Annotated in this window: 98 protein-coding genes and 7 pseudogenes (1 of these 105 running past the window's edge); 57 read left to right on the top strand and 48 right to left on the bottom strand. The window is 58.8% G+C overall.

Translation table 11 applies throughout. The annotated features are described in order from the left end of the window. The 14 genes and pseudogenes from AACY52_RS13765 to AACY52_RS13700 all read left to right on the top strand — a co-directional run. Positions 1–42: the 3' portion of a hypothetical protein gene (locus AACY52_RS13765; protein ID WP_339436640.1), read on the top strand. The gene continues 240 nt to the left of window position 1, outside the view; the window shows 42 of its 282 coding nt (coding positions 241–282); its start codon lies beyond the left edge, outside the window; the stop codon is at positions 40–42. A gap of 66 nt (positions 43–108) precedes the next feature. Next, positions 109–4,518, top strand: coding sequence for an RHS repeat-associated core domain-containing protein (locus AACY52_RS13760; protein WP_339456495.1), 4,410 nt, complete (start codon positions 109–111; stop codon positions 4,516–4,518). Positions 4,519–4,527: 9 nt separating this feature from the next. After that, a complete protein-coding gene (locus AACY52_RS13755; protein ID WP_339436638.1) occupies positions 4,528–5,139 on the top strand; it encodes an imm11 family protein in 612 nt (203 codons plus the stop codon). A gap of 26 nt (positions 5,140–5,165) precedes the next feature. Beyond that, a pseudogene (locus AACY52_RS13750) lies at positions 5,166–6,585 on the top strand (RHS repeat-associated core domain-containing protein); the annotation flags it as partial. Between the two features lie 8 nt (positions 6,586–6,593). Next, on the top strand, positions 6,594–7,463 hold the full coding sequence (locus AACY52_RS13745) for a hypothetical protein (protein ID WP_339436637.1): 870 nt from the start codon (positions 6,594–6,596) through the stop codon (positions 7,461–7,463). Positions 7,464–7,476: 13 nt separating this feature from the next. Beyond that, positions 7,477–8,667: pseudogene (locus AACY52_RS13740) on the top strand (RHS repeat domain-containing protein); the annotation flags it as partial. Then, positions 8,661–9,200 carry a hypothetical protein gene (locus AACY52_RS13735; protein WP_339436636.1) on the top strand — a complete coding sequence of 180 codons (540 nt, stop codon included), beginning with the start codon at positions 8,661–8,663 and terminating at the stop codon, positions 9,198–9,200. The pseudogene AACY52_RS13740 and the gene AACY52_RS13735, both read left to right, overlap by 7 nt. Then, entirely contained in the window at positions 9,197–9,505 is a 309-nt protein-coding gene (locus tag AACY52_RS13730) for a hypothetical protein (RefSeq protein ID WP_339436635.1), read from the top strand. The genes AACY52_RS13735 and AACY52_RS13730 overlap by 4 nt, the downstream gene beginning before the upstream one ends. Before the next feature lie 152 nt (positions 9,506–9,657). Further along, entirely contained in the window at positions 9,658–10,095 is a 438-nt protein-coding gene (locus AACY52_RS13725; RefSeq protein ID WP_339560554.1) for a hypothetical protein, read from the top strand. 112 nt (positions 10,096–10,207) lie between these two features. Continuing rightward, entirely contained in the window at positions 10,208–10,798 is a 591-nt protein-coding gene (locus tag AACY52_RS13720; RefSeq protein ID WP_339415058.1) for a hypothetical protein, read from the top strand. Between the two features lie 121 nt (positions 10,799–10,919). Further along, positions 10,920–11,945, top strand: a pseudogene (locus tag AACY52_RS13715) (RHS repeat domain-containing protein); the annotation flags it as partial. Next, positions 11,938–13,080: an ankyrin repeat domain-containing protein gene (locus tag AACY52_RS13710; RefSeq protein WP_339436634.1), complete on the top strand. Its 1,143-nt coding sequence runs from the start codon at positions 11,938–11,940 to the stop codon at positions 13,078–13,080. The pseudogene AACY52_RS13715 and the gene AACY52_RS13710, both read left to right, overlap by 8 nt. 31 nt (positions 13,081–13,111) lie before the next feature. Further along, the gene (locus AACY52_RS13705) at positions 13,112–13,534 is read left to right on the top strand and encodes a hypothetical protein (RefSeq protein ID WP_339457156.1); all 423 of its coding nucleotides are present in this window, start codon (positions 13,112–13,114) and stop codon (positions 13,532–13,534) included. A 34-nt stretch (positions 13,535–13,568) separates the two neighbouring features. Beyond that, entirely contained in the window at positions 13,569–13,712 is a 144-nt protein-coding gene (locus tag AACY52_RS13700; RefSeq protein WP_339436633.1) for a hypothetical protein, read from the top strand. 100 nt (positions 13,713–13,812) lie between these two features. Here AACY52_RS13700 and AACY52_RS13695 read toward each other — a convergent pair whose 3' ends face one another. The 3 genes from AACY52_RS13695 to AACY52_RS13685 all read right to left on the bottom strand — a co-directional run bounded on the left by AACY52_RS13695 (position 13,813) and on the right by AACY52_RS13685 (position 15,633). After that, positions 13,813–14,088, bottom strand: a complete 276-nt coding sequence (locus AACY52_RS13695) for an HU family DNA-binding protein (RefSeq protein WP_339436632.1) — start codon at positions 14,086–14,088, stop codon at positions 13,813–13,815. 191 nt (positions 14,089–14,279) lie between these two features. Further along, positions 14,280–15,428 (bottom strand): FAD-dependent oxidoreductase, encoded by a 1,149-nt coding sequence (locus tag AACY52_RS13690; RefSeq protein WP_339436631.1) that lies wholly within the window; start codon positions 15,426–15,428, stop codon positions 14,280–14,282. 37 nt (positions 15,429–15,465) lie between these two features. Beyond that, a complete protein-coding gene (locus tag AACY52_RS13685; RefSeq protein ID WP_003213373.1) occupies positions 15,466–15,633 on the bottom strand; it encodes a rubredoxin in 168 nt (55 codons plus the stop codon). A 196-nt stretch (positions 15,634–15,829) separates the two neighbouring features. On the opposite strand from AACY52_RS13685, the gene AACY52_RS13680 reads away from it, so the two are divergent. Together AACY52_RS13680 and ubiA are read left to right on the top strand one after the other, a co-directional pair. Further along, on the top strand, positions 15,830–16,393 hold the full coding sequence (locus AACY52_RS13680) for a chorismate lyase (RefSeq protein ID WP_339418680.1): 564 nt from the start codon (positions 15,830–15,832) through the stop codon (positions 16,391–16,393). Next, on the top strand, positions 16,393–17,283 hold the full coding sequence (gene ubiA / locus AACY52_RS13675) for a 4-hydroxybenzoate octaprenyltransferase (RefSeq protein WP_339418679.1): 891 nt from the start codon (positions 16,393–16,395) through the stop codon (positions 17,281–17,283). The genes AACY52_RS13680 and ubiA overlap by 1 nt, the downstream gene beginning before the upstream one ends. 69 nt (positions 17,284–17,352) lie before the next feature. Here the strand turns inward: ubiA and AACY52_RS13670 are convergent, their stop codons facing one another. Continuing rightward, on the bottom strand, positions 17,353–17,730 hold the full coding sequence (locus AACY52_RS13670; protein WP_339418678.1) for a hypothetical protein: 378 nt from the start codon (positions 17,728–17,730) through the stop codon (positions 17,353–17,355). A gap of 155 nt (positions 17,731–17,885) precedes the next feature. On the opposite strand from AACY52_RS13670, the gene phoB reads away from it, so the two are divergent. The 3 genes from phoB to AACY52_RS13655 all read left to right on the top strand — a co-directional run bounded on the left by phoB (position 17,886) and on the right by AACY52_RS13655 (position 21,510). Then, entirely contained in the window at positions 17,886–18,575 is a 690-nt protein-coding gene (gene phoB / locus AACY52_RS13665; protein WP_339560553.1) for a phosphate regulon transcriptional regulator PhoB, read from the top strand. 132 nt (positions 18,576–18,707) lie between these two features. Next, a complete protein-coding gene (gene phoR / locus AACY52_RS13660; RefSeq protein WP_339418690.1) occupies positions 18,708–19,994 on the top strand; it encodes a phosphate regulon sensor histidine kinase PhoR in 1,287 nt (428 codons plus the stop codon). A 175-nt stretch (positions 19,995–20,169) separates the two neighbouring features. Then, positions 20,170–21,510, top strand: a complete 1,341-nt coding sequence (locus tag AACY52_RS13655) for a hemolysin family protein (protein ID WP_065875510.1) — start codon at positions 20,170–20,172, stop codon at positions 21,508–21,510. Between the two features lie 4 nt (positions 21,511–21,514). Here AACY52_RS13655 and AACY52_RS13650 read toward each other — a convergent pair whose 3' ends face one another. From AACY52_RS13650 to AACY52_RS13615, 8 genes are all read right to left on the bottom strand, one after another. After that, positions 21,515–22,186: a M23 family metallopeptidase gene (locus AACY52_RS13650; protein ID WP_339427699.1), complete on the bottom strand. Its 672-nt coding sequence runs from the start codon at positions 22,184–22,186 to the stop codon at positions 21,515–21,517. Positions 22,187–22,289: 103 nt separating this feature from the next. Then, positions 22,290–23,189 (bottom strand): response regulator, encoded by a 900-nt coding sequence (locus AACY52_RS13645; protein WP_339418675.1) that lies wholly within the window; start codon positions 23,187–23,189, stop codon positions 22,290–22,292. A gap of 168 nt (positions 23,190–23,357) precedes the next feature. Further along, positions 23,358–24,119 carry a phosphate signaling complex protein PhoU gene (gene phoU / locus AACY52_RS13640; RefSeq protein WP_049710891.1) on the bottom strand — a complete coding sequence of 254 codons (762 nt, stop codon included), beginning with the start codon at positions 24,117–24,119 and terminating at the stop codon, positions 23,358–23,360. Between the two features lie 110 nt (positions 24,120–24,229). Then, positions 24,230–25,063 (bottom strand): phosphate ABC transporter ATP-binding protein PstB, encoded by an 834-nt coding sequence (pstB, locus tag AACY52_RS13635; RefSeq protein ID WP_049710890.1) that lies wholly within the window; start codon positions 25,061–25,063, stop codon positions 24,230–24,232. A 93-nt stretch (positions 25,064–25,156) separates the two neighbouring features. Next, entirely contained in the window at positions 25,157–26,827 is a 1,671-nt protein-coding gene (gene pstA / locus AACY52_RS13630; RefSeq protein WP_339418670.1) for a phosphate ABC transporter permease PstA, read from the bottom strand. A gap of 15 nt (positions 26,828–26,842) precedes the next feature. After that, positions 26,843–28,876, bottom strand: coding sequence for an ABC transporter permease subunit (locus AACY52_RS13625; protein ID WP_339418689.1), 2,034 nt, complete (start codon positions 28,874–28,876; stop codon positions 26,843–26,845). Between the two features lie 384 nt (positions 28,877–29,260). Continuing rightward, the gene (locus AACY52_RS13620; RefSeq protein WP_339418668.1) at positions 29,261–30,247 is read right to left on the bottom strand and encodes a phosphate ABC transporter substrate-binding protein PstS; all 987 of its coding nucleotides are present in this window, start codon (positions 30,245–30,247) and stop codon (positions 29,261–29,263) included. Positions 30,248–30,425: 178 nt separating this feature from the next. Then, positions 30,426–31,715: an MFS transporter gene (locus AACY52_RS13615; protein ID WP_339418666.1), complete on the bottom strand. Its 1,290-nt coding sequence runs from the start codon at positions 31,713–31,715 to the stop codon at positions 30,426–30,428. Positions 31,716–32,117: 402 nt separating this feature from the next. Here AACY52_RS13615 and AACY52_RS13610 point away from each other — a divergent pair, with 402 nt between their 5' ends. Continuing rightward, positions 32,118–32,522, top strand: coding sequence for an acyl-CoA thioesterase (locus AACY52_RS13610; RefSeq protein ID WP_003176975.1), 405 nt, complete (start codon positions 32,118–32,120; stop codon positions 32,520–32,522). 57 nt (positions 32,523–32,579) lie between these two features. Further along, positions 32,580–33,479, top strand: a complete 900-nt coding sequence (locus AACY52_RS13605) for a D-hexose-6-phosphate mutarotase (protein WP_339427701.1) — start codon at positions 32,580–32,582, stop codon at positions 33,477–33,479. A 117-nt stretch (positions 33,480–33,596) separates the two neighbouring features. Here AACY52_RS13605 and AACY52_RS13600 read toward each other — a convergent pair whose 3' ends face one another. From AACY52_RS13600 to AACY52_RS13580, 5 genes are all read right to left on the bottom strand, one after another. Continuing rightward, complete coding sequence (locus AACY52_RS13600) at positions 33,597–34,133, bottom strand: DUF3299 domain-containing protein (RefSeq protein WP_339418662.1); 537 nt, start codon at positions 34,131–34,133, stop codon at positions 33,597–33,599. A 76-nt stretch (positions 34,134–34,209) separates the two neighbouring features. Next, positions 34,210–34,455 carry a GlsB/YeaQ/YmgE family stress response membrane protein gene (locus AACY52_RS13595; protein WP_003231726.1) on the bottom strand — a complete coding sequence of 82 codons (246 nt, stop codon included), beginning with the start codon at positions 34,453–34,455 and terminating at the stop codon, positions 34,210–34,212. A 106-nt stretch (positions 34,456–34,561) separates the two neighbouring features. Then, positions 34,562–35,647 carry a 5-(carboxyamino)imidazole ribonucleotide synthase gene (locus tag AACY52_RS13590; protein WP_339560552.1) on the bottom strand — a complete coding sequence of 362 codons (1,086 nt, stop codon included), beginning with the start codon at positions 35,645–35,647 and terminating at the stop codon, positions 34,562–34,564. 11 nt (positions 35,648–35,658) lie between these two features. After that, positions 35,659–36,150 (bottom strand): 5-(carboxyamino)imidazole ribonucleotide mutase, encoded by a 492-nt coding sequence (gene purE, locus AACY52_RS13585; protein WP_003176980.1) that lies wholly within the window; start codon positions 36,148–36,150, stop codon positions 35,659–35,661. 287 nt (positions 36,151–36,437) lie between these two features. Further along, a complete protein-coding gene (locus AACY52_RS13580; protein ID WP_076952091.1) occupies positions 36,438–37,346 on the bottom strand; it encodes a LysR substrate-binding domain-containing protein in 909 nt (302 codons plus the stop codon). A gap of 182 nt (positions 37,347–37,528) precedes the next feature. Between AACY52_RS13580 and aspA the strand changes: the two genes are divergently transcribed. Then, positions 37,529–38,953, top strand: a complete 1,425-nt coding sequence (aspA, locus tag AACY52_RS13575) for an aspartate ammonia-lyase (protein WP_339418656.1) — start codon at positions 37,529–37,531, stop codon at positions 38,951–38,953. 32 nt (positions 38,954–38,985) lie between these two features. On the opposite strand, the gene AACY52_RS13570 is transcribed toward aspA, so the two are convergent. Beyond that, positions 38,986–39,153 (bottom strand): hypothetical protein, encoded by a 168-nt coding sequence (locus AACY52_RS13570; protein ID WP_175405973.1) that lies wholly within the window; start codon positions 39,151–39,153, stop codon positions 38,986–38,988. Positions 39,154–39,344: 191 nt separating this feature from the next. Here AACY52_RS13570 and AACY52_RS13565 point away from each other — a divergent pair, with 191 nt between their 5' ends. The 6 genes from AACY52_RS13565 to AACY52_RS13540 all read left to right on the top strand — a co-directional run bounded on the left by AACY52_RS13565 (position 39,345) and on the right by AACY52_RS13540 (position 50,013). Continuing rightward, the gene (locus AACY52_RS13565; protein WP_339418651.1) at positions 39,345–40,790 is read left to right on the top strand and encodes an alanine/glycine:cation symporter family protein; all 1,446 of its coding nucleotides are present in this window, start codon (positions 39,345–39,347) and stop codon (positions 40,788–40,790) included. Between the two features lie 81 nt (positions 40,791–40,871). Then, positions 40,872–41,849 carry an asparaginase gene (locus tag AACY52_RS13560; RefSeq protein ID WP_339436625.1) on the top strand — a complete coding sequence of 326 codons (978 nt, stop codon included), beginning with the start codon at positions 40,872–40,874 and terminating at the stop codon, positions 41,847–41,849. Positions 41,850–41,949: 100 nt separating this feature from the next. Further along, positions 41,950–46,536, top strand: a complete 4,587-nt coding sequence (locus AACY52_RS13555; protein WP_339418648.1) for a hypothetical protein — start codon at positions 41,950–41,952, stop codon at positions 46,534–46,536. Between the two features lie 73 nt (positions 46,537–46,609). After that, positions 46,610–47,602: an AraC family transcriptional regulator gene (locus AACY52_RS13550; protein ID WP_339427703.1), complete on the top strand. Its 993-nt coding sequence runs from the start codon at positions 46,610–46,612 to the stop codon at positions 47,600–47,602. A 285-nt stretch (positions 47,603–47,887) separates the two neighbouring features. Beyond that, positions 47,888–48,925, top strand: coding sequence for a histone deacetylase family protein (locus tag AACY52_RS13545; protein ID WP_339418646.1), 1,038 nt, complete (start codon positions 47,888–47,890; stop codon positions 48,923–48,925). Then, positions 48,922–50,013: a polyamine ABC transporter substrate-binding protein gene (locus AACY52_RS13540; protein WP_339427705.1), complete on the top strand. Its 1,092-nt coding sequence runs from the start codon at positions 48,922–48,924 to the stop codon at positions 50,011–50,013. The genes AACY52_RS13545 and AACY52_RS13540 overlap by 4 nt, the downstream gene beginning before the upstream one ends. On the opposite strand, the gene AACY52_RS13535 is transcribed toward AACY52_RS13540, so the two are convergent. Continuing rightward, complete coding sequence (locus AACY52_RS13535) at positions 50,014–51,552, bottom strand: PLP-dependent aminotransferase family protein (RefSeq protein ID WP_339560551.1); 1,539 nt, start codon at positions 51,550–51,552, stop codon at positions 50,014–50,016. A gap of 87 nt (positions 51,553–51,639) precedes the next feature. Between AACY52_RS13535 and AACY52_RS13530 the strand changes: the two genes are divergently transcribed. Genes AACY52_RS13530 through AACY52_RS13520 form a run of 3 tightly spaced genes read left to right on the top strand, consistent with a single transcriptional unit; the run spans position 51,640 to position 53,403 of the window. Continuing rightward, positions 51,640–52,278, top strand: a complete 639-nt coding sequence (locus AACY52_RS13530) for an FMN-binding negative transcriptional regulator (RefSeq protein ID WP_339418643.1) — start codon at positions 51,640–51,642, stop codon at positions 52,276–52,278. Beyond that, positions 52,275–52,721 carry a GNAT family N-acetyltransferase gene (locus AACY52_RS13525; protein ID WP_339418642.1) on the top strand — a complete coding sequence of 149 codons (447 nt, stop codon included), beginning with the start codon at positions 52,275–52,277 and terminating at the stop codon, positions 52,719–52,721. The genes AACY52_RS13530 and AACY52_RS13525 overlap by 4 nt, the downstream gene beginning before the upstream one ends. Positions 52,722–52,731: 10 nt before the next feature. Continuing rightward, a complete protein-coding gene (locus AACY52_RS13520) occupies positions 52,732–53,403 on the top strand; it encodes a GNAT family protein (protein ID WP_339438431.1) in 672 nt (223 codons plus the stop codon). A gap of 135 nt (positions 53,404–53,538) precedes the next feature. Here the strand turns inward: AACY52_RS13520 and AACY52_RS13515 are convergent, their stop codons facing one another. Continuing rightward, positions 53,539–54,435: a homocysteine S-methyltransferase family protein gene (locus AACY52_RS13515; protein ID WP_339418639.1), complete on the bottom strand. Its 897-nt coding sequence runs from the start codon at positions 54,433–54,435 to the stop codon at positions 53,539–53,541. Between the two features lie 114 nt (positions 54,436–54,549). Between AACY52_RS13515 and AACY52_RS13510 the strand changes: the two genes are divergently transcribed. From AACY52_RS13510 to AACY52_RS13500, 3 genes are all read left to right on the top strand, one after another. Continuing rightward, the gene (locus tag AACY52_RS13510; protein WP_339418637.1) at positions 54,550–55,371 is read left to right on the top strand and encodes an ABC transporter substrate-binding protein; all 822 of its coding nucleotides are present in this window, start codon (positions 54,550–54,552) and stop codon (positions 55,369–55,371) included. Then, positions 55,368–56,198: an amino acid ABC transporter permease gene (locus tag AACY52_RS13505; protein WP_339472145.1), complete on the top strand. Its 831-nt coding sequence runs from the start codon at positions 55,368–55,370 to the stop codon at positions 56,196–56,198. Before AACY52_RS13510 ends, AACY52_RS13505 begins: the two co-directional genes overlap by 4 nt. A gap of 188 nt (positions 56,199–56,386) precedes the next feature. Beyond that, positions 56,387–57,670: an autotransporter outer membrane beta-barrel domain-containing protein gene (locus AACY52_RS13500; protein WP_339418633.1), complete on the top strand. Its 1,284-nt coding sequence runs from the start codon at positions 56,387–56,389 to the stop codon at positions 57,668–57,670. 70 nt (positions 57,671–57,740) lie between these two features. Here the strand turns inward: AACY52_RS13500 and oadA are convergent, their stop codons facing one another. Further along, positions 57,741–59,549, bottom strand: coding sequence for a sodium-extruding oxaloacetate decarboxylase subunit alpha (gene oadA, locus AACY52_RS13495; RefSeq protein ID WP_339418632.1), 1,809 nt, complete (start codon positions 59,547–59,549; stop codon positions 57,741–57,743). A gap of 102 nt (positions 59,550–59,651) precedes the next feature. Beyond that, positions 59,652–61,067 (bottom strand): acetyl-CoA carboxylase biotin carboxylase subunit, encoded by a 1,416-nt coding sequence (locus tag AACY52_RS13490; protein WP_339418631.1) that lies wholly within the window; start codon positions 61,065–61,067, stop codon positions 59,652–59,654. Positions 61,068–61,262: 195 nt separating this feature from the next. Here AACY52_RS13490 and AACY52_RS13485 point away from each other — a divergent pair, with 195 nt between their 5' ends. Continuing rightward, a complete protein-coding gene (locus AACY52_RS13485; protein ID WP_339418629.1) occupies positions 61,263–62,237 on the top strand; it encodes a LysR family transcriptional regulator in 975 nt (324 codons plus the stop codon). On the opposite strand, the gene AACY52_RS13480 is transcribed toward AACY52_RS13485, so the two are convergent. The 3 genes from AACY52_RS13480 to AACY52_RS13470 all read right to left on the bottom strand — a co-directional run bounded on the left by AACY52_RS13480 (position 62,167) and on the right by AACY52_RS13470 (position 66,421). Further along, entirely contained in the window at positions 62,167–62,364 is a 198-nt protein-coding gene (locus tag AACY52_RS13480) for a PA3496 family putative envelope integrity protein (RefSeq protein WP_339418627.1), read from the bottom strand. The genes AACY52_RS13485 and AACY52_RS13480 overlap by 71 nt on opposite strands. A gap of 155 nt (positions 62,365–62,519) precedes the next feature. Beyond that, positions 62,520–63,386, bottom strand: a complete 867-nt coding sequence (hexR, locus tag AACY52_RS13475; protein WP_010168370.1) for a transcriptional regulator HexR — start codon at positions 63,384–63,386, stop codon at positions 62,520–62,522. Positions 63,387–63,544: 158 nt separating this feature from the next. Beyond that, positions 63,545–66,421: an EAL domain-containing protein gene (locus AACY52_RS13470; protein WP_339418625.1), complete on the bottom strand. Its 2,877-nt coding sequence runs from the start codon at positions 66,419–66,421 to the stop codon at positions 63,545–63,547. Positions 66,422–66,668: 247 nt separating this feature from the next. Between AACY52_RS13470 and uvrD the strand changes: the two genes are divergently transcribed. The 3 genes from uvrD (at position 66,669) to AACY52_RS13455 (ending at position 70,446) form a co-directional block, all read left to right on the top strand. Next, positions 66,669–68,852 carry a DNA helicase II gene (gene uvrD / locus AACY52_RS13465; protein ID WP_339418624.1) on the top strand — a complete coding sequence of 728 codons (2,184 nt, stop codon included), beginning with the start codon at positions 66,669–66,671 and terminating at the stop codon, positions 68,850–68,852. 189 nt (positions 68,853–69,041) lie between these two features. Continuing rightward, complete coding sequence (locus tag AACY52_RS13460; protein WP_339560550.1) at positions 69,042–69,902, top strand: Tim44 domain-containing protein; 861 nt, start codon at positions 69,042–69,044, stop codon at positions 69,900–69,902. Positions 69,903–70,038: 136 nt separating this feature from the next. Further along, the gene (locus AACY52_RS13455) at positions 70,039–70,446 is read left to right on the top strand and encodes an SMI1/KNR4 family protein (RefSeq protein ID WP_017135771.1); all 408 of its coding nucleotides are present in this window, start codon (positions 70,039–70,041) and stop codon (positions 70,444–70,446) included. 22 nt (positions 70,447–70,468) lie between these two features. Here the strand turns inward: AACY52_RS13455 and AACY52_RS13450 are convergent. Beyond that, a pseudogene (locus AACY52_RS13450) lies at positions 70,469–70,900 on the bottom strand (cation/H(+) antiporter); the annotation flags it as partial. 169 nt (positions 70,901–71,069) lie between these two features. Here AACY52_RS13450 and AACY52_RS13445 point away from each other — a divergent pair. Next, positions 71,070–71,555, top strand: a complete 486-nt coding sequence (locus tag AACY52_RS13445) for an acyl-CoA thioesterase (RefSeq protein WP_339418621.1) — start codon at positions 71,070–71,072, stop codon at positions 71,553–71,555. A 36-nt stretch (positions 71,556–71,591) separates the two neighbouring features. Here AACY52_RS13445 and AACY52_RS13440 read toward each other — a convergent pair whose 3' ends face one another. After that, positions 71,592–72,620, bottom strand: a complete 1,029-nt coding sequence (locus AACY52_RS13440; protein ID WP_339427709.1) for a hypothetical protein — start codon at positions 72,618–72,620, stop codon at positions 71,592–71,594. An 82-nt stretch (positions 72,621–72,702) separates the two neighbouring features. Continuing rightward, on the bottom strand, positions 72,703–73,575 hold the full coding sequence (gene pdxY / locus AACY52_RS13435; RefSeq protein WP_339418618.1) for a pyridoxal kinase PdxY: 873 nt from the start codon (positions 73,573–73,575) through the stop codon (positions 72,703–72,705). A gap of 116 nt (positions 73,576–73,691) precedes the next feature. Between pdxY and AACY52_RS13430 the strand changes: the two genes are divergently transcribed. Continuing rightward, positions 73,692–74,087 carry a DUF3301 domain-containing protein gene (locus AACY52_RS13430; RefSeq protein WP_339418616.1) on the top strand — a complete coding sequence of 132 codons (396 nt, stop codon included), beginning with the start codon at positions 73,692–73,694 and terminating at the stop codon, positions 74,085–74,087. Here the strand turns inward: AACY52_RS13430 and AACY52_RS13425 are convergent. Genes AACY52_RS13425 through zigA form a run of 3 tightly spaced genes read right to left on the bottom strand, consistent with a single transcriptional unit; the run spans position 74,081 to position 76,940 of the window. Then, positions 74,081–75,043 carry a CobW-like GTP-binding protein gene (locus AACY52_RS13425; protein WP_339427760.1) on the bottom strand — a complete coding sequence of 321 codons (963 nt, stop codon included), beginning with the start codon at positions 75,041–75,043 and terminating at the stop codon, positions 74,081–74,083. The genes AACY52_RS13430 and AACY52_RS13425 overlap by 7 nt on opposite strands. A 44-nt stretch (positions 75,044–75,087) precedes the next feature. Then, positions 75,088–75,732 (bottom strand): DUF1826 domain-containing protein, encoded by a 645-nt coding sequence (locus AACY52_RS13420; protein ID WP_339418614.1) that lies wholly within the window; start codon positions 75,730–75,732, stop codon positions 75,088–75,090. Then, the gene (gene zigA / locus AACY52_RS13415; RefSeq protein ID WP_339436617.1) at positions 75,732–76,940 is read right to left on the bottom strand and encodes a zinc metallochaperone GTPase ZigA; all 1,209 of its coding nucleotides are present in this window, start codon (positions 76,938–76,940) and stop codon (positions 75,732–75,734) included. The genes AACY52_RS13420 and zigA overlap by 1 nt, the downstream gene beginning before the upstream one ends. 142 nt (positions 76,941–77,082) lie before the next feature. Here zigA and AACY52_RS13410 point away from each other — a divergent pair, with 142 nt between their 5' ends. Further along, complete coding sequence (locus AACY52_RS13410) at positions 77,083–77,451, top strand: glutamine synthetase (RefSeq protein ID WP_339427711.1); 369 nt, start codon at positions 77,083–77,085, stop codon at positions 77,449–77,451. Here AACY52_RS13410 and AACY52_RS13405 read toward each other — a convergent pair. After that, positions 77,448–78,650 carry an N-acetylmuramoyl-L-alanine amidase gene (locus AACY52_RS13405; RefSeq protein WP_339418610.1) on the bottom strand — a complete coding sequence of 401 codons (1,203 nt, stop codon included), beginning with the start codon at positions 78,648–78,650 and terminating at the stop codon, positions 77,448–77,450. The genes AACY52_RS13410 and AACY52_RS13405 overlap by 4 nt on opposite strands. Positions 78,651–78,777: 127 nt before the next feature. Between AACY52_RS13405 and folE2 the strand changes: the two genes are divergently transcribed. From folE2 to AACY52_RS13375, 6 genes are read left to right on the top strand one after another with little or no spacing between them, the layout of a single operon-like run. Further along, on the top strand, positions 78,778–79,668 hold the full coding sequence (folE2, locus tag AACY52_RS13400) for a GTP cyclohydrolase FolE2 (protein WP_339418608.1): 891 nt from the start codon (positions 78,778–78,780) through the stop codon (positions 79,666–79,668). Continuing rightward, positions 79,665–80,333, top strand: coding sequence for an ATP-binding cassette domain-containing protein (locus tag AACY52_RS13395; RefSeq protein ID WP_339418606.1), 669 nt, complete (start codon positions 79,665–79,667; stop codon positions 80,331–80,333). The genes folE2 and AACY52_RS13395 overlap by 4 nt, the downstream gene beginning before the upstream one ends. After that, positions 80,333–81,199: a metal ABC transporter permease gene (locus tag AACY52_RS13390; RefSeq protein ID WP_339418604.1), complete on the top strand. Its 867-nt coding sequence runs from the start codon at positions 80,333–80,335 to the stop codon at positions 81,197–81,199. The genes AACY52_RS13395 and AACY52_RS13390 overlap by 1 nt, the downstream gene beginning before the upstream one ends. An 11-nt stretch (positions 81,200–81,210) precedes the next feature. Then, positions 81,211–82,089, top strand: a complete 879-nt coding sequence (locus AACY52_RS13385; RefSeq protein WP_339418603.1) for a metal ABC transporter substrate-binding protein — start codon at positions 81,211–81,213, stop codon at positions 82,087–82,089. Next, complete coding sequence (locus AACY52_RS13380; protein WP_339418602.1) at positions 82,086–82,646, top strand: DapH/DapD/GlmU-related protein; 561 nt, start codon at positions 82,086–82,088, stop codon at positions 82,644–82,646. The genes AACY52_RS13385 and AACY52_RS13380 overlap by 4 nt, the downstream gene beginning before the upstream one ends. 3 nt (positions 82,647–82,649) lie before the next feature. Beyond that, positions 82,650–83,987 carry a dihydroorotase gene (locus tag AACY52_RS13375; RefSeq protein ID WP_339560549.1) on the top strand — a complete coding sequence of 446 codons (1,338 nt, stop codon included), beginning with the start codon at positions 82,650–82,652 and terminating at the stop codon, positions 83,985–83,987. Here the strand turns inward: AACY52_RS13375 and AACY52_RS13370 are convergent. Continuing rightward, entirely contained in the window at positions 83,984–84,505 is a 522-nt protein-coding gene (locus AACY52_RS13370; RefSeq protein WP_339418598.1) for a DUF3617 domain-containing protein, read from the bottom strand. The genes AACY52_RS13375 and AACY52_RS13370 overlap by 4 nt on opposite strands. 130 nt (positions 84,506–84,635) lie before the next feature. Here AACY52_RS13370 and cls point away from each other — a divergent pair, with 130 nt between their 5' ends. Next, a complete protein-coding gene (cls, locus tag AACY52_RS13365; RefSeq protein WP_339418596.1) occupies positions 84,636–86,075 on the top strand; it encodes a cardiolipin synthase in 1,440 nt (479 codons plus the stop codon). A 36-nt stretch (positions 86,076–86,111) separates the two neighbouring features. Here the strand turns inward: cls and cfaB are convergent, their stop codons facing one another. From cfaB to AACY52_RS13325, 8 genes are all read right to left on the bottom strand, one after another. Continuing rightward, positions 86,112–87,293, bottom strand: a complete 1,182-nt coding sequence (gene cfaB / locus AACY52_RS13360) for a C17 cyclopropane fatty acid synthase CfaB (RefSeq protein ID WP_339418595.1) — start codon at positions 87,291–87,293, stop codon at positions 86,112–86,114. An 87-nt stretch (positions 87,294–87,380) separates the two neighbouring features. Next, complete coding sequence (locus AACY52_RS13355; protein ID WP_339418594.1) at positions 87,381–88,169, bottom strand: DNA-binding domain-containing protein; 789 nt, start codon at positions 88,167–88,169, stop codon at positions 87,381–87,383. Then, the gene (locus AACY52_RS13350; RefSeq protein WP_339418592.1) at positions 88,160–89,005 is read right to left on the bottom strand and encodes a DUF692 domain-containing protein; all 846 of its coding nucleotides are present in this window, start codon (positions 89,003–89,005) and stop codon (positions 88,160–88,162) included. Before AACY52_RS13350 ends, AACY52_RS13355 begins: the two co-directional genes overlap by 10 nt. Positions 89,006–89,068: 63 nt before the next feature. Further along, positions 89,069–89,320 carry a hypothetical protein gene (locus tag AACY52_RS13345; protein WP_339418590.1) on the bottom strand — a complete coding sequence of 84 codons (252 nt, stop codon included), beginning with the start codon at positions 89,318–89,320 and terminating at the stop codon, positions 89,069–89,071. Between the two features lie 117 nt (positions 89,321–89,437). Beyond that, on the bottom strand, positions 89,438–91,324 hold the full coding sequence (locus AACY52_RS13340) for a cation-translocating P-type ATPase (RefSeq protein WP_339560548.1): 1,887 nt from the start codon (positions 91,322–91,324) through the stop codon (positions 89,438–89,440). Further along, entirely contained in the window at positions 91,321–92,355 is a 1,035-nt protein-coding gene (locus tag AACY52_RS13335) for a protease modulator HflK (protein ID WP_339418587.1), read from the bottom strand. The genes AACY52_RS13340 and AACY52_RS13335 overlap by 4 nt, the downstream gene beginning before the upstream one ends. Then, positions 92,352–93,332 (bottom strand): protease modulator HflC, encoded by a 981-nt coding sequence (locus AACY52_RS13330; protein WP_339418585.1) that lies wholly within the window; start codon positions 93,330–93,332, stop codon positions 92,352–92,354. Before AACY52_RS13330 ends, AACY52_RS13335 begins: the two co-directional genes overlap by 4 nt. Before the next feature lie 12 nt (positions 93,333–93,344). Then, positions 93,345–95,249 carry a protease modulator HflK gene (locus AACY52_RS13325; RefSeq protein WP_339494725.1) on the bottom strand — a complete coding sequence of 635 codons (1,905 nt, stop codon included), beginning with the start codon at positions 95,247–95,249 and terminating at the stop codon, positions 93,345–93,347. Positions 95,250–95,523: 274 nt separating this feature from the next. Here AACY52_RS13325 and AACY52_RS13320 point away from each other — a divergent pair, with 274 nt between their 5' ends. Genes AACY52_RS13320 through AACY52_RS13295 form a run of 6 tightly spaced genes read left to right on the top strand, consistent with a single transcriptional unit; the run spans position 95,524 to position 101,204 of the window. Next, a complete protein-coding gene (locus tag AACY52_RS13320) occupies positions 95,524–96,141 on the top strand; it encodes a CDP-alcohol phosphatidyltransferase family protein (RefSeq protein ID WP_339418583.1) in 618 nt (205 codons plus the stop codon). A gap of 10 nt (positions 96,142–96,151) precedes the next feature. Beyond that, on the top strand, positions 96,152–97,906 hold the full coding sequence (locus tag AACY52_RS13315) for a bifunctional alpha/beta hydrolase/class I SAM-dependent methyltransferase (RefSeq protein WP_339560547.1): 1,755 nt from the start codon (positions 96,152–96,154) through the stop codon (positions 97,904–97,906). Between the two features lie 2 nt (positions 97,907–97,908). Further along, entirely contained in the window at positions 97,909–99,207 is a 1,299-nt protein-coding gene (locus AACY52_RS13310; protein ID WP_339418581.1) for a phosphatase PAP2/dual specificity phosphatase family protein, read from the top strand. Continuing rightward, entirely contained in the window at positions 99,197–99,640 is a 444-nt protein-coding gene (locus AACY52_RS13305) for a hypothetical protein (protein ID WP_339418579.1), read from the top strand. Before AACY52_RS13310 ends, AACY52_RS13305 begins: the two co-directional genes overlap by 11 nt. A gap of 9 nt (positions 99,641–99,649) precedes the next feature. Next, a complete protein-coding gene (locus tag AACY52_RS13300) occupies positions 99,650–100,270 on the top strand; it encodes a lysophospholipid acyltransferase family protein (protein ID WP_339418578.1) in 621 nt (206 codons plus the stop codon). A 1-nt stretch (position 100,271) separates the two neighbouring features. Next, complete coding sequence (locus tag AACY52_RS13295; protein ID WP_065910146.1) at positions 100,272–101,204, top strand: phosphatidate cytidylyltransferase; 933 nt, start codon at positions 100,272–100,274, stop codon at positions 101,202–101,204. Positions 101,205–101,264: 60 nt separating this feature from the next. Here the strand turns inward: AACY52_RS13295 and AACY52_RS13290 are convergent. Then, positions 101,265–101,432, bottom strand: a pseudogene (locus AACY52_RS13290) (Lrp/AsnC ligand binding domain-containing protein); the annotation flags it as partial. Between AACY52_RS13290 and AACY52_RS32240 the strand changes: the two are divergent. After that, positions 101,424–101,624, top strand: a pseudogene (locus tag AACY52_RS32240) (penicillin-binding transpeptidase domain-containing protein); the annotation flags it as partial. The pseudogenes AACY52_RS13290 and AACY52_RS32240 overlap by 9 nt on opposite strands. Before the next feature lie 337 nt (positions 101,625–101,961). Here the strand turns inward: AACY52_RS32240 and AACY52_RS13285 are convergent. The 3 genes from AACY52_RS13285 to AACY52_RS13275 all read right to left on the bottom strand — a co-directional run bounded on the left by AACY52_RS13285 (position 101,962) and on the right by AACY52_RS13275 (position 110,732). Next, positions 101,962–102,903, bottom strand: coding sequence for a diguanylate cyclase (locus AACY52_RS13285; RefSeq protein WP_339418573.1), 942 nt, complete (start codon positions 102,901–102,903; stop codon positions 101,962–101,964). Continuing rightward, entirely contained in the window at positions 102,900–108,191 is a 5,292-nt protein-coding gene (locus AACY52_RS13280) for a PAS domain S-box protein (RefSeq protein ID WP_339418571.1), read from the bottom strand. Before AACY52_RS13280 ends, AACY52_RS13285 begins: the two co-directional genes overlap by 4 nt. Before the next feature lie 78 nt (positions 108,192–108,269). Continuing rightward, positions 108,270–110,732, bottom strand: coding sequence for an EAL domain-containing protein (locus AACY52_RS13275; RefSeq protein ID WP_339560546.1), 2,463 nt, complete (start codon positions 110,730–110,732; stop codon positions 108,270–108,272). A 622-nt stretch (positions 110,733–111,354) separates the two neighbouring features. Between AACY52_RS13275 and AACY52_RS13270 the strand changes: the two genes are divergently transcribed. Next, positions 111,355–112,407, top strand: a complete 1,053-nt coding sequence (locus AACY52_RS13270; RefSeq protein ID WP_339560545.1) for a GGDEF domain-containing protein — start codon at positions 111,355–111,357, stop codon at positions 112,405–112,407. 497 nt (positions 112,408–112,904) lie between these two features. On the opposite strand, the gene AACY52_RS13265 is transcribed toward AACY52_RS13270, so the two are convergent. After that, a complete protein-coding gene (locus AACY52_RS13265) occupies positions 112,905–113,330 on the bottom strand; it encodes a hypothetical protein (RefSeq protein WP_339418566.1) in 426 nt (141 codons plus the stop codon). Positions 113,331–113,786: 456 nt separating this feature from the next. Between AACY52_RS13265 and AACY52_RS13260 the strand changes: the two are divergent. Beyond that, positions 113,787–114,557 (top strand): annotated as a pseudogene (locus AACY52_RS13260) (IS630 family transposase). A 152-nt stretch (positions 114,558–114,709) separates the two neighbouring features. Here the strand turns inward: AACY52_RS13260 and AACY52_RS13255 are convergent. Both AACY52_RS13255 and AACY52_RS13250 read right to left on the bottom strand, forming a co-directional pair. Beyond that, positions 114,710–115,018, bottom strand: a complete 309-nt coding sequence (locus AACY52_RS13255; protein WP_339415056.1) for a hypothetical protein — start codon at positions 115,016–115,018, stop codon at positions 114,710–114,712. Next, positions 115,015–115,343, bottom strand: a 329-nt coding sequence (locus AACY52_RS13250; protein ID WP_339415055.1) for a transposase, incomplete at its 5' end; no start/stop codon positions are given. The genes AACY52_RS13255 and AACY52_RS13250, both read right to left, overlap by 4 nt.

The raw sequence follows: 115,343 nt of genomic DNA, 5'->3' as shown, positions 1-115,343 counted from the left end.
CTGATAAAACGGTTGAAGACAGCACTGATGCGTATGCCATGACACTCAAGGACACGGCGACTATGGAAAGTTGTGCGTTCAATTCAATCAGGCACGGAAGTGCAGTCCTTGTCTGATGCACTCTGGGCTGCCCGGATGGGCGATGCGCTCTCCCACACCTCGATGATGGCGGACATCCTTGGCGGGGTGCTGGAGGTGGCGGCCAATATCGCGATCACCGCCGTCGCAACCGCTGCGGTGGTTGCCGCCACCGGTATCACCGTCGCCACCGGCGGGCTAGGTTGCTTCCTCCTGGGTGCGGTGGTGGGCACGATTGTCGGCCTGGCCATGAGCAAGACCGGGGCCGACAAAGGCTTATCGAATTTATGTGAAAGTTTCAGCAACGCGCTGTTTCCGCCCACGGTGCAGGCCAATATTCTTACCGGCTCCACCAACACCCTGACCAACAACATCCCCGCCGCCCGCGCCGCCGGGGCGATCAGTTCCCATGTCGCGCCGGCCGGCACCGAGCAGGAAGAACCCGCTCCCGAGCCCGGTTACCTGGACATGGCCGAGAGCTTCTTCTCGCAGATGTGGCGCCCTACAGTTGCAACGCCCGCACCCGGCGCCGTACCCAAGCCGCTGGACCTGGTGGCGTGCATGAAGCACCCACCGATGCCGCCGCAGTTTCTAGCCGAAGGGTCGGAAAAGGTCACCGTCAACGGCCAACCGGCGGTGCGCAGTGGAGACCGCAGTACCTGCGATGCAACCGTGGTGTCGTCGGGCCTGATTTCTTCCAACGTGACCATTGGCGGTGGTTCGGTGGTGGTGCGGGAAATTCGCAGCGGCAAGACCCCGGGTGTGGGGTTGGCGGTCACGGCGTTGTTGATGCTCAAGGGTGGCAAGGGCAAGTTCTTCAGCAAGTTGCCGTGCATGCTGATCGGCGGAGCCACTTCGATGGCGGTCAGCAGTGCGATGGGGGCGATGGCCAACGCGGCGATGGGTTCGTCGAATCCGGTACATGCGGCGACAGGCGCGAAGGTACTGGGCGACGTCGAAGAGCTGGACTTCGTCTTACCCGGCATCCTGCCGATCGACTGGCAGCGCTTCTACAACAGCCGCGACGAACGCTCAGGCAGCCTGTTTGGCGCTGGCTGGAGCGTGCCCTATGAAGTGTGCGTAGAGATCCGTCCGCATCCCGAAGGCGGAGAGACGCTGGTCTACACCGACGAGCAGGGACGCCCGATTGACATGGGTTCGATCCCGTTGGGCGGCGCGGTATTCAGCGCCGGTGAAGGGCTCGTCGTGCGGCGACACCTCAATGGGCAGTTGTTGATCGAAAGTGATGATGGTCTGTACCGCTTGTTCGAACCCACGCCGGCCAATCCGACGCGCCTGCGTTTGAGCCAACTGGGCGATCGCAACGACAACCGCATCCATATTGACTATGACGAAGCCGGGCGCCTGGTACGTCTGCGCGATACCTTCGACTTAGTGCAGATTGAGCTGATCCGTGACCAAGAGCATCTGACTCACATTGAGCGCCTGCACCCCGACCAACGCCGCGAAGTGCTCGTCAGTTATGGCTACGACGCGGCCGGCAATCTGGCTGAGGTGCGTGACGCAACCGGCCAGGTGCAACGGCGTTTTGCCTACGACGTGGCGCGTCGAATGGTGGAGCATCAACTACCCACCGGGCTGCGGTGCTTCTATGAATGGGCCTTGATTGAGGACTTGGAATGGCGTGTGGTCCGGCACTGGACCGATGAGGGTGACACTTACCAGTTCGACTATGACTTGAAGGTGGGCCTCACTCACATCACCGATGGCTTGCAGCGCGTCAGCACCCGCCACTGGAACACTCAGCACCAGATCATTCAGTACAGCGATAACCTCGGTCAGACCTGGCTGTTCGAATGGAACGACGAACGCCAATTGCTCAGCGCCACCGACCCCCTGGGTGGGCGCTATGAGTACAGCTACGATGAGAGCGGCAACCTCATCGGCGAGACCGACCCGCTAGGCCGCAGCGACTCGACTTTGTGGCTGGAACACTGGGCGCTGCCGCAGGTAGAAACCGACGCCGCCGATAACAGTTGGCAGTATCGCTACGACCCGCGCGGCAATTGCATCGCCGAAACCGATCCGCTGGGCTACGTCACGCGCTACCGCTATGACGCACATGGCCAGCCCGTGGAAATTATTGACGCCACCGGCAAAAGCAAAAAACTGCGCTGGAATCCGTTCGGGCAACTGGCCGAGCACATCGACTGCTCAGGTTATCCAACGCGCTTCAGCTACGACGAGCGCGGCTATCTACAGGCCATCACCGATGCCCTTGGCGAGCGCACTCAATTTAGCTACGACGCCCAGGGGCGGTTGCTCAGTACCCAACTGCCGGACGGCCGCACCGAGCACTATAAGCGCGATGTCAGCGGTCAGCTGGTGGGTTACACCGACCCAGCCGGACACACCACGCTTTACCAACACAACCGCCGTGGACAGGTCCGCCAACGCACCGACGCCCATGGGCGGCAGGTGCAGTTCGGCTATGACAGCTATGGACGGCTGCAAGCGCTGATCAACGAGAACGGCGAACGCTATCGCTTTGCGTGGGACGCCGGGGATCGGCTGACTGAACAGCAAGACCTCGACGGCAGCGCCAAACACTACAGCTATGACCCGCTGGATAATGTCACGGCGCTGACTGCTGTGCCGGCGCCCTACGGAAACGGTCTGGCCCTGGTGCCCGAAACGCCGCCCGCGCCCATCATTCATCGGCTGGAACGTGATGCGGTTGGCCGGCTCGTAGCCAAGACCACCGACGATGGCCGTACCGATTACAGCTACGACGCAGTGGACCAGCTCACGGCTGTCACCTTCACCGATTCGCAGGGCAATGCCCAAGCCCTGGGCTTTGCCTACGACGCCCTCGGCCAACTGCTTTGCGAGCAGAGTTCGGCGGGGAACATGCAACACCACTACGACGAACTCGGCAACCTGATCCAAACCCAACTGCCGGACGGCCGGTGGCTCAACCGCCTGTACTACGGCAGCGGCCACCTGCACCAGGTCAACCTGGACGGCCAGGTCATCAGCGACTTCGAGCGTGACCGCCTGCACCGCGAAGTGCTGCGCACCCAGGGCCAACTCAGCACCCGCAGCGAATACGACCGCAGCGGCCGCCTGCGTTCACGCCAGCGTCGTCACGCCAGTCAGTCAACCCTGCTGCCCGCTGCGGCGCAAAAACAGTTTGAATACGACCCCGCCGACAACCTGATCGGCAAACTCGACCAACAACCCGCTGCGCAACACCGCCAGTTGCTGCACTACGACGCCACCGGCCGCATCATCGCCAGCCAGGACAGCCTGCACGGCCAGCGTGAAACCTTCGCCTACGACGCCGCAGCCAACCTGCTGGATGGCCCGCAGGCGGGTGCCGGGTTGGTGGTGCATAACAAGCTGCTGACCTATCAGGACAAGCGTTATCGCTACGATGCGTTTGGACGGATGATTGAAAAGCGCAGCGCCAAGCGTGGGTTGCAACGTTTTGCCTACGATGCCGAAAGCCGACTGATCGAAGTGCGTAATGAAAACGGCAGCGTGGTCAGGATGACCTATGATGCGCTGGGTCGACGCATCGAGAAAACTGAGCACGGCAGTGATGGTTATCCGCTAGGCGAAACTCGATTCACCTGGGACGGACTGCGGTTGTTGCAGGAGCATAAACACAGCCAGACCAGCCTCTATGTTTACGATGATGACGGCTACGAACCCCTTGCCCGCGTCGACGGCATTGGTCCGTTGCAGAAGATTCGCTACTACCACAACGACCTGAACGGGTTGCCCGAGCAACTAACCGAGGCCGATGGGCACAGCGTCTGGCAGGCTACTTATCGGGTGTGGGGCAATACGGTTGAGGAAGTACGTGAGCCTTATTACATCGAAGAGCAGAACCTGCGGTTTCAGGGGCAGTATCTGGATCGGGAAATTGGGCTGCACTACAACACGTTTCGGTTTTATGATCCGGATGTGGGGCGGTTTACGACGCCCGATCCGATTGGGTTGGCGGGGGGAATCAATCTATATGCGTATGCAGCCAACCCGTACGGCTGGATCGATCCGCTGGGCTGGAGTTGTACGTCATCCATCAACCGACGTATTGGACGCCTGAAAAAACAGGGTTATCAAGACCATCACATATTGAGCGATAAGCACGCCAGTACGAAGAACCACCCGCTGCTTAAATTGGCTGGGTTTGACTTACAAAGTCGGCAAAACAAAATATTCCTGCCCAACAAAACACGTGCCTTGACTGATGGGAGTCGTTCGATACATCAAGGCCGCCACGCAGCTAGGGTCAACCAAAACCTTGGAAGCAAAATGGACCAAGTGCATAAGGTTGGCAAACGTGAAAACTGGAATCAGGCCCAATACCGCAAAGCGCTGGATAAAATCGTATCCGATGAGCGTAAATTACTCCGCTCCGGCGAGAGGCAATTGAATAAAAATGCGCGTCCGGGCGCGCATTACAATTAGGAATTTGAAATGATTTTAAGCTGGAAAGCGCCTGTTTATCACAACGAAAAGTTGCTGGGTTCATACGACGCCGAGAGCGGTTCCTATGAGACGGCAGGGTCGAATTTTGATTATTTGTCGCTACTGTCGGGAAAAACTTTCCCTGTCGACATGGATAGTCCCAAAATATTTTTCCCATGCTCAAAGAAAAAACTAACGGCTTACGACTGCTTATGGTTGTTGGGTGACATACCCTTGGTGAGCCAGCGGTTAGCGCATTTCCTCGCACAGAAAGCCAGCGTTCATATTCAGTTATTAAAGCCCACAAGCATTGCTGCCAACGGAGAAGAAGTGACTGAGGACTATTACATCGTCAACGCTGCTCAAACTATAAGAGCTGTTGATAAGAGTAAGTCGGTAGCGGAGCTCTCCGACAGTGGCTCGATACTCTATTTTAATGAAATCTGGTTTCATGATACTGCCGCAGGAATGGGAGAGATTGCACGCGAGCGGGATTCTGGAGATCTTTTGATTTCTCAGGAGCTGGCTGACGCCATGATAGAAAACAGGTTCAAAGGCGACAAAGGCCTAGGCTTCTACATCGCTAACCGATCATTCACACCTTATAAAGACCAGGCATGATGGAGGGCTTCAGGCAGCTTGAACCCCACATCGACCATCAGGTATTCGACGACTTCTAGCGCGACCGCCTGCACTGCGAAGTAATGCGCACCCAGGGCCAACTGAGCACCCGCAGCGAATACGACCGCAGCGGCCGCCTGCGTTCACGCCAGCGCCGTCACGCCAGTCAGTCAACCTTGCTGCCCGCTGCGGCGCAAGAACAGTTTGAATACGACCCCGCCGACAACCTGATCGGCAAACTCGACCAACAACCCGCCGCTCAACACCGCCAGTTGCTGCACTACGACGCCACCGGCCGCATCATAGCCAGCCAGAACAGCCTGCACGGCCAGCAGGAAACCTTCGCCTACGACGCCGCTGCCAACCTGCTGGATGGCCCGCAGGCGGGTGCCGGGTTGGTGGTGCATAACAAGCTGCTGACCTATCAGGACAAGCGTTATCGCTACGACGCGTTTGGACGGATGATTGAAAAGCGCAGCGCCAAGCGTGGGTTGCAACGTTTTGCCTACGATGCCGAAAGCCGACTGATCGAAGTGCGTAATGAAAACGGCAGCGTGGTCAGGATGACCTATGACCCGCTGGGTCGACGCATCGAGAAAACTGAGCACGGCAGTGATGGTTATCCGCTAGGCGAAACTCGATTTACCTGGGACGGTGCGGTTGTTGCAGGAGCATAAACACAGCCAGACCAGCGTCTATGTTTACGATGATGACGGCTACGAACCCCTTGCCCGCGTCGACGGCATTGGTCCGTTGCAGAAGATTCGCTACTACCACAACGACCTGAACGGGTTGCCCGAGCAACTAACCGAGGCCGATGGGCACAGCGTCTGGCAGGCGACTTATCGGGTGTGGGGCAACACGCTGGAGGAAGTGCGCGAGCCTTATTATATCGAGGAGCAAAACCTGCGGTTCCAAGGGCAGTACCTGGACCGGGAGACTGGGCTGCATTTCAATACGTTCAGGTTTTATGATCCGGATGTGGGGCGGTTTACGACGCCGGATCCGATTGGGTTAGACGGCGAATTCAACCTCTATCAATACGCACCCAACCCGATTGCATGGATAGATCCATGGGGATGGAAAACCTGCGGAGCAGCGAACGGAAACTCTAGGCAAAATAACAAGGTGAATCACGTCTACGTCATCCGCAACAAAACGACGGGGCAGGTTTACAAATACGGAATTAGTGGTGGGAAAGTCTCTAAGAAAGGGAAGTCTTACCGAGCAGAATCTCAGGTCCGCAGACTCAACAGGGGCCCCGGCACCGACAAGTACGAATCGGCCATCATTAGAAAAAATGTTACGCGGTCCAAGGCACTGAAAGTTGAACAAGGTAGAGTCAATGGCTACTCGGTAGCCGCTCAGAGGGCCGGTCAGGCACCTACGTTTCCAAAGGTTGGAATTAATCCAGTGGGCAACTCACTGCCAAACGCGACGAGATAGAGATTCTGATGAGCAAATATTTATCAACACTCGATATTGCCTTCCCTTCGGAGCGCCTACAGGCTCACAACATTCGAGAGGCAGCTGTACTCTACATTTATCTTCTTGCGACCAAGTGCAAAGTGCCAGCAGGGGGGATTTCCAAGGTAATTCTGCAACCAGCCCCTGTCGAAGAAGAGCAAACACTCTTGGATGTCTGCACCTACTTTTACCCGTTCAAGCACCTCGATAACCTGCCTATAGACGCTTCAGACCGTACCATCCGCCAGTCGTTAATCGAAGATATTAATGAAGCACTTTTGTCACTGGCGGCGCTAAAGGGCTGGGATAGCGATCCAATACACAAGCTCCACGCCGAGGTCATCAAGCGTGAGTATCAGTTTTCAGGTACTACGGGGCGGCCACTTAAAAACCCGTCAAAGACACTCAGCGCAACGGCTGCATGGCGCACAGATCAATACATCAACATAGGCGTGTTGGTGCAGGGCGCAAAAAAAACCTCTGAAACATTTTTTACAGCTACGCGGATCAGCATCTCACTGGGCCTCTTTGAATCATTACTAGGTGCGGTCGAATGGGTCAACGATCAAACTGTTCGACTATTCCAAGCAAATAAACGCGATTACTGGGAGATTGACACAACTGCGGGAACAGTCGCGTTCCACTTCCCCAGAGCCGAGGCAGGTGATGCCCATGGCCAATTCGACCTAGCAAAGATGTACGTTGATGGGTGGATAGTTGAACAGGATTTTGAACAGGCTAAAACGTGGTTGGAACGCTCCGCCGCTCAAGGTTTTTCGCGTGCAATCAAACTTTTACAAAGACTCAACGACGGCGATCAAAATCTCGCCGATCCAGTGATGAATAGCAAAAAATAAACTCAATAGCTGCAACGCCACCGGTCGCATCATCGCCAGCCAGGACAACGCTCAAGGCCAGCAGGAAACCTTCGCCTACGACGCCGCCGCCAACTTGCTGGACGGGCCGCCAGCCAGTGCAGGGCTGGTCGTGCATAACAAGCTGCTGACTTATCAGGACAAGCGCTACCGTTATGACGGTTTTGGTCGAATGATCGAAAAACGCAGCGCTGCGCGTGGTTTGCAACGCTTCGCCTACGACGCCGAGCACCGGCTGATCGAAGTGCGCAGCCAGAAGGACGGGCGCGAAACGGTCGTGAGAATGACCTATGACCCGCTCGGACGACGCATCGCTAAAACCGAACATGACAGCAACGGTTATCCGTTGGGTGAAACCCGCTTTGATTGGGAGGGGTTGCGCCTGTTGCAGGAACATCGGCACAGCCAAACCAGCCTCTATATCTATGAAGAAGATAGCTATGCACCGCTGGCTCGAGTGGACGGCGCGGGCGAGCATCAAAGTGTGCGCTATTACCACAACGACCTGAATGGATTGCCTGAGCAACTGACCGAAGCTGATGGGAAACCGGTGTGGCAGGCGCGGTATCAGGTGTGGGGGAATGCGACCGAAGAAGTGCGTGAGGCGTACTTTATCGAAGAGCAGAATTTGCGGTTCCAGGGGCAGTATCTGGATCGGGAGATTGGGCTGCACTACAACACATTTCGGTTTTATGATCCGGATGTGGGGCGGTTTACTACGCCGGAGCCGATTGGGTTGATGGGTGGACTCAATCTGTACCAGTACGCGCCAAACCCCATTGGCTGGATTGACCCGTGGGGGTGGGCAGGTGACCCAGCGAAAGCGACCCACATCACCTACGTCGGCGTAAAAGACGGTAAACCTTATGTGGGTTACGCCAGCAAACCTGGACTGGGGCACTCTGCCCGAGATGTGTTGAACTATCGTTACCCTAACAAGGACATTTTCGACGTAGCACCGCGTGCCGTATTCAAAGGAAACGGACAAGAAGGTAAAGATATTGCACGTGGTTTAGAACAAAGGATTTATGAGGACAAATTGAAAGAAGGACCTGTCGCCAATAAGCAAAGGCCCGTAGCTCCGAAAAACAAAAGGCGGGGTATTTACTTAGCTGCCGCTGATAAACACAGAGGTGTTAAGCCTCAAAAGCCCACTAGCAAACCTAAAGGTCCTGGAAGATGTTGAAAAAAATCACTTGGGAAGAGGGCAAGGTGTTCAGTTTGAAACTGAAAGAAGACTTGTACACTCTTGTCCAGATGCGTGCAGACTACTATCTTCAATTCTTTGATCTAACATGTGCTCAAGATGAATGGAAAGGTATGGATCTTGGAAAAGCCAATACCTTATTCTTTATCTTCACCTCGACCAAGGCATTGAAAAGTTTAGCTGTCAGCACACCGTCACCGGATGAGATAGCCATTGATAAACGCCCTCCGGAAAAAAAAATGCTGAGAGCCATCATTGGCGGTAACTATGGAGCCGACTTGATCGAACTACCCGACTCTCTTGACGAGTTGGAGGCTAAGGTTCTGAAGAATAATCTAACGCTCAGCGATGACTTAGAAACAATATACAAATATGAGCTTTCTGGCATGGTCGGTGATCCGGAAAAATTGCGAGAACGCTTGATAAATTATTTCGATAACGGAATAAACTGGGATAAGTCAAAGGAATTTTTATTCAAAGGCATCTCAGTACCCTCTGCAAAAAACATATGAAAAATAAAGAACTACAAAACTTTAAAACATATCACCTTAACCTGGGCGGCGAAGAAAAATTTGCTGCCAAGGTAAAGATCCTTTTCGACAGGCTCATCGATAACCTAATGCTTCTTCCCGAAAAAGAAACTCAACTAGTTATTCTGGAAAACTTCAAACAGTGCATACTCAACATCAACAACTTCGAGGACGAAATAGAAACTGTTGAGCGCGAATCTGTGCTTGAGCATATTTATGCTATAGGGGAGATCGTGGGCCTAGACCCAACTTCAGAGTACGCAGAGGAGTGGCGAGGTAATTGGTGAAGAAAAAGGAGACAGATTCATTTAAGGATCGCCTAGCCAAGTAAGTAAAAAAATCAAATACATCCGTCCCCTTTATCGAAAGGTTTCCCGAAGGCTTCACGCGGTTTGTACAACAAAGCAATGAAAACCTACCTGCGTAAGGGATGCGGAAGATGAGCCTGATTAAAATCGTTGATTTGATAGAGAATTCTGACTGCACGACAACGCCTTCTACTGGGTTGCCGAGCAATCTCGTCCCCGATGACTTGGCCGATTTTTATAAGCATTACAGCAGCGCTGTTTTCTATCCAAAGGCACAGTACAGCTTCACAATTCTGACGCCAGAGCTTGAACGTTCCGACTTTGTCGTTATGAACGAAGACTTGGACGACCCAGACTCAGCTAACTGGTACGCGCTCGTTAAATGTGAGGATCAAATAATTTCAATTGACCTGAAACCCGGCCCGCAATTTGGCTATTGCTACGACTCGTTCTGGGACAGTTACCCGACGGTCGATGAGAGCACGCTGATCGCAAAATCATTTACTGAGGTGGTTGAGAAAATCATTAAATCCGGAGGTAAAAGCTTGTTCTGGATATCAGGCCACTGAATCGCCCTGGGTTTCGTAGATACCTCCATGCCTTAAACCCTCGAAACCTGCGCGAAGTTACTCTGGAACAGCACGCCGCGCTTGATGAATTTAGACATTTAGGAACCAAATAATGACAGCTATAGAAATCATCAAGCAATTCGTCGAAGGGGCAATTTCGCCTAAAGCACTTGAAGAAATAATATACGCAGACCCGGCAGTCGAAGCATTGCTCAAAAGTGAGAACAGCCTCCCTGCTTATGTTACGGAGCCTGATCTCTACACCTACACAATCAGTCAGGACTATCAAAGCTTAGAATCTATCTACAACGTTCAGACACTTCTATCTACTGTTCTAACCAAGAAAAAAATCACCCACACGGTGGAAAAAAAGTACGAAAACCTATTCAATCTGACGCTAAAAGTTCAGCCAAAATGGCTGTCGCTACCATCGGACTATCTCTCCAAGCTGGTTGAAGAGCGAAAAAATCTCAGTTCTAAAGAGCTGCAGGCTTGGCTGAAGGAAAAAATAAAATTTGATTTTCGGTACCTGAAATTCCCACCGAAATGGCTTCAAAGTCCCGTATGGCCGATGGTGGATGGGAAGCCTATGGTTTTCCTGGGCCAGCTCGACATAAGCGAGCTTAGCCATGACAACGCTCAGGCTTACCTGTTTTTTGATGAAGGGAAACAGAGTTTCCATACCATCACCCAAGCTTGCTGAGCTATGTGACTGCACTGACCCCTGCTAAAGATTCGCTTGGCTAACAGAGCTCTGTAGCTAATTGATCAGACGCAGTTGCCCGAAGGGCGTTGGCTCAACCGCCTGTACTACGGCGGCGGCCAAACGCTACCGCTACGATGGTTTCGGTCGCATGATCGAAAAGCGCAGTGCAGCGCGTGGCGTACAGTATTTCGCCTATGACGCTGAGCATCGCCTGATCGAAGTGCGTAGCCAGAAGGATGGGCGCGAAACGGTCGTGAGAATGACCTATGACCCGCTCGGACGACGCATCGCTAAAACCGAACATGACAGCAACGGTTATCCGTTGGGTGAAACCCGCTTTGATTGGGAGGGGTTGCGCCTGTTGCAGGAACATCGGCACAGCCAGACCAGCCTCTACATTTATGAAGAAGACAGCTATGCGCCGCTGGCCCGAGTGGATGGCACGGGCGAGCATCAGAGCGTGCGCTACTATCACAACGACCTGAACGGGTTGCCGGAGCAACTGACCGAAGCCGATGGGAAGACGGTGTGGCAGGCGTTGTATCGGGTGTGGGGGAATACGACTCAAGAGGTACGTGAAGCGTACTTTATTGAAGAACAGAATTTACGGTTTCAGGGGCAGTATCTGGATCGGGAGATTGGGCTGCACTACAACACATTTCGGTTTTATGATCCGGATGTGGGGCGGTTTACTACCCGAGATCCAATAGCCTTGGTGGGAGGTCTGAACCTCTACCAATACTCACCGAACCCAATTGGTTGGATCGACCCACTTGGCTGGGAAACCTGCCGACTGTCCAAAAACGATAAAGCGAACAAGGGCCCTAAACCGAAGGCGCACGAAATGACGAACCCGCATCGTCACCATATCGTGCGCGAAAAAGCACCCAAGAATTGGACGGACAGCAATCGTCGCTATGTGGCACATGCCCAAGGCATTCTCAAGAAATTCGGTATTGGCCTGAATGACGACCCGCGCAATTTTGTGTGGGCACCCAACGGTAGTGGAAACCATACAATCGCAGCATCGAGAAAGGTCTCTGAAGCCCTTGCTATAGCCCGCAAAGGCGGTAAGAGCGAGGTAATTAAGACGTTACAATCCATGGGCAAAGAAATGAGAAAGGGAGTGTTTCTAGATGACTAGCCTAGAGAAAGCATTTGGTGAGGACGCCACCCTTGTTCGAGAAATTTATGCTCATATCGAAACGGGGGACATTGCCTTTCTACGCACCGAATTGGCCAAACACCCTCAACTTTTAGACCCACCTCGCTTTAACTTTGTAAGTTACCCAGGTCTTCTGCATCACGCTGCCGAAAACAACCAACTTGCCATATGCCAACTGCTCGTTGAGCTGGGTATCGACATCGATCAACCCACAGTAGGTTCAGGCAACACGACGGCGCTAGCAATAGCAGCTGAAAATGGCCACCTGGAAATCGTTCGCTGGCTCTTGGAGGTCGGCGCACAAGTCGATGGCTCACCTCTCTCGGTAGCATCGCCTCTGATAACAGCCGTCACCTTCGGGCAGGCTGAAGCTGTGGATTTACTACTCAATCACCAAGCAGACATCAATCGACTGCACACAAAATTCAACCGGACCGCCTTGGATCTAGCTAGATCCTGGGACTTCCCGAAAATTGCCGAACGCCTTGAAGCACGGGGCGCGGTTTCTGCGATCGAAAAAGACGCCGCCGAAGCATCAATTCCCGGTGCCCCCATAGCCGAGTTTGTCAGTGAGACCGCCGGCTGGGTGCTCCCCGAAAAAGTCACTCCCCAACCTCAAAGTGCGGGCGTGAAATTCAGAGTCAGCTGCATCGCTGATAAAAACGAATACAAGCTACTCTTCACCCTTGGGCTGTTTACGCAAAAACCACGGACTGAACTTTTCATCTGCCTACCCGGGAATTGGCGGCTGCCAAGACAAGGCTTTGCCATCGACAGCCCTTGGATATTCCCTCAAGGCATTCTTTCTGAGCTGTCAAAACAAACGATGGAAAAGGCCCCTCTGTCTGAGGGCCAGCTCATTTTGCGCTCTGAACCAGCCTTCAGTTCCCTGGGCTGGCCAGCAGATATTGATGCACTGATTGTGGTGGATAAGATCTGGACTACAAATGCTGAAACAGACCATCAAGATGACTCGGTAAAGCTCTACGTTTTGGTTCCGCTGAAATTGCCGAAGAAAGGGCCACCTGAAGGTGACGCCATGAAGACTCTTCTTGAGAAGAAACGTAGAGCCAGCTGGAAAAGTATCGCGCTGACCTCTCCATTACATTCTTGATACGAGAAAATGGCATTGGGAAAGTAAAACCATGAGCGCCCTTGATAACGCATTTAAAGAACTGCGCCGCGTCCACAAGAAATTCGATCTCGAAGGCAGCTTCGAAAAGAACGGCCAGGCAAATGCCAAATGGCCGCAAACCCTACCTCGCTCCGCTGAGATGGACTCCTTCTACGACCTTTGCGAGCCGGTCGATGTGGAAGTCGAAACGGGCTTGACCCCCATCTGCTTTTTCAACTTGGACGCATTGGAAGACGGTCAGGTCGGCTACAAGTGGGCAGGCGAATCCAACAAGACCGAGTTGAATGGGAACTGGCTTGCGCAACATCTGGTTTTCATGGATGACATCGGCGGTGGCAAGCCCGTTATCGCGGTGACTGATATGCCAGGCGCCCCCCGTACTGGCGAGCTACGATGCGGGAGCGCCGTTCAGGATTGCCGACTCTCTCGCTGATTTCCTGCTGGCATTCGCCAAGACTGTCGAGATCGTGCATGGAAAGTTCGACATCTTTGATATCTACAACGACGACGATGAGCTTTCCAGCAAGTTCGTGAAGTTACTCAACAAGGAAGTCAGCCCATTGTTGGGCGAAGACAACTACGAACGCTTTTTTGACTACTTCTACGGTTGAGACCAAGCCCGTAGTCAGCCCCAACAAAAATGGGCACCCGACCTAATCGGCGTGCCCATTTCTCCTACCGCCCCGCCCCCTTTCGAGACGGTACAACCGGTTACTCGTTAACAGTATCTTTCAGCGATTTGCCCGGCTTGAACGCAACAGTGTTGCTCGCCTTGATTTTCACCGGCTCACCGGTTTGCGGGTTTTTGCCGGTGCGGGCGCCGCGATGGCGCTGCAGGAAAGTGCCGAAGCCCACCAGGGTGACGCTGTCCTTGCGGTGCAGGGCGCCAGTGATTTCTTCGAGAATGGCGTTGAGTACGCGGTTGGCCTGTTCTTTGGTGAGATCCGCTTTTTCAGCGATGGCGGCTGCGAGTTCTGGTTTACGCATAAGTGAAGCCTCTTTGACGGTTTTTTGTTGTTATGTCCGTGCTGCTCATCGTTGGAGCAACGCCCAAAGCGCCGCAGGCTCTACTCTGCGGCAGACGGGAGTGAGGATGGCATGCCCTCGCACGCTCCGCCAGTCTCGCGGCGACCTTTCTAAGGTGAAAAACGTGCTTATTCCGACAGAACGACCGGTATTTACGCCAGCAAAGGCGGAAGTTCTTTGTTCAGGGCGAGTTTTTCCATCACGGCGGTGCCGGTCAATGCATACCCCAGCAGGCGACCGCTGGCGTCGCGGCACAGGGCCTTGATGTCGGCACCCTCGCCTTCAACGCTCCAAACGCCTTCGGTGCCCCGTGGTGGTGGTGAAACCACCAGCGGGCAGACCGGCGTCTTGACGGTCACTGGCATCGGGCCGTAGCTGACGGCCGTGGCATTGCCGGCCAAGGTCTGGGCCAGGGCGCGGGCGCAACTCATCAGCGGCATCACGTACAGCAGGTTCAGGCCGTCGACTTCGGCACAGTCGCCCAGGGCGTAGATGTTGGCGTGGGAGGTCTTGAGGTGGCGGTCCACCATGATCCCACGATTGGTCTGCAAGCCGGCGGCAGCGGCCAAGTCGACACGTGGGCGCAGGCCGATGGCCGAGACCACCAGGTCGCAGTGGATCACTTCACCGTCCGACAGGTGCGCCTCCACGCCGTCAGCGGTGCGCTGTAGGCGATTGAGCACCGGGCCCAGGTGGAAACGTGCGCCAAGGCCTTCCAGCCCGGCTTGCACCGCCGCGGCCGCTGCCGGGTGCAGCAGGGTCGGCATGACGTGTTCGCACGGCGCCACCAGGTCGATTTCATAACCGCCAAGGATCAGGTCGTTGGCAAATTCACAGCCGATCAGGCCGGCGCCAAGCAGCAAAACGCGGCGTTTGCCGGCAGCGGCGGCACGGAAGCGTGCGTAGTCTTCGAGGTCGTTGATCGGGAAAATCAGTTCAGCCGCATCGCCTTCAACCGGTACGCGCACGGTTTCTGCGCCCCAGGCCAGGATCAGGTCGCGGTAGGGCACTGCTTCCTCGCCGATCCACAGACGCTTGTGGCCGGGGTCGATGCCGCTGACGCGGGTGTGGGTGCGCACGTCGGCCTTGAGTTGCTCGGCCATGGCGCCCGGTTCGGCCATGCTCAGGCCATCGGCTTCCTTGTTTTTGCCAAAGCCGGTGGAGAGCATGGGCTTGGAGTAGGAGCGCCCGTCATCCGCGGTGATCAGCAGCAATGGGGTCTCGCTGTCGAGCTTGCGAAACTCCCGGGCCACGTTGTAACCGGCCAATCCTGTGCCGATGATCACGACAGGTGCGTTCATTCCTTTCTCCTTGTAGTACGGTTCTTAAATTTGCAGATCAGCCGATTTCGATCATTTCGAAATCCATTTTGCCCACGCCGCAGTCCGGGCACAGCCAGTCTTCCGGGACGTCCTGCCACAGGGTGCCCGGAGCGATTCCGTCATCCGGCCAACCGTCTTTCTCGTCATAGATCAGGCCGCAGACTACACATTGCCACTTCTTCATTACTTGCTTCCTCAGGGTCCAGGCAGTTTGGCCGACGGTCGATGGATCCAGCGTTGCCGTACAGCTCAGGGCGTTTTGTACTGATCGGGGCCGGCAGATGCAAGCACGATCGACGCAAGGCACCGGTTCAGCGCGGCAAAAGTCCAAGGTGCCATGGTAAGCTCGCCGCCTCTTTTGCTGCCAATACTGACTCACCGTGCCGCACTCAATCGACCTTCCCGATGCTTGCCAATGGCTGACCCAGAGCCTTTTGATCCCTGCGCCCGCGCCCTTGACCCTCAACTGGCTGTTCAACGAAGACTCGCTCACCCGGCGGCTGACGTGTCTGTCGGACGACGGCTTCAGCGTGACGCCACTGTTCGAAGGCTGGCAGCCACTGCGCGATGATGAATGTGCTGCCCTGGCGCTGGCGCCGGCCAGTATCGGCTGGGTGCGTGAAGTGTATTTGCGTGGGAAGGGCCAGCCGTGGGTGTTCGCGCGCAGTGTGGCGGCGCGCAGTGCCTTACAGGGCGACGGCTTGCACATGGATGAGTTGGGCAGCCGTTCACTGGGTGAATTGCTGTTTTGCGACCAGGCCTTCACCCGCCAGGCAATCGAGGTGTGCCATTACCCGCGGCAATGGTTGCCCACGGCGGACCAGGCCGACGGGCTGTGGGCACGCCGCTCACGCTTTGATCGCGGTGCGCTGAGCGTGCTGGTGGCGGAAATCTTTTTGCCGAGCTTTTGGCACGCGCTGCATGCCCATCCGGAGAACTGCTGATGTATCAACGCCTGCTCAAATCCCTGAACGGCCTGAACCCGAGGGCCTGGGATTTCATTCAGTTGACCCGGATGGACAAACCCATCGGCATCTACCTGCTGCTGTGGCCGACGCTGTGGGCGCTGTGGATTGCCGGCAAGGGTTCGCCGTCCTTTATCAACATCGTGATTTTCGTGTTGGGCGTGGTGCTGACCCGGGCCGGCGGCTGCGTGATCAATGATTGGGCCGACCGCAAGGTCGACGGCCATGTGAAGCGCACCGAACAGCGCCCGCTGGTGAGCGGCAAAATCAGTTCCAAGGAAGCGCTGGTGTTTTTTGCGGTGCTGATGGGCATCAGTTTCCTGCTGGTGCTGTTGACCAACGCCACCACCATCCTGCTGTCCCTCGGTGGTTTGGCATTGGCGGCGAGCTACCCGTTCATGAAGCGTTACACCTATTACCCTCAAGTGGTGCTGGGCGCGGCGTTTTCGTGGGGCATGCCGATGGCGTTTACCGCCGAGACCGGCAGCTTGCCCGCCGCTGCCTGGCTGCTGTACATCGCCAACCTGCTCTGGACGGTGGGCTATGACACTTATTACGCGATGACAGACCGTGACGACGACTTGAAGATCGGCGTGAAATCCACCGCCATTCTGTTCGGTGATGCCGATCGCGTGATTATCCTTACCCTACAGGGCCTGGCGTTGGTGTGCCTGTTGCTGGCCGGTACACGGTTTGAGTTGGGCGGCTGGTTCCAGCTGGGGTTGCTGGCGGCGGCTGGATGTTTTGCCTGGGAGTTCTGGTACACCCGCGACAAGGATCGGATGAAGTGCTTCAAGGCGTTTTTGCACAACCACTGGGCAGGGTTGGCGATTTTTGTCGGAATTGTGGCGGACTACGCGGTTCGCTGAGGCCGTTTTTCGTGGTGATGGAGCTGACGCCTTCGACGTGCTCGCGAAGGCGTCAGCAGCACCGCGTGGTCAGGGCTTGATCACATGCCACGCCCCACCCTTGCCATCACCGGTCTTGTCACCGGCCTTTTTATCATCCTTGTAGGTGTAGACCGGCTTGCCGTCATAAGCCCACTGGCTGGTCTGGTCGTCGCGGGTGATCACGGTCCATTTGCCCATGGAAGTATCGGTGGACTCAGCCTTCAGCGGCGGCCAGTTGGTCGCGCACTGGTCCTTGCACACTGACTTGCCGTCGGCATCCTTGTCGAAGGTGTAGAGGGTCATGCCCTTGTGGTCGACCAGCATCCCATCTTTAGTCATCGCCGGCTCCGCCGCGAACGCCAGGGTCGGTAGCGTCAACGCGGCCGTTACCAGCAGGGCTTTCCAGGACATCGTGCTGTAAGTCATTGGAACCTTCCTATTTTGGTTGTCAGGATTCGGACCCACAGCGTAGTCCAGAGAGGCGAGAATTGCCCGAGCGACTAAATTACTGTCACACGACTGCAATAATTCCGTTATCTAATGCGGCGCAAGACAGTTAAATGACAAGAGGATTTTTGAGCATGGTTGGCAGGAGCATTCTGATTGTTGACGACGAAGCGCCCATCCGCGAGATGATCGCCGTTGCGTTGGAAATGGCCGGCTATGACTGCCTGGAGGCGGAGAACTCCCAGCAGGCCCATGCCATTATCGTCGACCGCAAGCCGGACTTGGTCCTGTTGGACTGGATGCTGCCAGGCACCTCCGGCATCGAGTTGGCCCGCCGTCTCAAGCGTGACGAGCTGACCGGGGACATCCCGATCATCATGCTCACCGCCAAGGGCGAAGAGGACAACAAGATCCAGGGCCTGGAAGTCGGCGCGGATGACTACATCACCAAGCCGTTTTCCCCACGCGAACTGGTCGCTCGTCTGAAAGCCGTATTGCGCCGCGCCGGCCCAACCGATGGCGAAGCGCCGATTGAAGTCGGCGGCCTGTTGCTGGACCCGATCAGCCACCGCGTGACCATCGACGGTACGCCGGCCGAGATGGGCCCTACCGAATATCGCCTGCTGCAGTTTTTCATGACACACCAGGAGCGCGCCTACACCCGTGGCCAGTTGCTCGACCAAGTGTGGGGCGGCAACGTGTATGTGGAGGAGCGCACCGTGGATGTGCATATCCGCCGCCTGCGCAAAGCCTTGGGCGAGGCCTACGAGAATCTGGTACAAACCGTGCGCGGGACTGGCTATCGGTTTTCAACCAAAGGTTGAGCTACAAGCAATTAGCCACAAGCCGCAAGTTCAAAGCGGACTGCTGTAGCTGGGAGCTTGCAGCTTGAAACTTGAAACTGCTCCGAAGGACGCACCTTGAACCAAAACTGGCATGGCACCCTGATCCGCCACATGCTTTTGCTGATCACCGGCTGCTTGTTGGTGGGCCTGGTCAGTGGTTATTACGGCTGGAGCCTGGCCGTCGGCATTGCCTTGTACCTGGGCTGGACCCTCAAGCAATTGCTGCGCCTGCACGAATGGCTGCGCCAGCACAAACCCGACGAAGCACCACCCGATGGCTACGGTCTATGGGGCGAGGTGTTCGACAGCATCTACCACCTGCAACGCCGCGACCAACGGGTGCGCGGTCGCCTGCAGGCGGTGATCGACCGGGTGCAGGAATCCACCGCCGCGCTCAAAGACGCTGTGATCATGCTCGACAGCGACGGCAACCTGGAATGGTGGAACCGCGCGGCCGAAACCCTGCTGGGCCTCAAGACGCCCCAGGACAGCGGCCAGCCGGTAACCAACCTGGTGCGCCACCCGCGCTTCAAGGAGTACTTCGAACAGGAGAACTACGAAGAAGCCCTGGAAATCCCCTCGCCCACCAATGACCGCGTGCGCATCCAGCTGTACCTGACGCGCTACGGCAACAACGAACACCTGATGCTGGTACGCGACGTGACCCGCATTCATCAGTTGGAACAGATGCGCAAAGACTTCGTCGCCAACGTCTCCCACGAGCTGCGCACGCCTCTGACCGTGATCTGCGGTTACCTGGAGACGCTGGTGGACAACGTCGACGAGATCAACCCGCGCTGGAGCCGGGCCCTGCAGCAGATGCAGCAGCAAGGTTCGCGCATGCAGACACTGCTCAACGACCTGCTCTTGCTGGCTAAGCTTGAGGCAACTGACTACCCGTCGGATAACCATCCGGCGGCCGTGCAAAGCCTGTTGCAGACCATCAAGAACGACGCCCAGGCCCTCTCGGGTCAACGCGGGCAGCAGATCACCCTGGAAGCCGACCCGACCGTGCTGCTCAAAGGCAGCGAAGGTGAGTTGCGCAGTGCGTTTTCCAACCTGGTGTTCAACGCCGTGAAGTACACCCCGGACAAAGGCAATATCCGCATCCGCTGGTGGGCCGACGAACAGGGTGCACATTTGAGCGTGCAGGACTCCGGCATCGGCATCGACGCCAAGCACCTGCCGCGCCTGACTGAGCGTTTCTACCGCGTCGACTCCAGCCGCAACTCCAACACCGGCGGTACCGGGCTCGGCCTGGCGATCGTCAAGCATGTGCTCTTGCGTCACCGCGCCCGCCTGGAAATCAGCAGCGTGCTGGGACATGGCAGCACGTTTACCTGCCATTTTCCGCCGGCGCAGATGACGCGTTCGCGGGTGGTTGGCATAGACGAGTAACTCGAAAACGACGCTCCCACAGGGACATGAGTTGTTTTGGAGAATGTATTCCTTGCCCCGCCCGGCAGTGAGCACTAGGCAAGCGCCCCGTCAGCCGCTACATTGGCCGACTTGGGCCTGCCCTTCAGGCTCACCTGCCACCCCTTATTGAACACGGAACCTGCAAAACCCCATCATGGACCCTTCCCCTGGTATCACCCTCGCTACGCTCTTCGCCGACTTCGGCATGATTCTTTTTGCACTGGTCCTGGTACTGCTCAACGGTTTCTTCGTTGCGGCGGAATTTGCCATGGTCAAACTGCGCTCGACTCGGGTCGAGGCCATCGCCCACACCAACGGCTGGCGCGGGCAGATCCTGCGCACCGTGCACAGCCAGCTCGACGCCTACTTGTCGGCCTGCCAGCTGGGTATCACCCTGGCCTCCCTGGGCCTGGGCTGGGTCGGTGAGCCGGCCTTCGCACACATCCTCGAGCCGCTCCTGGGCGCGATGGGCGTCGAGTCCCCGGAAGTCATCAAAGGCGTGTCGTTCTTTGCCGCCTTCTTCGTGATTTCTTACCTGCACATCGTGGTCGGCGAACTGGCGCCCAAGTCTTGGGCCATCCGCAAGCCCGAGCTGCTATCACTGTGGACGGCAGTGCCGCTGTACCTGTTCTACTGGGCCATGTACCCGGCGATTTACCTGCTCAACGCCAGCGCCAACGCCATCCTGCGCATCGCCGGCCAAGGCGAGCCTGGCCCGCACCACGAACACCACTACAGCCGCGAAGAACTCAAACTGATCCTGCACTCCAGCCGCGGCCAAGACCCAAGCGACCAAGGCATGCGCGTGCTGGCCTCGGCGGTGGAGATGGGCGAGCTAGAGGTGGTGGACTGGGCCAACTCCCGGGAAGACCTGGTGACCCTGGACTTCAACGCTCCGCTCAAGGAAATCCTGGCGCTGTTCCGTCGTCACAAATTCAGCCGTTACCCGGTGTATGACGCGGTGCGCAACGAGTTCGTGGGCCTGTTGCACATCAAGGATTTGCTGCTGGAGCTGGCCGCACTGGACCACATCCCCGAATCCTTCAACCTGGCCGAGCTGACCCGCCCGCTGGAGCGAGTGTCGCGGCATATGCCGTTGTCGCAGTTGCTGGAGCAGTTCCGCAAAGGCGGCGCGCACTTCGCCCTGGTGGAGGAAGCCGACGGCAACATCATCGGCTACCTCACCATGGAGGACGTGCTGGAAGTGCTGGTTGGCGATATCCAGGACGAACACCGTAAGGCCGAGCGCGGCATCCTGGCCTATCAACCGGGCAAGCTGCTGGTGCGCGGCGATACACCGCTGTTCAAGGTCGAGCGCCTGCTGGGTGTCGACCTGGACCACATCGAAGCCGAAACCCTGGCCGGGCTGATCTACGACACCCTCAAGCGGGTGCCGGAAGAGGAAGAAGTGCTGGAGGTGGAAGGCTTGCGCATCATCATCAAGAAGATGAAAGGGCCGAAGATCGTGTTAGCCAAGGTGCTGCTGCTGGATTGAACCCTCAATTGCCCAACGCGAAGTTGGGCAATGCACCCACTGGCTGGTTGAACTCATACGGGATCGACACCAGCCCCGCCTCGCTGGCGCGCTGCACCACAAAATGCAAATGCGGCCCGCTGCTGTTGCCGGTATTACCGGACAACGCCAGCGGGCTTCCCACCGCTACACGCTGCCCTGCCCTGACACTCACCGAACCGTGCTTGAGGTGCAGGTACACGCCCTCGGTGCCGTCATCGTGACGCACCCGCACGAAATTGCCTGAGGCATCACTGCCACGCCCCTCCTGCTCATTTTCGGTCTTCACCACCACACCGCTGCGCGCCGCAATGATCGGCGTGCCTTCCGGCATGGCGATGTCCATGGCGTAGCGGCTCTTGGCGTCGGTATGGCTGAAGCTGCCGTTGGGACCTTGGCTCAGCTGGAACGGGCCGCCGCGCCAGGGCAAGGGATAGCGGTAGGCTTGTTGTGAATAACGCGATTGAGGCACCAGGAGCATCGGCGGTTTCACGCGTTCGACCCGACGCTCCTGGATCACAAATGCCTGGGCGCCAGGGGTTGGCCGGTCACTGAAAAACACCTCGCCATTGGCATCGATGGACTTGAAGAGGGTCATGGCCTGGGTCGAAGTGACGACCGCAGCCAGCCCGCAGCATAGTAGTAAGCGCATGAGCATGGCGTGAACCTGCCGGAATGACTGACCGGCAGGCTAACAACGGATCGTTACAGTCTGTAGCGAGCGGGCTTGTCGGGTCGCCGCATCGTCCGCTCACTACAAATCACGCACCCGGCACAAAATGCTTCTGCGCCGTACCACGTGCAATCAGGCGGGAGATGTAGTCGAGTTTCTGCGCGTCCTGGTCGATAAACCGGAAGGTCAGTTGCAGCCAGTCGCTGTCGGGCTTGGGTTCGAAGGCGACGATGGCATGCAGGTAGCCGTTGAGGCGCGCCACTTCAGCGCTGTCGCCTTGTTCAAGGTCGAGCACGGCGCTTTCCAGTACCTGAGGCAGGACTTCGCCGCGACGGACCACCAACAGCGCTTCCTTAATGCTCAACGCCTTGATCACGCATTGCTGGGTGCCACTGGACAGGCGCAACTGACCTTGACCACGACCGCCGGCCGCGGCCGGCGCTTGAGCCGGCGGACTGTTGGGCAGGCCACGGCTCGGCGCAGGAGCAGCAGCCACTGGCGCCGACTTGACCGCTTCGGGTTTGCCACCGGTCAGTGCGCTCAGGGAGTCGTTGCCGAAGGCTGAGTTCATCTTGGTGGGTGCGCTGGCGACCAGGGCGTCAAGGCGGCCGACCTTGTGCAGCGCCTGCTTGACCTTGCTCAGCAACTGTTCGTTGGTGAACGGCTTGCTGACGTAACCGGAAACCCCGGCCTGGATGGCCTGGACCACGTTTTCCTTGTCGCCACGGCTGGTCACCATCACGAATGGCATGGCCTTGAGGTGAGGTTGCTCACGGCACCAGGTCAACAGCTCAAGCCCGGACATCTCCGGCATTTCCCAGTCGCACAGCACCAGGTCGAAGGATTCGCGCATCAGGATGGCCTGGGCCTTTTTACCGTTCACCGCGTCTTCAAGCTTGATCCCGGGAAAGTAGTTGCGCAGGCACTTCTTCACCAGGTCGCGGATAAACGAGGCGTCATCCACCACCAATACACTGACTTTACTCATCGACCCTTCATCCTATAAAAACTTCGGCACGCAAGACGCCTGACTGATGGCATTTTGCCAAAACTCTGCAGTCACGTTCGGACTATCTTTCATCCGAGACGTAATAAATTCAGCTGCCGCAAACGAAAACGCCCGACCAAAGGCCGGGCGTTAATTTCTCGGGCAACCTTACTTATCGTCAGTTACGCCCGGAACATTAGGGATTTGATCGACTGAACCTTCAACTTCGGCCTTCATACGCTTAAGGCCCATGTGCCGTACGTCGGTACCGCGCACCAGGTAGATCACCAATTCCGAGATATTGCGCGCGTGGTCGCCGATGCGCTCCAGGGAGCGCAGTACCCAGATAATGCTCAAGACCCGCGAGATAGAGCGCGGATCTTCCATCATGTAGGTCGCCAGCTCGCGAAGCGCGGTCTTGTATTCGCGGTCAATGACCTTGTCGTACTGGGCCACCGACAGGGCCAGGTCGGCGTCGAAGCGCGCAAACGCGTCGAGTGCATCACGCACCATGTTGCGCACTTGGTCGCCGATATGACGCACTTCCACATAACCGCGCGGTGCTTCGCCTTCTTCGCACAGCTGGATGGCACGGCGGGCGATCTTGGTGGCTTCGTCGCCGATGCGCTCCAGGTCGATCACCGACTTGGAGATGCTGATGATCAAACGCAAGTCGGAGGCCGCCGGCTGGCGACGGGCGAGAATGCGCAGGCATTCCTCGTCGATGTTGCGTTCCATCTGGTTGATCTGGTCATCGATCTCACGCACTTGCTGGGCCAAGCCCGAGTCGGCCTCGATCAGCGCAGTAACGGCGTCGTTGACTTGCTTCTCCACCAACCCGCCCATCGCCAGGAGGTGGCTGCGCACTTCCTCAAGCTCGGCGTTGAACTGCGCGGAGATATGGTGGGTGAGGCCTTCTTTGCTAATCATGCGTTTGCTCCGCAAAAGCTGTAAGCCGCAAGCTACAAGCTGCAAGCTGATGTGTGTCGTTGATCAAACTGCTTTTACTTGCCGCTTGATGCGGCTTGCAGCTGCTCGAACTAGCCGTAGCGACCGGTGATGTAGTCTTCGGTCTGCTTCTTCGCCGGATTGGTGAACAGAGTATCGGTATCGCCGAATTCCACCAGCTTGCCCATGTACATGAACGCGGTGTAGTCGGAAACCCGCGCCGCCTGTTGCATGTTGTGGGTCACGATGACGATGGTGAACTTGGACTTGAGCTCGTAGATCAGCTCTTCAACCTTCAGCGTCGAAATCGGATCGAGTGCCGAGCAAGGTTCGTCGAGCAGCAGCACTTCCGGTTCCACCGCGATGGTGCGCGCGATCACCAAACGTTGCTGCTGGCCGCCGGACAAGCCGAGTGCCGACTCGTGCAGGCGGTCTTTGACCTCGTCCCACAGCGCCGCGCCCTTGAGTGCCCACTCAACCGCTTCGTCGAGAATGCGCTTCTTGTTGATGCCCTGGATGCGCAGGCCGTAGACCACGTTTTCGTAGATGGTCTTGGGGAACGGGTTGGGCTTCTGGAACACCATGCCCACGCGGCGGCGCAGCTCGGCCACGTCTTCGCCCTTGCGGTAGATGTTGGTGCCGTAGAGGTTGATGGCACCTTCCACGCGGCAACCGTCGACCAGGTCGTTCATGCGGTTGAAGGTGCGCAGCAGCGTCGACTTGCCGCAGCCCGACGGGCCGATGAAGGCGGTCACACGCTGCTTGGGGATGTTCATGCTGACGTCGAACAGCGCCTGCTTTTCACCGTAGTACAGGCTCAGGCCCGGCACTTCGATGGCCACGGTTTCCTGCGCCAGGCTCAGGCTCTGCTTGTCGCGACCCAGGGCAGACATGTTGATGCCGTGGGAATGGGTGTCTTGTTGCATGGTCTCACTCCGTTCGTAGCTGCACGCTTTTAGCTGCAAGCTGCAAGATTTGAGCAAAAGCGGCTTGCAGCTTGCCGCTTGTGGCGAATGGCTTTAGCTGTCCAACGCTTTGTATTTTTCGCGCAGGTGGTTACGGATCCACACCGCCGACAAGTTGAGCGTGGCGATCACCAGCACCAGCAGCAAGGCGGTGGCGTACACCAGTGGCCGTGCCGCCTCGACGTTAGGGCTCTGGAAGCCGACGTCATAGATATGGAAGCCCAGGTGCATGATCTTCTGGTCCAGGTGCAAGTACGGATAGTTGCCGTCCAGCGGCAGCGACGGGGCCAGCTTCACTACACCTACCAGCATCAGCGGCGCCACTTCACCGGCGGCGCGGGCCACGGCGAGGATCATGCCGGTCATCATCGCCGGGCTGGCCATCGGCAGTACGATCTTCCACAGCGTCTCCGCCTTGGTCGCGCCGAGTGCCAAGGAACCTTCACGTACGGTGCGAGGAATCCGCGCCAGGCCTTCTTCAGTGGCCACGATCACCACCGGCACCGCCAGCAGCGCAAGGGTCAACGAAGCCCAAAGCAGGCCCGGCGTACCGAAGGTCGGCGCCGGCAGGGCTTCGGCGAAGAACAGGCGGTCAACCGAGCCACCCAATACATACACGAAGAAGCCCAGGCCGAATACGCCGTAGACGATGGCCGGTACGCCGGCCAGGTTGTTCACGGCAATACGGATGATGCGCGTCAAGGTGTTCTGCTTGGCGTATTCACGCAGGTACACCGCCGCCAGCACGCCGAACGGCGTCACGATCATCGCCATGATCAGGGTCATCATCACGGTGCCGAAGATGGCCGGGAAGATCCCGCCTTCGGTGTTGGCTTCCCGTGGGTCATCGCTGAGGAATTCCCAGACCTTGGTGAAGTAGAAGCCGATCTTGGTAACAGTGCCCATGGCATTCGGCTGATAGGCGTGCACCACCTTACCGATACCGATTTCGACTTCCTTGCCGCTGCCGTCACGGGCGGTCAGCGAGTCGCGGTTGAACTGGGCATGCAGGTCGGCCAAGCGTGCCTCGATGTCCTGGTAACGGGCGTTCAGTTCCGCGCGGTCAGCGTCCATGTCGGCTTGGGCGGCGGCGTCGAGCTTACCTTCCAGCTCGAGTTTGCGACCGTGCAGGCGGATGCGTTCAAGGCCAGCATTGATCGCGCCTATGTCGGACTTCTCCAGGGTCTTGAGCTGGGCAGCCAGCTTGTTGACGCGGTCGACCCGGGCCTGCAGCTCTGGCCACGCAGCTTCGCCTTCGGCGATGACCTTGCCATCCTGTTTGACGTTGACCAGCGTGCCGTAGAAGTTGCCCCACTCACGCCGCTCAATGGTCATCAGGTTCGCAGGCGTGGTCTGGTCCTTGAGCCACTCGCCGACGATCCAGGTGAAGTCGTTGCCGTTCAGGTCGCGGTTGCCGACCTTGATCAGCTCGCGGGTCATGAATTCCGGGCCTTGGTTCGGCACGGGCAGGCCAGCGCTTTTCAGGCGCTCACGCGGTACTTCTTCTTTCTGCACCACTTCGCCGATGACGATGTGATTGGCCTGGCCCGGTACCGTGTAGTTGGCCTGGATCAGGTCGGCTGGCCAGAAGTGGCCCAAACCACGCACCGCAATCACAGCCAGCAAACCAATGGTCATGATGACCGCGATGGACACCGCGCCACCGCTGATCCAGACGCCAGGGGCGCCGCTCTTGAACCATCCATTCAGGGAGTTCTGTTTCACAGACTTCTACCTTTCTTAAAGCGACGAGTATTTCTTGCGCAGACGCTGACGGATCAGCTCGGCGAGGGTGTTCATAATGAAGGTGAACAACAGCAGCACCATCGCCGAGAGGAACAGCACGCGGTAGTGACTACCGCCGACTTCCGACTCGGGCATTTCCACCGCGACGTTGGCCGCGAGCGTGCGCAGGCCTTCGAACAGGTTCATCTCCATCACCGGGGTGTTACCGGTGGCCATCAACACGATCATGGTCTCGCCGACAGCGCGGCCCATGCCGATCATCAGCGCCGAGAAGATGCCCGGGCTGGCGGTCAGAATCACCACGCGGGTCATGGTCTGCCACGGCGTAGCGCCCAGGGCCAGGGAGCCCAGGGTCAGGCCGCGCGGCACGCTGAACACAGCGTCTTCGGCGATGGAGTAAATGTTCGGGATCACCGCGAAACCCATGGCCAAACCGACCACCAGGGCGTTGCGCTGGTCGTAGGTGATGCCCAGGTCGTGGGAGATCCACATACGCATGTCACCGCCAAAGAACCAGGTTTCCAGGTAGGGGCTCATGTACAGCGATAGCCAACCCACAAACAGGATCACCGGGATCAGGATCGCACTTTCCCAACCATCGGGAACCCGCAGGCGGATCGACTCAGGCAGGCGGCTGAACACAAAGCCGGCGACCAGGATGCCAATCGGCAACAGCATCAGCAGGCTGAAAATGCCCGGTAGATGCCCTTCCACATACGGCGCCAGGAACAGGCCGGCGAAGAAGCCGAGGATCACCGTCGGCATGGCTTCCATCAGCTCGATCACCGGCTTCACCTTGCGGCGCAGGCTCGGGGCCATGAAGTAAGCGGTGTAGATCGCGGCGGCAACTGCGAGCGGCGCAGCCAGCAGCATGGCGTAGAACGCAGCCTTCAAGGTGCCGAAGGTCAGCGGGGCCAGGCTCATCTTGGGCTCGAAGTCGGTGTTGGCGGCGGTCGATTGCCAGACGTATTTAGGCTCGTCGTAGTTTTCGTACCAGACCTTGCTCCACAACGCGCTCCAGGAGACTTCCGGGTGCGGGTTGTCCAGCATCAACGGTTGCAACTTGCCGCCGGCTTCCACAATTACGCGGTTGGCCCGTGGCGATATGCCGAACACGCCCTCGCCATCGACCACCGGGTCGACCAGCAGGGTGCGGTGCGCGGTGCTGTGGAACACGCCAAACTTGCCGGACGCATCGAGGGCGGTAAAGCCTTTGCGGCGCTCTTCGGCGGATATTTCAACGATAGGCGTGGTGCCCATCTGGAAGGTGCGGATCTGCTTGAGGTGCTGCTCGCCATCCGGGTCACGGGCCATGAACCACTGGGCCAGGCCGCCCTTGGAGTTACCGATGATCAGCGAGATACCACCCACCAACTGAGTGCTGGCGGTGACTTCAGCGTTGCCGTCTTCCAGCAGCTTGTAGCGACCGTTGAGGCTTTTGTCGCGCAGGCTGAATACATCGGCGAGGGCACGGCCGTTAATCACATAGAGCCACTGCTGGCGTGGGTCGATGAAGATCGCCTTCACGGGCTCAGTCATTTGCGGCAGTTCGATACGCTTCTGCTCGCTGGTGACTTCGCCGGTCATCATGTTTTCTTCACGGCTCAGGGACAACACGTTCAAGTGCGAACCGGCCGAACCTGCGACTACCAAGGTGGAGTCCGTGGCGTTGAGGGCGACGTGCTCCAGCGGACGGCCAGCGTTATCCAGCACGATCGGCGTTTCGCCGTAAGGGTATTCGATTGCAGGCGAAATGGTTTTCTTGCCGTCCGGGTAGGACACCTTATAGGTGTGGCGGAATACCAGGGACTGGCCATTGGACAAACCAAGGATCACCAGCGGGCTGCCGGGTTGGTCTTCGCCGATGGACGCAACGCTGGCGCCGGCGGGCAGCGGCAGGTCGACACGCTTGAGTTCGGCGCCCGTCGCTACATCAAAAAACAGCGCCTGGCCCTTGTCGGAAACCCGCATGGCGACTTGGTTCTGTTCTTCGAGGGAAATCATCAGCGGCTTGCCGGCGTCCTGGATCCAGGCCGGGGTCAGTGCGTCTTCCTTGGTCAATGAGGCGCCCTGGAACAAGGGCGCGACTACATAAGCAAGAAAGAAGAAAATCAGGGTGATGGCGCCGAGGACAGCGAGGCCGCCGACCAGTACATACCAACGGGTCAGTCGGTCCTTGAGCGCGCGAATGCGGCGTTTGCGTTGCAGCTCAGGCGTATTGAAATCAATGCGCTTGGGGGGAGAAGTCGTCGTCATGGTGGAATTGGCCAGATCATTCATGCGCACACCCTAGCGATCCTGTATGACAGAAAGATGACAGTGCAGTGACGCAAAAAATCCGCCGCGAAGCATAGCTGGCAGCGGATTGGAAAATTCGGACGCGGAGCCGGCAGGCCGGCCCCGCAGAGGCAATCAGTTGCCTTCTTTCAGACCCAGGTCAGCCAGTGCCTTGGCGGCAACTTTGGCTGGCAGTGGGATGTAGCCGTCTTTCACTACAACTTCCTGGCCCTGTTTGGACAGCACCAGTTTCACGAACTCAGCTTCCAGCGGCGCCAGAGGCTTGTTCGGTGCTTTGTTGACGTACACATAGAGGAAGCGCGACAGCGGGTATTTGCCGTTCAGGGCGTTTTCTTCGCTGTCTTCGATGAACTCAGTGCTGCCTTTTTTGGCCAGGGCCACTGTTTTCACGCTGGCCGTCTTGTAGCCGATGCCCGAGTAACCGATGCCGTTCAGCGAAGAGCTGATCGACTGCACGACCGAAGCCGAGCCCGGTTGTTCGTTCACATTTGGCTTGTAGTCGCCTTTGCACAGGGCTTCTTCTTTGAAGTAGCCGTAGGTGCCGGACACCGAGTTACGACCGAACAGTTGTACTGGCTTGTTGGCCAGGTCGCCGGTCACGCCCAGGTCACCCCAGGTTTTCACTTCAGCTTTAGCACCGCACAGGCGAGTCGACGAGAAGATGGCGTCGACTTGTTCCATGGTCAGGTGCTGGATCGGGTTGTCCTTGTGCACGAATACAGCCAGGGCATCCACGGCAACCGGGATAGCGGTTGGCTTGTAGCCGTACTTCTGCTCGAAGGCGGCCAGTTCGGTGTCCTTCATCTTGCGGCTCATCGGGCCCAGGTTGGAGGTGCCTTCAGTCAGCGCAGGTGGCGCGGTAGCGGAGCCGGCAGCTTGAATCTGGATGTTGACGTTCGGGTATTCCTTCTTGTAACCCTCGGCCCACAGGGTCATCAGGTTAGCCAGGGTATCGGAACCGACGCTGGACAAGTTGCCCGACACACCAGTGGTTTTAACGTAAGCCGGGATTGCCGGATCAACGCCAGCGGCCACCGCGTTGGCGGTCGCAACGCCAGCAGCGACAAAAGTCATTGCCGCCATCAAACGTTTCAGTTTCATGCCTTGCTCCTAGCAGATAGGGATAATTGGATCGGGGCCAAGTATCAGGAGGCCGTGTGAACACTCTATGTCGGGAATGTGACAGTTAGATGAAAGGCCACTATTGGCAAGGGAGGGGATACAGCGAGGAACGGCCATCACTCCCACGCAGGCCGTGGGAGTGATCGTTATCAAACAATCAGCGGGAGCGCTTCCAGAGATACCCACCCACCACCATCCCCATCACACACAGCGCGGCAACGTAGTAGGCCGGGCCCATTGGGCTTTCTTTCATCAACAGCGACACGGCCAGCGGCGTCAGCCCGCCGAACACGGCGTAGGCCACGTTGTAGGAGAACGACAACCCGCTGAAGCGCACCACGGGCGGGAAGGCTTTGACCATCACGTATGGCACTACGCCGATGGTGCCTACGAACAGGCCGGTCAAGGCGTACAGCGGGAACAGCCAGTCCGGGTGGGCCATCAGGCTGTGATACAGCGTCCAGGAAGTCGCCAGTAACAGCGCACAACCGACGATCAGCACGCGGCCGGCGCCGAAACGGTCGGCCAGGGCGCCCGAGGCGATGCAGCCCAGGCTCAGGGTGACGATGGCCAGGCTGTTGGCCTGCAGCGCCACGGTCGGGCTGAAGTGGTAAACGGTTTGCAGCACAGTCGGGGTCATCAGGATGACCACCACGACGCCGGCGGACAGCAGCCAGGTCAGCAGCATCGACAGCACGATGGCGCCACGGTGGTCGCGCAACACCGCGCGCAACGGCAACTCGGCGGCCAGGGTCTTGCGTTGCTGCATCTCGGCGAAGATCGGTGTTTCATGCAGCCACCGGCGCAGGTACACCGACAGCAGGCCGAACACACCGCCGAGCAGGAACGGGATCCGCCAGGCGTAATCGGAGACCTGCTCCGGGGTATAAAGCGTGTTAATGGCGGTGGCCACCAGCGAACCCAGCAAAATGCCGGCGGTCAGGCCGCTGGTCAGGGTGCCGCAGGCGTAGCCGATATGGCGTGGCGGTACGTGCTCGGAGACAAACACCCAGGCGCCGGGTACTTCGCCACCAATGGCTGCGCCCTGGATGATGCGCATCAGCAGTAGCAGGACTGGCGCCCACAGGCCGATCTGCGCGTAAGTCGGCAGCAGGCCCATGATCAGGGTCGGCACGGCCATCATGAAGATGCTCAGGGTGAACATCTTCTTGCGACCCAGTAGGTCACCGAAGTGCGCCATGATGATGCCGCCCAACGGGCGTGCCAGGTAACCCGCGGCGAAGATGCCGAAGGTCTGCATCATGCGCAGCCATTCGGGCATGTCGAGGGGGAAGAAGAGTTTCCCGACCACGGTGGCGAAAAACACGAAAATGATGAAATCATAAAACTCCAACGCCCCGCCCAAGGCAGACAGCGACAGGGTTTTGTAGTCGTTGCGGGTCAGCGGGCGCGAAGGTTGCGCACTGCTTGCAGGCACGGAGGACATGGCAAGGCTTCTCTTATTAGTCAGAACGGCAAGCCCGAGGTGTTGGAAGGGCCGGAGCAGGTTCGGCAAGATAGCAAATCGCCCGGAAAAGCACACCAGAAGCACAGTTGTCACAAAAAGCCCCCATACAGCCGCGAATTGCCGACCAAATGAGCCCCCAGAGGTCGTCGTGGCGCCAGGGTCCCGATATACTCGGCCCTTGCAGGCGCAAGAACCGCAGTCTTGAGGGGCTGCTGTGCCAAAACGTTGTTGGGTGCCGTCCAGCCGATTTGGCAGAGTTTCCCTTTAGTACGCCTTACGAGAAATGCATCACGCGGTGTATGTTGGTGCTCAAACGTTTTTCCATAAGACGGCTATCCACTTGAAATACCCATGAAGCGTCACGGGTCAGAGGCCCTCGGCATGATCGAACTCGAACAAGAAGATCCAATCCCGCAAGGCGATCTCGCCCTGCAAATCACCGCGCTTCCACGTGAAACCAACGGTTTCGGCGATATCTTCGGCGGCTGGCTGGTCGCGCAGATGGACCTCGCCGGCACAGCCATGGCCAGCAAGGTCGCGGGCGGGCGTGTCGCCACCGTGGCGATTGATCGCATGGCGTTCCTTGTGCCGGTCGCGGTGGGCGCACAGCTTTCCTTCTATACCCAGGCCCTGGAAATCGGCCGCAGCTCGATCCAGATGATGGTCGAAGTGTGGAGCGACGACCCGCTGTCCAGCGAATGGCGCAAGGTCACCGAGGCCGTATTCGTGTTCGTCGCCATCGATGGCAGCGGCCGTACGCGCTCGGTACCGTCACGCGCGCGTTAAACCTCACACGGTTTTGACGGTCAATTGCCCCATTGCCTGCCATTGAAGAGTGTTGCTATGCCTACGCCCCACGTTGAGACCGTGAAAATCGACGAGCTGGATTGCTGGCGCATCCGCCACAACGGCGCCGAACTGATGGTGGCCCAACAGGGCGCACATATCTTCAGTTACGGACGCGACGGCGAGCAGCCGCTGATCTGGCCGAACCCTGAAGCGGTGTTCAAGCAAGGCAAAGGCATTCGTACTGGTGTCCCCGTGTGTTGGCCGTGGTTTGGCGTGTTCGACCGCAACCCCCAGAGCGTCAAGGCGATGCGTCAAAGCGATCAGCCTGCCGGCGCGCACGGTTTTGCGCGCACAGCACGCTGGGAATTGGCCGCTACCAGGCTTGAAGGCAAGGCATTGCGCGTTGACCTGATGCTGCCAGTACCCGCGGGCGGCTTCCCTGGTTGGCCCCATCAAGTCGACCTGACACTCAGCCTGCTGCTCGACGACCAACTGCATATCCGCCTCACCAGCCACAACCGTGGCACCGACACCGTGACCTTCAGCCAGGCGCTGCACACTTATTTCGCCGTGAGCGATGTGCGCAACGTGCAGGTCGAAGGGCTGGACGGATCGGCGTATATCGATACCGCCGACGGCTGGAGCACAAAACAGCAATCCGGGCTGCTGCACTTCACCGGCGAGACCGACCGAATCTACCTGGATACACCCGCGCAGTTGAGCATCATCGATAACGACTGGCAGCGCCGTATCCAGCTCACCGGCCAGGGTTCGAAGTCGACCGTGATCTGGAACCCCTGGACCGAGCGTGCCAAGGCCTTTGATGACATGGCTGACGATGGCTGGACAGGCATGCTGTGCATCGAAACAGCGAATGTGCTGGATGATGTGATAAGCCTGGCACCCGGTGAAAGCCACACGCTGGGCGTGAGCATCGCCGGTATCGCCCTGTAAACGCCGATCAAAATGTGGGAGCTGGCTTGCCTGCGATGCAGACGATTCGGTGTATCAGTGACACCGAGCCGATGCTATCGCAGGCAAACCAGCTCCCACATTGATTGGTGTTGAGCCCTAGAGATCAGATTCCTTCACCACCCGTACCTTCCCCGCATCCAGGGCATAGGCGGCGTCGGCCAAATCGTTGTTGACCTTCTCCACCTTCAACGTGCCCGTGACCCACAGCGGCGTGTAAATATCATCCAGCTTCAGCCCTTTGGGATAACGCACCAACACTAATTGGTTAGGCGGCGGTGGCGGCACATGGATACACGCGCCCGGATACGGCACCAGGAAGAACAGCGTGCTGCGGCCCTTGGCGTCGGTTTCCAACGGCACCGGGTAGCCGCCGATGCGGATGTTCTTGCCGTTCATGGCCGCCACGGTCTTGGCGGAATACATCACCGCCGGCAAGCCCTTGCTCTGCTTCAAGCCGCCTTTTTCGGTAAAGGTGCCTTGGGCTTCGGGCGAGTTGTGGTCGATCTCGGGCATGGCTTCGAGGGCTTTTTGATCCGACAGCGGCATCAGGTCGAGCCAGTCGGTTTCCGGCAGTTCGCCGGCGTGTGCCAGGCCAGAGCCCAGCAAGAGGAGAGTCAATAGAAGACGGCGCATGGAGAGGCTCGCAAGTACAAGTGCCGAGCATTCTAGCCCTCTGCGCCTGCGCAGCGCAGAGGACTTTGTCGGCTGATTACTTTCTTTTGATCAAGCCGTAGATCACCAGCAGCACGATGGCGCCGACCAAGGCACCGAGGAAGCCTGCGCCTTGACCAGCCTGGTAGATACCCAGTGCCTGACCACCGTAGGTCGCGGCCAGAGAGCCGGCGATACCCAACAGGATGGTCATGATCCAGCCCATGCTGTCGTCGCCAGGCTTGAGGAAACGCGCGAGCAGACCGACGATCAAGCCGATAAAGATGGTTCCGATGATACCCATGGCATTTCCCTCTGATTGAAAGTGAACTATGCCAAAGCCTAGTCAGGCTTGGGCATCCTGCAATCAGAGGATGGCGGTCACCGAATGGTTCCCGCCGATCCCTGAGTTATTGTTCGGCGATCAGCGCCTCGACCTTGACGATCTGCGCTTCGAGAGTCGCACGGTCTTTGCAGCGCAGGTTGGCGTGACCGACCTTGCGCCCGGCCTTGAAGGCCTTGCCGTAGTGATGCAGGTGACAGTCGTCGATGGCGATGACTTTTTCCACCGGCGGTACCGCACCGATGAAGTTGAGCATGGCGCTTTCGCCGACCTTGGCCGTGGAACCCAGCGGCAAGCCCGCAACCGCCCGCAGGTGGTTTTCGAACTGGCTGCACTCGGCACCTTCGGTGGTCCAGTGCCCGGAATTGTGCACGCGCGGGGCGATTTCGTTGGCCTTCAGGCCACCGTCGACTTCAAAGAACTCGAACGCCATCACGCCCACATAGTCCAGTTGCGTGAGCACACGGCTGGAATAATCTTCGGCCAGCGCCTGCAACGGGTGATCGGTGCTGGCCACGGACAGCTTGAGAATGCCACTGTCGTGGGTGTTGTGCACCAACGGGTAGAAGCGGGTTTCGCCATCACGTGCACGCACAGCGATCAGCGAGACTTCACCCGTGAACGGCACGAAGCCTTCCAACAGGCACGCGACGCTGCCCAGTTCGGTAAAGGTACCGACCACATCGGCGGCAGTGCGCAGAACTTTCTGGCCCTTGCCGTCATAACCCAGGGTGCGGGTTTTCAGCACGGCCGGCAGGCCGATGTTGGCGACAGCGGCGTCCAGGTCCGCCTGGGACTGGATGTCGGCGAAGGCTGGGGTCGGAATGCCCAGGTCCTTGAACATACTTTTCTCAAACCAGCGGTCGCGGGCAATGCGCAAGGCTTCAGCGCTCGGATAGACCGGCACGAACTGCGACAGGAACGCTACGGTTTCAGCCGGAACGCTTTCGAACTCGAAGGTCACCAGATCGACTTCGTCGGCCAGTTGGCGCAGGTGGTCCGGGTCGCTGTAGTCAGCCCGCAGGTGTTCACCCAAGGCGGACGCGCAGGCGTCCGGCGCCGGGTCCAGGAAAGCGAAGTTCATCCCCAGCGGGGTGCCCGCCAAGGCCAGCATGCGGCCCAATTGGCCGCCACCGATTACACCGATTTTCATCGTCAACAACCTCAGGCGATACGTGGGTCTGGATTGTCCAGCACGCTGTCTGTCTGCTCAGCACGGAATTTTTTCAGCACCGCGTGGAACTGCGGGTGCTTGGCGCCCAGGATGCTGGCGGACAGCAAAGCGGCGTTGATCGCGCCGGCCTTGCCGATCGCCAGGGTCGCCACCGGAATGCCGGCTGGCATCTGCACGATGGACAACAGCGAATCCACGCCCGAGAGCATCGCCGACTGCACCGGCACACCAAGCACCGGCAGGTGCGTCTTGGCCGCACACATGCCAGGCAAGTGCGCTGCACCGCCGGCACCGGCAATGATCACCTCAATGCCACGGGATTCTGCTTCATCGGCATACTGGAACAGCAAATCCGGGGTGCGGTGGGCGGAGACCACCTTCACTTCATACGGAATGCCGAGTTTTTCCAGCATATCGGCGGTGTGGCTAAGGGTGGACCAATCGGACTTGGAGCCCATGATCACGCCAACCAATGCACTCATCGTCGTGCCTCTTCTCTCTGGGCGCCCGCGGGCGCGTCAAAAAACAACAAGCCACGCGGGAAATCCGGCGTGGCTTGTTGTACGAAATTGGGCCAGTTGGACCGGCCGAAGGCCGCGCAGTATACCGTAATAATTAAGATAAACAGCCCCTTGGATGACCATCTGTCTAGCGGCGCAAAGTGGCGGTTTTATTGACTTATGAGTCAGTCCAAGGCGCTGGAGAATCATGTGGGAGCGAGCAAGTCGACGCGTGGAACCGCCGCTCCCATATTTGATTTTCGTCGCCCTCAGGTGCCTTGCGCCGCGCCACCTTCCAGTTTGCGCCACAACAACCGCACGTTCGCCTTGCGCACCAACGCACAGCGATACAAACGAATCTCCAGCGGCACATGCCATTGCGGCCCGCCGCACACCACCAATTCCCCGCGCGCCAGTTCAGCGCGTACGCTGAGCTGCGGCACCCAGGCGATGCCCAACCCTTCCAAGGCCATGCTTTTGAGGCTGTCCGCCATGGCGGTTTCGTAAACCGTGGTAAAGCGCAGCGCACGCTGGCGCAGCAGCAAGTTCACCGAACGCCCGAGAAACGCACCGGCGCTGTAGGCCAGCAACGGCACGCTGCCCTCGCCTTCCAGGTCGAACAGTGGCTTGCCGTCGGCATCGGCGGCGCATACCGGGAGCATTTCGGTGTTGCCCAGGTGCAAGGACGGGAAGATTTCGGCGTCCATCTGCATCGCCGCGTCGGGATCGTAGAACGCGAGCATCAGGTCGCAACCGCCTTCGCGCAGGGCGTGCACGGCATCGCCGACGTTGGTCGCAACCAGCCGCGTGGCGATGTTCAATCCTTCGTTGCGCAGTTGCGCGATCCAGCGCGGGAAGAAGCCCAGTGCCAGGGAGTGGGCAGCCGCCACTTGCATGACTTCGCCCTGCCCGCCTTCCAGATGATGCAAATGGCGCAGCACTTCACCGAGCTGTTCGACCACGGTGCGCGCGGTGACCAAAAACAGCTGCCCCGCCGCCGTCAGCTCCACCGGGGTGCGTGAGCGGTTGACCAAGGTCAGGCCTAGCGCAGCTTCCAGGCTGCGGATGCGTCGGCTGAACGCCGGCTGGGTGACGAAGCGCCGTTCTGCCGCCTGTGAAAAACTGCGCGTTGCCGCCAGGGCACTGAAGTCTTCCAGCCATTTGCTCTCAAGGTTCATCACTTGCTCCCACGGGTACGCACCATTTTGGCACACACGCCCGCCATCATAGCTGGGTCACATGCGCATTATGCCGTTTGTGCATAGGCCAGTGCTTAACAGCATTGGCCCAAAAACGTCTACACGCCTAGCATTCGCAGCGTTCCGGCCTGTTCCGGGTCGCTATTGAGATGATTTTCGTCATGTCCTCCGCTGCATCATTCCGCACAGAAAAAGACCTGCTTGGCGTACTCGAAGTACCTGCCCAAGCGTATTACGGCATCCAGACCCTGCGAGCGGTGAATAACTTCCGCCTCTCGGGCGTTCCGATTTCGCATTACCCGAAATTGGTGGTCGGCCTGGCAATGGTCAAACAAGCAGCCGCTGACGCCAACCGCGAGTTGGGCCAGCTCAGCGAAGCCAAGCACGCTGCCATCAGCGAAGCCTGTGCCCGCCTGATACGCGGCGATTTCCACGAAGAATTCGTGGTGGACATGATTCAAGGCGGCGCCGGCACTTCAACCAACATGAATGCCAACGAAGTCATCGCCAACATCGCGTTGGAGGCCATGGGCCACAACAAGGGCGAATACCAGTACCTGCACCCGAACAACGACGTGAACATGGCGCAGTCGACCAACGACGCCTACCCGACCGCGATCCGCCTGGGTCTGCTGCTGGGCCATGACGCGTTGCTGGCCAGCCTCGACAGCCTGATCCAGGCGTTCGCTGCCAAGGGCGTCGAGTTCAGCCACGTGCTGAAAATGGGCCGTACCCAATTGCAAGACGCCGTGCCGATGACGCTAGGCCAGGAATTCCGCGCCTTCGCCACTACCCTCAGCGAAGACTTGGCCCGCCTGAAAACCCTGGCGCCAGAACTGCTGACCGAAGTGAACCTGGGCGGCACCGCCATCGGCACCGGCATCAACGCCGACCCGCGTTACCAGGCCCTGGCCGTTCAGCGTCTGGCAACCATCAGCGGCCAGCCGCTGGTACCGGCTGCCGACCTGATCGAAGCCACCTCCGACATGGGCGCGTTCGTGCTGTTCTCCGGCATGCTCAAGCGGACCGCGGTGAAACTGTCGAAGATTTGCAACGACCTGCGCCTGCTGTCCAGCGGCCCACGTACCGGCATCAACGAAATCAACCTGCCGGCACGCCAGCCAGGCAGCTCGATCATGCCCGGCAAGGTCAACCCGGTCATCCCGGAAGCCGTTAACCAGGTCGCGTTCCAAGTCATCGGCAACGACCTGGCGCTGACCATGGCCGCCGAAGGCGGCCAACTGCAACTGAACGTGATGGAACCGCTGATCGCCTTCAAGATCTTCGACTCGATCCGCCTGCTGCAACGCTCCATGGACATGCTGCGCGAGCACTGCATCGTCGGCATCACCGCCAACGAAGCCCGCTGCCGCGAACTGGTGGAGCATTCCATCGGCCTGGTCACCGCGCTGAACCCTTACATCGGCTATGAAAACGCTACCCGCATCGCCCGTATCGCCCTTGAAAGCGGGCGTGGCGTGCTGGAACTGGTGCGCGAAGAAGGCTTGCTCGACGACGCCATGCTCGACGACATCCTGCGCCCCGAAAACATGATCGCTCCACGCTTGGTCCCGCTGAAGGCCTAAGCGTTTGTTGCACCGCTCACCAGGCTGAGGGACTAGACACCTCTCACCTTTTGAGGGCCTGAAGGCTCGTTCTTCAGGCCCTTTTTTTTGCCTTGAGGTTGCGAAATGACGCCCATAAAAACTCCAATATCGCCCTGCAAACCCACCTTGACCGCCACTGCGTGGCTGAAACCTTTAATCAGCCCGAGCAGACGAATCACGTTCGCCTAGGTATAGTGCCGCCCCTCTCGCGTCTGCGGCCGTCGGTAACGAGGCCCTGAAACTGCGCGAAACCGCATGAATAACAACCCGCAAAAGGATTGGGGTCGAACTGTCGCGCACTGCCTGGTGCGATGCGACGGCGTCGAACCGTCCTGCGTTTGCCATTAGAAAAATCAGCGAGGAACACTCCATGCTCGAAGTCATCAACGACTTCCTCTCAGGGAAAGTACTGATCGTGCTCATTGTCGGGCTCGGCGGTTATTTCACGATTCGCTCGCGTTTCGTTCAATTTCGTCACTTCTTCCACATGTTTTCGGTGTTTAAAGACAGCCTGAAAAGCAGCGCTGGCCAGCTCAGCTCGTTCCAGGCGCTGATGCTCAGCCTGGCCGGCCGTGTGGGTGCCGGTAACATTGCCGGTGTCGGCATTGCCGTGACCCTGGGTGGCCCGGGCGCCGTGTTCTGGATGTGGGTCACCGCGTTGGTGGGCATGTCTTCGAGTTTCATCGAGTGCTCCCTCGGCCAGCTCTACAAACGCACCGATGCCGAAGGCACCTACCGTGGCGGCCCGGCTTACTACATCCAGCACGGCCTGCAAAAACGCTGGTTGGGGATGGTCATGGCGTTCCTGCTGCTGGTGACGTTCGGCTTTGCCTTCAACGGCCTGCAAGCGCACGCCGTGACGCACTCGCTGAACAACGCCTTTGGCCTGGACACCACCTACACCGGCCTGGCGCTGGCGGTATTGCTGGGCCTGGTGTTCATCGGCGGGATCAAGCGCATCGCCTCGATCGCCGACCTGCTGGTGCCGGTCAAAACCCTGATCTACATCGCGGTAACCCTGTACGTGATCGTGCTGCAATTCGACCAAGTGCCAGCCATGCTCGCGACCATCGTCAAGAGCGCCTTCGGCCTCGACCAAGCCTTCGGTGGCCTGGTAGGCAGCGCGATCATCATGGGTGTGAAACGCGGCGTGTTCGCCAACGAAGCCGGCTTGGGCAGTGCGCCTAACGTGGCGGCGGTGGCTTCCGTGGAACACCCGATCGCCCAAGGCGTGGTCCAGGCGTTCAGCGTGTTCCTCGACACCTTCGTGATCTGCACCTGTACTGCATTGCTGATCCTGCTCTCCGGTTTCTACACCCCGGGCTTTGAAGGCGACGGCATTGCCCTGACCCAGAACTCCCTGGCAGCGGTAGTGGGCGATTGGGGTCGCATGTTCATCTCGGTGGCCCTGGCGTTGTTCGTGTTCACCTCGATCATGTACAACTACTACCTCGGCGAGAGTAACCTGCGCTTTTTGGTCGGCAATAACCGCAAGGTGCTGATGGGTTATCGGGCGCTGGTGCTGGTGCTGATTTTCTGGGGTTCGATCGAAAACCTGGGCACCGTGTTCGCCTTTGCCGACATCACCATGACTCTGCTGGCGTTCGTCAACCTGTTTGCCCTGGCGTTCCTGTTCAAGATCGCCATGCGCATCCTGAATGACTACGACAACCAGCGTGCGGCAGGCATCAAGACCCCTGTGTTCGATTCCAGCCAGTTCCCTGACCTGGACCTGGACCGCAAGGCCTGGCCAGCGAACCCGGCAAAACCGGAAGCCGCAGCCTCGGCTGAACTGAACGCTCAACCGCAACGCTGAGCGCAGTTAGGTAGATGACACGCCGCCCGGCCTTGGGCATGCTCTGGGCCCGGCGGCGTTTTTCGTTCAGGAGATTTCTCGATGCAACCAGCTAACAACGTCATGGTGCTCTACACCGGTGGCACCATTGGCATGCAGGCCAGCGCCAATGGCCTGGCTCCCGCATCCGGTTTTGAAGCACGCATGCGCGAACAGCTCACCGACCAGCCTGTGCCTGCGTGGCGCTTCCAGGAAATGGCGCCGCTGATCGACAGCGCCAACATGACCCCTGCGTACTGGCAGCGTTTGCACACAGCAGTGATCGACGCCGTGGACCAAGGCTGCGATGCCGTGCTGATCCTGCACGGCACCGATACCCTGGCCTACAGCGCAGCGGCCATGAGCTTCCAACTGCTGGGTCTGCCGGCACCGGTGGTGTTCACCGGCTCCATGCTGCCAGCCGGCGTGCCGGACAGTGATGCCTGGGAAAACGTCAGCGGTGCGCTGCAAGCCTTGGGCAACGGCTTGGCACCAGGTGTGCACCTGTACTTCCACGGCGCACTGATGGACCCGACGCGCTGCGCGAAGATCCGCAGCTTCGGGCGCCATCCCTTCGCCGCCTTGCAACGCCAGTGCGGTGTGCCGCGCGCCACGGCCTTGCCTGCTGCGTTGGACTATCGCCAAGCCAAGGGCCTCGCCACGGTCGGCGTACTGCCTCTGGTTCCGGGTATCGACGCGGCGGTGCTGGACGCAGTGATCGGCAGCGGCATTCAGGCGCTGATCCTGGAGTGCTTCGGCAGCGGCACCGGGCCAAGCGATAACCCTGGGTTCCTCGCCAGCCTCCAGCGTGCGCAGGACCATGGAGTGGTGGTGGTTGCGGTCACTCAATGCCATGAAGGCGGCGTGGAACTGGATGTCTACGAAGCCGGCAGCCGTTTGCGCGGCGTGGGCGTGCTGTCCGGTGGCGGGATGACCCGCGAAACTGCGTTCGGCAAGCTCAATGCGTTGATCGGTGCAGGGCTGAGCCAAGATGAAGTTCGCCGCCTGGTGGAAACCAACCTGTGCGGCGAGTTGGGCTGAACGCTATATAAGCACCGCCCTCCTGTCGACGAGCTTTCTAGCATGGCAACACCCGATTCCTCTCGGGTCGTTGCCATTTTTTTGCCCGCCAGGAATGCCCATGACCTCACTCACGCCCAGGCCTAAACCCGCTGTTCGCACCAACCTTACGCAGGTCTTGCTCACCCAAATGTCCAGCGGCCCCATATTTCGCGAAGTGGCCGCCACGTTGTTGCGCGAGCAATTGCGGGAACGCTATCCCCACTTGGACATCGATCCCAACATCGCTATGGTCGGCACCCCCGCCAGGGAAATCGTCGAAGACCAAGTGGTCACCCGCCCGCCCCACTATCAGGCGCTTACCGATATCCTCGCGATACAGGCGGTGCTGGCAGTGCCGACCCGGTATATCGAGGGCGAGCAGTTCCTCACGCAACAGCCGATCATGGAACCTGCGGTGCACCTGCCGGTGAGCATTCTCGACATCGCTGGCCTCCTCAACACCCTGGCGCCGCTGATGCTGCGCGCTTACCAGCAGTACCAAGTGGACTACTGGAACTGCGTCGACGGCGACCGAGGCCCGCGCTTGCATATGATGTCGAGCGTGTTGCGCGACTACTGGAATGTGCACTATATCGGTGGCTGGACGGCCGAGGACTGCCGGATGGCGCGCCAGCTCTACCTGGCCCCCGACCCGCTCGACCGGCGCGCCAACGATCCTTACACTACCCGGGCTTACCTGATCGACATTGATCAGGTCGAAGCCGATGGCCGCGTGCGCCACCTCAACGAACACTTGGTCAGCGTGCTGATCGGCAAGCAGGACGGGCGCGAGGTGATCCTGATCCACTCGCTGCTGCAGGGGTACAAGAAATACAGCACCCTTGAGCAACTGGGCGATGACCTGCCGTTACTGATCGACACCAATACCAAGCACACGCAGATTCAGTGGCGATTGCTGGAGCTGGACGGTGATTTCTTCGACCAGTTGGCCTGCGTCATGATCAACATTCAGATAGAAGCCATCGGCACTCTCTATTCTTCCGACCTGCACAACACTGACGGCCCTACCGTGGCGGCCATGCCGCCGTCTGCCCAGGGCGACGGCGTCGATATGCAATGGTACCGTCACGCCTTGCCCGGCTGGCTAAACAGCGCCAACACCCAGGACCTGAACGCCTATTCCCGGCATTTGAAAGACCTGGCGGCACTGCACAGCGCTAATCAGAGCCAGTCCTACCAGGATGGGATCGCGCCCATCCGGCAGTTTACCCAGGACCGGTTGCGCGCCGAAATGCTCAAGGACCATCCTGACGCCCCCCTGCAGACGCTCGACGGCCTTGAGATCGAGATTCAGAGCCCGGTGCTCTGGGGCACGTTTGCCATACCGGGGAAAATCGACACCACGCGGTTCGACCTGGCGGAGCTGGCCTTGCAAAACCTGATTGCTTTGCCCCTGGGCATCAAATCCTTGCGGCAGAAAACCACCCAGGTATTGCCCGAATGGCTGACCATCAACTATCTGGAATCACTGATTAGGCGCGTCGATGTCGGCACTGCCTATCCGGCACTGATCAAGCAAAAACTGCTGGACGACCCCAAGGAATCCGCACGCCGCCAGCAGCTGTATACCGAGCACCTGCGCATTCAACTGCCGCTTCTGGCGCTGCAATGCAAGATTCGTAATGAAGCGGGGATTGATGAGCGCGGCTACCGTTACGTGGCGATGGCATTGCAGGCCGAGGCTGCCGATCGCCAGGTGGACGGTAAGCCCATCGTCATTCGCCCACTGGCCTTTGTGCCCACGCGGCGACTGGACGCCACGCCAGATGCCGTCGACAACATGTTTGTCATCGGCCCGCAGGACATGGCGACGGGACCCTGCCTGCTGTATCGGCCTTTGCTCGACCAACCGCTGACCCAGTACCCCTCGCCCGCCAACTTGCTGTATGCCCTCCAGCAATCCGACAGCCTGCGCGATTCGGTATTGGCCTGGCTGCCCGATAACGCGCGCAGTGACTATGAACGTTACGTGTTCCCCAGCCCTTTGCCGTCACCTTGGGTGGTGGTGGACTTCCTGGTGGACCCGGTCAAGTTGATCACCCTGAGCGGGCCTCTGAGCCTGAGCACAAACGTCATGGGCGGCGACGTGATGGAGGGTCTGTTCAAGGCCAATGCCGACGCACTGGTCAAATTGGCGGACCGTCAATCGGTGTCCAATGCCGAAGCTCGCTGGGCCACGTTCAAGCGCGCCGGCTGGATCATTTTCAACACGGCGTTGCCGTTTCTCGGCCGTACCGTGGGCGCCGCCGCCTGGATCTGGCAAATCATGGATGACCTGCAACAACTGGTCGACGCCCAACGCCATTCGGATCAGCAGTCATCCCAGGTAACGCTTACCGACCTGTTGCTCAACCTCGGCATAGCCCTCGCGTTACACAGTGCGGCCCGCAGCGCACCGCGTCGCCAGGCCGCCAGCACGGCCACAAGCCAGCAGAAAGCACCCGCCCCACGTCCCACCCCCGACATTAAATTTGTGATCAAAAAAATCGCAGACATCCGCAGCGACACATTGCCGTCAAACCACGGGCAACCGTTGCACAGCGTTGGCGTGGCCAACCGCACACCGGCCAGCCTGGGCGCGGTGCTGGAGCGCTTCAAGGTGGATAAACCAACCACGCTCGGCAAAGCCATCAACGCCGAGGGCGCCCACCAACACCTATACTGGAGCGGGCAGCACTACTACGCGCCAGTGGGCGAGCGGTGGTTTCAGGTGCAGGTGGACGAGAACGACGCGGTGTTGATCGTCGATGCGAACCAACCTGATCGCACCGGCCCGCCGCTGATCCACAACCGTCAGGGCCAGTGGTTCATCGACACGCGCCTGCGACTGCGTGGGGCCGGGCCCAAGGTTCTTATTAAAAAGAGCAGAGCGCTGGCGCAAAAGCGCGCGCAAGAATTGCGCACACAGTTGAGTGACTTCGAAAGTGGCAAAAAGGACGCCCAGCAACAATTGCAGCACGCACGAGAAGCGGCGCAGGCCGGCCCTTCCACATCGGCCCAGTCCCGCAGGCAAAGTTACCAGCAAACCCTGAGCGAGCAATGCACCGATTATGAAAACGCCCTGCAAAAGCTCAAGGAATTGAGCGTCCAAGAACCAACCCCGGATTACTCGCAAAAAGCCCTGGGCTACCTCAAGGCCCAGACCGAGATGACTCAGGCCAGCATCCAGCAAACCCTGATCGAATTCACCCCGAGGCTGCGCACGGCGCTGGAGCAAATCGAAAGCCAGGTCCAAACCTCGCAGGAACGTCCAATTGAAGAATCTCGTCGCCTGAAGACCTTGAACACCGAGATGATCGAACACCTGACTTACATGCAAACCCGCTTCGATGAACTGCATAAGCTTGCCAAGGATGGCGCGCGCCTGATCCTTAACACCCAAGGCGCATTGCCGTCCTATAGCATCGATGACCTCAAGACGCTGCAGGTCGAGGTGACGCGCAACCTGTGCATGCCCGAAAACACCGTCGCCAGCCAACCCAAGGCCTGGGCCGGGATTGATGGGATCATCGACAAGGCGACAATTGCTATCCAGTGCCTGCGCGATACGCTGCTCGAACGCAGCGATTCGCGCATGGACGAACGCATCGACACCTTGAGCAGCCTGGTCGAGCAGTTCGATTTGCTTGACGAGCGCCTGCAGGATTTCCCCTCGGAATACTCCGCGCAAGCGATCGACGCGCAACTTACGGAATTGCGTGACCAACTGAATGAGTTCAAGCAGCGTGCCGTGGGCCACCTGGGCCTGCTCAGCGCAGAGCGGGATATCCTCAGAAGTCGCCCGACACCGCCGGCCACGCCGCCCAGTAAGCAACGCAAATTCATCAAAACCCGCTACCACGGCCAACTGCTTGGCGAGCTCCGATTGGAAGATGTCGCGCAGGAGACTTGGCTGGTGGATATCCGCTCGCCGCTGACCCAACAGGTAGTCGCTACGTTCCATGAGAAACCCAAGGGGGTTTGGGTGGAGCGGGTAAAAACGCCACCGCCGAGTACCCTGCCGGTGGATGTGCAAGCCCGCATCAATGAAGGTCAGGCGCTGCTGGACGAACTTCCGACCTTCCTTGAGCGTGCTTCCGCCCGTGCACAACAGACGGATCGAACACCTTTCGGTATCGAGCAGTTGTACCACCAGCAAGCCAGAAAGCTGGAGCAGGCCGGCGCCGCCATCGATCACGCGCTAACCCAAAGCAACGCCGCCGATACGCCGGCGGGTAGCCCCGTCAACAAAGCGTTGAGCCTGGCTATCACCGACCTGTATCAACGCAGCAACGAGCAGGTCACCAATGCGCTCAAACAACATCCGCCCACGCCATCCGGTGTGGAATGGCTGAAGAGCCGCAACGCGATCACCATCAGGAAAACCATCAACCGGCGCCGCCTGAAAGGCGTTCGGCCCGACTACCTGGATGAATACACCATCAGCCTGCGCCAAACCCATGAGGTGCTCTGGTATGCGCACTTTCACTACAGCACCTCCTGGACCGTGCCCAGGTCTTACCTCTCGGGTCGCCTGAAAACTGTCGCAGAGGCTCGTCTGGGGCCGGCGGCCGATACGCCTAAAGGTTTGAATGACGCGCAAAAGATCGCCTTTTTCCGCAGCGAACTCAGCAAGGAACAGGCCAGACAACTGTTTTTCGATTAACCCGATCCCGCCTCCGGCGAATAGGCGGCATGCAACTTGCTGCGCAGCAATACCCACTTTGCGCAGATTCCCCATGCTGCACTCGCACCTGACCACACTGAACGCCGTCTCCCTGGTTCTGGCCACCTTCAAGGGCCAGGGCCCGGCTGCTGAAGTATTGCTGGCTGGCAGCGGCATCAGCGCCGCCGACCTGAGCCATGCCGACACGCGCATTACCACGTGCCAGGAGATGCGCGTATGCGCCAATGCCGTGGCCCTTTGTCGGGACATCGGCCTGGACCTGGGCCGACGCATGCATGTGTCGTCCTACGGCATGCTCGGCTATGCCCTCCTCACCAGTGCCACCTTAGGTGACGCTTTGCGCCTGGCCCTGCGTTACCCGGCGCTGTTGGGAACACTGTACGAACTGAGCCTGGAGGACGACGGTCAACGCGTCTGGTTCTGCGCCCGCGACTATCGCGAAGACACGGCGCTGGCCACCTTCAATGCCGAGCTGTGCCTGGTCTCGCTGAAAGTCATCTGCGATGACCTGCTGGGCCAGCCTTTGCCTATGCTGGGCGCACGCTTCGAACACCTGGCGCCGGACTATCAGGCGCGCTACAGCGAATCGTTCAACTGCCCGCTGCACTTTGAAGCCACGGACAACGCCTTTGCGTTCGACCGCCAATGGCTCGATCACCCATTGCCGCTGGCCGACACCATCACCCATCAGGCCATGGCCGAACGCTGCCGCAAACAGAACATCGAGTTTACCGGGCGTCAGGCTTGGCTGGGCCGCGTGCGCCAGTTGCTCAGTGCACAACTGGGCGCCGCGCCGGGCCTGGAACGGCTGGCCGAACAGCTCAACTGCTCACCGCGCACCTTGCGCCGGCACCTGCAAGCGCTGGGGTGCAGCTATCAGGAATTGCTCGACGAACTGCGCTTCGAGCGCGCCAAGCAGTGGTTGGCGCAAGATGAAATGCCGATCTACCAAATCGCCGAACAACTGGGCTTCAGCGAGACTGCGAGCTTTCGCCACGCATTCGTGCGCTGGAGCGGAGTGGCGCCGAGTCAGTTTCGTGCGTGAGTAGCCAACCCCTTGTGTAGGAGCGAGTTTGCTCGCGAAGCACTCACCGGCACCGCATTTATCCAGGATGCACGCGTTATCGTTGACGCTTTTCGCGAGCAAGCTTGCTCCTACGTTATTAGATGAAGCAGACGCACACGAAAATGGCAGGCCGCGCCAACATGGGGCGAATTGCGGACACACAGGCTGGCCCTATTTATCCCCTTTTGGCCGCTCCTACCGTTCTCATGCACGCCGCCCGGCGCAAGACTGCATGCACCGAAACAGCCTGCGGAGAACAAAAAAATGCTGACGATCTACTCAGACGATCATCACCTGCATCACGGCCGGTGCGAATTGATGGACGGGCAACTGATGCCCTGCTTCGAAATGCCGTCGCGTGCCGACCATGTACTGCAACGGGTCAAGGACCGCGAACTCGGCCCGGTGCAGGCGCCGCAGGATTTCGGCCTGGCGCCGCTGCAACGTATCCACAGTCGCGACTACCTGGCGTTTTTCAAAGGTGCCTGGGCGCGCTGGACTGAATTCGCCACCGACGGCGACCTGCTGCCGTATACCTGGCCGGCCCGTACGTTGCGCCGGGTATTGCCCACCAGCCTGCACGGCCAACTGGGTTACTACAGCTTCGACGGCGGCGCGCCGATCACCGCCGGCACCTGGCAAGCGGCGTACAGTGCGGCGCAGGTGGCGCTGACCGCGCAACAGGCAATCCAGCAAGGCGCGCACAGTGCCTTCGCGCTGTGCCGCCCGCCGGGGCATCACGCCGCCAGCGATTTGATGGGCGGTTATTGCTACCTCAACAATGCCGCCATCGCGGCCCAGGCATTTCTCGACCAGGGCCACAAGAAGGTCGCAATCATTGACGTGGACTACCATCACGGCAACGGCACCCAGTCGATTTTCTATGAGCGCAACGATGTGCTGTTCACCTCTATCCACGGGCACCCGGAAGCGGAATTTCCGTTCTTCCTCGGCTATGCCGACGAGCTGGGCGAAGGCGCGGGAGAAGGTTTCAACTTCAACTATCCGCTGCCTGCCGGTTCGGGTTGGGATCAATGGAGCGCGGCGCTGGACGAGGCCTGTAAGGAAACCGAACGCTATGACGCCGACATCATCGTGGTGTCTCTGGGCGTAGATACGTTCAAGGACGATCCGATCTCCCAGTTCAAACTCGACAGCCCAGACTATTTGGCCATGGGCCGACGCCTGGCTCGCCTTGGCAAACCCACGCTGTTCGTCATGGAAGGCGGCTACGCGGTGGAAGAAATCGGCATCAACGCCGTCAACGTGCTCGAAGGTTTCGAACAAGGAGCTACCCGATGAAGCTGCTCACTCCCCTAGCCTTATGCGCCACGCTCTTGAGCGGCGCGGCCCAGGCCGAAGAAAAAACCCTCAAGGTCTACAACTGGTTCGACTACATCACCCCCAAGGCGCTTGAGGACTTCAAGGCGCAGAACCCGACCATCAAACTGGTCTACGACATCTTCGACACCAACGAAGCCCTGGAGGCCAAGCTGCTCACCGGCAACTCCGGCTATGACGTGGTAGTGCCGTCCAACGTGTTCCTGGCCAAGCAAATCGAAGCCGGGGTGTTCCAGCCCCTCGACCGCAGCCAGTTACCCAACTGGAACCACCTCGATCCCAAGCTGATGAAGCTGATCGAAGCCAACGACCCCGGCAACAAATTCGCCGTGCCCTACATGTACGGCACCATCCTGATCGGCTTCAACCCCGACAAGGTCAAGGCCGCACTGGGGCCGAACGCACCGGTAGACAGTTGGGACCTGATCTTCAAGGAAGAAAATATCAGCAAGCTCAAGCAATGCGGCGTGGCCTTTCTCGATTCGCCCTCGGAGATCCTGCCACTGGCCTTGCAGCACCTGGGCCTGGACCCCAACAGCAGCAACCCCAAGGACTACGCCAAGGCTGAAGCGCTGCTGATGAAGATCCGCCCCTACATCACCTACTTCCACTCCTCCAAGTACATGGCCGATATCGCCAACGGCGACATCTGCGTGGCCGTGGGTTACTCGGGCAGCTTCTCCCAGGCCGCCAACCGCGCCAAGGAAGCCAAGAATGGTGTGACGGTGGACATGCGCCTGCCCAAAGAAGGCGCGCCGATCTGGTTCGACATGCTCGCCATCCCTAAGGGCGCGCAAAACCCTCAGGACGCCTACACCTTTATCAACTACCTGCTGCAACCACAGGTGATCGCGCCGGTCAGCGATTTCGTCGGTTACCCCAACCCCAACAAGGACGCGACCGAGTTGGTCGACCCGGCGATTCGCAACAACGCAAACCTATACCCCACCGAGGCGGCGATGGCCACGCTGTACACCTTGAAACCCTTGGGGCGTGATGCGGAACGTGCGCGGACACGGGCCTGGACCAAAATCAAATCGGGCACCTGATCAGCATTGCCAGGCCTGGCGCAATCGCGCCAGCGCCGAGGCCATGTCGGCTTCGGGCACCGCGGCGAACCCCAATACCAGGCCTGCGCGCTGATCCACCGGCGTGATTGATTGCGCCAGCCAATAAGCGCTCAAGCCGTTGATCTCGACATCCGCCGCGTGGGCCTGCGCGAGCAGTTGCTGTTCGCGGGCCAGGCTGTCGACACGCACCGTCACATGCAGCCCCGCCGCAACGCTGGGCAGTTCTCCCATACCCGGCAAACCGCTGGGCCAACCCGACAACAACACATTGCGGCGGCTCAACGCGGCCCGGCGCATGCGGCGAATGTGCCGCTGGAAATGCCCGGTCGCCATGAATTCAGCCATCACCGCCTGGGTGCTGACCTCGGAGTGGCGCATGTCCACGGCGCGGCGCCGGGCGAAGGCGTCTACCAACGCCGGTGGCAATACCAGGTAACCGAGGCGCAACGCCGGAAAGGCCACTTTGCCAAAGGTGCCGACGTAGAGCACCCGCCCGTTGCGGTCCAAGGCGGCGAGCGGCGAGAGCGGCGCGCCACTGTAGCGGTACTCTCCGTCGTAATCGTCTTCGATGATCCAGCCATCCGTGCGTTCGGCCCAGGCCAGCAATTCCAGACGCCGTGCCAGGCTCATTACCACGCCCAACGGATACTGATGTGAAGGCGTGACATAGGCCACACGGCAATCCTGCAGGCGGTTGAGCACCTGACAATCCATGCCCTCGCCGTCCACTGGCACACCGTGCAGCTGCCCGCCTGCCAGGGCGAACGCATGCCCTGCGGCGCGGTAGCCGGGGTTTTCCACCGCCACGCCATCGCCGGGCTCCACCAGCAGCTGTGCACAAAGGCTGATTGCCTGCTGCGCGCCACTGGTGATCACAATTTGTTCAGCTGAGCACTGCATGCCCCGCGAGCTGCGCAGGTACGCGGCAATCAGGCCACGCAAGCGGTCGTCCCCCGCCGGGTCGCCATAACAGAGTTGTGCCAAGTCGGGCTTGCGCCAGAAAGCCCCATTCAGCTTGGCCCATACCTCAAATGGAAACAGATCGAATGCCGGAACACCGACCCGAAACGCCCTTGGTGGCCCGGGAGGTGGAACCGGTAAATGGTGAGTTTGCACACGCCCAAAAGCAGGCCTGTGGATAACTTCACGGGCTGAGCTAACCGGCAAATCCAACCAATTTGTGGATAAGGCTGGGGATAAGCTTGTTGAAAACCCTGTGGATACTTTTGTGGATAGTTTTTTTGCCGTAGGCAATTGAGCGACGTAAGTGCCATCGCCTACTCGGCTTTCAATAAACCCTTCCGCGTACAGTTGATCGTAAGCGCGCACCACGCTGTTCCGCGAGATCGACAGTGCAGCCGCCAAGTCACGACTGGCGGGTAGACGCGTGCCGCTGACCAGTCGCCCGTCCAGCACGCGTTGACGCAGCGCTTCATACAGCTGGCGCGTCAGCCCTTGACGGCGATCCAGCTCGATACCGGCAGGGTTGAACGACAACGGCGGCGCAATGGGCGGCATATTGGACCTATGAAATTAGCGCTAGATGGCTCTTACAACGAACCATTAGCCTGCCTAGGATGCAGGCATTCGCCAAGGAAAATTTCTATGTATACGCCCCGTGCCTTTGCCCTCGAAGACTTGCCCGAATTGCAGCAATTGATCCAGCACACCCGCTTGGCGCAGTTGGTGACCGTAGGCGAGCACGGCCTGCAAGCCAGCCACTTGCCGCTGCTGCTCAACCCCGATGAAGGCCCTGATGGCACACTTTACGGGCACCTGGCTAAGGCCAACCCGCAGTGGAAGGACCTGCAAAACGGAAGTGAAGCTCTGGTGATCTTCGCCGGCGCCGAGGCGTATATCAGCCCGTCGTTTTACCCGGCCAAGGCCGAGCACGGCAAAGTCGTGCCCACTTGGAATTACATCGCCGTGCATGCCTACGGCAAGGCCGAGGTGTTTACCGATGCCGAGCGTTTGCTTGCGGTGGTCAGTGCATTGACCGATCGCCATGAAGGCAGCCGCGCCCAGCCGTGGAAAGTCAGCGACGCCCCGGCCGACTACATTGAAGGCATGCTCAAAGCCATTGTCGGCTTTGCGTTGCCGATCGAGCGCCTGATCGGCAAACGCAAACTCAGCCAGAACCGCAGCGCTGCCGACATCGCCGGCGTTCGCGAGGGGCTGGCCGCCAGCGTCGACGTACGCGACCAGACCCTCGCAGGCTTTATCCCCCAAGGAGTCCCAGAATGAGTCAGATCGACATCCGCCAGGTCACCGCCGCCGACCATGGCGCCTGGCTGCCGCTGTGGCAGGCGTACCTGAAGTTCTACAACACCGAACTGCCGGGCGCCGTCAGCCAAAGCACCTGGGAGCGCCTGATCGACGCCAACGAGCCGACCCATTCCGCACTGGCCTGGCAAGACGGCAAGGCGGTGGGCATGGTCAACTTCATCTACCACCGCTCCAATTGGAGCATCGAAAACGCCTGCTACCTGCAAGACCTGCTCGTAGAGCCCTCTCTACGGGGCACCGGCGTGGGCCGCAAGCTGATTGAGTTCGTCTACGCCACCGCCAAGGCTGACGGCTGCTGTAAGGTTCACTGGCTCACCCACGAGACCAACGCCACCGCGATCCAGTTGTACGAACGCATCGCCGAACGCCCTGGTTTCATCCAATTTCGCAAAGGTCTTTAAGGAGCGCAGCATGTCCACCTCCCTCGCCGACTGGAAAGGCGTCCCGGCACCCAGCGTGCAACTGCTTGAAGGGCGTTTTATCCGCCTGGAAAAACTCGACCCGGCGCGCCATGGCGATGACTTGTGGCAAGCCCTTGAAGGCCCCGGTGCCGATCCCAAGCTGTGGGACTATTTACCCTACGGGCCTTTTCCTGAGCGCAGTGGGTTCAATGACTGGTTAAACAACCACGCTCAACATAACGAGCCGTATTTCTTCAGCGTGGTCGACCTCAAGACTGGTCAGGTGCAAGGCATCCTCAGCCTGATGTCCATCGTCCCGGCCCAGGGACGTATCGAAATCGGCCACGTCACCTTTGGCGCGCCGATGCAGCGCTCACCGAGAAGCACCGAAGCGGTGTACTTGCTGGCCAAGTATGCGTTCGAGCAGGGCTATCGTCGGCTGGAATGGAAGTGCAATAACGGCAACGGCCGCTCCAAATATGCGGCAGAGCGACTGGGGTTCAGTTTTGAAGGGGTGTTCCGCCAGCACATGGTGGTCAAGGGGCAGAACCGGGATACGGCATGGTATTCGATCATCGATACCGAATGGCCGGCGATTGGGGCGGGGTTTGAGGCGTGGTTGTCCGAGACTAACCAGACACATTCAGGCCAGGTGAAAAGCCTGGCAGAGTGCCGGGCTTAACCTACCCGGCAACACAGAAACCCTTGTGGGAGCGGGCTTGCTTGCGAATACGGCGGGGCAGTCATTGCAGCTGTCGACTGATCCACCGCTTTCGCGAGCAAGCCCGCTCCCACATTAGGACTTGTGTGAATTCAACTACCTCAGCTTCTGGGCCAGCACCGCAATGTGCTCAGGCCCGATCCCGCAGCATCCGCCCAAATGGCTGGCACCGCGTGCCTGCCAGTCCGCTGCCCAGTGCAGGTAACCCGGCGGGTCCAGATCCTCACGCAATGGGTCAAGACCATCGTTGGCCGTGGCTTCCTTGGGCTGCGGCGGGAAGGCATTGGCGTAGGCGCCCACCTCAATCTGCACGCCCAGGCGCTCGAACGTCTGGCGCGCTGCGTCAATGGCATCGCCTATCACTTCCGGCTGGCTGCAGTTGAACAACAGCACTTGCACACCCAGCTGCGCCGCCGCTTCGGCCGCATCCGCCACCGGTTCGCCAGAACGCAGGCGCGGGACCTCGTCGGTGTCTTCATCCTTGAGAGTAAACGACAGCCAGAACGGTTTGCCGTCCTCGGGCAAACCGGCGTGGATCGCACGGGCTTCAACGATCGAGCTCTGGGTCTCCGCCAGCCACACGTCAACAAAAGGCGCGAGGCCTCGCACCAACGGTGTCAGCAATTCGGATACGCGCTGTGGCTCGAACAGGTCCGGGCGATACGAACCAAACAGCGGCGGCAGCGAACCCGCCACGCGCACAGCCTTGCCGGATGCGTCTACGGCACGCCTTGCCAGCTCACCGGCAAGCGCCGCCAGGGCTTCGCCCTCCTCGGCAAACCGCGCCTCGCCGATATGGAACGGCACCACCGCGTAGCTGTTGCTGGTGATCACATTGGCACCGCTCTGAATGTACGCAGTATGCACCGCCTCCACCGCTTGGGGCGCTTCGCTCAAGGCCAACGCTGACCACTCCGGCTGCCGGAACGGCGCGCCACGGCGTTGCAGTTCACGGCCCATGCCGCCATCAAGAATTACTGTTGCTGTGGCCATATGCTTTTTACTCATAAGCTTATGAAAATAACTCACTATGAGAGTCGTTCTTATAACTATTTAATACGTCCCATCCGCTTCATAACAACTCTTTTTTCATTCAGGTACCGATCCATGAAACTGAAACCGCTGCTGGCCTTGGGCCTGACGATTCTGGCCGCTTCAACGCAAGCCTTTGGCGGTGCAACGCTGGACCGAATTGAGAAGAAGAAAGAACTGGTGGGCGTGCTGATGGAGAGCTACCCGCCGTTCTCGTTTCTTAACGAACAAAATCAGCTCGATGGCTTCGACGTCGACGTGGCCAAGGCCGTGGCGCAAAAACTCGGTGTGAAGCTGCGCCTGGAGACGCCCTCCTGGGACGTGATCGCGGCCGGCCGCTGGAGTGGCCGCTACGACATCTGCATCTGCTCCATGACCCCGAGCAAGGCCCGCGCCGAGGTGTTCGACTTTCCGGTGGAGTACTACGCCTCGCCGGCGGTGATCGTGGTCAACGCCAAGGATGATCGCATCCACAGCGCCAAGGACCTGAGCGGCAAGAAAGTCGGCCTGACCAGCGCCTCCAGCTATGAAAGCTACCTGAACAAAAACCTGGTGATTGAAGGCGCCGAAGACACGCAGTTGCAGTATCCATTCGACAACGTACAGATCGCGCCCTACGACACCGACAACGTGGCCTTCCAAGACCTCGGCCTGGGCGCCGGCGTGCGCCTGGATGCAATCCTCACCAACCTGGTCACCGCTCAACCGCGCCTGACCGAGGACAAGCGCTTCAAGCTGGCCGGCGAGCCATTGTATTCGGAGCCCAACTCAGTGGCGATCGAAAAAGGCGACCCGCAGTGGGACAGCAAGGTGCGTGAAGTCTTCGCCCAGTTGAAACAGGATGGCACCCTGAGCAAGCTGTCGCAGAAATGGATCGGCGCCGACATCAGCCAATGACTGCGTTCCCCACACCTCCCAAGCCGCCGGTCAGCGCGTCGCGCTGGCAGCGGCTCTTCGGTTTTCGCACCCGGTTGTACCTGACCTGGGCCGTGCTGTTTTGCCTGTTCGCCAGTTTCTTCCTGAGCTTTGACCTGAAGTTCTCGATCATCCTCGACAAGCTGCCCAACCTGGTGGGCGTGCACCTGTCGCCCAATGGCTTCCTGCAAGGCGCGGCGCTGACGCTGTTCTTGTGCCTGTGCTCGATCGGTATATCGTCGGTGCTGGGGTTTGTCACCGCGCTGGGACGCTTGTCGAAAAGCGCCGTGGCCTTTGGCATCGCCAGCTTTTATGCCTCGTTCTTTCGCGGCACGCCGCTGCTGATCCAGATTTTGCTGATCTACCTCGGCCTGCCCCAGTTGGGCCTGGTGCCGGGCGCCATCGTCGCCGGGATCATCGCGTTGTCGCTGAACTACGGCGCTTACTTGAGCGAAATCTTCCGCGCCGGCATCCTCGGTGTCACCCACGGTCAGCGTGAAGCGGCACTCGCCCTGGGCATGCGTGACAGCGTGATCTTCTGGCACGTAACCCTGCCCCAGGCCATGCGCACCATCATTCCGCCGGCCACCAACCAGTTCATCTCGATGCTCAAGGACTCGTCCCTGATCTCGGTGATGGGCGTGTGGGAGGTCATGTTCCTGGCGCAGTCCTATGGCCGCTCGAGCTATCGCTATATCGAGATGCTGACCACGGCGGCGATTATTTACTGGGTGCTGTCGCTGGGCATGGAGCTGATCCAGGCGCGGCTGGAACGGCACTATGGCAAGGGGTATGTACGTCGTAGTTGAGCTCCAAAAGCTGCATTAAAATGCATATTGGTGTGCTTTTAGGATCGTGATTACGCAATAAAATGCAGACGTCGCTTATCGCCGACCGATAGCGACAACTCCCGCACACCGCGACTGCGTGGCCTGACAGTTATCCCTCCTTCACCTCGCTAAATTCCCCGCCTCATTCACCAAGAGGTTGGGAATTCATGCCCATTACACTCCGCAGAATCGTACTTGCCATCAGCCTACTCGCTGCGGCCAACCTTCAATATGCACATGCGCGCGGCGATATCGAGTACATGCCGTTCTGGTATCAACCCTACGACGCACCGGCTTTTGAATGGTTCGACCTTCCCGAAGTTGAAGCTGCGCCTATCGACGGCTATTTCACTGGGCAAGCCACTACTCACAATGGTCGGCAGGTGGCGAAGGTGCTGGAGCCAGCACTGAGTCGCCTGCTGGAATCGGGCAATCTAAGCTCCGAGCAGATCAAGGCCCTGGAGAAACTCAACGCCGAACTCGCACAGAAACCCGGCGCATTCGGCGCGGCCCTCGAGCAACTGGCGGGCAGCCAGAACGCAAACCTGGCGGCAGCAACCCAGAGCAGCACCCAGCAACTGAGCAGCCGCGTGCTCACGACCCTGCGCGAGTTGCCCACCGACTCCAACGGCCACTTCTGGGTAAAAAACCTCGGCAGCGAAGGCGGTCTCGACAACCAGCGCGGCACTGCCGGCCTGAATACGGCCAACCAAGGCGTTTTAATGGGCGCAGATTGGGCTGTCGACCACGCCTGGCGAGTCGGTGTGCTGGGGGCAAAATCCAGCAGCCGTTTCGATACGCAGCGCTTTACCGCAGACCTGGACAGCTGGCATCTGGGCGGTTACGCCGTGCGCCAGGACGGCCCCTTGGCGTTACGCCTGGGGGCGATCTACAGCAGCCATGCGGGGCAAAACAAACGTGGCATCGATATCCTGGGTTACAAGGACACACTCAAGGGCCGCTACACCGCCAACAGCCAGAATGTCTTCGGCGAAATGGGCTACCAACTGGGCAGTGGCGACATCAGCATCGAGCCGTTTGCTGGCCTTGGCTACCAGCGCTACAGCCGTGACAGTTTCAAGGAACACGACGGGGCCGCGGCGCTGAACGTCGATGCGCAAACCCAACAGAACCTGAGCAGCACCTTTGGTCTGCGCCTGGCCAAACTGTTCCTGTTCGACAACCAGATGACCCTCACACCCCATCTGAGTACGCACTGGAAACACCTCTATGGCGACGTCGACAGCCAGGTGCGCCAGTCCTTTCGCCAGGGCGGCATTGACGGTTTCACCCTTCAGGGCGCGTCTCTCGACCGCAACAGCCTGAACCTGCAGGCTGGGCTCGATCTGGCACTCTCCGCCAACCACACCGTCGGCGTGGCCTACAGCGCGGAAAACGGCACCCAAAGCAGCAGCCAAGGCTTGATAGGGCAGTGGCGGATGCGTTTCTAAGCAAACTACAGGCGAAAAAAAGGGGAGCACCTGCCCCCCCGAGGATTAAACGGTAATGTCGAAGGCTGTATCAGCCTTCGATTTCAATCAGGATTTCGCCAGGGTTGACCCGGTCGCCCTTGGCTACATGAACAGCGCTCACCTTGCCGGCAATCGCTGCCTGCACTTCGGTTTCCATCTTCATGGCTTCGGTAATCAGTACGGCCTGGCCGGCCTTGACCACGTCGCCTTCCTTGACCAGCACGTCGACGATATTGCCCGGCATCGCGGTGCTGACATGGCCTGGCTCGGTGGCCTGCTTGCGCTTGCTGTTACCACCGCTGACAAACTCGTTGAGCGGTTCGAACACCACTTCTTCGGGCATGCCGTCGATGGACAGGTAGAAGTGGCGCTTGCCTTCGGCCTTCACGCCGACACCGGTGATGTCCACGCGGTAGCTCTCGCCGTGCACGTCGATGACGAACTCGGTCGGCACGCCTTCGCCACCGGCACGGGCCACGCCGCCCGCTTCAGGAATCGGCAACAGTACTTCCGGCGCCAGGGTGCCGGCGTCGCGCTCTTCGAGGAACTTGCGGCCGATGTCCGGGAACATGGCGTAGGTCAGCACGTCTTCTTCAGACTTGGCCAACGCGCCGATTTCGCCACGCAGCTTGGTCATTTCCGGCTTGAGCAAATCGGCCGGGCGTACGTCAATGACCTCTTCACTGCCGATGGCCTGGCGACGCAGTTTCTCATTCACGGTGCCCGGCGCCTTGCCGTAGCCGCCTTGCAGGTAGAGCTTCACTTCGTTGGTAATGGTCTTGTAGCGCTCACCGGCCAGCACGTTGAAAAACGCCTGGGTGCCGACGATCTGCGAGGTCGGGGTTACCAGCGGCGGGAAGCCAAGGTCTTCACGCACACGCGGGATTTCGGCCAGCACTTCGCTCATGCGGTTGAGGGCGCCCTGCTCTTTCAACTGGTTGGCCAGGTTGGAAATCATCCCGCCCGGCACTTGGTTGACTTGCACACGGGTGTCGACGGCGGTGAATTCACTTTCGAACTGGTGGTACTTCTTGCGCACGGCATAGAAGTACAGGCCGATCTCTTGCAGCAGTTCCAGGCTCAGGCCGGTGTCGAACTCACTGCCCTTAAGGGCGGCGACCATCGACTCGGTACCCGGATGGCTGGTGCCCCAGGCAAAGCTGGAAATGGCGGTGTCGATGTGGTCGGCACCGTTTTCGATGGCCTTGAGTTGGCACATCGCGGCCAGACCGGCGGTGTCGTGGGAGTGGATAAAGATCGGCAGGTTTTGTTCGGCTTTCAGCGCCTTGACCAGTTCGCCGGTGGCGTACGGGGTCAACAGACCGGCCATGTCCTTGATCGCAATCGAGTCGCAGCCCATGGATTCGAGCTGTTTGGCCTGGGCCACAAACGCTTCGACAGTGTGCACCGGGCTGGTGGTGTAGGCGATGGTGCCCTGGGCATGTTTGCCGGCGGCCTTCACCGCTTCGATGGCCACGCGCAGGTTACGCACGTCATTCATGGCGTCGAAGATGCGGAATACGTCGATGCCGTTGACTGCCGCCTTGGCCACGAACGCCTTGACCACGTCGTCGCTGTAATGGCGGTAGCCCAGCAGGTTCTGGCCACGCAGCAACATTTGCAGGCGGGTGTTAGGCAACGCGGCGCGCAGTTTGCGCAGGCGCTCCCACGGGTCTTCTTTGAGGAAACGTACGCAAGCGTCGAAGGTCGCGCCGCCCCAGACTTCCAGGGACCAGTAGCCGACTTTGTCGAGCTTGTCGCAGATCGGCAGCATGTCATCGGTGCGCATGCGGGTCGCGAGCAACGATTGGTGGGCGTCGCGCAGGATGGTGTCGGTTACGAAGATTTTCTTAGTCATATTCGGATCTCCTCATAGCTGCAAGTTTCAAGCTACAAGCTGCAAGTAAAGGCTGATGCGCTTTAACTTGTAGCTTGCCGCTTGCAACTTGCAGCTGCTTATTTATAAGCCTGCGTGGGCGGCGATGGCGGCGGCGATGGCCAGGGCCAGCTCTTCGGGTTTGCGCTTGATCGAGTAGTTGGTCAGCTCAGGGTGGGCTTCAACGAAGCTGGTATTGAACTGGCCGCTGCGGAATTCCGGGTTGCGCAGGATTTCCTGGTAGTAGGCGGCGGTGGTCTTCACGCCTTGCAGGCGCATGTCGTCCAGGGCACGCAGGCCGCGGTCCATGGCTTCTTCCCAGGTCAACGCCCACACCACCAGTTTCAGGCACATGGAGTCGTAGAACGGTGGGATGGTGTAGCCGGTGTAGATCGCCGTGTCGGTGCGCACGCCAGGACCGCCGGGGGCGTAGTAACGGGTGATCTTGCCGAAGCTTGGGAGGAAGTTGTTCTTCGGGTCTTCGGCGTTGATGCGGAACTGCAACGCGAAACCCCGGTGCTGTATATCTTCCTGTTTCACCGACAGCGGCAACCCGGAGGCGATACGGATTTGCTCGCGGACGATGTCGATCCCGGTGATTTCTTCGGTGATGGTGTGTTCCACCTGCACCCGGGTGTTCATCTCCATGAAGTACACCTCGCCCTCCGCGAGCAGGAACTCCACGGTGCCGGCGTTCTCGTAACCCACGGCCTTGGCGGCGCGCACCGACAGGTCGCCGATGTAGGCGCGCTGTTCCGGGGTCAGCTGAGGGCTTGGGGCGATTTCGATGAGCTTCTGGTTGCGGCGCTGGATCGAGCAATCGCGCTCGAACAGGTGCACCACGCTGCCAAAGCTGTCACCGAGGATCTGCGCCTCGATGTGCTTGGGATTGACGATGCATTTTTCCAGGAACACTTCCGCCGAGCCGAACGCCTTGGTGGCTTCGGAGATGACGCGAGGGAAGGCTTGTTCAAGTTCTTCGCGGCTGTTGCAACGACGGATACCACGACCGCCACCGCCGGAGGTGGCCTTGAGCATCACCGGGTAACCAATACGGTCGCCTTCAGTCAGGGCTTCGGCGATGTCGGCGACGTTGCCTTCGGTGCCGGGCGTGACCGGTACGCCAGCCTTGATCATGCTGCGGCGCGCTTCGGTCTTGTCGCCCATGCGGCGGATCACTTCAGCGGACGGGCCGATGAATTTGATCCCGCGTTCGGCACAGATATCCGCCAGTTCGGCGTTCTCCGACAGGAAGCCATAGCCGGGATGCAGCGCATCACAACCGGTTTCCACCGCCAAGTTCACCAGCTTGCGCGGGTTCAGGTAACCGGCCAGTGGCTCGGCACCAATGCTGTGGGCTTCGTCGGCACGCTTGACGTGCAACGCATGGCGGTCGGCGTCGGAGTAGACCGCGACCGAGCGAATGCCCATCTCGGCGCAGGCACGCACGATTCGTACGGCAATTTCACCACGGTTGGCGATCAGGATCTTTTTTATCACTTGGAAATTCCCTTGAGCCGATTGCTGCGTTCTTCGACCCACTGGAGCTGGGTCGGCGCGTGACCAAATGTTTCATGACAGTCGCGAGACACACACTAAGCCGGTAGAGGGATTAACAAAAATCAATAATTATTGGGTCATGCATAAGTAAAGACTTATAGTTGTTCGGCTGGCTTGGGATGAGGAGAGCGAAATATGCGTAAGTCATTGATGCGACTGACATTGCGTCAGCTGCAGATCTTTCATGAAGTGTGTGATTTGCGCTCTTATAGCCGCGCCGCCGAGGAAATGTCCCTCACACAGCCCGCCGTGAGCCTACAAATTCGTCAGTTGGAAGAGCTGATCGGCCAGCCGCTGTTCGATTATGTCGGCAAAAAACTCTACATGACCGAGGCCGCTGAAGCGCTGCAACGGGCCAGTCGCGATATCTTCGGACGGCTGGAGAACCTCGATATGCAACTGTCGGACATGCAGGGCTCACTGCAAGGCCAACTGAAGCTGGCCGTGGAATCCAGCGCCAAATACTTTGTGCCGCATTTGTTTGCTGCCTTTAAGCGCCAGCACCCTGAGGTGCAGTTGCACCTGACGGTGGTCAACCGTGCCCAGGTGATCCGCCGGCTTTCCGACAACCGCGACGATCTGGTGATCATGTCCATGGTGCCCCAGGACATGGGCCTGGAATTCCTGCCATTCCTCAACAACCCGATTGTCGCCGTGGCGCCCCCCAACCACCCTTTGAGCCTGCAAGGCCCACTGCGCCTGCAAGATCTGGAACCTTACACGCTGCTGCTACGCGAACCGGGTTCCGGCACGCGGATGGCTTGCGAAGAATACTTCAAGGAGAAACGTGTGCACTTCACCCAGACGGTGGAAGTCGCCTCCGCCGAGGCGCAGCGCGAATGTGTATGCGCGGGATTGGGCGTGGCCCTGCTGACGCGCCACGCGGTCAACATGGAACTGGCCACCGGCGGGCTCAAGGAGCTGCCGGTGGAAGAGCTGCCGCTGTACCGCAGTTGGTGCCTGGTGCAGGCCAAGGCCAAGCGCCTGTCACCGGTGGCCCATGCGTTCCTGGGCTTTATTCGCAGCGAACGGGTGCAGATCAGCGCACTGGCTGAGCGTTTCGCTGGGCAGCCGCGGGTGCCTGCCAGTGGAGTTCCGGGTAGTCACTGATGCTCTGGAGCAATTGGCGCTCCTCGCAACGGTCTTCGATTGCGCGACGGAACGCCATGCGGCGTTGGTCTTCCTGCTGACGACGGGTCTTTACGGTGCTGTTGCTGTCTTCGTAGGGCCGGGCCATTTCGAGTCTCCCAATGCGAGTGCGGGGAGTACAGGATGGGCGCAGGGGATGACGGTTTGGCGGCGCGGGGGTTACAGGACGATGAATTTTCCAGATAGGTCAGAGATCCAAATGTGGGATCAATCCCGCTCCCACATCTGCTCTGTGTATAGCCCTTAGTCGTCGAGGGCTTTGACCGACTTGGGCGACAACCGCAGGCTACGCAAGCTGCGCTTCACGCTCTTGAGGTGGTTGACCAGGCTTGGCCCGCGCGCCATGGCCACGCCCATTGCCAACACATCAATCACCACCAAGTGGGCGATACGCGAGGTCAGCGGCGTATAAATCTCAGTGTCTTCATGCACGTCGATTGCCAGGTTGACCGTAGACAGTTCCGCCAACGGCGTCTGGCTCGGGCACAGGGTGATCAGGGTCGCACCGCTTTCACGCACCAGATTGGCGGTGATCAGCAGGTCTTTGGAACGGCCCGACTGGGAAATACAGATGGCGACGTCGGTAGGCTTCAAGGTCACCGCCGACATCGCCTGCATATGCGGGTCACTGTAGGCGGCGGCGGTGAGCAGCAGGCGGAAGAACTTGTGTTGGGCGTCAGCGGCCACTGCGCCCGAAGCACCAAAACCGTAAAACTCGACACGCTGGGCCTGGGACATGGCGGTCACGGCCTTTTGCAACTCCACCGGGTCGAGCTTCTCGCGCACTTCCATCAGGGTGTGCAGGGTGGTGTCGAAGATTTTCAGGCTGTAGTCGGCGACGGAATCGTCTTCGTGAATCGCAAATTGCCCGAAGCTGGCACCGGCGGCCAAACTTTGGGCCAACTTGAGTTTCAAGTCCTGGAACCCGGAGCAACCGATGGCGCGGCAGAAGCGCACGATGGTCGGCTCGCTGATGCCCACACTATGGGCCAGGTCGGCCATGGAACTGTGCATCACAGCCGCAGGGTCAAGCAGCACGTGATCGGCAACCTTGAGTTCCGATTTGCGTAACAGGTGGCGCGACTGGGCGATATGTTGCAACAGGTTCAAAGGGCAGGACTCTTGTTATGGGCAGGGCCAAGGATGTAGCAATCTTGTAGTTATACTACAAGAATTGTCGTTTTGCCCGTCCGAAGCATCACTAAATCGCCCTGCTCCCCTTTGAATCTAAGGGCGGCCAAGTTGTAGCCACAGGGGCGGCCTTGGCGTCACTCAGGAAAATCTGCATTTTTCCGTAACAAATCTGCCAACCCTTCGGCCTGCATCGGCCGGCTGATCAAATAGCCCTGCACTTCGTCACACTGCTCCCCTCGCAGGAAATCCAGCTGCTGCTGATCCTCCACACCTTCGGCCACCACTTTGAGCGCCAACCCATGGGCCATGGCAATGATTGCCCGGGTGATGGCCGCGTCTTCACGCCCCTGGCCAAGCCCACGGATAAAGCTCTGGTCGATCTTCACGTAGTCCACGGGGATGCGTTTGAGGTAGCTGAGGGACGAATAACCGGTACCGAAATCATCAATGGCCAACTTCACGCCCAGGTCGCGCAGTTGCTGGAAGGTCGCGATGATGTGTTCAACGCTGTCGAGCAACTGGCTTTCGGTCAGCTCCAGCTCGAGGTATTGCGGGTCCAGCCCGGTTTCTTCGAGCACCTGACGCACCAGGCTGACCACCTTGCCCTGGCGCAACTGATGCACCGACAGGTTCACCGACACTCGAATCGGCGCCAACCCCTGACGCTGCCATTCACAGGCTTGCCAGCAGGCCTCGCGCAGCACGAACTCGCCCAGTGGCACGATCAGGCCGGTCTCTTCGGCCAGGCCGATAAAGTCCCCCGGCGGCACCATGCCCCACTGCGGATGCTCCCAGCGGATCAACGCTTCGGCAGCATTCAGCTTACCGGTGGCCAGGCACAGTTTCGGTTGGTAGAACACCGTGAGCTGGCGCTCCTCTATAGCCTTGCGCAGGTGGTTTTCCAGCTGTAAGCGCTCCAGGGTGCTGGCTTGCAGGCTGTCGGTGTAGAACTGGAAATTATTACCGCCCAGATGCTTGGCGTGCTGCATCGCCATGTTCGATTGGCTGACCAGCGCGGAAATTTCCCGTGCATTGTCCGGCAACAGGCTGACGCCCATCGAAGCACTCACTACCAGCTCATGCCCATCCACCGTCACCGGCACGCGCAGCTTGGCCAACAGTCGTGTGGCGACTCGCGCCAGGCTCGAGAGGTTGCCATAAGCGTCGAATAACACGGCGAATTCGTCCCCGGACAGGCGTGCGATGGTGTCGGCCTCGGGCAAGGCGTTGATCAGGCGGCGCGCCACTTTCTGCAGCAATTGGTCGGCGACTTCATGGCCCAAACTGTCATTGAGCAGCTTGAAGCGGTCCAGGTTGATATGCAGCAGCGCTAGGCTGCGCCCGCCCTGACGCACGCGCTGATGAGCCTCGCGCAGCCGTTCGCGGAACAGCGAGCGGTTGGCCAGGCCGGTCAATTCGTCATAGTGGGTGAGGTAGCGCATGCGCTCTTCGGACTCACGCCTGGCCGAGAGATCGGCGAAGAAACCCACGATATGGCTGACTTTCCCCCGAACATCGCGCACCACGTTCAATTGCAGCCACTGCGGGTACAGCTCGCCGTTCTTACGCGTTTCCACCAGCTCGCCCTGCCAGGTGCCGTGGCTGAGCAGCGCCTGGCGGATCACCGGGAAGTGGCGGCGGGCATCACGACTGCTGGGCAGCTCCACGACATTGCGGCCGATCATGTCGTCGGTTTCAAAACCGGTCACACGACTGAACGCCTGGTTGACGGCGACCAGCTTGTAGTCCGGGTCAAGAATCACGATACCTTCGCTGGCCGCCTCGAACACGGTCGACGCCAGGCGCTGTTGTTCCTCCAGCGCCTTGCCGGCGCTGATATCGCGGCGCGTGCCAAGCATGCGCGTGACTCGCCCGTTGGCCGTGCGCTCCACGGCACGGCCACGGTCTTCGATCCATACCCAGTGCCCATCGCCGTGGCGCACGCGGTATTCCACCTGATAGTCCTCGCTGCGGCCCTTAAGGTGTTCCACCAGCGCGCGCTTGAGCAGCGGCAGGTCTTCGGGATGCAGGCGCGGCTTGAGATGGCCGAGCATCGCCGTGACGTACTCCGGCTCCAGGCCGAACAATTCCTTGAGCTGGGTGTGGTGGACTTCGTCGGTTTGCAGGTTCCAGTCCCACAGGCCAAGCTCACTGGCTTGCAGGGCCATGGCAAGGCGCGCTTCGCTTTTATTCAGGGCCAGGCTGGCGGCGTCCAGCTCCTGGCTACGTTGCGCCACGCGGTCCTGCAGGCCGATTTGTGCGTCACGCAGTTCCTGCTCGACCTGGCGGCGCTGTTCGACTTCGCGCACCAACTCCTGATTGAGTTGTTCGCTGCGCTGCTGCGCCTGTTGCAGGTGCTCGATCAGCGCCTGGTTCTGGAAGCGTCGTAGCAGCCCGCGCTGGATCAGGCGATTGACCTGCCACGCCACCAGGCTCAAGGACGCCAGCAGGATCAGGCCCAGTACACCCCAACCGCGCTGCCGCGGGTCGCCGTTCCAGAACAGGTAGATGATCGCCGGCACCAGGCACGGCAAGGCGAAAGACAAAAACGCCGGCAGGCTCACGGCATAGGCCACGCTGGCCGACAGCGTCGCGGCGCCAATCAGGCCAAACACCCAGGCCTGTTGCATAAAGCTGTCCGCCGGCACCAGCGCGATGGCGGCAATAGCCAGGGTCAGGCCGCTGACCGCCGAGCCGAGCATGAACACGCGTCGCCATATCGGCTGGGCCTGGCGGCTGGGCATGGCTGAATCAAACGCCGCCACCTGGATCACGCGCATCGCCACCAGGGCCAGCAGCCAGACCAGCCAGATGCTGTCCAAGAGGTATTGCTTGGGGTTCCAGAGCAGCCAGGCGCAGACCAGGCCATTGACCAGCATCAACAGGGTCGGCAGCAGGGAGCCTTGATACAGCAGGCGCGTGCGCTCGACCGCCATCTCGGTGGCGTAGTGTTTGCGAAGAACCTGTGCGGGCGCCGCCGAGGGGTCGAGCAGATCGGTGCTGAGGGTCATAGGCAGTGTTCTTATAATGGTGAGCCCGAAACGTCGACGGAGCATACACAAGCAAGCGCTCCGGCCAAACTGCTCCACGTCATAAAAGCCGCACGCTCAGGCAGCGCAAACTCCGGAGCCAGACGGCTTGAACGAGACGCTGCGCGGGCTGCGACCGTTGACCGACCGGTCATCACCCCGACTGTTTTACGTCGACCACCCGGCATTGGTATTTGCCCCACTCTCCCGTGGGCCATAGAATGCGCCGATGCGCGATGATCTCTCTCTTTTGCTTAACTCCCTCAACGATGCCCAACGCCAGGCCGTAGCAGCCCCCGTTGGCCGTCAGTTGGTCCTGGCCGGTGCTGGCTCCGGTAAAACCCGAGTGCTGGTGCACCGTATCGCCTGGTTGATCCAGGTCGAGAACGCGTCACCGCATTCCATCCTGTCGGTGACCTTCACCAACAAGGCCGCTGCCGAGATGCGCCACCGCATCGAGCAGTTGATGGGCATCAGCCCGGCCGGCATGTGGGTAGGCACTTTCCACGGCCTGGCGCACCGCCTGTTGCGCGCCCATTGGCAGGAAGCGGGCCTGGCCCAGACCTTCCAGATCCTCGACAGCGATGACCAGCAACGCCTGGTCAAGCGGGTGATCCGCGAACTGGGCCTCGACGAACAGCGTTGGCCGGCGCGCCAGGCGCAATGGTTTATCAACGGCCAGAAAGACGAAGGCCTGCGCCCGCAACATATCCAGGCCAGCGGCGACTTGTTCCTGGCCACCATGCGCAGCATTTATGAAGCCTACGAGGCCGCCTGCGCGCGCGCCGGGGTCATCGACTTCTCCGAGCTGCTGCTGCGCGCCCTCGACCTGTGGCGCGACAACCCAGGGTTGCTGGCCCATTACCAGAAACGCTTCCGACACATTCTGGTGGACGAGTTCCAGGACACCAACGCCGTGCAGTACGCCTGGTTGCGCCTGCTGGCCAAAGGTGGCGACAGTCTGATGGTGGTGGGTGACGACGACCAGTCGATCTACGGCTGGCGTGGCGCGAAAATCGAAAACATCTACCAGTACTCCGAAGACTTCCCGGACGCGGTCACCATCCGCCTGGAGCAGAATTACCGCTCCACAGCCGGGATCCTCAAGGCAGCCAACGCCTTGATCGCCAATAACACCGGGCGACTGGGCAAAGAGCTGTGGACCGACGGCGGCGAAGGCGAAGCGATCAACCTGTACGCCGCGTTCAACGAGCACGATGAAGCGCGCTACGTGGTAGAAACCATCGAAAGCGCGCTGAAAACCGGCTTGGCACGCAGCGACATCGCGATTCTTTACCGCTCCAACGCCCAATCGCGGGTATTGGAAGAAGCCTTGCTGCGCGAGCGCATCCCGTACCGCATCTATGGCGGCCAGCGCTTCTTCGAGCGTGCCGAAATCAAGAACGCCATGGCTTACCTGCGTTTGCTGGAAGGTCGTGGCAACGATGCGGCGCTGGAGCGCGTCATCAATATCCCGGCGCGTGGCATCGGCGAGAAAACCGTCGAGGCGATTCGCGACCACGCTCGCCATGCCGATGTGTCGATGTGGGAAGCCATGCGCTTGCTGATCGCCAATAAAGGCCTGACCGGTCGTGCAGCGGGCGCACTGGGCGTGTTTGTCGAGCTGATCGAGAACCTGTCGGCCAAATGCGCGGAAATGCCGCTGCACCTGATGACTCAGACCGTTATCGAACAGTCCGGCCTGATCGCCTACCACGAAGCGGAAAAAGGCGAGAAAGGCCAGGCTCGGGTAGAAAACCTTGAGGAACTGGTGAGCGCCGCCCGTGCGTTCGAAAACACCGAGGAAGACGAAGAGCTGACTCCGCTCGCCGCATTCCTCGGGCATGCGTCGCTGGAAGCCGGCGACACCCAGGCCGATGAGCATGAAGACAGCATCCAGCTGATGACCTTGCACAGCGCCAAGGGCCTGGAATTCCCGTATGTGTTCCTGGTCGGCATGGAAGAAGGCCTGTTCCCCCACAAGATGAGCCTGGAAGAACCTGGCCGTCTAGAGGAAGAACGTCGCCTGGCCTACGTCGGCATCACCCGCGCCATGCAGAACCTGGTGATGACCTACGCCGAAACCCGACGCCTGTACGGCAGCGAGACCTACAACAAGGTGTCGCGCTTCGTACGTGAGGTGCCGAAGGGTCTGATTCAGGAAGTGCGCCTTTCCAACAGCGTCAGCCGCCCGTTCGGCGGAGGCCAGCAGCAAAGCGCCAGCAGCCTGTTCGCCGGCTCAGAAATTCCGGAAACCCAGTTCAGCCTTGGCCAGCAGGTCAGGCATTCGGTGTTCGGCGAAGGCGTGATCCTCAACTTCGAAGGCGCGGGTGCCCAGGCGCGGGTGCAGGTGAACTTCGCCGAAGGCAGCAAGTGGCTGATGATGGGTTACGCGAAGCTCGACGCCATTTGAAACATCTGCCTACATGAAGGTGATTGGCCCGCCCTTGTTTTTAGCAAGCGCGGGCCAATATCTGTAATAAGTCCTACAGACCTTTCTGGGCCGGTCCTACGCAAAAGCCCGAAACATTATGTCGCTAGCCACTGTCACTGCACCTGTGCAACATGGCGCGCGTGCAATCCACAAATGAGAATTCCCTTTATGAAACGTTTTCTTAGCATCGCCATGGCGTTGTGCATCGGCCTGACGATGAGCATCGACGCCAACGCCAAGCGCTTCGGTGGCGGCAAAAGTTCGGGGGCAGCACCGACTCACCAGACCAGCCAAATGGCTCCATCCGGCGGTGCTGCGGCTACCGCAGGCGCAGCCGGTGCTGCGGGCGCTGCTGCCAAGGCTGGCGGTGCTTCGCGCTGGTTAGGCCCTCTGGCCGGTATCGCCGCCGGTGGCCTGCTCGCGTCCATGTTCATGGGGGGCGGCTTCGAGGGCATGCAGATTTTCGACATGCTGATCCTGGCGGTCATCGCCTTTATGATCTTCCGCTTTATCGCTGCCCGTCGCCGCAAGCAGCAGGAGCACCTGGCTCCCGCCGGCGCGCCGATGCAGCGTGAAGTGTTCGAGCAAAAACCAGCCATGGGTTCGATCTTCGGTGGTTCGGCAGCACCTGCTGCAGCCCGCCCGGTGATCAACGCACCGGCCTGGTTCAACGAAGAACGTTTCGTCGAAGCGGCCCGCAGCCACTTCCAGTCCCTGCAGCAGCACTGGGACGCCAACGAAATGGACAAGATCGCCGAGTTCGTAACCCCGCAACTGCTGGAGTTCCTCAAGCGCGAACGTGCCGACCTGGGCGACGCTTTCCAGTCGACCTACATTGAAGACCTGCGCGTACAGTTGGACGGTGTGGATGATCGCGCCGACAAGACCATCGCCACACTGACGTTCAGCGGTGTGTCGAAGACCTCGCGCTTCGACCAGGGTGAAGTGTTCAGCGAAAGCTGGAACATGGAACGCCCACAAGGCGAGAACCAGCCATGGCTGGTCGCCGGTATCCGCCAGAACGGCTGATCCCCGCACGCTTGAGCAGGCAGTCACAAAAAACCCCGGACCTGTCCGGGGTTTTCTATTTCACGGTTGCACTTATAGCGAGCTACTGTATAAAACGCCCCTATAAACCGCGCCATCTAGCAAGAGGATCCCGGCCGTGGAAGAAATCATCGAACAATTGCGTGAAGCCAACGAACCGGTCCCGGTTCCCCTGGAACTGCCTGATGAAGATCAGATTGTGGAAATCGAGGAACAACTGTTCATCGACATCCCGTTTGTCTTCCGGGAATTCCTGCTGACCGTCAGCGACGTGGTGTACGGCAGCCTGGAGCCGGTGACTGTCACCGACCCACAATCCCACACCTACCTGCCGGACGTGGCAGCAAACGCTTGGGATGCCGGCGTTGATCGCAGCATGATCCCGATCTGCCAGGACGGTGACGACTATTACTGCGTCGAGGAAGACGGCACGGTGGTGCTGTGGTCTGGCGAAGAAGAACTTGTCACCGAAGAAACCTGGGAATCGGTGTGGCACTGGGCGCGGGACGTCTGGCTGGAAAGCTGAGTTCACACCCAGGCCGGTGTGAGTGCTCTGGCGTATCCTTGTGATTATCCAGCGTCTCCAGCAATGCGACCTGCATCCGCGTATGCACGCGGATGAACCACCGCCAGAGCACGGCCGCCACCGCTGCCGTGACCACGGCGATCAGCACCAGCAACTTGTTGGTCGGCAGGATACTGGCCGACAAGGCTGCCAATAGCAGGAAAATCACCAGCAGCGAGAGGATTGGGAGCAGCTCCGCAATCACCCGCCGCACGCGCTGAGTATGCCGCCCGGCCATTTCCGGCTTCACGCTCATCTCCGCCAGCAGCATCGACAGCGCCTTGAGCTTGCGGTACGCCGCGATCAGGAAGAGCAGCGACACCAGCATCGCGCCCTCGCCCTATGGCTGAATGCTGCGCAGCCATTCGCCATACATGCCGAACACTCGGCTCATGCGCTTGGGCATGACCGCCGCGGGTTAACACCGCGACTTCCGGCAGAAAGCCGGCGCAAGATATGGAAACAGATCGGTAGAAGCGTGACGGCAAGCCGCCCACCGGCGTCCCGTTAGGGATGGCGCTGCAAAGATTCCAGCACCTGCAGAGGTGCCCCCCCAACCAATGCCTACAACCCGTGAGTGTGCTATGGAACCCGGAAACGCCCAGCTGTCGATGACGGTATTGATGACCCCTGACATGGCCAACTTCTCAGGCAATGTCCACGGCGGTACCCTGCTCAAATACCTCGACGAAGTCGCCTACGCCTGCGCGAGCCGTTATGCCGGCCGCTATGTCGTCACGTTGTCGGTCGACCAGGTGATTTTCCGCGAGCCGATCCATGTCGGCGAACTGGTGACGTTCCTCGCGTCGGTCAACTACACCGGCAACACCTCGATGGAGGTGGGCATCAAGGTGGTGACCGAGAATATCCGCGAGCGCTCGGTGCGCCATACCAACAGCTGCTTCTTCACCATGGTGGCCGTGGACGACCAGCGCAAACCGGCCACCGTACCGCCGCTGCAACCGCACAACAGCGAAGACAAACGCCGGTTCGTGCAAGCCCAGCAGCGCCGCCAGATCCGCCAGGAGCTGGAAAAGCGCTACCAGGAAATCAAGGCGGACGCCCTATAAGCCCTTTTCCCTTGTAGGGGCGAACAAACCCCGCCCCTACAACCGCCAGCACTGATCGTAGTGGGCGCACACATCAAATCGCTGATCCAACTGGCTCATGCGCTCAATGTGATGGTTAACGATGTCTACCATCACCGCTTTGCTGGTGTTCTGATAGTACTGCGCCATCAACTTGTCGTTCGCCTTGACGCGCTCGACCACGGCGGCGTCTGTCGGGTTTTGCCACTGCTCCAGAATGGCATCTTCGGTGCCGCTCAGCCGCATGCGGTAAACCCTCTCATAAAGCTCAAGAGTCCGCGCCTTGCGGCCGGCCAACTCCTGATTCACCCGTGCATAGTTCTGACGGTACTCAGCCCAATAGGCCTCGGGTGGAGTGAATTGGCCAAATTTCGCCTTGCGCTCGGCGATCGCCTCTTCGGTGGCTTGCGGGCGCTGCGCTGTGTCTGGCTCCATCAACGTGATGAGCTGCATATGGGTTTCAACGATCGCGTTGATCAACGCGGTACGGTGTGGCGTGACGGGGATAACCTTACCGAATATCGGGCTTTTGCCTGCGCACGATGGCATGCCGTTCTCGAATATCGGCTGTGGAATGCGCACGTCCTTGCCATTAGATCGGGCCAGGCGCTGCAACGAAGTCGTGCAAACCCCCCGCGCCATGTCAAAGGTCACTTCATACTCTTCCCCTGCCTTTGGCGTGATGCTCAGTGCTTTGCCGCAAACGTAGCTACCCCCATTGGTATTAATCATCAACATCGTCTCTTTGCCAGGCGCCAGCTTGAACTCCAGCAACCCCCTGGCCTTGGCTGGCGGGGGGACGGACATGTCGACACGCCGCCGGGTATCGACCAGGAAAATATTATTCAGCATGCCAGTGGTCTGGCCCATACAGTGCTGAGCGTCGTAGACGTCGATGGTGGTATTGGACGTATTAGAGATGAAACGCAGCTTGGCGGCATCAGGCTCGGTGGCGTCAGGGTAAGTGCCGTTCACACTGCAACCGGCCAGCAGCGACATCAGCACCAGGGCGGTTAGCGCCCGCAGCGAAGGGAATAAGGGAGACATGGTTCTTCCTTGAAAAACACAGGGGATGAAGAAGCGTCCGATATTAACGGACGCCCTTTGCCTGGCTCAATCAGGAATGATCCTACAGGCCGATGGCCGTGGCTTCAAAACGCACCCGAGGATGGGCGATACGATCCTGGGCGCGCACCAGCTCCAGCTCGTAACTGGCGCAAGCCTGGGTCTCCAGCAGCACTTCATGCACCGCTGCGGCGGTGAACTCAAAGGCGGCCAGGAGGCTATCGCCCAACAAAACGCGCGCCAGGAATAGCCCCGAGGTCAAATCGCCAACGCCCACTGGCTGACGCGCAAACGCCAGCAGCGGTCGGCGCAGGTGCCAGCAGCCTTCGGCGGTCACCAGCAGCATTTCGAAACCATCCGGCAGTTTGCCGGGGTAATCCAAATGCTTGACCAATACTGCCTTCGGCCCGCGCGCCAGCAACGCTTTGGCCATGGCCAGGCAATCGAACAACGATTGCGGCTTGCGCCCGGCAAAGCTGTCCAGCTCCAGCTGGTTGGGGCACAGGAAGTCAGCCATGGCCGCGGCTTCGTCCAACAGGAAATCGCTGACTTCCTGGGGCACAATGCAGCCTTTCTCCGGGTGGCCCATCACCGGGTCGCACAAATACAGGGCTTTGGGGTTGAGGGCCTTGATGCGCGCCACGCCGGTGAGGATCGCCCTGCCCTGGTCCGCACTGCCGAGGTAGCCGGACAGCACGGCGTCGCAGTTGCCAAGCTCGCCGATCGCGGCGATGCCTTCCACCAGCGCCGGAATCTGCTGCGGCGCCAACACTTCGCCCGCCCACTGGCCATACTGCGTATGGTTAGAGAACTGCACCGTGTTCAATGGCCAGACGTTCACCCCAACCCGCTGCATGGGGAACACGGCGGCGCTGTTTCCGGCGTGGCCAAAGACCACATGGGACTGGATCGCAAGCAGATGAGGTGTGCGTTTCATGCAGGGGATTCCGTCAAGCCGTTGAAATTCTGGGCGCGCAGTATGCGACTAAACACGGCCTATACGACAGACCGGCGACACAGTTAAGCTGCTCTCACTTTGTTGGAGTTCATCGCATGCTGACCCTGGGAAACATCTTCGTGTTGATGCTGCTGGCGACCGGCGCCGCCTGGGTGTGGCACAACCACGGCTTGCGCGAACGGGCGCTGGAGCGGGTCAAGCAGCATTGCGCCAAGCTCGACATCGAACTATTGGACGGCGCGGTGGCGCTCAAGCGCATCGGTTTTGTGAAGGATGCCAACGGTCGACGGCGCCTGGCACGTATCTACAATTTCGAGTTCACCGTGACCGGCGAAACCCGCCATCCTGGGACGATTACCCAATTTGGCGCCCACAGTGCACATATCGAACTCGCGCCCTACCCGTTCGAGATCAAGACGCCGCTGCCTAGCGCCGAGGTGATCGAGCTGAGCCAGTGGCGCCAGGACCACGGCACCAAGAACCGTCAGTAACGGCAGGCCGCTAATGCAGCCTGCAACGCGGCCAAGTCCTGTGGCTCGCTGAAAATCAACTCGACCCGCGAATCACGACGCCACTCACTGGGTTGCCAGACGAGCGGGCTGTTATCCACAGCGTTGGCGCTAACCCAACCTTCTGTGCTGTGGATAACCAGCTTGGCGCGGCGCCATTCAAGGTGTGTGAGCCATTGATACAGGCGCTGCGCATCGAATTGCTGGCTCGGGTGCCAGCGCCAGCCGATACTCCAGCCGCCCTCTTGGGCTTGGCTGAGGCAAATCGGCAACGTAGGATCGCTCCAGATGGCCGGCATTTGCGCCAGGCCTTTTGGCACTTCTAAGTTATCCACAGCGCTGCTCGCGTGTTCGTGCAGGCCAGGCAATTGCTCCAGAGGCAGCCGGGCCTGGCGCGTCCAGTAAAGCGGACATTCCGGTAACAACCGCTCAATCGCCTGGCGCTGTGCGGCGTCCAGCGCTTCATCCTTGTTCAGTACCAGCAGGCCTGCACGGGCCAGCGCTTCCTGTTGCGCTGGCGGTAAGGGTTTGCCTGCCGCCAAGGCCTGCGCATCCAACACCATCACGCAAGGCTGAACGGCCAGCACCTCCTGCCACGGCGCTGCGCGCAACTGCTTGAGCAATTGCGCCGGATGGCCCAGGCCCGACGGTTCGATAAACAGCCGATCAGGCTTGGCCTTGCGCAACAAGCGACCAAGCCCTACCTGAAACGGGGCTCCATTCACACAGCACAGACAGCCTCCGGCGACTTCGCCCAGGGCAATGCCGTCGTCATCCTGAGTGAGCAAGGCGGCGTCCAGGCCGATCTGCCCGAACTCATTGATCAGCACGGCCCAGCGCTCGTGTGCCGGGCGCTGGGCGAGCAGGTGCTTGATAAGGCTGGTCTTGCCGACGCCCAGGGCCCCGGCAATCACGTGGGTAGGAATGTTCTGGAGCATGAGGGGCATCGTTCGGACCGTGTAGAGCGTTTGATCCTACGCGGTTATGCGAGCCAATCCAGTGTCAGGATCAAGCGGCGTTCATCGGCTTTGAGGGCTGGCGAGCGGTGAATCAAACCGTGGCCTTCGTTGCCATGCCATTTGGTGCCCTTGAGCAGGGCGACTTCGCCGCAGTGGATCTGTTCGATACGCTCGCTGGGCTCCGCGTCCGGTTGGCTCAGCTTGCGACGGTCCATCACGCCTTCGCGCAACCACTGGCTGCCGATGCCGGCATAGGTGGTGATCAACCGCACAGGCACATGATCGACGTGAAAACGCGGGCACATGGCCTTGTCCAACAGTCGCAGCCGCACACCAATGCGCTTGGCACCCAGCAAGCAGGCAAACGCGCTGACCAGCCACGATACATCGGCGACAAAGCCTTCATAGCCTTCAAGATCGCGGCAACTGGACGCCAAGCCCTGCACGTTGGGCACGGCGTCTTCGTTGTTGAGCTCAATGACCATGGAATCGGCCAACGGCTCATTGAGCGCCACCAGCAAGGCGCCGAACTCAGCGATGTGCAGCGGCAACTGGCGCTGCCACAACGCCAGGTTCACGCCGTCTTCGAGAATGTCAGAGAGCGCCAGCGGCGTTTCACCAAAGGCCTGGCGAATTACGGGGCGCAGGGGAATCACCGGGGCCAGCATCAGGCGGCAGCCTCCTCATACCAGGGGCCAAAAGGATCGGCCAGCAGGCGCCAACCTTCGACGCCCACGGCCATTTCTTCATCGTTGAGCAGGCAGGCGTCCAACTCGGCGCGCATCAGGGCGAAATCAATGTTTTGCCCGATAAACACCAGTTCCTGGCGACAATCGCCGGTGCTCGGTTGCCAGTTACCCATGATCGCCGCGACGCTTTCTTCGTCCTGCGGCCACTGGCTTTTCGGCACAAAGCGCCACCAGCGGCCGGCAAAACCATGGCGCATCAAGCCGCCGGCCTGGGACCAACTGCCCGCGTCCTGATGCTTGCTGGCCAGCCAGAAAAAGCCCTTGGAGCGCAGCAGTTTGCCGTTAACCCAGGGCCGGTCGATAAAGTCGAAAAAACGCTGCGGATGAAAGGGGCGGCGGGCACGGTAGGCGGTGGACGCGATGCCGTACTCTTCGGTTTCCGGCACGTGGTCACCGCGCAGTTCCTGCAACCAGCCGGGGGCTTGGGCGGCGCGTTCAAAGTCGAAACGCCCAGTGTTGAGGACCTTATGCAACGGCACTTCGCCCATGACCATCGGGATGATTTCCGCCTGGGCATTAAGGCGCTCGAGGATCGCTATCAACTCTTCGCGTTCGCGGCTGCTGATCAGGTCGATCTTGCTGATGAGGATCACGTCGGCGAATTCGATCTGCTCGATCAGCAGGTCGGTGATGGAGCGTTCGTCTTCTTCACCGAGGGTTTCGCCGCGTGAGGCCAGGCTTTCAGCAGCCTGATAGTCGAGCAGGAAGTTCATCCCGTCGACCACGGTAACCAGGGTGTCCAGGCGCGCGATGTCGGCCAGGCTTTGTTCGTTTTCATCACGAAAAGTGAAGGTTTCGGCCACGGGCAAGGGTTCGGAGATGCCGGTGGATTCGATTAGCAGGTAATCGAACCGACCTTCCTTGGCGAGCTTTCCGACTTCTTCCAGCAAGTCTTCCCGCAAGGTGCAGCAGATGCAGCCGTTGCTCATTTCCACCAGCTTTTCTTCGGCGCGGTTGAGCGTGACGTCGCGCTGGACTTCGCTGCCGTCGATGTTGATTTCGCTCATGTCGTTGACGATCACCGCCACCCGCAGGTTCTCACGGTTGCGCAGGACGTAGTTGAGCAGCGTGCTTTTACCGGCGCCGAGAAAGCCGGACAACACAGTAACGGGGAGACGATTGGGCATCAGGACTTTCTCATCAGGCCGCCCGGTAAAGCCAGGCTGTGCTTTTATGTTATAGTATAACAACACAAATAAGCCAATGCCGTCTTGCTTGCCACGACGAAGGGCGCAATGCTTGAACACTTCCCCAACCTTGAGAATCCCGATGAAATACTGGGTGTGCGCCCTGTTATCGGTGGCGGCAGGAACTGCCTGCGCCCAAGCGCCGAGTCTGCTGGCCAACTGCACGCGCAGCGCCAACCTGCTGGCCTGCGTCGACCCATTGGGTAACGCCTACAGCGTAGCGACAGTCGGCAGCACCACGTACTTGCGCGGGTACGAGGTGATCGGCAAACGCTATTGGGCTCAGACCAACAGCCGTTACGGGCAACTGACGTTCTTTACCGGGCTGGCATCGGACGGTGAGGCATGGGTCGGCTACACGCGGCGCGTGGGCTGGACCACCCTCAACCGGTTTTCCAGTTCGGGCGGCGCCAGCGCCAAATTCACCTGCAGCCGCATGACCGGCTGTTAGACCTGACCGTTCTTCTGCTCCTGCACCCACGCCATGTAGCTGTTCATCGGTGGGTTCTTCTGGAAATACTTTTTCAGGCCTTCAAACAGCCCCTCCGCAACCGCCTGTTGGTGGCGCACGGTAACCAGGCGCGCACTGTCCCGTGCATTGGAGATAAACCCGGTTTCCACCAGGACCGACGGCACGTCCGGTGACTTGAGCACCGCAAACCCAGCCTGTTCCACGCGCTTCTGATGCAGGCTGGTGATGCCTTCCAAGCTGCCCAAAATCGAACTGCCCAGCTGCAAGCTGGAGGCGATCGTGGCATTCATCGACATGTCCAGAATCACCCCAGCCAGCATGGGGTCCTTGTCCTTCAGGTTCAGCAGGCGGGTGGCCCCGAGCAAATCTGCGCCGTTTTCTCGTTGCGCCATGAATCGCGCCGTGGCTGAAGTGGCGCCACCTTCGGATAGGGCATACACCGACGCGCCTGACGCGGTGATCCGCGGCGCCGCATCCGCATGCACTGAGATGAACATATCGGCATTGTGCTTGTGGGCGATTTCCACGCGCTTGCGCAGCGGTACGAAGAAGTCGTCGTTGCGCACCAACTTCACGTCAAAGCCCTTTTCACGCTTCAAACGTTTGGCCAACAACTGGGCAATGGACAGCACCACGTCTTTCTCGCGCTGGCCTTTGGAGCCGACGGCGCCTGGGTCCTTGCCACCGTGGCCGGGGTCGACCACCACGATGATGTCGCGCTTGGGGTGCGCCTTATCCACTAACGGCGCAGGTTCGGCGGCGATTTGTCGAGGCGCCTGGGTGGCGCTGGTCAGGTCCAGTACCAGGCGATGGCCCTGGCCGTCCTGGGGTGGCAATAGAAAGCTGTTGAGCTGCATCGGCGACGCCAGGTCCAGCACGATGCGCGTATCGCTTTTGCCGAAATGCCCGGAGCGGATTGAGGTGATCCCGCTGTCCTTCAACGCCAACTGAGTGAAATCACCACTGAGCCCGGCGCCGCTCAGGTCGATGATCAAACGCTCCGGTGCGCTCAGGGTAAACGTCTTGTATTGCACCGGGCCGCTGAGGTCGAACACCAGCCGAAGCTTGTCGTCCGAGCGCCACAAGCGGGCGTTGCGTATCTGCGTGGCGTGGGCCGTAAACGGCAGAGTGAAAAGAGGGCTGGCCAAGAGCAGGTTCAAGAGCTGACGTCTGTGCATACGAATACCGCAAATAAAGGAGCGTCCCTACTCGACATGACTGAAAAAAGGCAGGAGCAGAAAAATCATCGTCGACTCAATAGTTATAATATAACATGTCTTTTTATTTCCAACGATGGACCTGCTCATGAATGCGCTGACTCTGCCGGATATCGCCGCGCAGGCTTCACGCCAAGCCTTGCCACTCGATTGGGTGGGCATGTGCGGCATCGCGTTGCCGATCCTGATCAACGGCCAGCACCTGACGGCCACCGCCGACGCTGGCGTGAGCCTGGACGATGGCAGCGCCCGTGGCATTCATATGTCACGCCTGTACCTGGCGCTGGAAATGCTCGACCAGCAGTCCCTTACGCCCGCACATCTGCGTAATGTACTGCAGCGATTTCTCGACAGTCATGAAGGTTTATCTAAGAACGCCTACCTGCGTATCCACACGGATTTGCTGCTGAAACGCGCCGCCTTGGTCAGCCCCTTGGCCGGATGGAAGCGCTACCCGATCAGTATCGAAGCGCGTCTTGAAAACCAGATGTTCCACGTGGAACTAAAAATTGACGTTATTTATTCCTCAACCTGCCCCTGCTCTGCTGCCCTCGCCAGGCAATTGATTCAGCAGCAATTTGTCGAAGACTTCGGCAACACCCCGTTGCGGCACGACGACGTGTTGAGCTGGCTAGGCAGCGCCAACGGCATCGTCGCCACGCCCCACAGTCAGCGCAGCAATGCGCAATTGCATGTCCAACTGCAAGGCGAGCAATTACCTATTACAGAGTTAATCGATAAGGTCGAAGCCGCCCTCGGCACCGCCGTACAAACCGCTGTAAAACGTGCGGACGAACAAGCCTTCGCCCTGGCCAATGGGCAGAACCTGATGTTCTGCGAAGACGCCGCCCGCCGCGTGAACCTCGCCTTGAAACGCTCGGATGCCGTCAAAGCCTTCCACCTGAAAGTGATCCACGCCGAAAGCCTGCACGCGCACGATGCCGTGGCTGAAAGCCGCTGGACGAGAAACCCTGCATGATCACCTGCACCGCTTTGCGCTGGGGCGCCCCAGGCCAACCGCTGACACCCGCCATAAACCTCACCCTGGAAAAAGGCAGCCTAACCGGCATCATCGGGGCCAACGGCACCGGTAAAAGCAGCCTGCTCAAGGTCATCGCCGGCCTGCAAAAACCTCTGGCGGGCAAAGTCAGCGTGGACGTTCCACGCCGTGGCGGCCTGTCGTTCCTACCCCAGCAGCAACAACTCGACCGCCAATTCCCCATCAGCCTTCAAGAATTGGTCGCCGCCGGTTTCTGGGGCACTCAACTCTCCCCGCCACAACGTAGCCAGCGCCTTGAGGCGGTATTGCAAGACTGGTGCCTCAGCGGCCTGGAGCACCGCCCGTTGATGGCCTTGTCCGGGGGCGAATTGCAGCGCGCCCTGCTCGCCCGTATGAGCCTGGCCGAATCGCCCGTGTTGTTGCTCGACGAGCCTCACGCCGCCCTCGACGAAGAAGGCCAGGCGCTGTGCTGGAAACACATCCACGCCTGGCAAGCGCAAGGCCGCACGCTGATCGTCGTCTGCCATGACCTTGCGTCCGTGCGCCAGCACACCCAGCAAGTGGTGCAAATCAAAAGCACCGGCTGCGTGTTTGGCCCGAGCAAAGAGCTGATCCGCCCGCAACCTCAGATGCAGGTGGCCTGATGCATTTCGCCGCCCACCTGTGGATGCCCTTCGTCGACTTCGTCTTCATGCGTCGCGCCTTGATTGGCGGCCTGGTACTCGCCTGCAGCACCGCACCGTTGGGCGTGTTTTTGATCCTGCGGCGCATGAGCCTGATCGGTGACGCCGTCGCCCACGGCATTCTGCCCGGCGCCGCGCTGGGTTTCTGGTTTGCCGGGCTCAGCCTGCCCGCCTTGACCATCGGTGGCCTCGGTGCAGGCCTTAGCATGGCTGGCCTGTCCGCCTGGATCACACGTCGCACAGGCCTGCGCGAAGACGCCAGCCTCGCTGCCATCTACCCCATCTCGCTCGCCACCGGCGTGCTGATCCTCGGCATCGCCGGCAAGCGCCTGGACCTGCTGCACCTGCTGTTCGGCTCCGCCTTGGCCGTGGACCAAACCACCCTCACTGGCATGCTCTGGGTCACGGGTTTCAGCCTGATCGCCATGGCTGTGATCTATAAGCCGCTGCTGCTGGACACCCTCGACCCACTGTTCCTGCAAACCGTCAGTCGCCTCGGCCCACTGGCTCACGGGCTGTTCCTGACCCTGGTGGTGCTGAACCTCGTGATCGGCTTCCAGGCCATCGGCGCCTTGATGGTGGTGGGCCTGATGATGTTGCCGGCCATCGCTTCACGTTTCTGGAGCCGGCGCCTGCCCGTGTTGATCGCAGTATCGGCAGTGCTGGGATGCGTGTCGGTGTGGCTGGGTTTGTTGCTGTCGTTCTACTACTCGTTACCCAGCGGCCCGGCCATCGTGCTGGTGGCGGGTGCAGGGTATCTGCTGTCCGTTGTCTTCGGTCCGGTGCACGGCTTGCTGCGCCGCCCGCCCTTGCTGTCATCCCAATGAGGTGTTTCCCGATGCGCGCTCTACTCGTGCTGTTCAGTCTCGTCTTGTCCTTATCGACGGCTCAGGCCGCAGACAAGCTTCAGGTGGTCACCAGCTTCAGCATCCTCGATGACATCACTCACCAGATCGGTGGCGATCACATCCAGATCAGCAATATGGTCGGCCCCGACGCCGACGCCCATACCTACGAGCCAACGCCGGACGATGCCAAAGCGCTGCTCAAGGCCAGAGTCATCATCAAGAACGGCCTCGGCTTCGAGCCTTGGCTGGACCGCCTGGTAACCAGCACCGAAACCAAAGCCACCGTGGTCACTGCCAGCAAAGGCGTGATCTCCCACACCATGGATGAAGACGGCGAAACCATTCCCGACCCACACGCCTGGCATAACCTGGCCAATGCCGAAATCTACGTGAACAACATCACCAAGGCGCTGATCGCTGCCGACCCCGTCAACAAGGCCGACTATCAGCGCAACAGCCAAACCTACCTGAAAGAAATCCACCGCCTGCTCGCCGAGGCCAAGACCAAGTTCGGCGCGCTGCCACCCGGCAACCGCCGCATCGTCACCTCCCACGACGCCTTCGGTTACCTGGGCCAGGCTTACGGTATCGAGTTCCTCGCCCCCCAAGGCCTGTCCACCGAACGTGAGCCGTCCGCTGCCGAAGTGGCTGCGCTGATCACTCAGATCCGCAAAGACAAAGTCAAAGCCGTGTTCATGGAAAACATCAAGGATTCGCGCCTGCTCAAGCAGATCGCTGATGAAAGCGGCGCGCAGATCGGCGGCACGTTGTACTCCGACGCCCTCGCCGCGGAAGGCCCGGCCAGCACCTTCACAGGACTGTTCGAATACAACCTCAACACCCTGTGCGCCGCGTTGGGCAAGCCATGATCCGCAAGAACCCGTCGGGCGATCTGCCCGTGATTGCCGAATCCGCCTACGTCGACAAAACTGCGATCATCTGCGGCAAAGTCATCATTGGCGAGAACGTCTTCGTCGGCCCCTACGCCGTGATCCGTGCCGACGAAGTCGACGCCAGCGGCACCATGGACCCGATCACCATCGGTGCCAACTCCAACATCCAGGACGGCGTGGTCATCCATTCCAAGTCCGGCGCGGCGGTGACGATCGGAGAATTTACTTCCATCGCCCACCGCTCCATCGTCCACGGCCCGTGCAGCGTTGGCGACCGCGTGTTCATCGGTTTCAACAGCGTGCTGTTCAACTGCGCCTTGGGTGACGGCTGCGTGGTGCGCCACAACTCGGTGGTCGACGGGCGCGACTTGCCCGCCGCGTTCTACGTGCCCTCCACCACCCGCATCGGACCCAATACCGACCTGTCGCAATTCCCGCCGGTGAGCGTCAGTGCCTCGGAGTTCTCCGAAGACGTGGCACGCACCAATGTCGATCTGGTGCGCGGCTACAAAGCCCTGCAAAACGAGTTCTGAACCATGAGCCGCCTGCTGCTCCGCAACGCCCGCCTGGTGAATGAAGGCGAGGCATTCGACGCCGATGTATGGGTTGCCAATGGTCGCATCGAGAAGATCGCCAGCAGCATCGAAGGCTGCAACGCGACCGTGGCCATCGACGCACAAGGCCAATGGCTGCTGCCCGGCATGATTGATGACCAAGTGCACTTTCGCGACCCCGGGGCACCGGACAAAGGCAGTTTCTACAGTGAATCCCGCGCCGCGGTGGCCGGTGGCATCACCAGCTTCATGGACATGCCCAACACCCATCCGGCCACCCTGAACCTGGAAGCCCTGGCCGATAAAAAACGCCGCGCCGCACTGCACTCGGTGGCCAACTATGGCTTTCACTTCGGCGTGAGCAACGACAACCTCGACACCGTCGCCGCGCTCGACCCGCGGGAGGTGGCCGGGGTCAAAGTGTTCATGGGCGCCTCGACCGGCAACATGTTGGTGGACGATCCACGCATCCTGGAACGCCTGTTCGCCGAAGTGCCGACCATTCTGTTGGCCCATTGCGAGCACACGCCGAGCATCCAGGCCAACGAACTGCGCCTGCACGAACGCTTCGGCGAGCACATCCCAGCCGTGGCGCACCCGCTGATCCGCGATGCCGAGGCGTGCTATCGTTCCTCATCTTTTGCGGTGGAACTGGCCAAGCGTTATGGCACCCGCCTGCACGTATTGCATCTGACCAGCGCCCGCGAGTTGGCGCTATTCGAAGACAAGCCTCTGGCCGAAAAACGCATCACCGCCGAAGTCTGCCTGCATCACCTGCTGTTCGATGACCGCGACTATCACCGCCTCGGCCACCAGATCAAATGCAACCCGGCGATCAAGACCCGCGCCGACCGCGATGCCTTGCGCTTGGCCTTGTTGAGCAACCGGCTGGATGTGATCGGCAGCGACCACGCGCCGCATACCTGGGCGCAAAAACAGATGGGGTATCGCGAAGCGCCGTCAGGGCTGCCGTTGGTGCAGCACGCGTTGCCGGCATTACTGGAGTTGGTGGCGGACGGGCTGCTGCCCATCACCACCCTGGTAGCGAAGACCAGCCACCGCGTCGCCGACCTGTTTGCCATCCCGGACCGGGGTTATTTACGCGAAGGCTATTGGGCCGACCTGGTACTGATCAAACCCGAGCCCGAGGGAAAGCCCGTCAGCAGCCAGCCGATCCTGGCCCGCTGCGGTTGGACGCCCTTCGCCGAACGCAGCTTTCGCCACAGCGTCAGCACCACCCTGGTATCCGGCCACCTGGCCTGGCACAACGGCCAAGTGGTCGATAGCTGTCAGGGTTTACCCCTGCATTTTCTGCGTTAAGCGCGAGGCTTGACTGTACCGCAATCGTTACCCAACCACTGGGCATGGCTGTCCAGGCTGCCCTTCTGCTGGATCCCAGTGGCGTTGAAGGTGCCGTTGACGGTGGTGGTGAATTCCTTCTGGCTCTGGAACGTCGCCACGCCCGTGCCCTGGGCTTTCGGGCAACTGAAGCGGAATTTCCACTGGTTGCCGGTCTTGTCGGTCACTTCCTGTTTGCAGCCCGATTGCGGGTCGGTCAGGGGGATGGAATCGGAGGCGACCTGTGCCGGTGTAAGGCACACCTGCACACCTTTGCCGGCCATGTTGATGCCTTGTTTTTCGAGCATGGCACGCTGTTCGGGGGTCATCTGTTGCTTGAGTTGACCGAGGATCAGCGACAAGTCCGGCAGGTCCTGGTTATCGACTTTCATATTGCTGGTGGTCAATTCCCACAAGCCCGGCGCCAGCATCTGCGCCTGCGCTGCCACGGGCAGCGACAAACCAACAACCATGGCCAAACCTAGCAGACGAGCATTCATCGGGTAACTCCTGGGCAATTGTGGGCGTTAGACGCCGCAAAAGCGCCAGTGTTGCACGGCAAATAAAATAGCGACATTCGTGACCAGACATGGTCTGTTAGGCACTGGATTGCCTGGAGTACCGTCGTCCATGGATTTCTTTGGCCCGCACCTGCTTGCCTACTTCATTGCCACGCTGCACTTTCTCGGGACCCTCGCCGCGATTCATGCGGTGCTGACCGTCAGGACCGCCCAAGGCTCAATCGCCTGGGCCTTGTCGCTGATGTTCATGCCTTACCTCACGCTGATCCCCTACCTGATCTTTGGTCGCAGCACGTTCGATGCTTACATCCAGGCGCGTCGCCAGGCCAACCAGGAAATGCACAAGGCAATCACCGCACTGAACTGGCGCCCGTGGGTCGAGGAGGCCCTTGCTGCGCGTCACTCCAGCGCCTACGCCTCGCTGCGCGCCATGCCCAAGCTGGGCCGCATGCCGTGCCTGGCCAACAATGAGGTACGTCTGCTGGTGAACGGCGACGCGACCTTCAGCGCGATTTTTGAAGCCATCCGAAGCGCGAAAACCGCCGTGCTGTTCCAGTTTTTCATTATTCATGACGACGAACTGGGCCGCCAATTGCACATCTTGTTGAAGGAAAAAGCCGCTCAAGGCGTAGCCATTTACGTGCTGTACGACCGTATCGGCAGCCACGCCCTGCCTCATCGCTATGTGCATTCACTGCGTGAAGCCGGCGTGCATATCAAAGCATTCGCTACGCGCAGCGGCTGGCTCAACCGCTTCCAAGTCAACTTCCGTAACCATCGCAAGATCGTGGTGGTGGACGGCATCACCGGGTTTATCGGCGGGCATAACGTCGGCGATGAGTACCTGGGCAAAAAACCGCCGCTGGCGCCGTGGCGCGATACGCATGTGCAGGTCACCGGCCCGGTGGTGGCGTGCTTGCAGGAGTCGTTTGCCGAAGACTGGTTCTGGGCCGCGCGGGAACTTCCGCCATTGATTCTGCCGGACGCCTACCCCGAGGATGGCGTGCTTTGCCAATTGCTCGCCAGCGGCCCCGCCGACCCTTACGAAACCTGCTCACTGTTTTTCGTAGAAGCCATTCATGCAGCCACCCAACGCGTGTGGATCACCAGCCCGTATTTTGTGCCCGATGAGGCGGTATTCGCCGCCCTGCGCTTGGCGGTTCTGCGTGGTGTAGATGTGCGCCTGTTGCTGCCGTCACGGCCCGATCACCGCATCGTTTACGCCGCGTCCAGCCTTTATGCGTTCGAAGCCGTGCGCGCCGGGGTGCGCGTATTCCGCTACACGCCAGGTTTTCTGCATCAGAAGGTGGTGCTGGTGGACAGCGAAATCAGCGCCATCGGCAGCGCCAACATGGACAACCGCTCGTTCCGGCTAAATTTCGAAGTGATGCTGCTGACGGTCGACGAAGCGTTCGCTAAACAAGTCGAGCACATGCTGCTGGACGATTTCGCGCTGGCCCATGAGGTCAGCCAGGAAGAAAGCCGCGAGACACGCCGTCTTCAACAACTGGGCATGCGGGTCGCGCGGCTGATCTCACCCATCCTCTAAAGGCCAACACATTTGGATCGCTAACGTCCCGGTAGATCAGCGATAGACATCTTCCCGCGTCCACGGCAGTTCGTGACTGCCATCAGCATGGGGTTTCACCGCCAGAATCTGGTGCAGGTTGATCCAGCCTCGCGCAAACGCATACGCGCAACCCGCCAGGTACAACCGCCAAATGCGCAGCACTTGCTCCGGCACCCTTTTCGCCGCTGCCTCCAAGTTGTCTTCCAGGCGCTCGCTCCAATGGTCCAGCGTGCGGGCGTAGTGCAGGCGCAGGCTTTCGACGTCGACCACTTCCAGCCCGACTTCACTGATTTCGGCGGTCATCATCGCCAGGTGCGGCAGTTCGCCGTTGGGGAACACATAACGCTCGATAAACTCCCCCGCGCCGCGGCCCACAGGGCGACCGTCGGTGTGCTTGGCGGTAATGCCGTGGTTCATCACCAGGCCGCCTTCACGCACGGCGCCGTACAACGTCTTGCAGTACTCCGCCAGATTGGCGTGGCCGACGTGTTCAAACATGCCCACGCTGACCACCTTGTCGAAACGACCGTCTTGCGGCAGGTCGCGGTAGTCGAGCAGTTGCAGGTCCACCTGATCGTCCAGGCCCTCGGCTTTCACCCGCTCGCGGGCCAGTGCCAACTGCTCTTTACTCAAGGAGATGCCGAACACCTTGACCCCGAACTCCCGCGCGGCAAAACGCGCCAGGCCGCCCCAGCCACAACCGACGTCCAGCAAGTACTCGCCGGCCTGCAACCGCAATTTGCGGCACAAGTGGCGAAATTTGTCTTGTTGAGCCTGGTCGATGGATTCGCTGCCGGTTTCGAAATACCCGCAGGAGTACGCCATGTCCTGGTCCAGCCAAAGCTGGTAGAACGCGTTGGACAGGTCGTAATGGTAGGAAATAGCGGCTGCGTCAGTGGCCTTATCGTGAATCGAGCGCACCGGACGGGGTTCATCGTCGTGCACCAGCGCGTGACTCAGTTCATCACACACCCGGATCACTTCGCCAATAGAGCCTTCCAGCTCCAGCTTGCCTTCGATAAAGGCTTCGCCCAATGAGTTGAGCGTGGGATGGGTCAATTGGCTGACAACCGCGGGGTCCTTCACCACGATGGTCACGCTGGGCTCGGGGCCCAAGTTGAATTCATGGCCATCCCAGAGTCGCAGACGCAGCGGTAGCTGAAGATTCTGTAAGGCCGGTGGAAGTTGCGCGAGCATGAGTAGTCCCCCCGTGTTTCAGACGTCTGGCTTGAGGGTAGACCATCCGAAGACAAAGTAGGAGGCTATCGATTTGATAGCGCTCGCCTATAAGGCCCGGCGCTCGAGCAAGCCGTCCTGAACCCATTGTTTAAGCCACGTGATGGCCTGCAACGGTGCACCCTCTGCGTAACTGACTGCCAACGCTGCGCACAGTTCGGCGAAGTTCCAGCCAGTGGTCGCCATTCCCGCCAAGGCACAGGCTTCTTCGGGTTCCAAGCTACGGTAATGGCAAATATTCTGATGGCGCCACACCAGGCAGATCTGTGGCGGGCTCAACGGCTGGCTGTCGGGGAAATCCGACTCGTCCTTGCTGGCGCGCCAGATCGCTACGCTATTGAAATGACACAGCACCTGCTGCACCGATGGCGCCAGCGTGATCTGCAGCACCGGCCATTCTTCAGGTGGCAACAACGCCATATCGTTCAGCGTCAGCCGTTCGCCCTGCGGTGCATCAAAGGCCAGGGTAAACGCCCACTCCAACCGCGCCAGTTCCGCCAGCGGCGCACTTTGCTCCGCCACCAAATGCTCAAGGATAAACGCCGGGAAACGCTGACCCAGCCAGCGCAGGCTGTAATGGGCCGATGGGTAACGGCGCACATAGGCCTGGGTCAGCGAGGCGAATTCATCATCGCCCAACCAATAATGGATAGCGCGGAAATCATGCCGCAAAACTTCCTGCAGCCGCGCGATATAGGCGTTGTGGTAAATCGCCAGGCCCGTCTCTACATCCAGCGTCGGCCCGCCCATCAAGGTCGCGGCGAAGCCACTGCTGGCGTTCGGTGTGTCGGCTAACAGGTGCTGTTCGAAGGCCAACTGCCAATCGGTCAGGCGCATAAATGCCTCCTGGCCAGGGCCTTAGCGCCCAACTCACGGGCCTTGCTCAATTCGATGAGCAGCTCTTCAAAGGGTGGGAAATGGTCGTCGCGCTCCAGTAGCGTCGACACAGGCCCCAGGTGTTCAAGCGTTTGTTGATAAAGCGCCCACACCGGGTCACACACAGGATGGTCATGGGTGTCGACCACGTAGTCGCCGTAGTCCATATGCCCCGCCAGGTGCAGCTGGCGGATACTCCCAGGTGGCAGGTTGCGAATAAACGTCCAAGCGTCGAAGCCATGATTGCGCGAGCTGACATACACATTGTTGACGTCCAGCAACAACTGGCACCCCGACAAGTGAGCCAACGCGTTGAGGAATTCCCACTCGGTGAATTCGTCGGCTTTGGAGCGCACATAACTGGAGACATTTTCTAGCACCAGAGGGCGTTGCAACACGTCCTGCACTTGGCGCACGCGGGCAGCTACGTGGTAGAGGCTTTCTTCGGTGTAAGGCAGCGGCAGCAGGTCATGCAACTGGTGGGCGCTGCCGCGGCTCCAGCACAGGTGATCGGAAATCCATGCCGGCTGGATGCGCTCGGCGAGCTGTTTGATTTGCTTCAGGTAATCGGTATCGAGGGCATGGGGCCCGCCGATGGACAAGGACACGCCGTGCATCACCAGGGGATAGCGCTCGGCTATCGCATCCAGGTAGTACAAGGCTTTACCGCCCTGGACCAGATAATTCTCGGAGATCACTTCAAACCAATCCACGGGCGGCGATTGTTCAAGGATCTGCGGGTAGTACTCACTGCGTAAACCCAGGCCGTAACCGAGGCTCGCAAGGGGGGTAGGCATAAGACACTCCTGGGAGAGTGTCCGCAGCGGACGGTAAACCGCTGCGGTAGCACTCGGCTGCGATTACTCGCCGACTTTGCCGCCAGCGGCGTCACAGGCTGCCTTGGTCATGGCCTTGAAACCGTGACCCTTGCAGACAGCCTGCCCTTTGCAGGCATTTTCAGCGGTTTTGCAGTCGTTCATGCCTTTGCAGGAAGTTACGCCGTAGCAATGAACAGTAGCGTCGGCGGCCTGTGCCTGAGTGGCGACACCGGCAAACATAGTGGCGGCAGCGAGAGCCAGGGCAGCACCGGAAACGGCATTTTTGATGTTCATTTTGAAGTCCTCAAGGGTCAGTGTGGGTGTCGGTCTGAACGGATTGTTCAGTCTCGACACACCACTAGAGCGAGGTCCCCCGTCGGCGTTACAACACCTCTCAACTATTTCTGAACATTATTCCTCAAGCTTCAACAGTGGCTCCTGAAATCGCAACAGTCGCCCGGCATTGCCCAGTACCAGCAAGGTGCTGAGGTTATGCAGCACCGCCGCAATCATCGCGCCCGCCGCACCCAACCAACCGAACGCCGCAAACACGACGATGGCCAAGGTCCAGCCCAAGCCGATGATCACATTGACCTGCAACGTCTGCCGGCACTGGCGACTCAAGCGCACACAAGTACCCAGACGCCGCAGGTCGCTGCCGATCAGCACCACGTCCGCCGACGCCAAGGCGATATCCGCGCCGCCCGCGCCCATGGCCACGCCGACCACACCGGCCTTGAGCGCCAGGGAATCATTGATGCCGTCGCCCACCACCATCGGGCGAAAACCGCTGCCGATTTCCCCTAGCACGCGGTTGAGCTTGTCTTCCGGCAGGGCCTGGGCTTCGACGTCGCTGATGCCCACCTCCAGCGCGAGGCTGTCGGCCACGCTTTGACGATCGCCCGTGAGCAGCAGTTGCCGACCGAGGCCGAGCTCGCGCAGCTCTTGCAGGGCTTGGCGTGCTTCCGGTTTGACACTGTCGGCCAGCAGCAGCCAGGCGAGAAAGTGCCCGTTCAGCGCCAGCCCGGCGATCGGGCCATCGTGGTTCGGCACCGCCGTAGTGACAATGCCCAGTTGCTCGAATAACTCTGGCCGGCCCAAGGCCGCTTCGCCCTGCTGGGTTTGCGCCACGATGCCCAGCCCCTGGCGTTCGCGAATGTCCGTCAACACTTGCATCTGTTCCTGCGTCGCCAACCCCGCCAACGCCCGGCTGACCGGGTGGCTGCTGGCCGAGCCCAGGCTGGCCGCCAGGTTCAACATCACCTGCCGATCCGGCGCCGTGGTTTCGATGGATTGCAGACGCAAGGTGCCAAAGGTCAGGGTGCCGGTCTTGTCGACCACCAGTGAAGTCAGGTCCGCCAACTCCTCCAGAAACGCCGAGCTGCGAATCAGAATCCCATGCCGCGCCGCCACCGCAATTCCCGCAATCGCCGTGGCCGGCGCCGACAGCACCAGCGCACAGGGACATGCCGCCACCAGCACGGCGAGCATCGCCTGGGCGTCATTGGTCACAAACCAGGTCACCGCCGCCAGCAACAACACCAGCACCATATAGCTGCCGGCATAGCGCTCAAGCAGCCGCGTAATCGGTGGCTTGGAACGCTCGGCGTTCTGCATCAGCGCGATGACTTTGCCTAAGGTGGATTCGTTACCGGTGCGGGTCACCTCAATACGTAACAAGCCGTCGAGGTTGATCGCGCCGCCAAACACCAGCACCCCTGCGCTGGCTTCCAACGGTACCGACTCACCGGTAATCGGCGCCGTGTCCAGGCTCGCCTGGCCCGACAGCACCACGCCATCGGCGGGCACCCGATCACCGGCGCGCACTTCGACGATATCGCCAGTGTTCAGCGTGCCGTTATCCACTTCAACAATGCTGCCGTCAGCCTGCACCCGCCGCGCATGGCTGCGGGTGAGTTTGCCGAGGGCATGGATCGCTTCCTGTGAGCCGATCACGCTGCGTTCTTCCAGCACGTGGCCGAAAATCATGATGATCGGCAGCAGCGCGGCGGTCAGCAGATCCCCCGTAGCCCAAGCACCGAGCATGGCCAGGGCGATCAGTTGGTCGGTGATGCCATGCAGGCTGGGGAAGCGCAGGCTGTACCAGGCCGAACGCATCACGGGAACGGCCACCAGCAAGGACGCCACGCCCAGCAGCAACTGGCTCACACCGGTCTGGTCCGGCGCCAGCCAGCGCCATACCAGGCCCAGTATCAGCAAGCCCAAGGCCAACATGGCCAGGGTCAATTGCCGGGCGGCACTGCGCTGCTCGGCGGAGGTCAGCATGGGTGCGCTCATTGTTCGGCTCCCTGGATGATCAAGCGGGAGTCGTCTTGTGGATCGACCGTGGTCACGGAACCGGCCTGGCCAAGAATCTTCGGCAGACGTTCACGGTACAGGCGCAACAACAGGCCCGGGTCTTTCACCTGGGCCAGGCTGGCGACGGTTGCGGTTTGCGCCTGAGCATTGGCCAGGCGTTCGCTGGCCTGGGCGTGGGCAACTTGCACCAGGCGATCAGCTTGTTGGGTTGCATTTTGGGTGAGTTTTTCAGCTTCGGTGCGAGCGTTGGCTACGGCCTTATCGGCTTGTTGACTGGCGGTGAGGACGGCATTGAAGGCATTCACTGCCGGGCCAGGCAGGCTCGATTGCACATCGACGCGGGTCACTGCGATGCCCAATCCCAAGCCTGTGGAAGCCAACTCCGTGAGGCGTTTATTGATGCCTTGCACCAGATCGCCGCGCAACCGCTCACGGCGTTCGGCAGCGCCGTTGTCGGTGCCGATCAATTCAGGACGCGCCACCAAAATCGTGTCCAGGTCACGCGCTGCCGTCAGGGCCACGGCGCTGCGGGTCACCAGTCGATCCAACGCCGGCAGCACATGGTCGCCCTGCAACACAAAGGCGTAAGGTTCAGTGACTTTGTAGAACACCCGCACATCCAGCTGCACCACACCGGCATCGCCGGTCAGCAGGTAGCCGGAGCCGGCCAGCGCATCACTGAGCGGCGTGGCAAAACTGGCCACGCGGTCGGCCTGGGTCGCCGCGTCGGAACGCAGCAAGTTGTCCACACGCCGCTCGATCACTCGGTCGGCTGCGGGCAATAGCACCACCTGCTCGAACGGCTGCGGCCACGCCAACAACAACCCGGCATTCTGGATGCGGTCAAGGGCGCCGAAGTGCAGTACCACGGCGCGGTTCTGCGGGTCGATCTGGCGCACATTGGAAAACGCCCAGGCCAACGCCGCCAACACGGTCACCGCGTACAGCGCCAGAAAGGTCAGGCGCCCGGCCTGGATCCATGGGCTGTCCGGGCTGTCACGCTCGGTCATGGCTGAACGTCCTTCGGCCCGTCCACCAAGGCGCGGAACGGCGCCGCATCGGTGCGCAGGATGATCTTGGTCCCCGGCGTGACCACGGTGCCCAAGGTATCCAGCGAGCGCAGCAGGTTATACAACTGGGGATTACCGGCGTACGCGCGACCATAGATCTGCGCTGCTTGGACCCGCGATTGCGCTTCGATATCGGCGGCTTTCACCGTGGCGTCGGCCTGGAGGATGCGCGCATCGCGCTCGGCGGCAGAACGGATCTGCGCTGCCTCACGCTTGCCCACGGCGGTGCGTTCGGTGGCGATGGTTTCACGCTCGGCGCGCATGCGGTCGACCGTGGCGGTGAGGGTCACCGACGGCAAGGTCAGCCGCTCGATCCCCACTTGGGCCACGCGCACGCCGTAAGTGGTGAGTAATTGTTGATCAATCTGCTGGCGCAACTGCGCTTCGAAATCGGCGATGCGCACCTGGCTGGCATCGGTGTTGATCAGGCTGGACAAGTCGAAACTGGCCGCCGTGGTTTCCAGTGCCGACCCCACAAAGGTACGGATCTGCCGCGCCGCTTCATCCGGCTGGTTCTGCACGGCGCGCATGAAGCGCTGCACATTCTCCGCGTCGCCCTGCACCTGCCACGCCACATAGGCCTGCACGATGATGCGCAGGCCATCACGGGTGCCCACATCCTGCAAACCGCTGGAGGTGGTGCGCAGGCGCAAGTCCACCGGGATCGCCGCTTCGAACGGCGCCGGCCAGCGCCAGCCAAGGCCCGGTTCCAGCAGCACCCGCGATGGGTTGCCGAAACGGGTAATCACCGTGGCCTCGCCGGAGCGCACCTGCACAAGGCTGGCGGCCGCGACTGCAAACAGCACCAGCAACAGCGCCCAGGCCATGCGCCGCCATGGGAATGGGCCGGCGGCTTGCTCGTCACCGTGATGATGGTGGTGATGGCCGTGATGATGATCGTGAGAATGAGCGCTCAACAGACAGACTCCTTATTGAACGGCTTTACGCGGCACCGAGGGATCGGCCGGCAAGGTAAAAGAACGCAGATCGATCGTCGGCGCGCCATCGGCGCCCAAGCGATGATCCAGAATCAGCAGCTTGGCGTGAGCCAGGCCTTGGCTGAGTTGGCCCAGATACTGTTCCAGCACGAAGGCCTGACCAGCCGTGGCGTAGGCCTTTTGTTCGGCGATAAAACGCAGGTCGGCCGCTTGGGCGCCCGCATTCACTTCGCGTGCAGTGGCCTGGGCTTGGTCGCGCGCGGTGCTGGCCTGGAGCAAGGCCTGGTTGGTTTGTTCGCTGGCCGCGCCGCGTTCGCGAGAGATCAACGCTTGAGCGCCAATTTGTGCGGCTTGCACGCCGTGATAGGCGTTGGCGGCACCGGCCGGCGGGTGGATCGCCTCGACCACGGTGGCGAGGATTTCCACGCCGCTGTCGAGCTTTTGCAGGTCCGCCTGCACCGCGCGGCCGATCTCGTCGGCCAGGCTGGTGCGTTGTTCGCCGAGCAGTTCATCGAGGGTGCGCGAGGCAAAGTCATGCACCAGGATGCGGCTGGCGGTGCTGCGGATCAGGGTCGGCACATCCGCACTGTTATAGGTGGCGGCAAGCGCGGCCTGGTCGGTGAGGCCGATGCGGTAGACAAACCGCACGTCCATATTGACGATCTGGAAGCTCTGTTTGTCGCCGCTGCTGCTGGCAATCACTTGGGATTTGTCATTTACATGGCTGGCATCCCACAAGCGGTTGGCGATCAGCGGCGGTGGGCCTTCGGCGGGGGAGAGTTCCGGGGCGGCGGCGTCACTGACGCTGGTGGCCAGCTCATGCACCACACCATTTTCCACGCTTATTACGCGGCCCAACGGCCATGGCAAACCTGTATGCAGGCCAGGGCCGAAGACCTGCACCGGTTTGCCAAAACGCTCATAAATCCCACGCCCTTGCAGCGGAACTTCATGCACGCCGGTCAGCGCCAAGCCTACCGCCAGCACCACCAACAGCACCGGCAGAAACGCCCGACGCATGTAGGTAAACGCCCAGATCTGGCGCAAATCGATACCGAAGCGGTTGTGCAACTCGTGCTGCAACGCGAGCAAGGGTTGCGGCGGCCAACGCAGCAGCCCAGCGATAAAACTCTGCGCCATCAGGCGGGGTTCGAGGCGTGGCTGACGCGGGCTAAACAGTGACAGCACCGCTCTTAAAAGAAACTCCAGCGAGACCAGCGCCGGCAGCAGGCCGATCAACACGGCCAACCTAAGGGGCCAGACGGAATTCGCCCCTGCGAACAGCAGGCAAATCGCACTGATCACCAGGCAAATAATCGCCACTCGGCTTAACTGTGCCAGTTGCGAGGCTTCCGGCCACTGCGCAGCGGTTTCCTGGGCCAGACGACGTTCGAACACCAGCAGGCCAAACGCCAAGGCCAGCGCCAGCGCCGCACCGACGCTTGCTGATTGACCGACGGGAGCGGCGGGCAAGGCCAGGTTCCAGAACTCAAGAATGCTGACCAGCGCGAGCAACGACCAACCGCCAAGCCACAGCACCGGCGCGCCGATCTGCTTGCCAAAACGCTCCGCAAGGCGCGCGTACCGGCCGATGTCTTCAACCGGTTCTTCAACCGCAGGCGCTTCCAACGCCTGGGCACGCCAATCCGCCACCCACCACGCCGATTGCAAACCGGCCACCAGCAGCAGCAACGCCGACGTGCCATTGATCAACACCACCGGCCAAATCGACAGCGGCGCGAACAGCGCGACAAACAGCGCCAGCACCCAGCCGGCAACGGCCAGCACCGTCAGGCTGATACCGGCTTGGCGCAATCGACGGGCATGGAAGAGCCCTTGTTGAAACCGCGGGAGGCCCTCCACCGAAGCGCCTTCAGCTTCCAGATCCACTTGCATCCACTCAACGCCTGAATGTACATAATTCGTTACGATATAACACGATGCGTGAAATTTTTGTTCGAAAAACAGCAGTTTCAGTGCCCCCCAACCCCCCTGTGGAAGCGGTGCTGTGTGGGAGCTGACTTGCCAACTGCCACACAGGGACATCGTTGTGTTCAAGATCGTGACTAACCCCCCATAAACACGCGCCATCACTGGTGCAGGCTGCGATTAATCGGCACACTCCAGACCAGTTTTTCGCGGGTCAATGGACAAGGAAGCGTTACCCCTTATGATTTCGATCTATCAGCTCAAGCCGCGCTTTCAAAACCTGTTGCGCCCTCTGGTGCAGCGCCTCTACGACAACGGCACCACCGCCAACCAGATCACCCTCCTGGCCGGCGTGATTTCGCTGCTGGTCGGCCTGTTGATCGCCAGCTTTGCCCAACACCTGTGGCTGTTTGCGCTGATCCCGCTGTGGATGATCCTGCGCATGGCCCTCAATGCCATCGACGGTATGCTCGCCCGCGAATTCGGCCAGCAGTCGCGCCTGGGCGCCTACCTCAATGAACTGTGCGACGTGATCGCCGACAGCGCGCTGATCCTGCCGTTTGCGTTGATCCCCGGCGTAAGCCTGGCGCCTGTGTTGCTGGTGGCGCTGCTGGCGGTGTTCAGCGAATACGCCGGAGTGCTTGGGCCGATGGTGGGCGCATCGCGCCGCTATGACGGGCCGATGGGCAAGAGCGATCGAGCGTTTGTATTGGGTGTGCTGGCCACCGGCGTGGCGCTGGGCTGGCTGGGCGCGGGTTGGGTCGATGCGGTGATGTGGCTGGTCGCCGCCCTGCTCGCCTACACCCTGGTCAACCGCGTGCGCCAAGGTCTTAACGAAACGACTTCCCCTTCTGCATAAGGATTTTGCGATGCGCGAACAGCAAGAGCACACCTTCAGTACCCACGATGGCGTCGAGCTTTTCTACCGGCACTGGCCGGCTACCGCTGCGTTTGGCGATGAGCCGCGCAAGGCGATCGTGCTGTTCCATCGCGGCCACGAGCATTCGGGGCGCATCGCCCATCTGGTGGATGAACTGGACCTGCCGGCATTCGACTTTTTCGCCTGGGATGCCCGTGGCCACGGCCATTCGCCCGGCGCGCGCGGTGACAGCCCGAGCTTTGCAACCAGCGCCCGCGATGTGCAGACGTTCTGCGATCACATCAGCGCCACCTATGGCATCGAAGAAGAAAACTTCGCCGTCATCGCCCAAAGCGTCGGCGCGGTGATTGCCGCGACCTGGGTGCACGATTACGCACCGAAGATCCGCGCCCTGGTGCTTGCCTCCCCGGCGTTCAAGGTCAAGCTCTACGTACCATTCGCCCGGCCGGGCCTGGCGCTGATGCGCAAGTTCCGTGGCAACTTTTTCGTCAACAGTTACGTCAAGGCCAAGTTCCTCAGCCATGACCCGGAACGCGTGGTGTCCTACGACAGTGACCCGCTGATCACCAAGGCCATTTCGGTGAATGTGCTGCTCGGCCTGTACGACGCGGCCGACCGGGTTGTAGCCGATGCCCAAGCGATCCAGGTGCCGACCCAATTGCTGATCTCGGGCTCCGACTTTGTGGTGCGCCGCAAACCCCAGCAGCAATTTTTCGATCGTCTAGGCAGCCTGAAAAAAGAGCTGCATATCCTTCCCGGTTTCTTTCACGACACCCTCGGCGAACGCGACCGCGCGACCGCCGTGAGCAGCGCCAAGCGCTTTATCCTGCAGAACTTCGAACACCCGCTGGACCGCGCCCCGTTGCTCGACGCCGACAAAATCGGCGCCACCTGCGCCGAGTCCGAATCCCTTGCCGCGCCGTTGCCGCGCAACTCCTTGCGCGACCTGTACTGGCGCATGACCCGCGCCAGCATGGGCCTGGGCAAAAACCTGTCGGATGGGGTGAAACTGGGTTTCGACACCGGCTTCGACTCTGGCAGCACCCTGGACTACGTGTACCGCAACACACCCACCGGCAAAGGTCGGCTGGGGCGGATGATCGACACCAATTACCTCAACTCCATCGGCTGGCGCGGCATTCGCCAGCGCAAGCTGAACGTCGAGGAACTGCTGCGCCTGGCCATGGCCAAGTTACGCGCGGATGATCGCGAAGTGCGCATTGTGGATATTGCCGCCGGTCATGGTCGCTACATCCTGGAAGCCTTGCAGGGCGTGTCGCCGCTGCCGGAGTCGATCCTGCTGCGCGACTACAGCGACATCAACGTGCACGACGGCGGCGCCTTGATTCGCGAGAAGGGCCTGGGGGATATCGCGCAGTTCGTCAAAGGCGATGCGTTTGATCGCCTCGACCTGGCCGCGCTGGATCCCAAGCCGACGCTGGCAGTGGTGTCCGGGCTGTATGAATTGTTTGCCGATAACGGCATGGTCGGCGGTTCGCTGGCCGGCCTGGCCGAAACCGTGGAGCCCGGCGGTTACCTGGTGTACACCGGCCAACCATGGCACCCGCAGTTGGAGCTGATTGCCCGTGCGCTGACCAGTCATCGCCAGGGCCAGGCCTGGGTCATGCGTCGGCGCAGCCAGGCGGAAATGGATCAGTTGGTCGAGGCTGCGGGCTTTCGCAAGATCACCCAGCGTGTGGATGAGTGGGGCATCTTTACCGTGTCACTGGCGCAGAAGATCTGAGCATGCGCGAACCCGGTTTATTGAAACCAGCGGTTTTATGGCTGCTGCTGTTGGCGCCGCTGTTCTTCAGCACCTACGGCTTTGCCACCTGGGTCACCAGCCAGCGCAGCGACGTCGGCACGCTGGTGTTCGGCTGGGAAACCCATATGCCGTTTTGGGCCTGGACCATCGTGCCCTACTGGTCCATCGACCTGCTGTATGGGTGCTCACTCCTGCTGCCCAGGACCCGCCACGAGTTGAAGCAACACGCGTTGCGGCTGCTGAGTGCGCAGGTGATTGCCGTGAGCAGCTTCCTGATCTGGCCGTTGCGCTTCACCTTCGAGCGGCCTGAACTGGATGGCGTATTCGGCTGGCTGTTTGCGGTGCTGTCCGGGTTCGACAAGCCGTTCAATCAGGCGCCCTCGCTGCATATCGCACTGCTGGTGATCCTGTGGGTCATGTTCCAGCGCCACACTCAAGGGTTCTGGCGGTGGGTGGTGCATGGCTGGTTCGCGTTGATCGGTATTTCGGTACTGACCACTTATCAACATCACTTTATCGACTTACCCACAGGCGCCCTCGCGGGGTGGATTTGCGTGTGGTTGTGGCCGATTGAACACCCGAGTCCATTGTTGAATGCCCGGCTGACGCGCGCCCCCAAACGCTGGCGGTTAGGCGTGCGTTACGGCGTGTGCGCTTTGCTGTTGGCGATGCTTGCCGTTGTACTGGGCGGTGGCTGGCTGTGGATACTCTGGCCGGCGGTTTCTCTCGCGTTGGTCAAAGCCAATTACTTGGTACTGGGCGCTTCGGGCTTTCAGAAACGCGCCGATGGCCAACTAACCCCTGCCGCGCGCTGGCTATACGCGCCCTATCTGGCAGCTGCCTGGATCAACTCACGGCTGTGGACACGCAAACATCCACAACCCGACCTCATTGTGGATAACGTCTGGCTTGGTCGTATTCCTACGACATGTGAGCAGGCGCCCTTCAAGGCCATCGTCGATCTCTGCGCAGAATTGCCGATTAATCCACAGGGACGCGCCTATCAGTCGATTCCAGTGCTGGACCTTGTCGCACCGACACCCGACGAATGCCGGCAAGCCGCACACGCCATCGAACGCTTGCGCGCCAGCGGCCCATTGCTGGTGTGCTGCGCCCTTGGCTATTCGCGCAGCGCAACCGCCGTCGCCGCCTGGCTTTTGTCTACCGGACGCGCCGCGACGGTAGAGAATGCGCTGACTATCATTCGTACAGCGCGGGCCGACGTGGTCCTGCACCCTGCTCACCGAGAAGCCTTGGAGGGTTTGTCCCATGCCCGTTGATATGGAACTTCAGGTCGTCGCCAGCCTGCTGCGTCGCGGCCGTTCGCTGGATCAGTTATCCACAGGCCTGACGCTGGTCGGCGTGTTATTCGGCTTGGCTCAACTGTTGATGGCGATTATTTCGCCGATTTGCCTGCTACTGAGCCTGTGGATGATTATTCTCGGGCTGCTGCAAAAGTACTGGGCGCTGCGTGTGGCGTTTGACGCTGACCTGTTCGCCCTGCTGGCGCGCGACATCGAGCGCACCGCCGACCTCGACCAGGCCCTGCAAACCCTCGGCCTGCAATCGCCCAAACGCGCTGGCCGGCCCTGGACCGAGCGCCGTCGCGGCGCACTCAAACTGCTGCGCAAACAAGCCTGGCTGCTCGGCGCGCAAGCGCTGCTGACCCTGGCCGTGATCCTCGCCAGCCCTTGGCTGCCTTTCGCCGGATAAGGAATCCTCATGTTCGAACCCATGGTCGCCACGCTGATTACCTCCATGGCCCGCACCGTCACTGGCGCCCGCAGCCTGTGGCTCGGTTGCGCGCCGGTGCCGGTGCAGCGCATCTACTTCGCCAACCACAGCAGCCACGGCGACTTCGTGTTGCTGTGGGCCTCGTTGCCCCAGAACCTGCGCAAATTCACACGCCCGGTGGCCGGCAGCGATTACTGGAATAAAAGCGCCTTGCGTCGCTACATCATCAACCGCGTGTTCAACGGCGTGCTGATCGACCGCGAACGCAAAGACCCTGTGGATAACCCATTACAGCCCATGCTCAATGCGCTGGAAGGCGGCGACTCGCTGATCATCTTCCCCGAAGGCACGCGCAATCTTGAGGATGGCCTGTTGCCGTTCAAAAGCGGCCTGTACCACCTGGCTAAAAGTTACCCACAGGCCGAACTGGTTCCTGTGTGGATCGCCAACCTCAACCGTGTCATGCCCAAAGGTCGCGTATTGCCGCTGCCATTGTTGTGCACCACCAGCTTCGGCGCACCGCTGCAACTGGAAGAAGGCGAAGACAAAGTCGCCTTCCTCGCCCGTACACGCGATGCTCTGCTCGCCCTTGCCCCGGAGCATTCCTGAGATGGATAGCCAAACCCTGATGTTGTTCGGCGGCATCGGCGCGATCCTGGTGCTCGCCTCGCTGATCGGCCTGATCCTCAAACTGCGTACCCGTGGCAACCCGAACGCGGTGATCGACAACCTCAACGCGCGCATCAACGCCTGGTGGGTGATGGTGGTGGTCATCGGTGTCGCCTTCTGGCTCGGCACCGGCGCGGTGATCCTGCTGTTCTATGCCGTATCGTTCTACGCCTTGCGCGAATTCCTCACGCTCACGCCCACCCGCCGCAGCGACTACCCGGCGCTGGTCGCCGCGTTCTACCTGGCGTTGCCACTGCAATACCTGCTGATTTACTCGGACTGGTATGGGTTGTTCTCGATCTTCATCCCGGTGTATGTGTTCCTGCTGCTGCCGATCCTCGCCTCGCTGGGCGGCGACAGCACGCACTTCCTTGAGCGCGCGTCGAAGGTGCAATGGGGCCTGATGATCGCGGTGTTCTGCGTCTCCTTCGTGCCCGCCTTGCTCACCCTCGATATCCCCGGCTACGAAGGCCGCAACCTGTTGTTGATCGCCTACCTGGTGATCGTGGTGCAACTGTCCGACGTGCTGCAGTACGTGTGCGGCAAGCTGTTCGGCAAACACAAGATCGCGCCTAACTTGTCACCGTCGAAAACAGTGGAAGGGTTTGTCGGCGGCATCCTCTTGTCATCCCTGATCGGTGCGGCACTGTGGTGGACCACGCCGTTCAATCCTTGGCAGTCGTTCCTGATTGCGCTGTTGATCAACCTGCTGGGGTTTGCCGGCGGCATTGTGATGTCGGCGATCAAGCGCGACCGGGGCGTGAAGGACTGGGGGCATATGATCGAAGGGCACGGCGGCATGTTGGATCGGCTGGATTCGGTGTGTTTTGCGGCGCCGATTTTCTTCCACCTCGTGCGCTACTGGTGGACCTGAGCCACCGACCTCAAGCCCTCTGAGCCCACACATGTGTTTTGTGTTGGTTTCAGAACCTTATTAACCCGGCAAATGCCCCAGCGGCAAAGCCCCTGGGGTTTTTACGGTCTGGATCGCGAAGTTGCTGCGGATATCTCTCACGCCCGGCAGCTTCAGCAGACTGCCAGTGACAAACCGCTCATACCCACGCAAATCCGGCACCACCACCTGCAGTAGAAAGTCCGATTCCAGGTAGGCTCGGCGGATTACTTATCCACAAGCCTCCACGGCCAAGTCAACGGCGTATTGGCGCAGCGCTCACCGGGCTCGACGCTCAAACCCTTTCTGTATGGGCTGGCGTTGGACCAAGGGGTGATCCACCCAATGAGTATCCTCAAGGATCAAACGAAACCTAAACGCCAATATCGATTACGGCCTTAAAGCACATCACACATAAATAGCGCACGGGAGGTAGCTTAGTTGAAAAGCCGGATACAAAAGATAGATAACCTTATGGCCCACGAGTTTTTGCCTCCGTTAGCTTATAAGTGTGACAGATTTGTGGAAATTATAGACTGTCGTGAGCATCCAGAAACACCATTGCAGTGGTTTTGGCACAGCGGGCTCAACCGCAATGTACGATACGCAAGTTAATCATCTCCACCGCCAACTTGCCCCCGGTATAGTTTATGTCGTTTAACACATTACGGCAGCAAACAGGTACTGCCTATTCTCCTATTGACAGGATAGACGTTTAAACCTTTTTACGAGTTAGAGACTACTTAAGCTCGATGAAGCTAAGCCTGTTACGCCCGGCCTGCTTAGATTTATATAACTCTTTATCAGCTGCGTTGAGCAACTCCTCAGCCAAAGCACCCCGAGTCGGAATTGTCGTCCCAATACCTATACTGACAGTCACAATTTCATGGGCAGGTGAGTTAACATGTTCGATACCCACTGCGCGTACTGCCTCAAGCATCGCTTGGGCGACACTGATAGCTCCGGTAACGTCCGTATTTTGCAAAATACAAGAAAACTCTTCGCCCCCGTACCTTGCGACCGAATCGTAAGGCCGTCTAAGAGCATGTTTTACCGCATTGGCAACTGCACGTAGACATTCATCCCCCTTTTGATGGCCGTAGTGATCGTTGTATAGCTTAAAATGATCAATATCGATCATCAATATTGAAATGTATTGCCCGTATCTTGCGCACTGCAGCCAATCACGCTGTAGGTTTTCATCGAACATTCTGCGATTGTGAATTCCTGTAAGACCATCTGTCAGCCCAATCGTTTTCAGCAAGTCAGATTGTAACTTCAAGGCTAGATGAGCTCTAACACGTGCAATGATAACCGAGGACCTGACAGGTTTGGTAATGAAGTCCACCGCGCCTAATTCGAACCCCAGTTCTTCGTCGGCCACCTCATCCTGGGAGGTCAGGAAAATTACGGGTATATTGCGTGTGTCTTCGCTGGCTTTAAGGCTACGGCATATGTCATGGCCTGACATGCCAGGCATCAATACATCCAGCAGTATCAAATCCGGGTGTTGTGTTTGGCATTTGAGGAGGGCCTGTTTACCATCCATCGCCATAATAATTTCGTATTCAACTTTTAATAGTTCGTTTATTAGTCGAATATTCACAGGTTGATCGTCGACCACAAGAACTTTTGGCTTGAATCCCCGAGTGGCGACTAGCTGATTGAGAAGTTCTTTCATTTGTACTTTTCCGTGAGTAAGTGTTTGATCCTTTCAATCGCCTCATAGAAATCTAGGTCTTGGATCAGCTTAACGAGACTAGTAATCGCGGCCCGTTGGGAGATAGGGGTATGCGCTTCTAGCTCAGCGACATCGTCCAACGCTCGCATATCACCTGCCACCAGGGTTATCAAAAGATTCTCCAGCGAAGCAATACTTCGTTCTGATGACCAAAGCGACTCGTCTCGTCCGTCAAGCAAATTTGAAATGTTCTCAGCATCAAAAGCACTCTGCAACTTTTCAATGCTGTCCCTCATCAAACTTCGGAGCACAGAAATTCCATCAGAGGGCAGCCCTAGCGCAGGCTTGTTCGGCGGCGATTGCCTTGCTAAGGCCTCCCATTCGCCCGCCTGTTTTGCTAGCGCTGTGGCTCCTACCGTTGCAGCGACACCTCTAAGTGCGTGCAATGTGTCCGCAACACTCGTTGCCTCAAAAATCTGAGCGTTTTTTTCCAGCTCAGCGAGCAGACGTTCACACTCATCGCCAAAACTGCTTAGAGCCATGGCGTATACGTCAGCCCTTCCTCCGAGGCGGAGTAAAATTTTGTCAAACGGTTCAATTAAGTTATTTTGATAGAAAGGCGATGATTGGTTCGCCGTCAACAGGGGCTCACTCTCTCTCCCAGTCAGCTGTTGTAATACGGAAATAACTTCGGCCATATCGATAGGTTTGCCTAGATGCTCGTTCATGCCTGAAGCAAGGCAGAATTCACGATCAGCAGGGGATGCATTTGCAGTCATTGCGACAATGGGCAGTGACGCAAAGTGAGCAGTGGACCGAATACGGCGAGTAGCTTCCATACCGTCGATATCCGGCATTTGTACATCCATGATTACGACATCAAACTCGCCTTGTTCGTGGATGGCAAGTTCGACTCCTAGTAGTCCGCAGTCTGCTAGGGTCACTTCAGCGCCTTCTGCACTCAGCAACTCACTGATCACTTGTCGGTTAAGCGCATTGTCTTCAACCACGAGCAGGCGTAGGCCTTCAAGTGCCCCAGCCGTAGTCTGTACTCCTTGAACAATACCTGACGGACCTGACGCCCCTAATGAATATTCAATGGAAGCGTAAAGTTGTTGAGGGGTAACCGGTTTGGTAAGAAAGTCCTGAAATGGTGCGTCTTGATCCTTGACCGCGTCAGCCAGTTCTTCGCGGCCAAATGCTGTCACCATAACAATCACCGGAGGCTTTGGATGATCCGGGATATTTTTTATCAATCTTGCCGCTGTCAACCCATCCATATCGGGCATTCGCCAATCCATAATCACGGCATCGAAGAGGACGCCCAGAGAGATGGATTGATTAACCAACTGAACAGCCGCGCAGCCTTCATTGACAAAAACGACATCCCAGCCGAACGCTTCAAGTGCCTGTACCAAAATCTGGCCTGATAAAACGTTGTCATCAACAACCAATACGCGACGCCTGTGCTCAGTGAAAATCTGAATGGACGTGAGCGGCGCGGAATCATCAATAGCAAGTGCGATATCAAACCAAAACGTGCTGCCTTTTCCGAGCTCGCTGTCAATGAGTAGCTGACCTCCCATCATCTGAACCAGGCGCTTGCTGATTGCCAGACCTAACCCAGTACCACCAAAGCGTCGGGTTGTTGAGGTTTCCGCTTGCGTGAACTCTTCAAAAATTCCGCTAATCTGTGATTCGCTTATACCTATACCGGTGTCCGCAACAGAAATGCGCAACACGACCTGCTCGTCATTGCGCGCCAGTTCGGTTAGTTTCACCACAACATGCCCCTCGGGGGTAAACTTTATCGCGTTACCCGCTAGGTTAATCAAAATTTGCTGTAAACGAAGTTGATCCCCAATAACAGCACTGGGGAGTTGAGGGGCAACATCAAATAACAACTCGACGCGCTTATCGGAAATATTGCCTGACAGGATAACCGCCAGGTCACGCAGGAGTGTTTCAAGGCTGAATGGATGCTGCTCAAGCTCTAGTCTGTCCGCATCCATTTTCGAAAAGTCGAGGATGTCGTTCAGAAGACTGAGAAGCAACTCAGCTGCCGTCTGGGCTTTCCTTGCATAATCGTCTTGTCGTCTATCCAACCCACCGTTGCGCAGCAGCTGTAGCATGCCCAGCACCCCATTCAAGGGGGTACGGATTTCGTGGCTCATGCTGGCCACGAACTGGCCTTTGACTTGGCTGGCTTGTTCTGCGCGCTCTATAGCGCCACGCAGTTCGGCCTCAACCTCCTTGCGCTCAGTAATATCCAGGTTAATACCCGTTATACGAGTGGCCTTGCCATCTTGGTCGCGCTCAACGTAAGCACCTGCCTGCACATAACGAATAGAACCGTCAGGCCGGAGCGCTCTAAAAACGGGATCATATTTCCCGTGGCCCTCTATTGCAGCAAGTAAACTGGTCTCAGTCGCCTCTATATCTTCTGGGTGTATACGCGATCGCCAATGATTGTAGAGTTGATCACCACCCTTCAAGTCTCTAGGCGTTGCATAGAGACTGAACATACGGTCATTCCACTCCATCAGATCTTGCGCGGGAATCCAACTCCATATCCCTAGCTGCGCCGCCTCTGCGGCAAGCAAAAGTTGATCACGTGCAGCAGCAAGCTCACGTCGATGTAGTGCTTGCTGGGTAATGTCGGTGGCGATGCCCAGATAACCCGTGATGCATCCCTGTAAATCGCGCATGGGAGTAACGATTAACGAAACGGTTAGATGCTCACCATCTTTGCGCACGTAAGTCCATTGCCTCACCTCAGCGCCAGCGACTTCGGGAATATGCACAAAAACGCGGAATCCTTCAATGACTTGATTAAACTCTTTGGTCAGTACCTGGCCACGAGCTAAGATCTCATCCTGAAGATGGAAGTTGGCGGGCGTCAAAAAGCCTAAAACCTCGCTCGCCTTATAACCAAGCATATTCTCAGCGCCCACATTGAATACGCTAATGACGCCAGCTTTATCAGTTGCGATAATCGATACTTCTGATGCCGCTTGCAACACAGTGTGCAACAACAAATGCAGTCTCGACACTTCTTCATCGGCAGCGCGTCGATGGGTGATGTCGATGCACAAGGCAATATAACTCTTTATGCTGCCGTCACTCTCAATGCGGGGCGCAATAACGGTATCAAACCAACACAGATTGCCCTCGCACGTACGATTGCAAATTTCGCCACGCCACGCTTTGCCCTCTTGGAGCGTGGACCACATCGATTGCCAGAATGATTCGGGATGAACGCCCGACTTAAGTAACTGGTGAGTCTTGCCCAGTAACCCATCTCGCGCAAAACCGTGAGCTTCACAGAAGCGTTCGTTCACATCCAGAATCAGGCCGTTTGTATCGGTTAAGGAATAAAGTAGCTGCTCGTTTATAGTTTGCAATAACAGGTCGTTTTCACGGAGTGCCTGTGCCAGTTTGAGGCGGCTCTCGGTGATCTCGGACACGTCATGTGCTATCACAAAAAACCCTTTAACTTCACCTTGGACGGTGTCCGGGATGTAATGGGTAAGCGAATGTCGGATCTTTCCATCTGGTCCAGGGATCGCTCGTTCGAAGCTCTGCGGTTCTCCACGCAGCACAGCCGCTATATAACCGCGATTGGCGTGAAATAGCTGTTCACCCAATACAGCCTGCATTGAACGTCCCGGTAACGTCTCTGGATCGAGCCCAAACCAGACCTGATAAGCATGATTGGCAACGCGGTTGATGAGTTGCGTATCCCAATAGCCAATCATGGACGGGACGCCATCCAAAACGGTGCGCAACGCGCGTCGTGCGCTCTCCAGCTCAGAAGTACGTTTTTGAACCTCCCCCTCAAGCCAAAGATTACTTGCCAATACCTGCGCTTCAGCTGCCTTTTCTATAGTGATGTCGCGGATGGTCTTGCAGGCTCCTATAATGTTGCCTACGGAGTCGCACATTGGGGATACGGACACAGACACATGGATCAGATGGCCGTCCTTATGTTGCCGAAGGGTTTGAAAATGCTCAACTGCATGACCGCCTCGAATACGCTCTAAGATGTTTATTTCCTCATCTTGAAGATCTAGAGGTACGATCAATGAGCAAAGCAACTGACCCGTTGCCTCAGGTGCCGTATAGCCGAAAAGATGTTCCGCACCTTTGTTCCAGCCGACTACCGTACCCGAGAGTGTTTTTACAATAATGCCATCAACTGAATTCTCTATCACGTTGGCAAGTTGTAGTCTCGCCATTATCAACAGCTCCTTGCGGCGCTGGGTATTGCTCCATAACAAGGTAAACGCAGCAATGAATAGGCTTGTCAATGCGCCACTCAAGGCCAACGCATTCACCGACATCAAAGGAAGTGTGTAAATGAACTCTGGATAAATACTCAGTTTGAGTTGCCATTTCCGGCCATAGACCTCTTGTGTGACAGAGTAGCTGTCGATGGCTTGCGCTAGATTTTCTGGCGTCACGGTTGAGTAAAACAATACTGGTTGGCCCGGTGTTGTTTGATCCTGCAACTCTAAACCTACGTGCGCAAGATTGACTCCGCTGTCGCCCAGCACGTCCTGCATCCTGAGAACAGCATAGGTCCAACCATAGGCTTGGTCTATTTTTGCTGCTTCTGTTTCAGGCGTTTTAGCTGTGCGGTAAATCGGCATCAAAAAAAGGAAAGATTGATTGGGCTGCCCGGTCGCTTGAACCAACGTGATTGGACCGGTCAGCGTTGCTTTGCCACTGAGCATAGCGCTTTGTGCTGCCGTCTTACGGTTGGCCTCCGAAGCGATGTCCAGGCCAATCGCTGGTCGGTTCAGTCCGGACGGTTCAATATATTGGATCACATATCTCTCTCCTTCATTTGGGGAGAGCTCTCTGATCGAAAAATCAGGCATGCCGTCGCGACGTGCTGCCTCTAGAAAACTAGCTTGCTCAGGACGAGGGACTCGTCTTATAAACCCAAAACCAAGCGCACCGGGAAACTCGCTGATAAGGTCGCGACTGTCGCTGTAACGCTTGAACTGCTCGCGTGTGACTGTTTGCTCGCCTTTCGTGAGCACTGCACCTCGCGCTCCTCGAAGGCCGTACTGATAAAGCCGGAGCTGGGATTGAATTGCTGAAAGAGCCCTCTGAGTGGCGTCAACCATTGCCTCATGTGTAGTAGCTTGGTTGCGCTGTGAAGCCCATAAACAAAGTGCCGCCGTGAAAAGCACGCCGAGAATGAACAGCAGAGCGGGCAATGTCCCGAGGGACAGACGCCTCTCTGATGTTATCGCACTTAAGTCAATAAAATCGGACATTCATTATCCTTAACGTATGACAAACAGCATAAAAACTTATGCTGAACTGGTCTTCGGGTCGTCGCGTTTTCTGGGCATTTAACCAAGTCCTCGGAACAGTAATGCCTCAAAATCTAGCGAGGGAATCGGTCTTGCATATAAATATCCCTGCATTACCTGGCAGCCGAGAGCAAGCAGTGCTTGAGCTTGAACTTCTTGCTCAACCCCTTCTGCGACCAGTCTGAGATTGAGACTTTGCGCCATCTGAATTACCGCCTCCACAATCCCAGCATCGCTGCTGTCTATCAGCATATCGCGCACAAAGCTTTGATCAATTTTGAGTACGTCGATTGGGAAGCGCTTGAGGTAGGCGAGACTCGAATAACCGATTCCAAAGTCGTCAAGTGCAATAGAAACTCCCAGTGCCTTTAAATCGAACAACGAATCACGAGTGCGTATCATATTGCTGGCAAACACGCCCTCGGTGATCTCAAGCTCCAAAAGTTCTGGAGCAATACCTGTCTCTACGAGCACGGCCTTTACTGAGTCAACGAAGTTGACCTCTTCCATCTGCACCAAGGAGACGTTAACGGCAATAAGGATGGGAAAGCCCTCTGCATGCCACCTGACACCATCCAGGCACGCTTGGCGAAGCACAAAAAGACCGATAGGCACTATAAGTCCGGTTTCTTCCGCCATCGGTATGAATTCAGCTGGAGAAACCAGTTGACCATCAGCCCGCCTCCAGCGAACTAAGGCCTCCGCTCCGATAATAGTCGAGTGCTTGGCATTCACCTTAGGCTGGTAATAGACCTCAAACTCCTGATTTTCTAAGGCAACACGCATTTGCTTTTCCAGCAGGTGGCGAGACCGCAAGGTATCTTCGATTTCCGCGCAAAAAAACTGGAAACGATTACGACCATCCTGTTTGGCACGATACATGGCCGCATCTGCTTGATGATGTAGAGTCGCCATATCATCGCTGTCATCAGGGAAAAGGCTTATGCCTATGCTCACCGTGAGATCGAAACGGTTACCTTCTATCCAATAAGGCTCTGACAGCAAACCAAGCAAATATTCTGCTTTTGACGCGACGTCTTCAACTTTCTGAATGTTATGTAATAGAACTATAAATTCGTCTCCGCCTTGGCGGCTGACCGTATCATTACCGCGCATGCTTTTTGTAAGCCGGGTAGCGACTTGCTGGAGTAGTAGATCACCGGTCGAGTGACCGCTTGAATCGTTGATGCTTTTAAAGTGATCCAAATCAAAAAAGAGGAAGGCGACCCTTCCGCCTACGCTCTTGGCGTCGCGAATCGCTTGCTCAGTACGGTCGCGCAGTAAAATCCGATTTGGCAGGTTGGTCAGTGCATCATGATTTGCTAAATGCGCCATCTTGATAGCCAACGCCCGAGCCTCACTAACGTCATGAAATACGGTAATTGCGCCTGTGAGCTCCTGATCCGAAGCGAAAATGGGTGCCGCGGAGTCCTCAATCTCTATTGTGCTGCCATCACGACAGACCAATCTAGAACTCAATTTCATACCAACAGTTCGTTTTTCGCGTATCGCAAGGCGAATTGGATTTTGCAGTTCGAGCCCAGTACTGGCTTCACGCAGTGGCATCACCTTCTCGATCGCCTGACCAAGCGCGTCTGCGCCCCTCCATCCCGTCATCTCTTCAGCGATCGGGTTCAAAAAGCTTATCAGCCCCTCTACATCGGTTGCTATGACGGCATCACTAATTGAATTAAGGGTAATTCGAATACGCTCCTTTTCACGAAATAGCGCCGTCTCTGCACGTTTGCGGTCCGTGACGTCAGTGATCAGCAGCAGAAAACCAGCATCACGATTTTCGACATCGCGGTAAACCACGGAAGCTTGACCGTGTAACATGTCTCCGTCAGGGCGGATTAGACTGATATCGAAAGACGTATTATCTCCCTTATGCTCTGCGTCAAGATGCCGTTCAATGGCAAAAAAATTGGTTTCTCCTAATACATCACAAAGGTGCAGCCCCGCCATTTGGCTGCCGCGCAGACCAAACCATTTGCCACCCGGATCGTTAGTAAACACGTTGCGCAGTTCTTTATCCCACTGGGAAATAAAGGCGGGCAGGTTTTGAACTACGTTTTCCAGACTTCGTCTTGCTTCGATCAACTGCTTGTTCTTTAACCGCAGGACCAGGTGCATTTTGATTCGGGCGCGCGCGATGGGAATATTCAGCGGCTTGTTCAGGAATTCAACGCCGCCCATATCAAGCGCCTCAATCTGTCGAGTATCTTGGTCGTGCGCGGTAATGAAGATGATAGCAACGTCTTTTGTGGCGGGATCGCTTTTGATAGCTTTACATACAGCAAATCCATCCATGCCAGGCATTTCAATGTCGAGTAGCACAACATCAGGCGGTGACCTCTTTACTATTTCAATAGCCGCCAGCCCCGATGTGGCAAATATAACTTTTCCAAGACCACTAACCGTGTCTCGGATGATCCGGACACTCATAGGCTGATCATCGACAATTAGAATAGTTAACGGCTCTAGCTTGAGATCGTCGAGCAACTTTTTATCCCCACATTTGCCCCTCTATACGCCCGCGCCTTTGGGCTATCGAACAGATAAGGCAGGTCCAACTCCTTGACATCGCATCTCAGCAGCCACTCAGCTTCAGCAGGGATGAAATGTGTTTCCTCCACGATAGCAGATCAAATCGAACTGTCATTCACGTTTCCTTCTGCCTACTATGCTCTGAAACCCCATGGTTGCGCGCATTTCAAAATTGAACCAAAAACCCTGCAGGAAAAGGGTAGCCGTCCGAGGAACACACGTCCTTACAACGCCGTTTGTGGCATGGAGTCCATCTAGATTTAAACGGAAGCGATCATAAGCATGAAGCTATTGGGAGAAAGTGCAGGCCCGACTGGCGGAGCGGCCCCGAGCCCCCAAGAAGAACGATCAGCGGGTTGAACAGCGCGCCGTGGGCACCGCACACGACGTACCCTTCGCGTCTTTTCCGGGCCCCCTTTCCCGCTAAAAAGCGGCCAGTAGCCACTAGACAACTGATGCTTAGCCTCGTACCTTAAACCTGAAGGCCCTGCGAAACCTTTTTTAGGTCTCATTTGCTGGCTTGAGAAAGCCAACCTAAAAAACCGACGTATACCCGGATATTGAGGTAACAGGTTTGATGCAAGGGACACGCTCTGAAAGCCTACCCACGCGCGACGCTCGACCAGAATTTTGGCAACTTTCCATGCGTTGCTGCCAATTGGCGGGCAGCGTAGACGTTGCGTTTTTTTTCATTTTCCTCATTCTGGGCTCACCCATTTTGGCGTGGATAAACGTGATCAGCGTGGCCATGTATGTCTATGCCTATCACGCGTTCAAGCAACGACGAAATCAGTTTGCAGTTCTCCTTATACGTATTGAAGTGCTTGTGCACGCTGGGCTGGGCACAGTTCTGGTCGGCTGGGGAAGTGGCTTTCACTACTTCTTGTTAATGTTTATTCCGGCCCTGTTCGTCAGCATGCGTGCCCGTAGCGCCTGGATATACGCAGGCTGCCTTTGGGCTTACTATGTAGGCTTAGATGTACTAATGTGGTTCGTTAGTCCTCTGCAACCCATCGCCTCCAATGCCCTGTTGGGTGTGCATGTTTTTAACCTGACAGTAGTTTTCTGCATGTTCAGCTATCTTGCGTTGTTCTATGTGATCACGGTAACCCGCGCTCACAAGAGCCTGGCGCGTATGGCAACGACGGACTCATTAACCGGGTTATTCAACCGTCGGCACATGATTGCTCTGACCGAGAAAATTTTGGCACGGCATCATAGACGTCCCCGCAATCTCACCTTGATGTTGATGGATATAGATCACTTCAAGCAGGTCAATGATCTATACGGTCACGATACCGGTGATCGTGTACTCGAGGCAGTGAGCCTATTACTCAAATGTTCAATGCGAGAGCAAGACTTTATCGGACGCTGGGGCGGCGAAGAATTTCTCTCCATATTGCCGGATACGGATTTTAGCAATGCAACTGATAGCGCAGAACGTATACGCAAGGCGGTCCAGGCATTGGAGATTGACAGCAATGGCAAAAAAGTAAGCGTAACTCTCTCTATTGGTGTCACTCAATATCGTGCTGATGAGGTTCTCAGCAACGCAATTGCAAGGGCGGATTACGCGCTCTACGAAGGTAAGTTAGCGGGACGAAACAGGGTAGAGGTAGCCGAGGCTTAGGTATCAGCTTTTAATCGAGTTCTGACAATAATCATCTCCAGCGCCTCGACGCAGCTATAGTCGGCCGCGCTGAAGGCATATCGCGGAAAATACTCCACGCCATCTCGCTCGATGTAGAGGCTAACCAATAAGCCATTAGGCAACTACTATTGAAAACATCAGCATACCTCCGGTAGAGCACTCACTGTCAGCTATCAAAGGCAGGAATGACATCCGCAGCGTAGCCGAAAATAACGAAAAGCTATTTCACTAACGCCACAGTAGAGGTGATCAGCCTATCTATCCGGATGAGTTTTGAAGAATGACATACAAATGCTGGTACAGATTTAAAAAGACTGCATACAGATGTCTATCTGTTATTGCTGACACAGAGTTGACCCGTCTGCCAACTTGACGTTGCCCCATAATCACTCAGCCCAAAGTCAAGCCAACATTTAGGCAGCCAGGTCAATTCTGCATAAGCGGCCATACTCTTACACGGTTCAGTCCGATTTATATTACTCAAGGCTCCAATAATCAACAATTCCCTTATTGGTAAATGTCACATAAAAACGATCACCATGAATCTCGGTATTACCATTGGCTTTACCAGCTACTTTATTTACACTCGATACAGCTGCTGAGGTAGATCTTCCCATGGCTAATGCGCTAGAAACAGAGCCAGCCCCGGGGATATAACCAACCAAACTTGAAACATCGCTCAAGGTGCCACCTTTACGGTAGACCCAAGTTGTTCCGTTGCTTGACTTTTCATTACTATCAGGAACGCCATATAGGCGTTGAACGTCGGCTTGCGTGGTTTTACCCTCAATTATGTGGGATTCGACATAGCTGGTGCTATATTTGTCATCCGTCGTCATTCCGGCACAACCTGCTAGCGTCAGAGCGCCCAGTAGTATTAAAGCTTGTTGAATTTTTATCATTTTCTTGCCTCACTAACAGAATTGATAATTATGGAATTGACCCATATGCCGACTTGTCGTTGCGCCATAAGTCCCCCCAAAGTCAGACGGGCTAACGCTTTAGGGGCAGCGGAATTTCGACAGCTGGGTCAATTCTGCATCAGTGGCAACAACGTTAAACTAATCCTACCCCTGAGCGCCTTAATCCTTCATAAAACACATCCGGTAACTATGAGTACTTCATATTAAACTCTTTGCGCCTTTGGCACTTTTAGTGAGCAGACGAAAGCATTCGCACGATAATGGTGACTCCAGCCACGAACTTCTATAGTACAGATGAGCTATTGAACTAAGACATGCCTGAAAAATTGACTAAGCATAGACGCCTTAGGTGCGCACTAGTGTGCTGTTCGCGAAATAAATTACTGATTAATTCGTCTACACTTCAAACGTCACCCCTGCCTTGGAGAGCTGACAGTGAGTGCTCTGGACATCACGCTTAGCCCCGAAGAAAAGGCCGAACTGAAACGGCTCGTTCGCTCTGCGACTCTCCCCCAGAGAGAAGGCCGTCGAGCACGCATTATCCTGCTAGCTGCCGAGGGCGAAACCCGGGACAACATCGCACGGCTGACTGGCTTTTCCTGCCCGACGATTCTGGCCCCGCCGGACAAGGCTTTGGTGTTGTGTTGCGATGAGAAAAGCCAGGTTCTAGCGCTGGAGCGGACGCAGCAGGGCTTGCCTTTGGGCATCTGTCATATCCAGACTAAGTCCCATGATTACACCCGACACGGCACGGTCACTTTATTCGCCGCACTGGATTATCTTCAGGGCAAATTGATCAGCAGCATCGAGCGTCAGCACCGGCATCAAGAGTGGCTGGCCTTTCTCAAGAAGATCAATAAAGAGACGCCCAAACACCTCCAGCCTCACCTGATCGTCGATCACTATGCGACGCACAAGCATGCGGCAGTGAAAGCCTGGCTGGCGAAACATCCTCGCTTTCATATTCATTTCACGCCGACCTCCAGCTCATGGATGAACATGGTTGAGCGCTTCTTTCGAGACGTCACGGTGTATCTTCGCGACGGCAGTTTTACCTCGGTTCGCGAGCTGTAAAGCTCCATTACAGCGTTAATGGCGTTACGCAATGCTCAGCCGACCCGATACGTTAGGAACGCAAAGGGAGAGGAGATCTTGAACAAAATCAAGCGGGCGCGTGAGGCACTTGAAGCCGTAGCCAATAAGTAAATTATTTCGAAAACAGAACATTAGCGTCTGGGCATGAGGTGAATAGTCGATGAGGGTCAGGCAGTCCTGTTTATAACCTACTACGTAAAGTAACTGATCCATAAACCCCACCTATTCAAAAAAAGGTGAACCGTTCAGGATGCGACATTCCGTTATTTCTTGTGCTTGATATCCACCACCGTTCCTGCCCGTACGTCTTTGATCGGCGAGAGCAGGTGCGGCGAGATATTCCAACGCTGCCCATTATCGGTGACCACGGTGACGCTCTTGCGGTTGAACTTCATAATGGTTCCAGACAGGCGCCCACTGTTGGGCGAGTCAAAGCTCACCCGCGCACCTGGATGGAACTGCATCATCGATTTGTGCGCTTCCAGCGACTCCAGCATCTTCAGGCGTTCGATGATGTGGTGATTCAACGCCACTAACTCATCAGCACTCAGGTGATCAATATTGATACTCATAATGTCTCCACATTCCACGGCAACAGCGCTTCAAAATCTTCTACCGAAACGGCCTGCGGCAACCGTTCCAGTACGTGGCGCAGCCACGTATAGGGCTCTTGGCCATTAGCCTTTGCAGTTTCGACCAAGCTGTAGATCTGCGCACTGGCCGTTGCACCCTTAGGCGTATCGCTGAATAACCAGCTCTTTCTTCCAATAACAAACGGCTTTATTGCGCGCTCGGCCTTGTTATTGTCTATGGGTAAAAACCCGGTTTCCACATAACGCTCCAACCGACTCCAGTTGTTCGCCAGGTAGTTGACTGCTTTACCCAAGGTGCTTTTCG

The sequence above is a fragment of the Pseudomonas sp. EA_65y_Pfl1_P113 genome, from assembly GCF_963970525.1.
In the GTDB taxonomy this organism is placed as follows: domain Bacteria; phylum Pseudomonadota; class Gammaproteobacteria; order Pseudomonadales; family Pseudomonadaceae; genus Aquipseudomonas; species Aquipseudomonas tritici.
The sequence above is the reverse complement of the archived record's forward strand: the minus strand, read 5'-3'. Positions and strand labels throughout refer to the sequence as shown.

Bases quoted from the DNA above. Each gene is read 5' to 3' on its own strand.
- AACY52_RS13690 (WP_339436631.1), bottom strand. From the start codon at position 15,428: ATGAACGCACCTGTCGTGATCATCGGCACAGGATTGGCCGGTTACAAC.
- AACY52_RS13440 (WP_339427709.1), bottom strand. From the start codon at position 72,620: ATGTCTCCCTTATTCCCTTCGCTGCGGGCGCTAACCGCCCTGGTGCTG.
- AACY52_RS13670 (WP_339418678.1), bottom strand. From the start codon at position 17,730: ATGACTTACAGCACGATGTCCTGGAAAGCCCTGCTGGTAACGGCCGCG.
- AACY52_RS13730 (WP_339436635.1), top strand. From the start codon at position 9,197: ATGAAAAATAAAGAACTACAAAACTTTAAAACATATCACCTTAACCTG.
- AACY52_RS13305 (WP_339418579.1), top strand. From the start codon at position 99,197: ATGCCCGTTGATATGGAACTTCAGGTCGTCGCCAGCCTGCTGCGTCGC.
- AACY52_RS13520 (WP_339438431.1), top strand. From the start codon at position 52,732: ATGTCCACCTCCCTCGCCGACTGGAAAGGCGTCCCGGCACCCAGCGTG.
- AACY52_RS13285 (WP_339418573.1), bottom strand. From the start codon at position 102,903: ATGAAAGAACTTCTCAATCAGCTAGTCGCCACTCGGGGATTCAAGCCA.
- AACY52_RS13355 (WP_339418594.1), bottom strand. From the start codon at position 88,169: ATGCGCCTGACCGATTGGCAGTTGGCCTTCGAACAGCACCTGTTAGCC.
- aspA (WP_339418656.1), top strand. From the start codon at position 37,529: ATGTCCTCCGCTGCATCATTCCGCACAGAAAAAGACCTGCTTGGCGTA.
- AACY52_RS13385 (WP_339418603.1), top strand. From the start codon at position 81,211: ATGCGCGCTCTACTCGTGCTGTTCAGTCTCGTCTTGTCCTTATCGACG.
- purE (WP_003176980.1), bottom strand. From the start codon at position 36,150: ATGAGTGCATTGGTTGGCGTGATCATGGGCTCCAAGTCCGATTGGTCC.
- AACY52_RS13340 (WP_339560548.1), bottom strand. From the start codon at position 91,324: ATGAGCGCACCCATGCTGACCTCCGCCGAGCAGCGCAGTGCCGCCCGG.
- AACY52_RS13510 (WP_339418637.1), top strand. From the start codon at position 54,550: ATGAAACTGAAACCGCTGCTGGCCTTGGGCCTGACGATTCTGGCCGCT.
- AACY52_RS13350 (WP_339418592.1), bottom strand. From the start codon at position 89,005: ATGCCTACCCCCCTTGCGAGCCTCGGTTACGGCCTGGGTTTACGCAGT.
- AACY52_RS13530 (WP_339418643.1), top strand. From the start codon at position 51,640: ATGTATACGCCCCGTGCCTTTGCCCTCGAAGACTTGCCCGAATTGCAG.
- AACY52_RS13705 (WP_339457156.1), top strand. From the start codon at position 13,112: ATGAGCGCCCTTGATAACGCATTTAAAGAACTGCGCCGCGTCCACAAG.
- AACY52_RS13470 (WP_339418625.1), bottom strand. From the start codon at position 66,421: ATGACCCTCAGCACCGATCTGCTCGACCCCTCGGCGGCGCCCGCACAG.
- AACY52_RS13655 (WP_065875510.1), top strand. From the start codon at position 20,170: ATGGACCCTTCCCCTGGTATCACCCTCGCTACGCTCTTCGCCGACTTC.
- AACY52_RS13345 (WP_339418590.1), bottom strand. From the start codon at position 89,320: ATGAACATCAAAAATGCCGTTTCCGGTGCTGCCCTGGCTCTCGCTGCC.
- AACY52_RS13685 (WP_003213373.1), bottom strand. From the start codon at position 15,633: ATGAAGAAGTGGCAATGTGTAGTCTGCGGCCTGATCTATGACGAGAAA.
- AACY52_RS13755 (WP_339436638.1), top strand. From the start codon at position 4,528: ATGATTTTAAGCTGGAAAGCGCCTGTTTATCACAACGAAAAGTTGCTG.
- AACY52_RS13420 (WP_339418614.1), bottom strand. From the start codon at position 75,732: ATGCTGGCCCCGGTGATTCCCCTGCGCCCCGTAATTCGCCAGGCCTTT.
- zigA (WP_339436617.1), bottom strand. From the start codon at position 76,940: ATGCCCAATCGTCTCCCCGTTACTGTGTTGTCCGGCTTTCTCGGCGCC.
- AACY52_RS13480 (WP_339418627.1), bottom strand. From the start codon at position 62,364: ATGGCCCGGCCCTACGAAGACAGCAACAGCACCGTAAAGACCCGTCGT.
- uvrD (WP_339418624.1), top strand. From the start codon at position 66,669: ATGCGCGATGATCTCTCTCTTTTGCTTAACTCCCTCAACGATGCCCAA.
- oadA (WP_339418632.1), bottom strand. From the start codon at position 59,549: ATGACTAAGAAAATCTTCGTAACCGACACCATCCTGCGCGACGCCCAC.
- AACY52_RS13485 (WP_339418629.1), top strand. From the start codon at position 61,263: ATGCGTAAGTCATTGATGCGACTGACATTGCGTCAGCTGCAGATCTTT.
- AACY52_RS13325 (WP_339494725.1), bottom strand. From the start codon at position 95,249: ATGCAAGTGGATCTGGAAGCTGAAGGCGCTTCGGTGGAGGGCCTCCCG.
- AACY52_RS13390 (WP_339418604.1), top strand. From the start codon at position 80,333: ATGCATTTCGCCGCCCACCTGTGGATGCCCTTCGTCGACTTCGTCTTC.
- AACY52_RS13430 (WP_339418616.1), top strand. From the start codon at position 73,692: ATGCTGACCCTGGGAAACATCTTCGTGTTGATGCTGCTGGCGACCGGC.
- AACY52_RS13265 (WP_339418566.1), bottom strand. From the start codon at position 113,330: ATGATAAAAATTCAACAAGCTTTAATACTACTGGGCGCTCTGACGCTA.
- AACY52_RS13720 (WP_339415058.1), top strand. From the start codon at position 10,208: ATGACAGCTATAGAAATCATCAAGCAATTCGTCGAAGGGGCAATTTCG.
- phoB (WP_339560553.1), top strand. From the start codon at position 17,886: ATGGTTGGCAGGAGCATTCTGATTGTTGACGACGAAGCGCCCATCCGC.
- AACY52_RS13535 (WP_339560551.1), bottom strand. From the start codon at position 51,552: ATGCCGCCCATTGCGCCGCCGTTGTCGTTCAACCCTGCCGGTATCGAG.
- AACY52_RS13525 (WP_339418642.1), top strand. From the start codon at position 52,275: ATGAGTCAGATCGACATCCGCCAGGTCACCGCCGCCGACCATGGCGCC.
- pdxY (WP_339418618.1), bottom strand. From the start codon at position 73,575: ATGAAACGCACACCTCATCTGCTTGCGATCCAGTCCCATGTGGTCTTT.
- AACY52_RS13335 (WP_339418587.1), bottom strand. From the start codon at position 92,355: ATGACCGAGCGTGACAGCCCGGACAGCCCATGGATCCAGGCCGGGCGC.
- folE2 (WP_339418608.1), top strand. From the start codon at position 78,778: ATGAATGCGCTGACTCTGCCGGATATCGCCGCGCAGGCTTCACGCCAA.
- AACY52_RS13555 (WP_339418648.1), top strand. From the start codon at position 41,950: ATGACCTCACTCACGCCCAGGCCTAAACCCGCTGTTCGCACCAACCTT.
- AACY52_RS13615 (WP_339418666.1), bottom strand. From the start codon at position 31,715: ATGTCCTCCGTGCCTGCAAGCAGTGCGCAACCTTCGCGCCCGCTGACC.
- AACY52_RS13545 (WP_339418646.1), top strand. From the start codon at position 47,888: ATGCTGACGATCTACTCAGACGATCATCACCTGCATCACGGCCGGTGC.
- AACY52_RS13645 (WP_339418675.1), bottom strand. From the start codon at position 23,189: ATGAGTAAAGTCAGTGTATTGGTGGTGGATGACGCCTCGTTTATCCGC.
- AACY52_RS13565 (WP_339418651.1), top strand. From the start codon at position 39,345: ATGCTCGAAGTCATCAACGACTTCCTCTCAGGGAAAGTACTGATCGTG.
- AACY52_RS13425 (WP_339427760.1), bottom strand. From the start codon at position 75,043: ATGCTCCAGAACATTCCTACCCACGTGATTGCCGGGGCCCTGGGCGTC.
- AACY52_RS13255 (WP_339415056.1), bottom strand. From the start codon at position 115,018: ATGAGTATCAATATTGATCACCTGAGTGCTGATGAGTTAGTGGCGTTG.
- AACY52_RS13735 (WP_339436636.1), top strand. From the start codon at position 8,661: ATGTTGAAAAAAATCACTTGGGAAGAGGGCAAGGTGTTCAGTTTGAAA.
- AACY52_RS13410 (WP_339427711.1), top strand. From the start codon at position 77,083: ATGAAATACTGGGTGTGCGCCCTGTTATCGGTGGCGGCAGGAACTGCC.
- pstB (WP_049710890.1), bottom strand. From the start codon at position 25,063: ATGCAACAAGACACCCATTCCCACGGCATCAACATGTCTGCCCTGGGT.
- AACY52_RS13620 (WP_339418668.1), bottom strand. From the start codon at position 30,247: ATGAAACTGAAACGTTTGATGGCGGCAATGACTTTTGTCGCTGCTGGC.
- AACY52_RS13515 (WP_339418639.1), bottom strand. From the start codon at position 54,435: ATGGCCACAGCAACAGTAATTCTTGATGGCGGCATGGGCCGTGAACTG.
- AACY52_RS13380 (WP_339418602.1), top strand. From the start codon at position 82,086: ATGATCCGCAAGAACCCGTCGGGCGATCTGCCCGTGATTGCCGAATCC.
- AACY52_RS13550 (WP_339427703.1), top strand. From the start codon at position 46,610: ATGCTGCACTCGCACCTGACCACACTGAACGCCGTCTCCCTGGTTCTG.
- AACY52_RS13270 (WP_339560545.1), top strand. From the start codon at position 111,355: ATGCAAGGGACACGCTCTGAAAGCCTACCCACGCGCGACGCTCGACCA.
- phoU (WP_049710891.1), bottom strand. From the start codon at position 24,119: ATGATTAGCAAAGAAGGCCTCACCCACCATATCTCCGCGCAGTTCAAC.
- AACY52_RS13500 (WP_339418633.1), top strand. From the start codon at position 56,387: ATGCCCATTACACTCCGCAGAATCGTACTTGCCATCAGCCTACTCGCT.
- AACY52_RS13395 (WP_339418606.1), top strand. From the start codon at position 79,665: ATGATCACCTGCACCGCTTTGCGCTGGGGCGCCCCAGGCCAACCGCTG.
- AACY52_RS13280 (WP_339418571.1), bottom strand. From the start codon at position 108,191: ATGTCCGATTTTATTGACTTAAGTGCGATAACATCAGAGAGGCGTCTG.
- AACY52_RS13745 (WP_339436637.1), top strand. From the start codon at position 6,594: ATGAGCAAATATTTATCAACACTCGATATTGCCTTCCCTTCGGAGCGC.
- AACY52_RS13590 (WP_339560552.1), bottom strand. From the start codon at position 35,647: ATGAAAATCGGTGTAATCGGTGGCGGCCAATTGGGCCGCATGCTGGCC.
- AACY52_RS13580 (WP_076952091.1), bottom strand. From the start codon at position 37,346: ATGAACCTTGAGAGCAAATGGCTGGAAGACTTCAGTGCCCTGGCGGCA.
- AACY52_RS13460 (WP_339560550.1), top strand. From the start codon at position 69,042: ATGAAACGTTTTCTTAGCATCGCCATGGCGTTGTGCATCGGCCTGACG.
- AACY52_RS13295 (WP_065910146.1), top strand. From the start codon at position 100,272: ATGGATAGCCAAACCCTGATGTTGTTCGGCGGCATCGGCGCGATCCTG.
- AACY52_RS13370 (WP_339418598.1), bottom strand. From the start codon at position 84,505: ATGAATGCTCGTCTGCTAGGTTTGGCCATGGTTGTTGGTTTGTCGCTG.
- AACY52_RS13600 (WP_339418662.1), bottom strand. From the start codon at position 34,133: ATGCGCCGTCTTCTATTGACTCTCCTCTTGCTGGGCTCTGGCCTGGCA.
- AACY52_RS13315 (WP_339560547.1), top strand. From the start codon at position 96,152: ATGCGCGAACAGCAAGAGCACACCTTCAGTACCCACGATGGCGTCGAG.
- ubiA (WP_339418679.1), top strand. From the start codon at position 16,393: ATGTATCAACGCCTGCTCAAATCCCTGAACGGCCTGAACCCGAGGGCC.
- AACY52_RS13605 (WP_339427701.1), top strand. From the start codon at position 32,580: ATGCCTACGCCCCACGTTGAGACCGTGAAAATCGACGAGCTGGATTGC.
- AACY52_RS13320 (WP_339418583.1), top strand. From the start codon at position 95,524: ATGATTTCGATCTATCAGCTCAAGCCGCGCTTTCAAAACCTGTTGCGC.
- AACY52_RS13505 (WP_339472145.1), top strand. From the start codon at position 55,368: ATGACTGCGTTCCCCACACCTCCCAAGCCGCCGGTCAGCGCGTCGCGC.
- AACY52_RS13300 (WP_339418578.1), top strand. From the start codon at position 99,650: ATGTTCGAACCCATGGTCGCCACGCTGATTACCTCCATGGCCCGCACC.
- AACY52_RS13560 (WP_339436625.1), top strand. From the start codon at position 40,872: ATGCAACCAGCTAACAACGTCATGGTGCTCTACACCGGTGGCACCATT.
- AACY52_RS13310 (WP_339418581.1), top strand. From the start codon at position 97,909: ATGCGCGAACCCGGTTTATTGAAACCAGCGGTTTTATGGCTGCTGCTG.
- AACY52_RS13650 (WP_339427699.1), bottom strand. From the start codon at position 22,186: ATGCTCATGCGCTTACTACTATGCTGCGGGCTGGCTGCGGTCGTCACT.
- AACY52_RS13595 (WP_003231726.1), bottom strand. From the start codon at position 34,455: ATGGGTATCATCGGAACCATCTTTATCGGCTTGATCGTCGGTCTGCTC.
- cls (WP_339418596.1), top strand. From the start codon at position 84,636: ATGGATTTCTTTGGCCCGCACCTGCTTGCCTACTTCATTGCCACGCTG.
- AACY52_RS13375 (WP_339560549.1), top strand. From the start codon at position 82,650: ATGAGCCGCCTGCTGCTCCGCAACGCCCGCCTGGTGAATGAAGGCGAG.
- phoR (WP_339418690.1), top strand. From the start codon at position 18,708: ATGCTTTTGCTGATCACCGGCTGCTTGTTGGTGGGCCTGGTCAGTGGT.
- AACY52_RS13725 (WP_339560554.1), top strand. From the start codon at position 9,658: ATGAGCCTGATTAAAATCGTTGATTTGATAGAGAATTCTGACTGCACG.
- AACY52_RS13540 (WP_339427705.1), top strand. From the start codon at position 48,922: ATGAAGCTGCTCACTCCCCTAGCCTTATGCGCCACGCTCTTGAGCGGC.
- cfaB (WP_339418595.1), bottom strand. From the start codon at position 87,293: ATGCTCGCGCAACTTCCACCGGCCTTACAGAATCTTCAGCTACCGCTG.
- AACY52_RS13445 (WP_339418621.1), top strand. From the start codon at position 71,070: ATGGAACCCGGAAACGCCCAGCTGTCGATGACGGTATTGATGACCCCT.
- AACY52_RS13710 (WP_339436634.1), top strand. From the start codon at position 11,938: ATGACTAGCCTAGAGAAAGCATTTGGTGAGGACGCCACCCTTGTTCGA.
- AACY52_RS13405 (WP_339418610.1), bottom strand. From the start codon at position 78,650: ATGCACAGACGTCAGCTCTTGAACCTGCTCTTGGCCAGCCCTCTTTTC.
- AACY52_RS13610 (WP_003176975.1), top strand. From the start codon at position 32,118: ATGATCGAACTCGAACAAGAAGATCCAATCCCGCAAGGCGATCTCGCC.
- AACY52_RS13695 (WP_339436632.1), bottom strand. From the start codon at position 14,088: ATGCGTAAACCAGAACTCGCAGCCGCCATCGCTGAAAAAGCGGATCTC.